The following is an 81,775-nucleotide window of genomic DNA, read 5'->3' as shown; positions in this document are numbered from 1 at the left end:
GGACGATGATCATGAATCGCATCGAAATCTCCTGGTGTCGGGGGTAAGGCCCCGGTGTTCGGGGCTTGTACCGGCACGACGCATGGCAAGGGCGGACATCGACATCGATATCGCGGACGCGTCGGCAATGGCCGGCGAATTCGCACCGGCCTCTATCGTGGGCTCGTCCGCGGCCACGCGGTCGGCGTAGGCCTGCATCAACTGCGCCAGCCGTTCGTCCAGGCGTTGCCGGACTGTGCCCGTCTGGTCGGCCACGCGGCGCGCCAGCGCCTCGATGACGTGGAAAGCGATCGGGTCCAGGCGGTCATCTCCGCGGGCGCGCCAGGCTTGCAGCGTGGCGCACGCGTCCAGGCCCGGCCGCGCACCGGCGTCCGTTGCGGCGTTCAGTGCGGACCCCAGTCCGCCATCACTGGCCACGGGGCGCCTGCGTGCCGTTGGACGGCTTGGGGATGGGCGTGATCTCGACCCGGCGGTTCTTGGCGCGGCCGTCTTCGTCGGCGTTGGACGCCACGGGCTGCTCCGAACCGAACGCGGCGGCAAACACCGCGGCCGAGGGCACGCCTTCGTCGATCAGGGCGCGCGTGACCGTCAGCGCGCGCTGGGCCGACAGGTCCCAGTTGTCCGCAAAGCGGCGGTTGCCTTCGCGCACCTGCTGGTCGTCGGTATAGCCGCTGACCATCAGGATTTCGTTGTTGGCCTTCAGGTAGGCCGAGAGCGGCTCGATCAGGCTTTTCAGGACCTCGCGGCCTTCCGGCTGCAGCTGATCGGAGTTCAGCGCGAACAGCACGCTGCCGCTGATGCCGATGCGGCCATTGATGAGCGTGACGCGGCCGGCGGCCAGCGGCGCGGCCAAGGCCTGTTCAAGCGTCTGGCGGCGCTGGGTTTCTTCCTGGCGCTGCTTGACCTCTTGCTCGAGCTGGGTGGACAGCTCCAGCTGCACGGCGACCACGCTGACCAGGATCAGCACGAACGCGCCCAGCAGCACCGACATCAGGTCGCCGAACACGGCCCAGGTCGGGACGGCGGCTTCCACGCCGCCGTCGATGTCCTCGCCCGCGCTCATGCGGCTTCTGCCCCAGCGGCGGCGCGTTGGGTGGCCAACTGCCGCAGGTTTTCAATGATCTGCTTTTGCGACTGGGTGCTCAGGTCCACGACCTCGCGCGCTTGCGCCACGTAGTAGGCCAGTTGCTCGTCGCCGCGCGCGATGGACTTGTCCAGCGCGGCTTCGATGCGCTGCAGATGCGTTACCAGCGAGTCGTTGGACTCGCCGAACAGGCGCACGGCGGCGCCAAAGGCTTCGCCCAGGCTCGCCACTTCGATGGCGCTGCTGGTGACCTGCGCGGCCACGTCGTTCAGGCGGCCGGCTTCGGCGTCGACCGTGTCGGTGAACTGCGCGCCGACGCGGTCCAGCAGATCGGCCGACGACGACACCAGGGCGTCCACCGCGGTGCGCTGTTCGCTGGATGCGTGGTTGACGGCATCCAGCAGCGTGGACAGCGTATCCAGCAGGCGGTTGCGTTCTTCCAGCATGGCGTTGTCGTAGGCCAGGCTGTCCGACAGCTTCTGGCGCAGTTCGCCGATGACGTCGGCGGCGGCGCGCGGGGCCTCGGAGGCGGCTTGCACCAACTGGCTGATTTCGGCGATGGTGCCGTTGGCGTGCGCTTCGGTCTGGGCGGCGATGCTGTCGGCGGTCTGGGCCAGGGTGGCGCAGATCTCCTGCTGCAGGCTGGCGCTGCGGGCGCCGGCCTGTTCCCATTCCTGGCGCAGGGCGTCGGCCATTGCGCCCAGCTTGTCGGTCCAGGCGGCCAGGCGCGCCTGGTCCTGCGCGGCCAGCTCGGCTTGCAGACCGGCCTGCGATTGGCCCAGCGATTGCAGCAGCGCGGCCGAGTGCTGTTCGAACGCGGCCGACGCGGTGGTCAGGGCTTGCTGATTGTCGCTGGCCAGCTTTTCGTTGGTCAGTTCCTGACGCGCCTGCGCCTCGGTCCAGGCGTCGGTCACGCTGCCGGCCGCCGTTTCCAGGCGGGCCGACACGTCTTGCAGCAAGGCGGCCTGGGCCTGGGTCTGCGCGGTCAGGTCTTGCGCCGTCCGGGTCAGCAACTGGCCCAGTTCCTGATGGCGGGCGGCGGTCTGTGCGCCGGCCTCGCGCCATTCGTCGCCCAGCTTGGCGGCCAGTTCACGCAGCGAGTCGTTCCAGGCGGCCAGGCGCTGTTCGTCGCGCGCGGCCAGGGCGGCCTGCAAGTCGGCCTGCGACTGCTCCAGCGTGCGCAGAAGCGATGCCGAATGCGTTTCAAAGGCGGCCGCGGCGGTGGCCAGGGCCTGCTGGTTGTCGCTGGCCAGTTTCTCGCTGGTCAGTTCCTGGCGTACCTGGGCGTCGGTCCAGGCCTGCGTCACGCCGCCGGCCGCCGATTCGATGCGGGCCGCCACGGTGTCGAGCAGGGCGGCTTGCGCTTCGCTGTGGGCGGCGAGGTCTTGCGTGGTCTGCGCCAGGGCCTGGCCGATCTCGTGCTGGCGCGCGGCGGCTTGCGTGCCGGCCTGTTCCCATTCACGGCCCAGCTTGTCGGCCACGGCACCCAGCGTACCGGCCCAGGCGGCCAGGCGCTCTTCATCGCGCGAGGCCAGGGCAGCCTGCAGGTCGGCGTGCGATTGATCCAGCGTGCGCAGGAGCGACGCGGCATGCGTTTCGAAGGTGGCCGCGGCGGCGGCCAGGGCCTGGCGATTGTCGTCGGCCAGCTTGTCGCTGACTTCGCCCTGGCGCGTCAGCGCCTCGTGCCATTGGGCCGAGACATTGCCGGCGGCGGCTTCCAGGCGGGCGGATACGTTTTCCAGCAGGCCGGCCTGGGTCTGCGCGTGGGCGGTCAGGTCCTGGGCGGTGCGGGCCAGCGCCAGGCTGATTTCCTGCTGGCGGTCGGCGGCCTGGGCGCCCGCGGCTTGCCATTCCTGGCGCAGGGTGGCGGACATGGCGCCCAGCGATTCCGTCCAGGCGGCCAGGCGCTGCTGGTCGCGCGAAGCCAGCTCGGATTGCAGGGCGGTGTGCGACTGGTTCAGCGTGCGCAGCAGCGATGCGGAATGTTGCTCGAAGCTGGCCGCGGCGGCTGTCAGGGCCTGCAGGTTCTCGCCGGCCAGCTTTTCGCTGGCCTGTTCCTGACGCGTCAGCGCCGTGTGCCAGGCGTCGGACATCGTGCCCGACGAGGCTTCCAGGCGCGTGGACACGCCATCGAGCAGGGCGGCCGAGCGTTGTTCAAAGGTCTGGGCAAAGCGGTCCAGCGAATCGCGCAGGTCCCGTGCCAGGGTCTCGCTGGCGGCTTGCTGACCGGCCAGCGCCTGGTTCCAGATGCCGGCCACATTGGCGGTGGCCGCTTGCAAGCCGGTGGTCAGGCTGTCCAGCTGGCGCTGCATCGCGTCGGTGACCGTGCCGTGCAGCGTGGCGGTTTCGCGCGACAGGCCGGCCAGGGTAGCCTGCACCGCGGGTTGCAGCGCTTCGCCGGCCGAGCGGGCGCTTTCGGCCACGCTTTCCTTCATCGACTGTTCCATCACGGCGGCCAGGCGCGCATAGGCGGCCTCGGCCTTGCCCTGGAACGCGTCCTGGCTGGCAAGCTGGCGCTCGTTCAGCGACTGGCTCTGCTGTTCCATGTTGCGCATCATGGCGTCCAGGCGGTCGACCAGCGTGGGCATGGCCTCGGCCTGCCGTTGCAGCACTTCGGCCTGGCGTTGCAGCAGCTTGAAGCTTTCTTCGCGCTGGTGGTGCTGCGTGTAGATGCGCAGCGTGGTGGCGGCCTTGGTGTCCAGCAGTTGCGCGGCCTGGATGCGGTCGCGCCGGCTCAAGGCGGCCAACAGGCCCAGCATGGCGGACGTGGCCACGCCGGCGATCGAGGTGCCGAAGGCAAAGCCCAGGCCCTTCACGGGGGCGGCCAGCGATGCGCGGATGGCGGCCAGGTCGGTGGCGCTTTCCAGCGCCGTGCCGGTGCCGCGCAGGGTGACGACCATGCCCAGGAACGTGCCCAGCATGCCCAGCAACACCAGCAGGCCGACCAGATAGGGCGCCAGCGCCGGGCCGGGCAGGCCCACGCGTTCGCCTTCGATGCGCAGGCGCGCGGCGTTGCGCAGGCTGGGGTGCAGCGTGTCCAGCCACGCGCCCAGGCTGGCGGGGGCTTGCGTCAGGCCGTTGGCCGCGCGTCTGAGGGACGCGGTGGCCTGCTGGTAGCGCAGCAGTTCAAGCGCGCCGGCCAGGTAACAGGCGCAGATCAGCAGGATGACCGCCAGCGCCAGGGGATTGGTGCCCGCGTAGCCCGCGCCGATCCAGCCGGCCACGGCCAGGCCGCTGAGGAAAACAACGATATTGATCAGATACTTGGACATAGTGTCCCGGTTAGCTGGCGCGAAGGGCCGCAAGCAGCCCTTCCACCGGTTGTAAACGAACATCCAATTCGGCCAGTAGCACGCTGCGCATGTCTTTGCGGAACGTCTCCAGCCAGGCGCCCGGCGTGGGCGCCGTCAATGCGGTTTGCGGGGCAGGCCCCGCGGGTCTGGCGCCGGCCGCCGGGGCGTCCGCTTGCGCGTCGGCCTGTGCGCTCGCTGGTGCGTCCACTTGTGCTTCGGCCTGTGCGTCGGCCTGGAGAGCCGTCTCGGCCCGGGCTTCAATTCCCGTCTCGGCGCCGGTTTGCGCCGGGGCGTCGGTATCCGCTTCGGACGCGCCTTGGGCTTGGGCTTGGGCCTCGGCCTGCGCTGCCGCGTCTTCCAGCGCCGCTTTCTCGGCCAGCCGCAGCCGGTCGAAATGCCCTTGCAGCAGCTTCGGAATCGCGCCCAGCAGCGCGCGTTCGCGCGGCAGCAGGGCGCGGTCCATGATGGCATCGACCACCGCCAGACGCGTCATTTCGGGCGTCTTGGCCGCGACCATGCCACGCAGGCGGCTGCGCAGGTTACCGATGCTGGTTTCCATCGTGTGCTGCAACGATAGATAACGCTGACGGAAATTCGAGTAATCGGCGTCGTCGGCCTGCAGGGCAGCGGCCGCTTTGGCCGGCATCTGCCCGGAACGCATCCCGGGGCTTACCCGTTTGGCCGCCGTCGCGGCGGTATCGCTGGCGATGGCATCGGCCAGCGTGGTCCGGACACGCTCGCACTCGCGCTCTTGCTCGCTGCTGAACTGGCGCGCGCCGGGCGCGATCGCCGGCGGACGGTTATTCAGGGCGGCAGACAGCGCAATCGCGTCGGTCCAGCCGAGCCATTGGCTCAGATGATCCGAAAGCGGTTGCCTGGATTGCACGGCGTCGACATCCGTCAGGCGAGTCAGCAAGCGAATGAGCGTCGGGCCGCTTAAACCTGTGCGCTGTGGGGCTTGCAACATACCACCAGAGTCAAAAAGGGGGGAGTTTACACGCTGGCGGGGGCCTGCTGGGGCCATAAGGGGGGCGCTGCGGTGAGGCCTGCAACAATTTGTCAGTAGTAGCGGAATTTGGCGCGTCGCCGGGCGGCGAGGCCGCCCGGCGGGCATGGCGCCTTCTATCTATATAGAGAGACGCTATGCATCGGCCCTGGCCGTTCAGGCCATGGCGCGCGGCTTGCGCACCGCCCGCAGCTTGCCGCTGGTCGCGCCGCCGCAATAGAACACGTCGCCGCCGTCCGATTCCAGGCCGGACACGACCACGCCCGCGGGCAGCGCCAGGCTGGCCAGGACCTCGCCGCTACGCGGGTCGACCTGTCTTAACTCGCTGGCGTCGTCTTCCCAGGTGCCGTGCCACAGACCGCCGTCCACCCAGGTCACGCCGGTCACGTAGCGGTCCGACGCGATGGTGCGCAGGACGGCGCCGGTGGCCGGGTCCACCTGGAGGATCGCGCGTTCCTTGTAGCGGCCGACCCAGAGCATGCCTTCGGCCCAGGCCATGCCCGAGTTGCCTTCGCCGTACGGCGCGGGGATGGTGCTCAGGATCCGGCCCGAGGCGGGGTCGATCTTCTGGATGACGTCGCCAGCGATCTGGTACAGGTGCTTGCCGTCGAACGCCGTGCCGGCCTGCGCGGCCACGTCGATAGACTGCACCACGGCGCCGGTGGCCGGGTCCAGGGCGTGCAGCTTCTCGCCCACGGCGATCCACACGCGACTGCCGTCGTAAGACACCCCATGCACTTGGCTTACGCCAGGAAACGGGCCGTATTCACGGATGATTTCTGCGGGTTTGGATTTCATGTCGATGTCCTGTTCAAGAGGTTGACGTGTCCATCCTAGGCATTCGGCAGCGGCAGCGGGAGTAACAATGTCGTCGCGAAACCCGGCAGCGGCGGCGTCATCCAGCGCCGCGCCCGGCCCTGGCCGATCGGCTGGGCGCGGCCCGCGGCGGCCAGCGCATCCAGCGCCCGTTGCACATTGCGTTGGCTGGCGCCCAATGCCAGCGCCAGCGCCGAGCTGGACCAGGCTTCGCCATCGGCCAACAGGGCCAGCACCGCCGCATGCTTGTCCTGCACGGGCGGGGTCAGCACCGCGACGGATTGGCAGGGGGGCGGCGTCAGCGCAAAGCCGCCCCGCGTGGCGCGCGGCGTCGCCAGGGCGCCCAGCGCGCCGCGAAGACGGCCGATTTCGACGCGCAGCCGGGCCCGATGGGTTTCGTCCGGGCGGCGGGTGCGGAAGGCCTGTTCGATCAAGGCCTCGCGGGAGGCATCGCCGGGCCACGCTTCGGCCAGGGTTTGCGCCAGCGTGAACAGGACGGGGCGGGTAGCCAGTGAAACTGTGCGCCCCGCGCTGTGCACCGCGTAGCGGCAGGCGTCCACCACCAGCGTGTCCGATGCCAGCAGGGCTTCGACCTCGTCCAGGCGCAGCGGCTGGGGGTCACGCGGCGGGGCGATCAGGCTGGCGGCGGGCGCATCCAGCAGGCTTGAGGCTTGCCGCACTTCGGCCTGCAGCGCGGGGATGCCGGCGGCTTGCGCGGCCTTTGCCGCGCGTGCCAGGGCGGCGCGAGCCTTGCTGGCCTGCAGGCGCCGCACGGCGATGCCCGCCACCACCAGTTCATGAACGGTCCGCAGCGCCGGGGCAAACGCGGCGGCGTCCAGCGCCGCCAGCGTCTGTTCGGCCTGGTCGAGGCGGCCGATCAACAGCAGGCGGCGGCCTTCAAGATAGCGTGCATAGGCCGCATTGCGCGCATCGCCGTGCTGTGCGAGCACTTGGCGTGCCGTCTCCAGCGCGGGCGTCGGCCAGGCCAGGTCGCGCGAGGCCAGGGCGATCTCGGCTTCGGCCACCACGCAGCGGGCGCGCGCCACCGGATCCTGAGCGCCAAACGCGCGGGCGGCCCGGCGCACCAGCCCCCGGGCCCGTTCGAAATCGCCCAGCTGCGCCAGCGCGATCCCCCGCAGTGCCAGCGCGGGCGCATCGTCGCGCAACGCCACGCGGCCGAGCGCGCCCAACGGGTCGCCCGCCGCCAACGCGTGCGCCGCCGCGGTGATCAGCAAATCCATGAAGGTTCCGCCCTGAGGGTCGTTTCGGCCTGTCGAGGGTGTCAATCTACCACTGGCATCCCGGTGGCGGGGCGCGCCAGGGGTCGGCAGGCTTGCGTGCGATTCGACGAGTGACCTTTTTCGACGCGGCAAGCGAGAATCTACACCCATGAAAATAACCGCCATCTTCCCCGGCCTTCCCGACGCCGAAAGCGCAGACCTTTCGGACTACTCCAAGTACTTCCTGTCCTACAAAAGGGAAGACTGGGAGGCCGATGGGTGTGAAGGCCGGTTTGAATACCCGTTCGACGGCGGTGAAGTCGTTCTCTTCTTTGTCGATTATTTTGGCAAAGGCATTTCCCTGCGCTATGACTACAACGTGCCAAATGCCAAGGCAGGGTCCTGCTGGTACAGCGTCGGGCAAGCCCACGCAATGCACGACATCGTGGATGCGGACACTGATCTCTACATTCCCCTGGGCTCGTGCCTGCCGCCGGCATTGGCCTTTGCGGTGCTGAATGACTTCTTCGCGAACCCCTTGGAAAAGTCCAAGAAGATCGCCTGGGTGAATGCAGAAGATCTGGATTGGTCAGCCATCGATTAAGCAAACACCCAGCCAGACATCCAACCAGGCGCGACGTCGCTTTTCACCGCCACTTGGCCTCGCTCGACCCCAGCGCGCTCGCCGGGTAGTCCCACGCCTTGGGCACACCGCCCACATGCAGCGGCACCTTTACCCGCCGTGCCGGGCCCCAGGACGTCTGTTCGATCGCCGCCGTCAGATCCTGCGGCGTTTCGGGCGCCAGTCCGGGCCCGTCTTGCAGCTGACCCGCATGCGCCACCAGCAATCGCGCCGTTCTGGCCAGCGACGCCCGCGCGCTGCTGCTCGCACCCGTGGCGACCCGCTCGGTCAGTCCGCGCAGGGCTGCAGCGGCCATCAGATAGCCCGTCGCGTGGTCAATGCCCTGGCTGGGCAGCGGCACGGGCCGGTCGCCGCCGGCAGCGCGCATGCCGGCGTCGGCAATGCCGCTGCTCATCTGCACCAGACTGTCGAAGCCGCGGCGCGCGCGCCACGGACCGGTCCAGCCGTAGGCGTCCAGCGAGACGTCGATCAGGGTGGGATTGAGCTGGCGGCGGCGGGCGGCGTCCAGGCCCAGCCGCGCCAGGGCATCGGGGCGGTAGCCGTGGATCATGATGTCGGCCTGGCTCAGCAGCTGTTCGAGAACGGCGCGGCCGGCGGGGTCTTTCAGATCGAGGCGGGCGCAGCGTTTGCCCAGCACGACTTCAGGGACCGTGCCGGGTTCTTCCCAGCCGATGGGGTCGATGCGCAGCACCTCGGCGCCGTAGCCCGCGAGAAAGCGCGTGGCGACGGGGCCGGCCAGGATGCGGGTCAGGTCCAGCACGCGGATGCCTTGCAGCGGGCGCTGGCGCGGGATGCGCCAAGCGGGGCGGGCGGCCGCGGCGCCGGCGGTGCGATGCAGCAGGGGTTCGGCGGCGACGCTGCGGCCTTGGGGATGGTCCGCCCAGGCGTCCAGGCTGCGCATGGCCGCGGCGCAGCCGTTGCGTTCGACCACGGCCGCTTCCAGGTCGTCGGCGCGCCAGCGCGCGACCGCCTGGGCAACGGCGTCGCGGTTGGCGGCCACGCCCAGGACGGCCAGGGCGGCGTCGCGATGGTGGGGCGCGTTGGTGTGCAGGCGGATCCAGCCGTCGGACGCCAGATAGTCGCCCGCGACGGCATCCCAGAGCGGTGGCGAGGCCCAGCCGACCGGCCGCAGGCTGGTGCCGAACCAGATGGATGCCAGGCGCCGGTCGACCTGGACGGGTGCGAGGTCGCCGGACCCGGCGGCGGCGAATTCCGCCAGGGCCAGGCCGGCGGCGCCGATGGCGGCGGTAGCGAAATCGGTGAAGGCGAACGCGCACGCAAGCGCGCCTTGCCCGGTGACCGTTACGCGGGACAGATGGGCGGGGGCGCCGCCGGCGGCCAGCCAGAATTGCCGCAGGTAGTCGGTGACGGCGGGGGACAGGGAATCTTGGGTATCGGGCATGGCGCTTCCTTGGTTCAACAAGCAATGCCGACAGACTATTCTTCTCGTTTTTATTGTCAATATTGATTAATCTAATCAACTTATTGATTCAAAGCACCCCGTCACAATGCCCAATTACCTGTCCTCCGCCGACGCCGCAGCCCGCCTGGGCGTGTCGCGCCAGACGCTTTACGCCTATGTCAGCCGGGGGCTGCTGCATGCCGAGGCAGGCGACAGCCACCGCGAAAGCCGTTATCTGGCGGACGAGGTCGAGCGCCTGGCCGGGCAGCGCACCCGCGGACGCAAGCCGAAAGAAGTGGCCAAGGCCACGCTCAGTTGGGGATTGCCGGTGCTGGAGTCGGCCATCACGTTGATCGAAGACGGCCAGATGTATTACCGGGGGGTGAACGCGGTGACGTTGGCGCAATCCGCCTCGGTGGAGACGGTGGCCGCGCACCTGTGGCAGTGCGAGGCGGAAGCGGCGTTCGCGGGGCCGGCGCCACGTCTGGCGGACGGGGTGGCGGGGTTGCTCGCGCAGCATCGCGGGCAGCGCGCGGAAGCGTCGCTGCTGCCGCTGTTCACGGCGGCCAGCGACGACGATGCCACGGCATTGTGGCAGCGCTCGCCCGAGCGGCAGGCGCGAGGCTGTGGCGATCTGGTGCGCACGCTGGCGGCCTGCCTGCTGCAGGCGCCGCCGGCCAGCGCGCCGATTCATGAACAGTGCGCGCGGGCCTGGGGCCTGGATGCGGACGGCGCAGACCTGATCCGGATGGCGCTGGTGCTGTGCGCCGACCACGAGCTGAACGCGTCGAGCTTCACGGCACGCTGTATTGCGTCGACGGGGGCAAGCCTGCGCGCCGGCATCGTCGGCGGCCTGGCGGCATTGACGGGCGGGCGGCATGGCGGCACCACGGCGCGCGGCGAGGCGCTGTGGGACGAACTGGACCGGGGCGAAGAGGCTGGCGCCGCGCTGCGCGAGCGGCTGGCGCGCGGCGAAGACCTGCCGGGCTTTGGCCATCATCTGTATCCGGGTGGCGACCCGCGCGCAATCGCCTTGCTGGGCCGCATCCTGCCGCAGCGGCCGGCATGGAGGCAGTGGATCGACCACGCATTTGCGCTGGTCGGGCTGCGGCCGTCGGTGGATTTCGCGCTGGTGGCGGTGCGGCGCCACCTGGGGCTGCCGGTGGGCGCGGCGTTCGGCCTGTTCGCGCTGGGCCGCTCGATCGGCTGGCTGGCGCATGGGCTGGAGCAGCGCGGCAGCCAGAGCGTGATCCGGCCGCGCGCGGCCTATACCGGCATCCGGCCGCAAGGCGGCTGAGTGGCGATGTCGGCTTGTGCATGCGCCGGTGGCCCGGCGGGATAGCGCGCGCAGGCACGTTGGCGCCGCCTGCTAACGTATTGTTACGATAAGGGTGGCTGTCCGCGAGGGGCAGCAAGTTGATACGCCCACCAACAATGGCGGCAACCGCCCGGAATCAAGCGAATATGTCATGCTGAAAATCCTCTGGAACGTCATTGCGGGTATCGCGGTGCTGTCCGGCATCTATCAGGGATACGTCGCCTACAAGACCCCCCGGCCCGTTCTCTCGCTGGTGCAAGCCACCACGTCGTTCGAGATGCCCAGCGACCTGGATCCCGTGTTCGACCAACTGGATGATGAGGAAAAGTCGCAGCTGGCGCGGAGCCAGGCCTATCTGGCGAAGAACTCGCCCCTGCGGTCCATTACTCATGCCGGGCTTCACAACACGGGTGAAAAGACCGCCACGGATATCAGGGTGACCTTTCCCAATGCGCGTGTCATCTCCATTCGTGCCGACGGCAAGAAAAATGAGTCGCTGAGAGGCCAGACGCAGGTAACCATCGACAAGCTGCCGCCTTCGTCGTCCGTCTATTTCGTCGTATGGGGACGGCAAGAGGACCGGTCTGGCGCCGAGCCGTCGATTTCGGCGGTGCATTCCGAGGGATTGATCGAGATATCCGACCCGTCCTCGGGGCGCTTCATCGACGAGGGACTGACGGGGGTTCTGTTCCTGCTGATCGGCATGCTGGTCTCGTGCGGCCTGTTTGTCGGCTATCTGCACTTGCGTCCGAAAGACGCCGCTTCGGCCCAGCACGTTGCCTCGCGCTAGATCGCGTCCGCCTGCGACAGCGTGACCTGCCCAAACGTCATCCACACATACGCCGTGTCCGACGCCTGTGCGCGGTACGCGCCGCTGGCTTCGCCCAGCCGCATGGCGACGGCGGTGAACGTCCAGGCCTGGTCGTCGTCGCAGGGGACCTGGCGCGTCGTGTAGGCCTGGAGCCCATGGGCCTGGCCGAAGGCCTGCGCCAGTTGGGCGTGTTCGGCCAGCTCGGCGGGCACGGACGGGTGGTCCCAGCCCCACAGAAAGGTGCCGTCGGCGCTGTTGGTGGTGCCGACGATCTGCACCGGCGCGCGGGCGATCATGCCGCCGGGCAGCTGGAACACGATCAGGCCGCTGTCCATATCCACGGACCATTGCCCGGCTTCATCCAGATGCCAGGTGCCGCAGTGCGCGGCGGTGGCGCCGCGCAGGCCTTCCAGGCTTTGGGCGATGTAAGTGGAGACGTCAAAGGGTTGGGCGTTGTCGGACATGCCGGGGCTCGGAAAGATGATCGGACCGGCAATGATAGATCAGCGCGGTGGCCGGGCGAGCGCATACACGTAGGTCGCGCGGCCATAGTGTGTTTCCTGGCCGCACAACGTGAAGCCCAATTTTTGCAGTACGCGCTGCGAGCCTTGGTTGTCGGGCCAGGTCACGGCGACCAATTCGTGCGTATCCAGCGCGCGCCACGCGTAGGCGCATAGCTGTTGCGCGGCCTGAGTGGCGTAGCCCCGGCCCCAGGCGGCCTGGCAGAGGCGGTAGGCCAGTTGCAGTTGGCCAGTGCCTTCCAGCCGGGTCAGGCTGATCCAGCCAATGGCAGCGCCCTCCGGATCCACCACGGCCCAGTGGCCGATGTTGTCCACGGGCGCTCGCAGCCAGGCCAGCAGCTCCTGGCGGCGGGCCTCGGTGGCTGGCTTGATTCCGGTGCTGTGCCGCATGACCTCGGGGTCGGACTCCAGGGCCAGGATCATGGGTACGTCGTCTTCGCGCAAGCGGCGCAGGGTGACGTCTGGAAAGGATGCCATGGGGCGATAAGAAGAAGGGAATGGAATGATAGTGCCCGCGCTCAATACGTCAGCGCCGCACCTGTCACGACCTCGTACAGGAACCGGTCCAGCCTTTCTGTCTGGCCATCGGGCCGGTCGAAGAAGGGCGCTTTTTCCAGGGCCTGCAGGGTGGTTTCCAGGTAGGCGTGGATCAGCGGAAAGCGCGGGCCGTGTTCGGCCTCGCCGGCCTGCATCTTGATGGTCAGCAACTGGTTGATCTCGTCGCGCAGCGCGGGGTCGGTGACCATGGCGTCGGCCAGGTCGGCAAAGCGCATCGGCGGGATGCCGCGGCCGCTGTCGATCCATTGCGCGGCCAGCACGGGACGCAGCACGTACAGGTATTTCTTCAGGCGCACGGTGTCGCCTTGCAGCGATTCGCGAAAGTTGCGCCCGGCCATGGCCACGTAGTGCCAGCGGCCCTTCATGTGCGAAAAATACTCGCTGCGAAAATGCCGCAGCCAGGCGCTGGTGGCGTCGTCCTGGCGGTACAGCACCGGTGAATCCAGCCATTCGAACAGGGTGGGGTTGGAGCCGCGCAGCAGTTGCAGGGCCTTGCGCAATTCCCAGCCCGACACGTCCAGTTCGTCGTCGATGGGCAGCTCGATCACGTCGCGCTGGTGCGACACGCGCAGGTACCAGTCCAGCTTGTGCACGTACAGGAAGCGCACGTCGTAGTCGCTGTCGGGCGAGGCGAAGCCCCAGCCGCGGCTGCCGGACTCGCAGGCGAGCAGGACGCGGACGTCGTGGCGCTGTTCGATGTGTTCCAGGGTAGCCATGACGCGTTCGCGGATGGCCGGATCGATGGGGTGGGCGTGCAGGATCGAGGTCATGCACAAAATGCTAGCACCGTGTTCACGATGGCGCTTGGCTACGGGGTGACAGGGTGTCCGATCCCGTACCCGAACTGCCCGCGCATCGCGCCGGCTTCAAGCGGCTGCTTCAGCGGCCAGCGCACGCTGCACCGCGGGCCGTGTCTCGATGCGGCGCTGGTACTCGGGCAGGCCGGGCCAGCGCGCCAGGTCGATCTCGAACAGCGCGGCCCAGCGCAGCACCGTGTACAGATAGGCGTCCGCCACGCCGTAGCGGTCGTCGACCAGCGCCTGGCGCCCGCGCAACGCAGCCGCCAGATAGTCCAGCCGTTTCTCCAGGCGCGCATGCCACCAGGTGCGCGCCTCCTCGGGCAGGGTGCGGTTGAACAGCGGGCCGAAGCCGCCGTGGATTTCCGTGGAAATGAAATTCAGCCACTCGTGCAGGCGGTTGCGGGCCCAGCTGCCCGCGGCCGGCGCCAGGCCGGCCTCGGGGCGCAGGTCAGCCAGGTATTGCACGATGGCGGGGCCTTCGGTCAGCACCTGGCCGCTGTCCAATTGCAGCGCTGCGACGTAGCCCTTGGGATTGAGGGCCAGGAAGTCTCCACCATCGGCGGTGCGTTTCGTCTGGTTGTTGACCCGGACCAATTCAAACGGCAGGGCCAGTTCGCGCAGCACGATATGCGGCGCCAGTGAGCAGGCGTTGGGGGCGTAATAGAGTTTCATGGGGACATCCTGGGCGATTGCACGCGGGTTTCGAAGGCGCCAGAATGAGGCCATGACAGCAATCCGTAAAATTACTCTTTCAGAAATGAGAAATAAGTTAGGCTAATGGAATGATGAACCTGATCCATTGGCGGCTGCTGCTGGCGGTGGCGGACGCCGGCAATATCACCCATGCCGCGCGCCAGGTGGGCATGACGCAGTCCGGCGCCAGCCAGGCCATCGCCCAGCTTGAACACCAACTGGGCGCGCCGCTGTTCACGCGCGAACGCCGCCAGAGCGTGCCCACGGCGCTGGGCCTGCGGGCGGTCCACGAAGCCCGCGCCATGCTGGAATCACTGGGCCGCATCCAGGCGCTGGCGCGCGAGGCGGCGGGCACGGCGGGCGGTGTCTTGCGGCTGGCCAGCTTTCCCATGGTGTTCTCGACGGTCCTGCCGCCGGTGCTGCGGCGCTTCCGGCAATTGCATCCGGCCATCGAGGTGTTGCCGTTGGAAGCCAGCGACAGCGAAATCGAAGACCTGTTGGCGGCCGGCACGGTGGATGTGGGCGTGGTGTTGAACCCGCCGGCCAGGCGCCGCACCTGTCCGCTGGGCGAAGACGACTGGGTGGCGGTATTGCCGGCCACGCATCCGCTGGCGCTGGGGGCATCCGTGTCCTTGGCGCAGTTGGCGGCGCAGCCTTTCGTGCTGGCTACCGGGGGCTGCACGGCCCACGCGGGCAGCGTGGCCGCCGATGCGGGCTTGACGCTGACGGACGTGCGCGCCCGGGTCATGGAATGGTCCAGCGCGTTCGCGTTGGTGCGCGACAACGTCGGCGTGGCGCTGGTGCCGGAATTGACCTTGCCCGACAATCGCCGCGGCCTGCGCATATTGCCGCTGGCATCGCCGGTGCGCCGGCGTTTTGCCTTGGCGGCGTCGGCCCAGGCTGCGGGCTCACCGGCGGTGCGGGCCTTGTTCGAGATGTTGCGAGGGGATGCGGCGCGCTGACGCGGTGTCGTGTGGTTGCGGAACGGAGGCGAGCCAAGTCAAGCCAAGGCAAGCGAGAAGCCAAGCCAAGCCGCGTCGTGCGTTGCGTGACGGCGCAACCGCGGCGCCGCAATGTTGCCTCGTCATGACAGCCGCTGCCGTCCGCGGTCGCCGCCACTCTTGCGTGGTCATCGCGCCGACATCGGGCGGTTCTAGCATCTACGCTTTTCCGCGAGGCGACATGATCATCCGCAATGCAGGCGTCGGCGACAGCGCCGATATCGTTGAACTGCTGGCCCAGCTGGGCTACCCCGGCACCCAGGCCTTCGTGCCGGAAAAAATCGAACGCCTGCTGGGGCATCGCGACGCCGAACTGCTGGTGGCCGAAGACGGCGGCCGGTTGCTGGGTTTCATCGGCCTGCATTTCATGGTGCAGCTGGCCCTGCCGGGCGACTTCTGCCGCATCACCTATTTCTGCGTCAGCGACTCGGCGCGCGGCAGCGGCGTGGGCCAGGCGCTGGAAGAGGCCGCCGCCTCGCTGGCCGCGGCCCGCGGCTGCGACCGCCTCGAAGTGCATTGCCACGAGCGGCGCGCGGATGCGCATCGCTTCTATTACCGCCAGGGCTACGAGGAATCGCCCAAGTATCTGATGAAGCGCTGCCAGCGCTGAACGCCGGCCGGGCGCGTGTCAGGCCGGGGCCAGGGCGGCGGCCAGCGTGCGCGCTGCCGGGCCCAGCGGCTGGTCGATGCGATGCGCCAGATAGACCTCGGTGGCGACCTGGCTGCCGCGCCCCAGGCTGCCCGTGGGCAGGCGCAGCAAGCGGCCGTCGGCCAGATCGCGTTCCACCAGCCATAGCGGCAGGCGGCCCCAGCCGACGCCTGCCAGGATCAGCGCATGCTTGGTGTCCTGCCCGCTGACCCGGCAGGTCTGGGGCGACAGCACGGCGAAGTCGCGGCCGTCGCTGAGCGTGGACGCGTCGGTCTGCACCACCTGCACGTGGTCGGCCAGGTCGGGCGCGGCCAGCGGCGGGCCGTCAGCCACGCGGGTGGCCAGCGGGTGGCTGGCGCCCACCACCGCTACCATTTGCACCGACGACAACGCCTGCAGCGCGATGCGCGGATGGCGAAAATGCTCGCCCGCCACGATGCCCAGCTGATGCGTGCCGGCCAGCAGCGCGGCGATGGGCCCGCCCAGCGGCAGCACGGCAACGCGCGTGGCCACCGACGGATACGCCGCGCGCAGGCGGTTGAGCGCCGCGCCCACCTGGTCGATGGGATACAGCGTGTCCACCACCAGCGACAATTCCAGTTCCACCCCTTCGCCCAACCCCAGGGCGCGCGCCCGCATCGCGTCCACGCGCAGGAGGATGTCGCGCGCGTTGGCCAGCAGCGCCTGGCCTTCGGGGGTCATGACGGGGCGGTGGCCGCCGCGGTCGAACAGCGTCACGCCCAACTGCGCTTCCATGTTGGCAATGGCGTGGCTGACGGCCGACTGCACGCGCGACAGGTGCTTGGCGGCGGCGCGGAAGCTGCCGGTGTCGGCAACGGCGGCGAACACGCGTAGCTGGTCCAGGGTCAGGGCGTCTATCATCGGGCGGCTTGATCTGTTTCATAGATCGGTTCCATCGAAAGATTATCACTTATCAGAATCAGCTCCGCCGGGCATGCTGGCGGCTTCAAGCGGTCAGGAGAGGCACGGATGGACAAGGCAGAAGGCGCGGCGCAGGCCGGCCAGCCGGCGGGAACCCGGTGGGGCGCGGTGCTGGCAATCGTGGGGGCGGGCGTGGTGGCATCGTTGCAGGTCGGCAAGGTGATCATCGCGGCGCCGCTCTTGCGCCGCGATCTGGGGCTGGACCTGGCGTCCATCGGCACGCTGACGGCGGTGTTTTCGATTCTGGGCGTGCTCGGCGGCATCGCGGCCGGCGGCGTCATCGCCCGCTATGGCGCGCGCCGCATGCTGCTGTGGGGCCTGGCGGCTACCGCGCTGGGCACGGCCGCGGGCGCGCTGGCGCCGGGCTATGGGGCCTTGCTGGCCTCGCGGGTGGTGGAAGGCCTGGGCTTTCTGCTGATCACGGTGGCCGGCCCCGCGGCGCTGCAGCGGCTGGTGCTGCCGTCCAGCCGCGACCTGGCCTTTGCCCTCTGGAGCTGCTACATGCCTACCGGCATGGCGGTGGCCATGCTGGCCTCGCAGGCGTTCGGGGACTGGCACGCCTACTGGTGGTGCGCCGGTGCCGCGGTGCTGGTGGCGTTGGCCTGCGTGGCCGCGCTGGCGCCCGCCAATCCCGGCGGCGCCGGCCTGTCGTGGGCCGGCCTGCGCCGCGACACGGCCGATACGCTGGGCGCGGCCGGGCCGCTGTTGCTGGCCGCGTCGTTCACGCTCTACAGCCTGATGTTCTTCGCGCTGTTCACCTTCCTGCCTGTGCTGCTGATGGACAAGCTGGGCCTGCCGTTGGCCACCGCTGGCCTGTACACCGCCGCGGCCACCGCCGCCAATATCATCGGTAACCTCGGCGCGGGCGTGTTGCTGTCGCGCGGCTGGCGCCGCTCGACGCTCATCGCCTGCGCCAGCGCGGCGATGGGCGTGGTGGCGCTGCTGATCTTCCGCTCGGTGCTGCCGGCGATGCCCACGTTTCTGCTGTGCGTGCTGTTTTCGGCGGTGGGCGGCTTGATTCCGGCCACGTTGCTTGGCACGGCGCCCCTGGTGGCGCCGCGGCCGGCGCTGACGGCATCTGCCGTGGGGTTGGTCATGATGGGCAGCAACCTGGGGCAGGTGATCGGGCCGGTCACCGTGGGCGGCGTCATCGACCGCTACGGCTGGGCGCAGGCCGCGCTGATCGTGGCGGGGGCGGCGCTGGGCGGGGTGTTCGTTGCCTGGCGGCTGCGGCGCTTGAATGGCGCGCGGCTGTAACGCAGCAGGCCTATCATGCAAGCTTGTACTTCCTGGAGCTGCTATGGCTACGCTTGTCCCGCGCCTGGTCATTTTCGATTGCGACGGCGTCCTGATCGATAGCGAAATCATCGCCGCGCGCGCCCAGTCGCGCGCGCTGGCCGAACACGGCATTGCGATCACGCCGCAAGAGGCCGCCCGGCGCTTCGCCGGCATTCCGGATGCCGACATGTGGCAGACCCTGCAGGACGAAAACGCCAGCGTGCTGCCCGAGGATTTTCCGCGCCAGTACGCCGACCGCCTGCAGGACACCTTCCGCCAGGAGCTGCGCGCGCTGCCCGGCGTGCGTGAGACCCTGGCCGCGTTGCGCCTGCGCGGCATCGAATACTGCGTGGCCTCCAGCAGCACACCGCCCAAGCTGGAGGCGGCGCTGAAACTGGTGGGCCTGTGGGACGCGTTCGCGCCCAATGTGTTCAGCACCGCGCAGGTGGCGCACGGCAAGCCGGCGCCGGACGTCTTCCTGTTCGCCGCGCGGCAGATGCGCACGGCCATCCTGGAATGCGTGGTGGTCGAAGACAGCGTGCCCGGCGTGCGCGCCGCCCGGGCCGCGCGCATGCGGGCCGTGGGCTACGTGGGCGCTTCGCATAACGGGCCGGACCAGCGCAAGCGTCTGCTGGACGAGGGCGCGTTCGCGGTCATCGACGATCTGCAGCGCTTGACGGAAATCATCTAGCGCGCCGCTTCACGCCGCCGCCGGTACCGGCTCGGGCTTGACCCGCACCGCGCGCAGCACGCCGATCATCAGCAGGCCGATACCCGCCAGCGTCAGCGGCTGCGGCATGTTGCCGCGCAGGATAAAGGCATAGGCCAGCGCCGCCAGCGTTTCAAACACGATCAGCTGGCCCGCCAGGGCGGTGGGCAGGCGCTGGCTGGCTTCGTTCCAGCACAGCGTGCCCAGCCACGACGAGAACAGGCCGATGATGATCATCAACCCCAGGAACACCTCCGGACGCGGGCCCAGCGGCATCTCGAAACCGCTGCCCGTGGCGGCCATGCCGCCCCACAGCAGGCCGTAGCCGGCCAGCGCCAGCGGCAGCGTGGCCACGCCCTGGGCGGTGGCCCAGGTGCGCGGGCTGCGGCCGGGGTGGTCGCGCAGCCAGTCGGCGTTGCGCAAGGGATACCAGGTCCAGCAGGCCACCGCGCCCAGCGCCAGCACCGCGCCGATGGCGTAACGCGTGAGATCCGCATCGGCCTCCTGGCGCAGCGCTTGCAATTCCACCTGGTTGACGCAGCCAATGCCCAGCGCGATCAAGGCCAGCGAGGGCGCCAGCCGCTTCCATGGCAGCCGGCCGTCGCGGCGCGCGTTGCGCAGGTTGGCGCAGATGGCGATCACCACGGGCAGGGTGCCGATGATCATCGTCGGCACCGGGCCGCCGGCGCGCTGGATGGCGCTGGCCAGGCAAAGGTAATAGAGCAGGTTGCCGATGGCGGCCAGCTTCAGCGCTTCGATCCAGTCGGCGCGGGTCAGCTGGCGCAGGGCCTTGCGGTCCAGCCAGGCCAGCGGCAACGCGATCAGGCCGAACGCCAGGTAGCGCGCCACCGACTGCAGGGCGGCGGGATATTCAGGCAGCAGCAGCGGCCCGACGAACACCAGGCCCCACATCAGGCCGGCCGCCAGGGCGTACAAGGTTCCTGCCCACATAAAGACTCCCATCGCGATTGAACAGACGGGCCAGTCTAGGTGGCGGGGGCAGGGCCGGTCTTGTACCAGATTGCTGCGGCGCGTGAGCCCCGCGGCACGGCAGTCCGTGGCCCTACGCGCGCACCTGCTTCTGATAGCGTGCCGGCGTGACGCCGTAGCGGCGGGTGAAAGCGCGGGTCAGGTGGGCCTGGTCGGTCAGGCCGGCGGCCAGCGCGGTCTGCGCCGGCGTTTCGCCCGCGGCCAGCAGGCGCTTGGCCTCGAACAGGCGCAGCGCCATCAGCATCTGCTGCGGCGTGGCGTGATGCTGCGCCTGGAAGCTGCGCAGGAAGTGAAAGGGGCTCAGGCCAGCCACGTCGGCCAGTTCGTCGAGCGACAGGCGGCGCGCCAGGTTGGCGCGCAGGTAATCGATGACACGGGCAAAACGCGGCGCGCCTTCGGCCCGCAGCGGCCGCGGCACGCGGGCATGACGGCGGAATTCCGCCAGCAGCGCATACAGGGCGCTGTCAAAGGCCAGGGGCTCGCGTGCTTGCCACAGCGCGTCCAGCAGGGTGGTGACGCGCTGCGCGCTGGCGGCGTCGTGGCCCACCGCGCAGTCGAACCACCAGTCGGCTTCACCGGTCACCCGCGCGACCACGGCGGGGTCGATGTACGCCATGCGGTAGCGCCAGCCGCCTTCGGTCTCGGCTTGGCCGGTATGCAGTTCGTCGGGATTCATCAGCACCACCGAGCCGGGCGGCGCCAGATGCTCGGCGCCGCGGTAGCGGAAGCGCTCTACCCCGGTTTCGATCGCGCCCAGGCCAAAGGCTTCGTGCGTATGCGGCTCGAAGGCGTGGCGGATGATGTGGGCGCGGTACAACTCGACGCCAGGCCGGTGCGCCTGGCGGCGGAATTCGGCGCGGTCGTTCGGATGGTCGAAGGCCTGCGGCACGCCCGCGAAGGTGGCTACGGCGGGCGCGGCAGGGGCGCCGCGGGTGAAAGGCAGAGGGGAAGCCATGACGGAATTTAAGCACGTCCGGGCGCATCCGCACGAACCGCAACATGCCGGACCGCTATCGGCCTGCGCGGGTTGACGCAATGTGAGCCGCCGCGCGTCCCGGTTACGCCTACTCGCCCGGGGGACCGTCCCGCATGTCGTTCATCCGCGCCAGCAGCATGTCGCGTTCCCGCGCATTGCGCGTCATGCCGGCCGCGCGTTCGAATTCCGTCATGGCTTCGGCGCGCCGGCCCAGCTTGGCCAGCAGGTCGCCGCGCACACTGGGCAGCCAGTGGTAGTTGGCCAGCGCCGGGTCTTGCGCCAATTCGTCGGCCAGATCCAGCCCGGCTTGCGGGCCAAAGGCCATGCCCACGGCGACGGCGCGGTTCAGTTCCACCACCGGCGACGGCATGGCCTGCGCCAGCGCGTCGTACAGCGCCACGATGTGCGGCCAGTCGGTGTCCTCGGCCCGCCGCGCCCGGGCATGGCAGGCGGCCAGGCCGGCCTGCAGCGCATATGGGCCGCTGGCGCCGCCCAGTGCTTCGGCGCGCGCCAGGGCGGCCAGGCCGCGGCGGATCAGCAGCGTGTCCCAGCGGCTGCGGTCCTGTTCCAACAGCAGCACCGGGCGGTCCTGGGCGTCGCTGCGGGCATGCAGCCGCGAGGCCTGCAGTTCCATCAGCGCCACCAGCCCGTGCACTTCGCTGTCGTCCGGCGCCAGCTGGGCCAGGATGCGGCCCAGCCGCAGCGCTTCGTCGCACAGCGCCGGGCGCATCCAGTCTGCGCCCGCGGTGGCGGAATAGCCCTCGTTGAAGATCAGGTAGATCACTTCCAGCACGGACGCCAGGCGCGGCGCGCGTTCCTGGGGGCCGGGCACTTCGAACGGCACGCGGGCCGCCGACAGGCTGCGCTTGGCCCGCACGATGCGCTGCGCGATGGTGGATTCCGAGGCCAGGAACGCGCGCGCGATCTCGGCGGTGGACAGCCCGCCCAATAGGCGCAGCGTCAGCGCCACGCGCGCCTCGGTGGACAGCAGCGGGTGGCAGGCGGTGAACACCAGGCGCAGCAGGTCGTCGCCGATGTCGTCCTGGCGCGCGGCGTCCAGCGCATCGACGAAGTCAGGTTCCACGTCGGCCTGCAACGCTTCCAGTTCGTGCCCGATCTGTTCATGCTTGCGGCGGTGGATGGCATCGAGCCGCAAGCGGTCGCGGGCGCGGTTTTTTGCGGTGGTCATGAGCCAGGCTCCCGGGTTGTCCGGCACGCCGCTGACCGGCCAGTGTTCCAGCGCGGCCACCAGCGCATCCTGGGCCAGTTCTTCGGCCAGCCCGACGTCGCGCACCAGGCGCGCGACCCCGGCGATGACGCTGGCGGCTTCGATCCGCCAGACGGCTTCGATGGCGCGGTGCGTGGCGGCGGCGTCCGGCAAGGTCATGCCTGCGGGGGCTCGCCGGGGGCCATGTAGAACACTTCCCAGATATGGCCGTCCAGGTCGTCAAAACCGTGGCTGTACATGACGCCGCCGTGTTCTTGCGGCTGGCGGGGGACGGTGGCGCCAGCGGCCTTGGCGCGGGCGACCAGGTCGTCGACCTCGGCGCGGCTTTCGCACGACAGGGCGATCAGCACTTCGGTGCTTTTCGTGGCATCTGCGATGGGCTTGCCGGTAAAGCCCTGGAAGAACGGCTTGACCAGCAGCATGACGTAGATGTCGTCGCTGACGACCATGCAGGCGCCCTGGTCATTGGTGAATTGCGGGTTGAAGGTAAAGCCCAGGCGCTTGAAGAAGGCCTGCGACTTCTGCATGTCGCTGATGGGGAGATTGACGAAGATCTGCTTGTGCATGGCGGCTCTCGGGTTGGGCTGGGGGGCTTAGCGGCCGTTGCCGGGCAGGGCGCGGAAACGTTCGATTTCCTCGCCGGCGCCCAGGTCGTCCAGTTCGTACAGCTGGCGCACTTCGATTTCGCAAGGCTGATCAGGGAAGGGATCGGGAAAGCGCAGCGTCCATTGCAGGGCTTCCTCGCGCGAGCGCACCTGGATCAAGGAGTAGCCGGCGATCAGCTCCTTGGTGTCGGCGAACGGGCCGTCCACGACGCTGCGCTGGCCCTTGCTGTCATAGCGCACCCGCCAGCCTGCGGACGTGGGCCGCAGGCCGTTGGCGTCGAGCAGGACGCCGGCCTTGGCCAGGGCTTCGTGATAGGTGCTCATGGCGGCGAGCAGGCTGGCTTCCGGCAGCTTGCCGGCTTCGCTGTCGGGCGTGGCGCGGACGATGATCATGAATCGCATCGAAATCTCCTGGTGTCGGGGGTAAGGCCCCGGTGTTCGGGGCTTGTACCGGCACGACGCATGGCAAGGGCGGACATCGACATCGATATCGCGAACCTAGGGTAAACACCTAATCGATGGCTCGTCCGCGGCCCGCGGCCGGGGCCGGCGCCCGCCCACGAAGAGCCCGCCAGGGCATTACAGGAAACAGGGCCCTAATTCGCGCACCTCGACCGTGGCCCACTGCGCGGCCGGGCACTCGGCGGCCAGCGCCAGCGCTTCGTCGCGGCTGTCGGTGGTCAAGAGGAAAAAGCCGCCGATCATTTCCTTGGCTTCGGCGAAGGGGCCGTCAACCAGCGTGCGCTGGCCGTCACGCACGCGCAGCCGCACGCCTTCGGCATCGGATTTCAGGGATTCGGCGGCCGCCAGCAAGCCGCGCGCTTGCAGGCCTTCGGCGTAGCGCAACATCTGCGCATAGGCCTCCTGGCCTTCTGCGGGCGTGCGCTCGGCGCGCTGGCCACGCGGTTCGACAATCAGCATCAGGTACGGCATGGGATCTTCCCGGGATCGACAAGCCGCCAGATTACCGCCGTTTGCGCCGGGCCGGGAAGGCAGCGGCGCCGACCGATGCGAACAAAAGAAAACCGGCCGCGGCCGGTTGGGGCGACACGGGATCAGGAATTGCCGGGCGGGGCGGCGGCGGGGGCCTGCGCCGGCTTGGCGCTGGCCGCCGTCGCCGTCTTGCCGTCCGCGGCCTTGGCTTCGCCTTGGGCCGGCTTGGCCTGGCCCGGCTGTTGCGCCGCCGTGATGTCCATGATCAGCTCCACCCGGCGGTTCGCGGCGCGGCCCGCGGGGGTGTCGTTCGATTCGATCGGGCGGGTTTCCGCATAGCCCACCGCACGCAGGCGGCTGCCGGCCACACCATCGCGCACCAGCTCGCGCAGCACGCTGGTGGCGCGGCTGCTGGACAGTTCCCAGTTGGACGCGAACTGGCGCGTCTGAATCGGCACGGGGTCGCTGTGGCCTTCGACCGACACCTGGTACGCGTTCTTGTTCAGGATCACGGCCAGGCGCTTGATCACGTCCAGCCCGGCGGCGCTGAGCGTGGCCTGGCCCGACGGGAACAGCAGTTCGTTGCTGATGCGGAAACTGACCGACTGCTCGTTGATGATGACGTCGACCGACTTGCCCAGGTCGCCCAGCCCCAAGGATTCCTTGGACGGCGCCTTCAGCGGCTTGGCGGCGTCCGCTACCACCACGCCATCGGCCGGCGTTTCGGCGTCAGCCGCGGGGGCCGCCGCGACGGGGGCGGGCGGTTCGGCCCAGCTGGCGGGAATCGCCACGGCATCGAATTCGGAATACTCGCCGTCATAGGTGGGCAGGCCCTTGACGGCCACGCTGCCCACCAGGTCCACCTGCTTGTCGCCGGCCTCGTAAAAGCCGCCGTGCAGGCGCGACACGGCCAGCAGCACCACCAGCATGGCCAGCAGCAGCGTGATCAGGTCCAGGTAGCTCAGCAGCCAGTTTTCGGCGTCCTGCTCGACCGTTTCCTCGACGTGCCAGCGGGCGTAGCGATCTTTGCGGTCGCTCTTGCTCGGGCGCCAGCCGCTATTGGCCGCCGCCTTCTGCGCGCGCATCTGGGCCTGGCGGGCCTGCTCGATCCGCTGCGCCAGGGAAGGAGAAATCAGGCTCATTGACGCGCGGCGGCAGGGCGGGTAATGGACACAGGCTTGGCCGCGGCCGGGGCGACCTGGCCCTCGGTCTTGGCGCGCGGCGCCGACGCGCCGCCGTCGTAGATTTCGTCTTCGACGTGCATCACGAACGAATTCAGGGTTTCGCGCACCACGGCCGGGCCGCGCTTCTCGCACATCATGGCAATGCCCTGCAGCACCATGTTCATGGATTCCACGCGGCGGGCCGTGCGGCGCTCCAGCTTCACGGCAATCGGCTTGCACACCAGGTTGGCCAGCAGGATGCCGTAGAACGTAGTCATCAGACCGATGGCCAGTTGCTGGCCGATCATGGTCATGCTGCCGTCGCCCAGCACCGCCATCAGGTTGATCAGGCCGATCAGCGTGCCCAGCATGCCGAAGGCCGGCGCGAACGTGGCCATGACGCGGAACATCTGCGCCTCGGCCATTTCACGGGCCCGCAGCCGCGACACGCGCCACTGCAGCAGTTCGATGATCTGGTCTTCCGGCGTGTTGTCGATGATGAGCTGCACGCCGGTGCGCAGGAACGGGTTGGTGACCTTCTTGAGCTCCTGCTCGACCTTGTGCACATCCGTGTTCATCCACAGCTGCGCCATGGATACGAGTTCCTCGATGTCGCGCTGCTGGTCGTGCTGGTCGTTGCGGAACACCGTCACCACCAGCTTGAAGACCCGCATCACTTCGGACAGCGGGTAGGCGATGAACAGCGCGGCGCAGGTGCCGCCCAGCACGATGGCCAGGCCCGGCAGGTTGAAGTACAGGCCCGGGTCGGTGGCGGCCAGCGCCACGACGATAACCAGGGTAAGCAGGCCGACGACGGCGCCGATGACGGTAGACGGATTCATGGATCTTGCCCGATAGCGATGGCATTGCGTTCACGGAATGCCGGATGGTGGCAAATTCTAGCCACGGTCCGGGCGAACCAATCGGGAAGAAAACGGGGCGAAAGGGGCGGTAAGCGCCGGCTTAAACCGCTATTCAGCTGGCGCGCCGGGGCGCGCCAGAGGAGAAAAAAGGGGGGCGGATCGAGCGCATCCGGCCGGGGCCGGCGCCGGGGAGTCGGAGGCGTCCACGCAGGCATGTGGGGACGCCGCCCCGCTTCAGTCCGGCTTGGCTGCCCCGGCCGAGTGACCTCGGCGCTGCATCCGCCATTCGTCGCGGGTGATCTCCCACACCTCGGCCTGCTGCCGGCCCGAGACGAAGCCGCGCTCCTCGGTTGCCACCAGCCGCATGCCAGTACGCTGGGACAGCCTGCGCGACCCCTCATTGGCCACCGCTTTGGGGGCCTGCAGCACCGGCTGGTCCAGCACGTCGAACCAATATGCCGTCACGGCTTCGCTGGCCTCGGTCATGTAACCGCGGCGGTGGAATTGCGGATCCAGCCAGAAGCCGCGGTTGTTGCCGGGGTCGTCCTGCATCAGGCTGATGATGCCGATCAGGCGGTCCGGTTCGGCGCGGGTGCGCAGCGACCAGTGCCATTGCACGCCGCGCCGCATTGCCGGCAGCGCCACCTGTTCCACATAGGTGCGCGCACCGTCAGGCGGGTAGGGCCAGGGCACCTGGTCGGCCAAGTAGCGCACCACTTCCCACTGCGCAAAGATGCGCTGGATGGCGGGCGCGTCGTCCAGGCTCAGGGGCGGCAGGATCAGGCGTTCGGTGGCAAGCGTGGGCAGCGCGGGGGCGTCGGGCATTGGGGCGGGTCGTCGGTGTCCGGGGTTGGACAGGCGGATATGTATATCATGAGCGACATATCGCGGCTGAACGTCGTGGGTCCTCATCTTGTATTGACCGCCCCTCGGCCGCCGCAGCAACGGAGAAGAATATGAATGCCAACGAAAACGTCAGCATGGCGCTTTTTTGCGACTTCGAGAACGTGGCGCTTGGCGTGCGCGACACGAAATACCAGAAGTTCGACATCCGGCCGGTGCTCGAACGCCTGCTGCTCAAGGGCAGCATCGTGGTCAAGAAGGCCTATTGCGACTGGGAGCGCTACAAGGAATTCAAGGCGCCCATGCACGAGGCCAATTTCGAGCTGATCGAAATTCCGCACGTGCGCCAGTCGGGCAAGAATTCGGCCGACATCCGCCTGGTGGTGGACGCGCTGGACTTCTGCTACACCAAATCGCACGTCAACACCTTTGTGATCATCAGCGGCGATTCCGATTTTTCGCCCCTGGTGTCCAAGCTGCGCGAGAACAACAAAAAGGTGATCGGGGTGGGCGTCAAGCAATCCACCTCGGACCTGTTGATCGCCAACTGCGACGAATTCATTTTCTATGACGACCTGGCCCGCGAAGGCCAGCGCGCCGCCGATGCCCGCCGCGACAACCGCGGCGCCGCCAACACCGCGCAGCGCCGTTCGCCGGACGAAGAGCGCCGCCGCAAGGAAGAGCTGGAGGCCCGCAAGACGCAGGCGGTCGACATGGTGGTCGAGACCTTCGAGGCCCTGATGGCCGAACGCGGCGACAGTGGCAAGGTCTGGGCCTCTGCCCTGAAAGACGCGCTCAAGCGCCGCCGGCCGGATTTCAACGAGTCGTACTACGGCTTCCGCGCTTTCGGCAATCTGCTGGACGAGGCCCAGTCGCGCGGCTTCCTGGAGGTGGGCCGCGAAGAAAAATCGGGCACCTACGTGTACCGCGACAGCGCCGGCGCGGCGCCGGCCCGAGCCGGTGGCAAGCCCGCGCTGCGTGCCATGGCGTCGACGGCGCAGGGTCACGATGGCCAGGCGGACGCCGGGGGCGCCAACGACGAGACCGAGGCCCGGCCGGGGCGCAACGCCCGAGGCGGCCGCAAGCACCCGGACGCTTCGGGCGGCCGAGGCGGCCGCGCGGGGGCGGGCCGCAATGCGGGGCGTAACGAATCGGGACGTGACGGCGACGAGTCTGCCGCGTTGCCGTTGTGGGGCGAGGAACCGGCCGCCGAGACGGCGCAGCCATTCGAGCCGGCGCAGTCCGCGCTGCAGGTGGCGGATGCATTACCGGGCGACGCCGCATCTTCGGCGCCTGACGCAACCCCTCCCGCCGAGGGCAAGAACCGGCGCGGTTCGCGCGGCGGCCGCGGCGCGGCCAAGAGCGCACGCAACGCCGCGGCGCCAGCCGGGGAACCGGGCGATGCGCACGGCGCGCCGTCGCAAGCCGCAGCCGCCCGTTCCGAGGCAGCGCAGCCTGAAGCGGCTCAGTCAGGCGCGGCGCAAGCCACGGACTCGGACCCTGTGGCTCGGTCCACGACATTCGCCGAAAGCGATGCTTCGCGAACCGAGGGGGAACCGGCCGAGTCGGCCTCACCGTCCAGCGCCACCGGCCGCAAGCCGCGCGCAGCCAAGTCCGGCCGGCGTACGTCCGCGGCATCGGCCAAGCAGGCCGACGCGCCCGCTCCGCAAGCCGCGGCTGAGGCCAAGCCGGCGCGCAAGACCGCGACGCGCGCCCGCCGTCCGCGCAAGGCTGCCGACGCCGAATAGGGCCTGGTAACACTAAAAGGCGGGCCGGCCGATTACCTGCCAGTGCGAGGCTCCTTTTAGTGTCGACAGGCCCTGACCGTCCAGCGAGCCGGCGCGGTGATTTGGCCGCGCCAGGCCGGCCGGCGCCGTCCTGCTACGCGTATCAACGCGCCTGGATCTTGTGCTGACCGGGCGTCACGCCGTATTCGCGCTTGTACATGGCGATGAAGGCGCTGACATTGTCATAGCCCGATTCCAGCGCCGCGGCCGTCACGCTGCGGCCGGCCGCCAGCATTTCCTGGGCCCGCATCAAGCGGGCCTGCTGGCGCCAGGCGCCCAGCGTCAGGCCTGTTTCGTCCAGGAAGCGCCGCGCCAGCGTGCGCGGCGCCATGCCGATCGCGTCGGCCCATGCCGCCAGCGAGCGGGTGTCGGACGTGTCGCCGGACAAGGCCAGCGCCAGCCGCTGCAAGCGGGTGTCGCGTGGCAGCGTCAGTCCCTTGCCGGCGCGCGGCAGGCCGCGGATTTCATCGCGAACCAAGTCCACAATGCGTCCGCGGGCAGGATCCTGATCCGGCCAGTCATCTCCAAGGATTGCCTGATTCCGGGTCCGTTTGCCATCCGGGCCGCGCGCCGCGTCAGCCCAACTGGCGGCGCGCTCCACCGCCGCCAATAGCAGCGCCGACGCGTGCAGCGCGCAGGGTTCGGCGGGCAGGTCCGCGCACGCCGCTGGGCTCAGGTACGCGCTGTAGCCCGCATACGGGCCATGCGAGCGCAGTCCGTGCGGGCAATCGGGCGGAATCCAGATCGCGTGCGCAGCGGGCGCCACCCATTGCCGGTCGCCGGCGTAGACCGTCAACAAGCCGCGATACGCGCCAAACAACTGGCCGCGCGCATGCTGGTGCATGGCGGTGTGGCGTATCTCCGCATCATGGCGGCGCACGGCCAGCAGCCGTGGTCCGCCGGGCGTCCCGGCAAGGGCGGGTGCGATCAGGGGGTGGGGGGCGGACGGCTTCATGCTGGGCGGAGAGTTTGGCACAAATACGGTATTGATTGACCAAGTTACCGCAGGTTTGCCGTTTCCATGCGCCTATCGTGGGGCCTGTGCCCTTCAACAGGAGAAAACCATGAAAGCACAGGATGTGTTGCCGGACGATCAGGACGTTGGCCGTTTCCAGGGCGTGGCCGTGCGCAAGGGCACGGTTGGCGCCTTTCTGGCCAACGCGCGGGTCTGGGGCGATGCCAGCGCCGCGCCCGCAGCCCGCGAACAAGCGGCCCGCGATATGCAAGACGCCTTGCCCGCGCTGCGCGCGCTGGGCCTGTTCAACGTGCTGCAGGTGCGTGATCCGGCGCTGCGCCAGTGGCTGGACGCACGCTAAGACAAGGCGGGCCGGTGTTTTATCATTGGGCATTCTCGGGCGGTAAGCCCTTTGATGCGCCGTCCCCGGCCGTGTTGCCGGACGCGCATCGTTTGCCGGATGCTCCATGCAATATGTTCTAGTCAGCGCCTGTCTATTGGGCAAACCCGTGCGGTACGACGGCCGCGCGGTGCCCGCCCACCATGCCGTGCTGGCCGGCTGGCTTGATGCCGGGCGGGTGGTGTCGGTCTGTCCGGAAGTGGCGGGCGGCCTGCCCATTCCGCGACCGCCCGCCGAGATCGAGCCCGGCGCGGACGCCGCCGCCGTGCTGGCCGGACGGGCCCGCGTGATGGCTGTGTCCGGCGAAGACGCGACCCTGCCGTTCGTCACCGGCGCACACGAGGCCCTGGCCGCGGCGCGCAAGCAGGGCATCCGCATCGCGGTGCTCAAGGAAGGCAGCCCGTCTTGCGGCAGCGGCTATGTCTATGACGGCCGGTTCTCGGGCGTGAAGCAGCCCGGCCTGGGCGTGACGGCCCGACTGCTGGCCGACGCGGGTCTGCGCGTCTTCAGCGAACACCAATGGCAAGAGGCCGAGGCCTGTCTGGCCCGGCTGGAGGCCGGCCATGGGCGTTAACGTCGGCGATTGGCTGGTACTGGTGGCCGTGGCGGCTGGCGTGTTGTCGGCGTGGCGCCTGTTGGCCGGCACGGGGCGCGGGCGCCTGTTGGCACGCGTGGGTGCGGTGGTGTCGCTGGTATTCGCCGCGTTCTTCTTCTGGCTCTGGTATGCCATGTACCTGAAGTGGGATTTCAACGAACTGGGCCGCTACTACGACCCGGTGGATGGGGTGGTGTACACGGACTCGGGTTTCGTCTGGGTCCTGCCGGCGGGGCTGGCCTTGCTGGCTTGTGCGTTCTTTGCGTGGCGGGGCTGGGGCGGCCGGCGCGACTGAACGCTGCCGACGCTGCGTCAATGACATCGGCCCCGGCATCCTGTGATGGATGCCGGGGCCGATTGCTGCTAGCGTCAACAGGCCTCAGTTGGCCCGGTAGCCGCGGCTGTTCATGCAGGAATCCAGCGCGCGGTTGTAGGTGTCCACCATGACCTGCGTGGTCCATTGCGAGATGGTGGCCGGGTCATAGCCGCTTTGGTTCATGGCCCAGCGGTGGCATTCGTTCGACGCGCTGGCCTGGGCCTTGTTGACCGGGGCCGCGGCCGTGTATTGCACGGGGGCGTATTGCGGCTCGGGGGCGGCGTAGACCGGCGGCGCCGAATACACGGGCGGGGCTTCATAGACAGGCGCGGCGTACACGGGGGGGCTGTAGTAGGCCACGCCCGGCGCGTAGGTCGCCGTCTGGACGTAGGTGGGTCCGGAATTGGCCGCCAGGATCAGTCCGGTGGCGGCCAGCGCCAGCGCGCCGCCGACCCACCAGCCGCTGCCGCCTCCGCCGTGGGAATGGTGATACCCGCCGCCGTGGTAGCCACCGTGATAGCCGCCGTGGCCGCCTCGGTAACCGCCTGCGAAGGCGGGGGAACTTGCTAGGGCCAATGCCAGCGCAACGCCGACCATCCGACCTGTGAACCGCTTCATGATCTTGCTCCTGAGCCGCCAGGCCCGCATTGCAGCGGGTGGCGATACCGTACTGTAACGCCGCCAGCGCGCAATAGTTGTGTCAAGAACTACGAAGATTTCAAGTGATTTCAGGGCTTTACGGCCGTGGAGCGGCTATCCGTTGCGCGGCCAGGCGCATCATCGGCAGCCGGGCGATTGCCGGCCGGCGCGGTCGAGCCGGACCGGGCCTTGTCCGCGGCCGGATTTTCGCCGCGCATGAACGGCGATTCGCGTGTGCTGTTGCAGGAACGCGACTCTCCGCGTTTGAGTCTGATGACAAGATTGTCGTCAAACTTATCAGCGCTGCCGTCGTGGGTGGCGTAGGTTTCGTAGCCGGGTTTCTCGACGCACCAGTTCCAGAAGAAGACCTCGGAACCATGGATCGCCAGGACTTCCGTGCGCCATTCGTGACGCGAGTCGAACTGGGCGCGGCCATCGGAAGCTGTGTGTTTTTCGGTGCGGAAACGGTCAAAACCGTAGGGGTAGGCGGCCGCGATCAGGACCACCCGCGCGTCGGCCACGGGTTGCGATGACTCATCCAGAACGGTGAGGGCCGCGGCGGGCTGCAAGGTCTTGTAGACCGGGTAGGGAATGCAACCGGACAGCGACGTCACAAACGCTGCGGCGCAACAAATGAGGATGGAGCGCAACAATCGCAACATTGGGCGTTTCTATGTATGCAGGAATGTATGGCAAAAAGATTGGAAGGATAGTAATTTCACGCGATGACGACGGCACCACCCCCCTCATTACCGCAAGAAAAGCGTTTGACCAAGGGCGAACGCACACGGTTGCAACTCCTGGAAGTCGCGGCGGCTGAGTTCGCGGAACGCGGCTTCCAGCTTACCCGGATCAGCGACATTGTCGCCCGGGCGGGCGTGACGCAACCCGTGTTCTATCAATACTTTGCCAGCAAGCAGGCGGCCTACGACGAGCTCGTGGGCATGTTCGCGCAGCGGCTGCGGACAGAGGTCTGCCAGGCCCGCCTCGACGACGACCTGCAAGGCCTGCCGCAAGACGTGCGCATACGGCGCGGCGTCTGCAACTGGCTGGCCATCCTGCAGGAAGATCCCAACCTGACGCGCATCGGGTTCTTTCAGGTCGACGCGGCCGAGACGCTCAAGGACGAACTGGTGACGATGATCGCCGAGAACGTCCGCATCGAACAGCGCGCCGGCCTGTTTCGCCAGGACATCCCGCCGGAATGGCTGGCGCATGCCTTCATGGGCGTGATCGAACGCTTCACGCGGCAGACGCCGAACGAGCAGCAGCGCGAAGCGCTGGCCGACTTCATTACGACGATGTTCCTGGAAGGCGTGCGTCAGCGCTGAACGGGGCGGCAAGGCGGCCGCGCCGTGTTGGCTCCCGGCAGGCGATTCGGCCCGAGCAGACAAGTCTATCCAGACGCGCGCCCTGGCCGGGGCGAGAATACCGACGCTATTCGACCCGAGCGCCCGACGCGGCCACCAGCTTGCCTGCCGCGTCCCAATCCGCCTGCAGCAACTCCTGGAACTGCGCGGGCGACTTGGCCTCGGCTTCCACGCCCAGCGATGCCAGGCGGGTCTGCACCTTCGGATCGGCCAGCACCTTGTTGACGGCGGCATTGATCTTGTCGCGCTCGGCGGGGGCAATGCCGGCCGGCGCCAACAGGCCCAGCCAGGAATCGAAGCTGTAGCCGGGCAGGCCGCTTTCGGCCACGGTCGGCAGGTCCGGCGCGAAGCGCGAGCGCTTTGCGCCGGTGTAGGCCAGGAACACCACGCGCGGGTCGTTGCGGTAGGCGGTGACGCCGATGGTCGCGGCGGTGATGGCCTGCACCCGGCCGGCCAGCAGCTCGGTCACGGCGTCGCCCGTGGACTTCATCGGGATGTGCTGCATCTGCGCGCCGGCGCCGGTCAGGAACGAAGCCATGCCCAGATGCGAGGCGCTGCCGTTGCCGGCCGACGCGTAATCGTAGGCGCCGGGCTTGGCCTTGACCGCCTGGATGAATTCCGCCGTGTTCTTGGCCTTCAAGCCGGCGGACGCCAGGATGATGTAGCCGGTGTTGCCGATATAGGCCACGCCGGTGAAATCCTTGTACGGGTCGTAGTTCAGGTTCTTGTAGAGATAGCCCGCAATATGGTGGCTGGCCGCGGCCAGCACCAGCGTATTGCCGTCGGGCGTGGCGCGCGCCACCTGGGCGGTGCCCACGGTGCCGCCGGCGCCCGCGCGGTTTTCCACCACGATCGACGCATTCAATGCCTGGCCGAGCTCGTCGCTGATGGCGCGGGCGATAGTGTCCTGCACGGCGCCGGTGCCGTAGGGCACGACGATGCGGATGACGCGCTGGTCGGCGTGGGCCGCGCCCAGGCCCGCGCCGGCCAGGGCGGCGGTCAGAGTCAGCAGGACGGCGCGGCGGGTGAAGGCGCCGGATTGGGCGGGGCGGCGGGCGGTGTGGCGGATAGGCATGTAGCGGCAGATTCGTGGAGTGATGAGCGGCGTTGGACTCTACCGGTCCGGCCATCCCGCGCAAACGATTAATTCCGCGCTTGCTTATGCCCCCGCGTTATTGCGTGTCCGCCACCCAGGTTTCATGCAGGTGCCGCCATAACGGACGGCCGTCGGCGGCCGCGACGAAACCGGCGGTGGCGCGGCGCACGGTGGCGCCGCCATTCCAGGCGTGGGATTCGCGGTAGGTCAGCACGGCCGAGCCGGCGTCGGTGTGCCGCACGGCCAGCTCGTCGATGCCGATGCGCAGGCCGGGGCGGCTGCCGGCCACACGGGCGAACAGGCCGGGCAAGGCGCCGTCGGGCAGGCGCTGGCCATCGGGGGGGACCATGCTGAAGTCATCGGAAAAATGCGCCAGCAGGCGCGGCAGCGTGTCGGGCGGCAGATCTGCTTGGCCGATCCATTGTTCGATCAGGGCGTGGGCATCGTGCACCGCGCGGCGGCAGTGTTCGGAAAAATCCGGCATGAAGAATGGGCTCCGGCGCGGCGCCTGCGGCAAGGCGTTCGCCTCAATGGGACATCGGAATGGCCGATCCGGCAGCGCGGGGCGTCTTGCGATATCCGGAAAAGCGCCCGGCGGCCGGATCACGGAGCGCCATTCTAGAAACCGGATTGTCCAGAAAGAAGTCCTATCCAATGGATATACTGTTCGTATTTTTTTGACAATGAAACCAGACCATCCATGATCAACCTGAATCGGCTGGCAATGTTCGTGGCGGTGGTGGATGCCGGCTCGTTCACCGCCGCGGCGCTGGCGCTGGGCACGACCAAGGCGGTGGTCAGCTTCCATATCAAGCAGCTGGAACAGGAGCTAGGCGTCGCGCTGCTGGTGCGCAGCACCCGGCGGTTGGCCATGACCGAGGCGGGGCAGGGCTTCTACGCCGAATGCGCCGGCCTGCTGCGCCAGGCCGAGGCCGCGGTGGACCAGGCGCGCGCGGGCCAGAGCGAACTGTCCGGCAGCCTGCGCGTCACCGCCAGCGTGGATTACGGCAATCGCGTGGTGGCGCCGGCGCTGGCGGCGTTTGCACGGCGGCATCCGGCGTTGCGCATCCATTACCAGGCCGGGTCGGCCCACGCGGACCTGATTTCTGAACGGCTGGACCTGGCCATCCGCGTGGGCGCCCAGCAAGACTCGGGCCATCGCGCCGCGCGCATCGGGGAATTCAAGCTGCTGCTGGTGGCGTCGCCCGAACTGCTGGCCCGCCACGGTGTGCCGCGCACGGCGCAGGCGCTGGCCGCCATGCCGTGGCTGGCCAATCGCGCCGGCCGCAGTGATCGCTGGCGCCTGGCCGACAGCAAGGGGCGCGAACACGAGCTGCGGGTGGCGCCGGTGGCGCAGGCCGATACCGCGTCGGCGCTGCTGGCGTTCGCGGTGGCAGGCTGCGGCGTGGCGGCGTTGCCCGACTGGCTGTTGCAAGAGCCCTTGGCGCGCGGCGAGCTGCGGCGGGTGCTGCCGTCGTACGCGCTGCCGCCGCAGCCGGTCTACGCGATCTACCCGGATACCCGGCACGTCGGTGCCAAGGTGCGGCAATTCATCGATTTTCTGCGCGCGCGCGGCACGGGTTGACGCGGCATCGCGCCGGCGTTTCATTGCGGCCCGCGCCGCGCTTGATCAGCCCAGCGCGGGTGCGACGCGCTTGATCAGCCCAGCGCGGGTGCGACGCGCGGGCTGGCCGTGCTTGCGTCATCCGCGGAATACAGATGACACGCCACCACCGCGCCGTCGCGGGCGGCGAGTGCCGGCCGGTCCTGGCTGCATTGCGGCATGGCATGGCGGCAGCGCGGGTGGAAGGGGCAACCGGTGGGCGGATGCAGCGGGTCGGGAAACGCCAGGCCCAGGCCGGTGTCGGGAATGCCCAGCCCCGGCTCGGGCGTCAGCACCGACGCCAGCAGCGCCTGGGTGTACGGATGGCGCGGGTCGTGGAACAGGCGTTCGGTGGGCGCGGATTCCACCACGCGGCCCAGGTACATCACGGCCACGTGGGTGGCGATGTGCTCGACCACCGCCAGGTTGTGGCTGATGAAAATATAGGTCAGGTTGAATTCCCGCCGCAGGTCCATCAGCAGATTCATGATCTGCGCCTGCACGGATACGTCCAGGGCCGAGGTCGGCTCGTCGCAGATCACCAGTTCGGGGTGCATCACCAGCGCCCGGGCGATGGCTACGCGCTGGCGCTGGCCGCCGGACAGCTGCCCCGGCGTGTTATGGGCCAGCCGCGGCGGCAGGCCCACGCGTTCGAGCATATCGATGGCCAGGCGCATGCCGGGGTTGGGGATGCCGTGCACCTCCAGCGGCAGCGAGACGATGGACGCGATCGAGCGGCGCGGGTTCAGCGACGAATACGGGTCCTGGAAAATCGGCTGCACGCGGCGGGCCAGCGCGCGCCGGCTCATCTGGCGGATATCCTGGCCGTCCAGCCGGATGGCGCCCTGGGTCGGCGGGATCAGGCCCAGCAGCACGCGCGCCAGGGTGGATTTACCGCAGCCCGATTCCCCCACGATGCCCAGCACCGATCCGCGCGGCACCGCGAGGTCGACGCCATTGACGGCCTGCAGCGTGGTGGGCGGGCGGAACAGGCCGGTGCGGATGGAAAACTGCCGGCTGACGGCATCGGCCTGCAGCAACGGAATGCTGTTCGCGTGCGCTGCGGCTGAAGGGGCGGCCGTCAAACCGGACGCGGGGCTGAAATCGGATGTCGACGTCGTTGCGTTCATGCCGCCGCTCCTTGCGTGAGGATGCAGCGCCATTGCGGCCCCGGCGCATGGCCATGCACCGGCACGGTGTCGCGGCATGGCGGCTGGGCGTGGCTGCAGCGGTCGATGAAGGCGCAACCGCGCAGATCGCCCACCAGCGACGGCACCACGCCGGGGATCGTGCCCAGCGGCTGGCCCGGCGCGGTGCGCCCGGGCACGGGAATACAGCCCAACAGGCCCTGCGTGTAAGGGTGGCGCGGCGCGGCGAACAGGCTGGCGACCGGGCCTTCTTCGACGATCTGGCCAGCGTACATCACGGCCACCTGCCGGGCAATGCGGGCGACCACGCCCAGGTCGTGCGTGATCAGCACCATGGCGATGCCCAGCTCGGCCTGCAGATCGGCCAGCAGCCGCAGGATCTGCGCCTGGATGGTGACGTCCAGCGCGGTGCTGGGTTCGTCGGCGATCAGCAGTTCGGGTCCGCACATCAGCGCCATGGCGATCATGACGCGCTGGCGCAACCCGCCAGACAACTGGTGCGGATACTGGCCCAGGCGCTGCGCCGCCGACGCGATGCCCACTTTTTCCAGCAACTCCACGGCGCGGTCGCGGGCTTGCCGCGTGCTGGCCCGGCGGTGGTGGATGTAGTGCTCGGTCAACTGGTCGCCGATGGGGTAGGCCGGATTCAGGGCCGTCATGGGTTCCTGGAACACCATGGCCATCTTGTTGCCGCGCAGCGCGTTCACGCGCCGCGCCCGGGCGGTGGACAGGTCTTCGCCCAGCACCGCCAGGCGGCGGGTGCTGCGCCGGGCGGCCTTGGGCAGCAGGCCCATCACGGCCAGCGAGGTCATGGACTTGCCGCAGCCGGATTCGCCCACCAGGCACAGCGTTTCGCCGCGCGCCACCTGGAAGGACACGTCGCGCACCGCATGCAGCGTGCCGCGCGGGGTGGCGATGTCCACGGTAAGGCCTTGCACGTCCAGCACGATGTCTGTGGCGCTCATGGTCAGGCCCTCTCTTCGGGCGTCAGGAGTTGATGCAGGCCGTCGCCCGCCAGGTTGATCGCGAAGATCAGCAGCCCCAGGGCCGACCCCGGTATGGCGATCAGCCAGAACGAAAAGAACATATAGGCCTTGGCTTCGGAGATCATCAGGCCCCAGGACGGCAGCGGCGGCTGCACGCCCAGGCCCAGGAACGACAGCGAGGCCTCCAGCAGGATGGCGCTGGCCGCTTCCAGGGTGGCGATGACGATCAGCTGCGGCACCACGTTGGGCAGCACCTCGCCCCAGACGATGCGCCAGGTGGACGCGCCCGCCGCCTGGGCCGCGGACACGTATTCCAGCGCCCGCACCTGCTGGGTGGCGCTGCGCATGACGACGGCGTAGCGGTCCCACTTGAGCAGGCCCAGCACCAGGATCACCACCCAAAGGGAGCCGCCCACGATGGCCACGGTGGCCAGCGCTACCAGGATCACGGGCATGGACAGCCGCGTGGTGACCAGGAACGACACGGCCATGTCGACCTTGCCGCCGAAGTAGCCGGCCGCCATGCCCATGACAGTGCCGATCAGGCCGGAGATCAGCGCCACCGACACCCCGATCAGCAGCGAGATGCGGGCGCCGTAGAACAGGCGTGACAGGTAGTCGCGGCCCAGCTGGTCGGTGCCCAGCGGATGCAGCCAGGTGCCCTTGGCGTACCAGACCGGCGGCGCGGTGCGGTAGGCCAGGTCCTGGAAATACGGATCGTGCGGCGAGATCCACGGTGCGAACAATGCGATCAGCGTGATGATCAGCAGAATGCCGCCGCCGGCCAGCAGCGCCTTGTTGTGCCGCAGGCGGCGCCAGCGCAGGGCCGAGGCGGTCAATTCGGGCGGGGCGAGGGTTGCGGTATTCATGTCAGGACACCCGGATGCGCGGATCGAGCCACGCGTTGGCGATATCGGCGGCCAGGGTCAGCAGCACGTACAGCACGGACAGCAGCAGCACGATCAGCTGCATCACGGGGTAGTCCTTGTAGGTGATGCTCTGGTAGGCCAGGTAGCCCAGGCCGTCCAGCGCGTAGATGGTCTCGATGACCACGGACCCGCCCAGCAGGTAGCCCAGCTGCACGGCCGCCAGCGCCACCACCGGCACGATGGCGTTGCGCAGCGCGTGCTTGAAGATGATCTTGCGGGCCGGCAGGCCCTTGGCCCGGGCGGTGCGGATGTAGTCGGCGCCAAGCACTTCGACCATGCCCGCCCGGATCAGCCGCATGAAGGCCGGCGCCACGTAGTAGCCCAGCGCGATGGCCGGCATGACGAAATGCTGCCAGCTGCCGCTGCCCGATACCGGCAGGATCCGCAGCGAAATCGAGAACAGCATGATCAGGATCAGGGCGAAGAAGAAGTTGGGCAGCGCTTGCCCCAGCACCGCCACCGCCAGACAGGCGCGGTCGATCCAGCTGCCCTTGTAGAGAGCGGCCAGCACGCCCAGCGGAATGGAAATGGCCAGCGCGAAGGCCAGCGCGCCCAGGCCCAGCAGCAGGGTGGTCTTGAGCTTGGACAGGATCAGCGGCCCGGCCTCGGTCTTGAAATACACCGAGGTGCCGAAATCGCCCTGCAGGATGTGCCACAGCCAGTCGCCGTATTGCACGACCAGCGGCCGGTCCAGGCCGTAGGTCTTGCGGATCATGTCGATGTCGGCCTGGCGTGCGCCTTCGCCGGCCAGTGCCACCGCCGGATCGCCCGACAGGTGCAGCAGCAGGAAAGCCAGCACCGACACGGTCAGCGCCACCAGCACCGCCAGGCCCAGCCGCCTGATCGTGAAATAAAGCATGGATGTTTCTCCGCCTGGCTGTTGCGCTTACTTCCAGCTCATGTCCCAGAACCGCAGCAGCTCGTCCGAGTAGGGCTTGACGTTCAGGTCTTTGGTAGCAACGTAGTAGGCCGGCAGCGTCCACAGCGGCACCGCATAGGCCTTTTGCGCGATCAGGTCCAGCGCCTGCTTGTAGAGCGCGTTGCGGGCGGCGCCGTCGATGGTGTGGTCGCCCTTGTCCAGCAGGTCGCGCACCTGCGGATCGCGGGTCACGTCGTCGTTGCCGAAGGCGAAGTACACCGGGGTGGACGCGGACACGTCGTTGACCAGGTTGGACGCCCAGGTCTGGTGGGTCAGCGCGGCCTTGTTGGCGCGGATCATGTCGCGCATGGCGGCGTACTGCAGAAAATTGAGCTTGGCGCGGATGCCCACGGCCTGCAGGTAGTTGATGATGGCTTCTGTCTGGTTGCGTTCGCGGTAGGCGACGATGTCGATGTCAAAGCCGTTGGGGTAGCCGGCTTCGGCCAGCAGCTTCTTGGCCAGCGCGGGGTCGTACTTGTAGGTGGTGACGCCGTCCTGCGTGCAGCCGGTCTGCGACGGGGTGCAGATGGCGTTGATCAGCCCGCCGCCTTCGCCCACGATGTTCTTGAGCATGGACTCGCGGTCGATCGCATGGATGATGGCGCGGCGTACCCGCTCGTCTTTCAGCTGCGGGGCGGGCGTGCCGTCCTGGATGTTCATCTGCATGAAGACGATGCGCATGGTGTTGCCGGTGACCATCTGCAGTTGCGGCAGGCTGCCCAGTTGTTCGGCCTGATCCTTGGGCACGCTCATGATCAGGTCTTCGCCGCCCGAAATGACCTCGGCCATCTGGGTCTGGCGGTCCGGGATGAAGCGGATGACCACCTTGCCGATCTTGGGCTGAGCCTTGGGCGAGTCCTTGAAGTAGTCGGCGTTGCGTTCCAGCGTGATGGACTTGCCGGGCTGGTAGTCCACCACCTTGTACGGGCCCGAGCCCACCGGCTTGGCGTTCATGCCCTTGGGGCCGACTTCCTGGTAGTACTTGACCGGATGGATGGCCGCAGTGGTGGACAGGTATTCCTTGGCGCCGGGGAAGGGTTCCTTGGTGGTCAGGCGCACCTTGTACTTGCCCAGCTTTTCGACCTTGTCGATCCAGGCCACGTTTTGCTGCGTCACGGCCTTGTTCTTGGGGTCGGCCACGTAGTTCAGGGTGTACACGACCGAGTCGGCGTCGAATTCCTCGCCGTTGTGGAATTTGACGCCTTCGCGTAGCTCGAATTCCATCGTCTTGTCGTCGACCTGGGTCCAGCTCTTGGCCAGTTGCCCCTTGTACTCGTTGGTGACGGGGTCGCGGTACAGCAGCGTGTCCCAGACATTGGCGGCGATGATGACGCCGACGCGCACGTTGTTGAAATACGGGTCGACGCTTTCGGGGGCCTGGTCGTAGGCCATGCGCAGGGTGTCGTCTTTCTTGCCGGCCTGGGCGGGCGGAGCGGTGAGCGCGGCCGCGCCCAGCAGCAGGCAGGCCAGGGCGCGCAGGGGCGCGCGCAATGGAGACGGGAACGGAACGGATGTGACGCGGCGGTCGGCCATGGCGAGGCTCCTGTGGACCGGAACGGTGGAACGGAATACTGCGGGGTGCTGCATGAACCGGACGGCGAGCGGGCCGTCTGTTCACATGAATCAGTCACTGCGGTACTGCGTATCTAACGTCTCTGGCCGGGATGCGCCACCCCGATTCTTATAGGTTTTGCCGTCGCGCCTGGGCGATGCCTAAGAAGAATCGGACGGGCTTACTTGCGAGGCGGACAGGCTTTTCAGCGCGGCCTCGCATTTGCGCTGCAAGTGCTCGCGCATGATGCCGGCCAGGCGGTCGGCATCGCGGGCCGCCAGGGCATCGGCCATGTCGATGTGCTCGCGCATGGCCTGGTCCCATTTGCGCTGGTCTTCGTTCGAGACAAAGCGCAGGTTCTGGATGCGCGCGTTCTGCGCGTCGTACAGCTGCTTGAGCAGGTGGTTGTGCGCGGCCTGGCTGATGCGTTCGTGGATGTCGCGGTTGGTGCGAAAGTATGTGGGCAGGTCGCGGCGGGCGTGGCTGGCCATCATCTCGAAGGTCAGCGCGCGGATTTCGGCGATTTCCTGGTCGGTGGCGCGCTCGCAGGCCAGCCGGCAGGACATGGCTTCCAGGCCGCCGATGACCTCGAAGGCCTCGCGGATGTCGGCCACGCCCAGCGCCACTACCTGCGCGCCGCGGTTCGGTTCGATGCGCACCAGGCCTTCGGCGGCCAGCACGCGGAAGGCCTCGCGCAGCGGGGTGCGGGACACGCCCAGCAGGTCGCACAGGGTGCGTTCGTTCAGCCGCGCGCCGGGCGCGAATTCGCCCTGGATGATGCGTTCGCGCAGTTGGCCGGCCACGGTGGCGGGCAGGGTGCGGCCGGCGGCCGAGGCGGGGCGCGGCGGGTCGGCCAAGGACCCGTCAGGGACGCCGGCGGCAGCCGGGGCTGCCCGCTCGATGTCTGGCATCAGGCTGGGATCGCTGCGCATTGGTATACAAAAATTCCCCGTGTTTTTTCTGACTATAAACCGCGGGCCAAGGCTTTAATTATGGGTGAATACCCTAGCTTATAGGCTTAAAAACAATGGGATAGAGTGGCGCATGACGCTGCCGGGCCTGCCCAGGCCGTGCCATCTAATCGCTGCGCCTCTTTCGCTGGTATACAAAAAAATCCCCTCCAAGGCCACGCATGCATCCCCTCGAAACCTCCCGTTCCGGCCGGCATTTCCTGCAGATTCCCGGCCCCACCAACGTGCCCGACCGGGTGCTGCGCGCCATCGACCAGCCCACCATCGATCACCGCGGACCGATGTTCGGCCAGTTGGGGCTGGCGGTGCTGGCGGCCTTGAAGCCCGTGTTTCAGACCGAGTCGCCGGTGGTGATCTTTCCGTCGTCCGGCACCGGGGCCTGGGAGGCCGCGCTGGTCAACACGCTGTCCCCCGGCGACCGGGTGCTGATGTCCGAAACCGGCCACTTCGCCAGCCTGTGGCGCAAGCTGGCCGGCCGCCTGGGGCTGGAAGTCGATTGCCTGGCGGGCGACTGGCGCCGCCCGGTGGACGCGGCGGCCATCGGCGAGCGGCTGGCGGCAGATAGCCAGCACGCCATCAAGGCCGTCTGCGTGGTGCACAACGAAACCTCCACCGGCGTCACCAGCGACATCGCCGCGGTGCGCGCCGCGATCGACCGCGCGGGACATCCGGCCTTGCTGATGGTCGACACCATTTCATCGCTGGGCTCGGTGGACTACCGCCACGACGAATGGGGCGTGGACGTCACCGTGGCCGGCTCGCAAAAGGGCCTGATGCTGCCGCCCGGCCTGGCCTTCAATGCCGTCGGGCCGCGCGCGCTGGCGGCGGCCGACACGGCGCGGCTGCCGCGCTCATACTGGGACTGGCGCGAGATGCTGGCCGCCAATGCGCGTGGCTATTTCCCGTACACCCCGTCCACCAATCTGCTTTACGGCCTGTTTGAGGCGCTGGCCATGCTGCAGGCCGAGGGCCTGCCGCAAGTCTTCGCGCGCCACCAGCGCCATGCGCAGGCCACGCGGCTGGCGGTGCAGGGCTGGGGGCTGGAACTGCTGTCGCTGGACCCGGCCGCGCACAGCCCGGCGCTGACGGCGGTGCTGATGCCCGCCGGCCATGGCGCCGACGCCTTGCGCAAGGTGGTGCTGGACCGCTTCGACATGTCGCTGGGCCAGGGCCTGGGGCAGCTGTCCGACCGCATTTTCCGCATCGGGCACCTGGGCCACTTCAATGACCTGACGCTGTGCGGCACGCTGGCCGGCGTGGAAATGGGCCTGGCGGCCGCCGGTGTGCCGCACCGGCCGGGCGGTCTGCAGGCCGCGATGGAATTTCTGGCCAAGGCGCCCTGACGGCGCCTGGCCACGCTTTTAACGGCGGCCGGATTGCATCTGCATGGTCTGGCCGCGTCATCACTAGGGAATGCAATGAACGCGCTTATGCAGCAGGCGATCCAGTTCGCCAACGACCACGAATCCACCTGGGACCGCAGCGTCAACGGCGTTTTCGGCGTGCACCAGAACGACCCGCCGCCCTGGAACCGCCTGCTGGGCCCCATCCATGATCGCGGCCCGGTGTCGGGCGTGGTGGTGGTGGACGGCCAGACCGTGGCGCAATGGGGCGAGCCCGAGCGCGCTGACCTGACCTTCAGCGTGGCCAAGCTGTACCTGGCCATCCTGGCCGGCGTGGCGCACGACCGCGGCCTGTTGCCCGACGTGGACGAACCCGTCGGCAAGCGCGTGCCGGGCATCGGCTTTGACGACGGCCAGAACGCCGAGATCACGTGGCGCCAGTTGTTGCAGCAAACCAGCGAATGGGAAGGCGAGCGTTTCGGCGTGTCGGACCAGGCCGACCGCTACCGCGCCGTCACGTTCGGCGTGCCGCCCGATGGCAAGAAGGGCGACGCGCGGCCCTTGCAGCGCCCCGGCACGTATTGGGAATACAACGACGTGCGCATCAACCAGCTGTCGTACGCGCTGCTGCACCTTTTCCGCAAGCCGCTGCCCGAGGTCTTCCGCGAAGCCGTGACGCGGCCGCTGGGCGCCAGCGAAAACTGGCAATGGGTGGGCTACGACAATGCCTGGGTCGAGATCGACGGCCAGCGCATGCCGTCGGTGCCGGGCGGCTCGCACTGGGGCGGCGGCATGTCCATCAGCGCCCGCGATCAGGCGTTGATCGGCCAGATGCTGCTCAATGATGGCCGCGCGCCCGATGGCCGGCGCATCCTGTCCAGCGCATGGCTCGCCGCCATGCGCACGCCGTGCGCCATCGCGCCGTACTACGGCTACCTGATCTGGCTGAACCACGAAGGCCGGGTGTTTCCCAGCGTGCCGGCGTCCAGCTTCTTCGGCGTGGGCGCGGGCAGCTCGTTCACCTGGGTCGAACCGGAACGCAAGATGGTCGTGATCGTGCGCTGGCTCAATTCCGCCCACGCGGACGCGCTGTTCGGCAAGATCCTGGCCGCCGTCGACGCGCCGGCCAGCTGAGCGGGCCTTGCCCCGGAATCCCTGCGGCCCGCAGGGATTTTCCGCGGCCTGTCAGCATTCTTCTGGCAACATGACCCATCCGCTCGCCGGGCAGCCGGCGGGCGTGTTGGCATTTGCCTGGCAACTTCCCGCTTTCAAGCCATAGCCGCGCGCGTTGTCTCATTCAATGCGCGCCCGATAAGGACATCTTCATCATGAATTACCGCCGACTCGGAACCAGCAACCTGCGTGTATCGCCCCTGTGCCTGGGCACCATGATGTTCGGCGAGCAGACGCCGGACGACGAAGCCGCGCGCATTGTCGCGTCGGCCCGCGACCACGGCCTGAATTTCATCGACACGGCCGACGTCTACAACGAAGGCCGCTCCGAAGAAGTGGTGGGCAGGCTGCTGGCCGGGCAGCGCCACGACTGGGTGCTGGCCAGCAAGATCGGCAACGTCGTGGGCAAGGCGCCGAACCAGTCGCGTTATTCGCGCCAGTGGCTGATCCGCGGCGTGGAACAAAGCCTGGCGCGCCTGGACACGGACTTCCTGGACATCCTGTACCTGCATCGCGACTACCACGAAGAAAACCTGGAAGAAGCGCTGTTCGCGCTGGGCGACCTGATCCGCGCGGGCAAGCTGCGCAGCTTCGGGCTGTCGAACTTCCGGGGATGGCGCATCGCCGAAACCCTGCGCCTGTGCGAAAAGCTGGGCGTGCCGCAGCCGGTGGTGTGCCAGCCGTACTACAACATGCTGAACCGCGGCCCCGAAGTCGAGATCCTGCCGGCCTGCCAGCATTACGGGCTGGGCGTGGTGCCGTACAGCCCCATCGCCCGCGGCGTGCTGACCGGCAAGTACCTGCCGGGCCAGGCGCCGGCCGCCGACACGCGCGCCGGCCGGGGCGATCGCCGCATCCTGGCCACCGAGTTCCGCGAAGAATCGCTGCAGATCGCGCAGCAGCTGGTGCAGCACAGCGCCACGCGCGGCGTGCAGCCGGGTCACTTCGCCACGGCTTGGGTGCTGGCCAACCCGATCGTCACCAGCGTCATCGCCGGTCCGCGCACCCTGGCGCAGATGGACGATTACTACGCCGCGCTGGAGGTGAGGATCACGCCTGAAGACGAAGCCCTGGTCGACGGCTGGGTCACGCCGGGCCATGCGTCCACGCCTGGCTACAACGATCCGAACTACCCGTTCTTCGGCCGTCCCGTCGCGCTGGGCTGACGAGGGTGAGGGCGGGGCCGCAAGGGGTCCCGCCTGTATGACGGCTTATCTATAAGACAAGGCCGAGACCACCGACGCCTGCCGCCCGGCAGCCCACCCACCGCGCACTTTCAGCGCGCCGCCGCCGGCTCGGCAATCCCGTACAGCAGCATCTGCTCGGCCACCGTCGCGATGCCCAGCCGGGCAATGCGGCCGCGGCGTTCGGCGTCGATCATGCTGGTGATCACCGTGATCAGCAGCTCGGTCAGCGCGGCCGCCGTGATGTCCACCCGGAACACGCCTTCGCGCTGGCCCCGCAGGAAGAACGCGTCCAGCGTTTCCTGGTAGCCCGACCAGCTATCCATGACGTCGGGCTGCATTTCCGAGTCCGGCTTCCAGTGATACATCAGGAAGATCGCCAGTTCCTTGTGCGCCAGGTGCTGCTCGATCAGGTTGCGCACGGCATCACGCGGCGCGGCGCTATCCAGCCGCGAATTGATCAGCGCCTGCTTCATCACCTGGGCGCCGTGCGTCATGAGGCGCGTCACCAACTGCTCGCGCGTCTGACAGAAGCGGTACAGCGTGGCCTTGCTGACGCCCACCGCACGCGCCAGTTCCTGCAGGGTGGCGCGTGGCTGGTCGACCATCGCCAGCGACAGCGCGATCAGCAACCGTTCGTGGCCGGCATCGTCGGACATGGCTTCTCTCTCCCTCATTGTTCCGTTCTTGGGACGGTATTGGATCATGACTGATTCAATTTGCGCAAACTTAGGCCAACTTTACAAGTTAAGACTTGTTAATGTCTTGAAAGATTCTATACAGAACTAAATGAATCATTATTGATTCAAATTAATCTGTAAGGTAGCATTCAAGCCTTATTAAGTTCAAGACGCCGCCGGCGGGAGGAAAGAATGATCAAACATCAACCATGGCGTTGGCCCGTCGTCGCGGCGTTGACGGCGGTTGTGCTGGCCGGTTGCGGCGGCGACGAGATGGCGGCCGGCCCGGCCGAGCCGCGCGCGGTGCAGGTGGTGGCGGTGCAGCCGCAGCGTTACGACCTGGCCAGCTCGCTGCCCGGCCGGGTCGAGCCCGTGCGCGTGGCCGAGGTGCGGGCGCGGGTCGCCGGCATCGTCCTTAGCCGCAATTTCGAGGAAGGCGCCGACGTCAAGGCGGGCGACGTGCTGTTCCGGATCGATCCGGCGCCCTTCAAGGCTGCGCTGTCGCGCGCCCAGGGCGAGTTGGCCAAGGCCGACGCCGCCCTGTCCGACGCCCAGGCGGTGCTGCGGCGCTACACCCCGCTCGTCAAGATCGAAGCCGTCAGCCAGCAGGATTTCGATACCGCCAGCGCGGCAGTCAAGAGTGCCCAGGCGGCGCGCCGCTCGGCCCAGGCCGACGTCGAAACCGCGCAGTTGAATCTGGACTATGCGACGGTCAAGGCGCCGATTTCCGGCCGCATCGGCCGCGCCCAGGTCACCGAAGGCGCCCTGGTCGGCCAGAACGAAGCCACCGTCATGGCCAAGATCCAGCAACTGGACCCCATCTATGTCGATTTCACCCAGCCGGTGGCCGACATGCTGCGCATGCGCGACGCCATGCAGACGGGTGAACTGGGCCAGGAAGAGGGCGCGGACATTTCCATCAGCATCGACGGCGCCAACCGCAGCCGCAGCGGCCGCCTGCTGTTCTCGGATATCGCGGTCGATCGCGGCACGGGTCAGGTGTCCCTGCGCGGTGAATTCGCCAACCCGGACGTGCTGCTGCTGCCGGGCATGTATGTGCGGGTGCAGACCCGCCAGGGCGTGGACCCCGAAGCCATCCTGGTGCCGCAGCGCGCCGTCACGCGCAGCACCGACGGCAAGCCGCAGGTGCTGCTGGTGGGCGAGGGCGATGTGGTGCAGACCCGCCTGGTGCGTACCGGCACCATGCGCGGATCCGACTGGCACATCGTCGAGGGCCTGGCGGCCGGCGACCGGGTCATCGTCGGTGGCGTCAATGCCGCCGTGCCGGGCCAGAAGGTCAGCGTGACGCCGGCCCCGCAAGCCAAGGTCGCGGCCGTGCCGGGCGGGGACGCCGATGCGGTCCGCTGACCCGCGCGCGCGGGTCCTGCCGCAGACCCGCCCGTCTCCTTATGCGCCGCGGCCCTGCGCCGCGCGCCCGCCGGCGCACCGCCCGCCCATCCGAGGTTAGATCATGTCCAAGTTCTTCATTGGCCGCCCCAAATTCGCGTGGGTGGTGGCCATCTTCATCTCGCTCGCCGGCATCCTGGCGATTCCGTCGCTGCCCGTGTCGCAGTTTCCGGTGGTGGCGCCGCCCCAGGTGACCATCAACGCCATCTATCCCGGCGCATCCGCCAGCACTCTGGTGGACTCGGTGACCAGTGTCATCGAAGAGGAATTGAACGGCGCCAAGAAGCTGCTCTATTACGACTCGTCCAGCAGCTCCAGCGGCAGCGCTGAAATCACCGTCACGTTCGAGCCGGGCACCGATCCGGACCTGGCCCAGGTGGACGTGCAGAACCGCATCAAGAAGGCCGAAGCCCGCCTGCCGCGCGCCGTCACGCAGCAGGGTCTGCAAGTGGAGCAGGCCAGCTCGAACTTCCTGATGATCTACGCCCTGACCTATAAGGGCGACGATACCGGCAAGGACGTGGTCGGCCTGTCTGACTACGCCGCCCGCTACATCAACAACGAGATCCGCCGCGTCAACGGCGTGGGCAAGGTGCAGTTCTTCGGCGCCGAAGCCGCCATGCGCGTCTGGATCGACCCGCAGAAGCTGCTGGGCGTGGGCCTGTCGGTGGCGGACGTCAACGCCGCCATCGAGGCGCAAAACGTGCAGGTGCCGGCGGGCAGTTTCGGCAGCCGGCCGGGCTCGCCCGAGCAGGAGCTGACTGCCACGCTGGCCGTCAAGGGCATGCTGGATACGCCCGAGGAATTCGGCCGCATCGTGCTGCGCGCCAATGCCGACGGCTCGACCGTCAAGCTGGCCGACGTGGCGCGGCTGGAAATCGGGCGCCAGAGCTACGACTTTGAAACCCGCCTGAACGGCAAGACCGCCGTGGGCGCGGCCGTGCAGCTGGCGCCGGGCGCCAACGCCATCGAAACCGTCAAGGCGGTCAAGGCGCGGCTGCAGGAACTGTCGGCCTCGTTCCCCGAGGACGTTGCCTATTCGGTGCCATTCGACAGCTCGCGCTTTGTCAGCGTCGCCATCGAAAAGGTGGTGTACACGCTGTTCGAAGCCATGGCGCTGGTGTTCGTGGTCATGTTCCTGTTCCTGCAGAACGTGCGCTATACGCTGATTCCGTCCATTGTGGTGCCGGTGTGCCTGCTGGGCACCTTCGCGGTCATGTCGTTGCTGGGTTTCTCGGTCAACATGATGACGATGTTCGGCATGGTGCTGGCCATCGGCATCCTGGTGGACGATGCCATCGTGGTGGTCGAAAACGTCGAACGCATCATGGCCGAAGAAGGCCTGCCTCCGCGCGAGGCCACCGTCAAGGCCATGAGCCAGGTGTCCGGCGCCATTGTCGGCATCACCCTGGTGCTGTCGGCCGTGTTTCTGCCGCTGGCCTTCATGAGCGGCTCGGTGGGCGTGATCTACCAGCAGTTCTCGCTGTCGCTGGCGGTGTCCATCCTGTTCTCGGGCTTCCTGGCGCTGACCTTCACGCCGGCCTTGTGCGCCACCTTCCTCAAGCCGATTCCCAAGGGCCACCACGAGGAAAAGCGCGGCTTCTTCGGCGCCTTCAACCGGGTGTTCGCGCGCCTGACCGACCGCTTCGTCGGCCTGAATTCGCGGCTGCTGCGGCGCACCGGGCGCTACATGGTGATCTACGCGGCCATCGTGGCGGTGCTGGGCGTGCTGTACATGCGCCTGCCCGAATCGTTCGTGCCGCCCGAAGACCAGGGCTACGTCATCGTCGACATGCAACTGCCGCCGGGCGCGACCCATCTGCGCACCGACAAGGTGGTGGCCGACGTGGAACAGCACCTGATGTCGCTGGACGCCATGGGCGACGCCTTTACCGTCATGGGCTTCAGCTTCTCGGGCACGGGCCAGAACGCGGGCATCGCCTTCCCGTCGCTGAAAGACTGGTCCCTGCGCGGCAAGGGCCAGGCCGCCACCGACGTGGCCGACAGCGTCAACGGCCATTTCGCCGCCATCGACGACGGCTCGGTGATGGCGGTGAACCCGCCGCCCATCGACGGCCTGGGTAACTCGGGCGGCTTCGCGCTGCGCCTGCAAGACCGCGGCGGCCTGGGGCGGGCGGCGCTGACGGCGGCGCGCGACCAGCTGCTGGCCAAGGCCAACAGCTCGCCGCTGATCGCCTACGCCATGATGGAAGGCCTGGCCGACGCGCCGCAGCTGCGCCTGGACATCGACCGGCAAAAGGCCGAGGCACTGGGCGTGGGCTTTGACGCCATCAGCACGGCGATCTCGTCGGCCTACGGTTCGGCTACCGTCAACGACTTCGCCAATGCCGGCCGGCTGCAACGGGTGGTGGTGCAGGCCGACGTGCGCGACCGCATGACGCCCGAAAGCGTGCTGCAACTGAACGTGCCCAACAAGTCGGGCGGCATGGTGCCCCTGAGCGCCTTCGTGCAGACCCATTGGGAAAACGGCCCCGTGCAGATTTCCCGCTACAACGGCTACCCCGCGTTCAAAATCGCGGGCGACGTGGCCCCGGGCGCCAGCACGGGCCAGGCCATGGCGGAAATCGAGCGCATCGTATCCGAGCTGCCGACCGGCATCGGTTACGAATGGACCGGCTTGTCCTACCAGGAAAAGCTGGCAGGCGCGCAAGCCCCGATGCTGTTCGCCCTGGCTTTCCTGGTGGTGTTCCTGCTGATGGTGGCGCTGTACGAAAGCTGGGCCATTCCCGCGTCGGTGATGCTGATCGTGCCGATCGGCGCGCTGGGCTCGGTGCTGGCGGTGACCGTGCTGGGCATGTCCAACGACGTGTACTTCAAGGTGGGGCTGATCACCATCATCGGGCTGGCGGCCAAGAACGCCATCCTGATCGTGGAATTCGCCAAGAGCCTGCGCGAGCAGGGCTACACGCTGGTCGACGCCGCGATCGAGGCCGCCAAGCTGCGTTTCCGTCCGATCGTGATGACGTCCCTGGCGTTCATCCTGGGCGTGGTGCCCCTGGCGCTGGCCACCGGGGCGGGCGGAGCCAGCCAGCGCGCCCTGGGCGTGGGCGTCATCGGCGGCATGCTCAGCGCGACGCTGCTGGGCGTGATCTTCGTGCCGGTATTTTTCGTGTGGGTGCTGTCGCGGTTCCAGGGCAAGCGGGCAGCCGCCCCGGCCCCCGCCGCCGCAGCTCAGGAGTGAGATCCATGAAAGCGACTTTTTTAGTTTCGCGGCTGGGCGCCGCGGTCCTGGCGGCGGTATTGGCCGGCTGCTCGATGGCGCCCGTGTACCAACGGCCCGACGCGCCGGTACCGGCCACCTGGAACCAGCCGGCCGGCGGCCAGAACGGCACGCCGTCGGCGGCCGCCACCCTGGACTGGCAGTCGTTCGTCGTTGACGAAGACCTGCGCCGGCTGGTGGCGCTGGCGCTGGACAACAACCGCGACCTGCGCCAGTCGCTGCTCAACATCGAAGCTGCGCGAGCCCAGTACCGGGTGCAGCGCGCGGACCAGTTGCCGGGTATCAACGCCCAGGGCGCCGGCACGCGCCAGCGCGTGCCGGGCGACCTGAACGCCAGCGGCAACGCCGGGGTGCAGAGCAGCTACCAGGCCGGGGTGGGCCTGGCATCGTTCGAGATCGACCTGTTCGGCCGCGTGCGCAGCCTGTCGGACGCCGCCTTGCAGGAATACCTGGCCACCGAGGCCAACGCACGCGGCGCCCAGATCAGCCTGGTGGCCGAGGTGATCCAGGCCTATCTGGCGCGCGACAGCGCGCTGCGCCGCCTGCAGGTCACGCGCCAGACGCTGGACAGCCGCGAGGCCTCGCTGGCCCTGACCGCCAAACGGCGCCAGGCCGGCGCGGCCACGGCGCTGGACTACCAGGAGGCGCTGGGCCTGGCCGAACAGGCGCGCGCCGACCTGGAACGCATCGACCGCGAAGCCCGCCAGGCCGGCAACGCGCTGGCGCTGCTGGTGGGGGTGGGCGACCTGGGCCCGTTCCTGCCCAAGGGCCTGATCGCCGCGGCCCCCTTGGTGCAGGAAATCTCGGCTGGCGCGCCGTCTGAATTGCTGGAACGCCGGCCGGACATCCGCGCCGCCGAACACCAGTTGCAGTCGCGCAATGCCAGCATCGGCGCAGCCCGCGCCGCGTTCTTTCCCAGCATTTCGCTGACCGGCCTGTTCGGCAGTTCCAGCGCCGAACTGTCGAACCTGTTCGACGGCGGCCAGCGCGCCTGGTCGTTCACGCCGCAGATCACGCTGCCGATCTTCGCCGGGGGCCGCAACACCGCCAACCTGGACCTGGCCAACGTGCGCCGCGACATCGCTGTGGCGCAGTACGAACAGACCATCCAGTCGGCCTTCCGCGATGTGTCCGATGCGCTGGCTGCTACCGACACGCTGCGGCGCGAAGAGCAATCGCGCCGCGCGCTGGCCCAGACCAGCGCCGAGGCCCAGCGCCTGTCCGAAGCGCGCTATCGCGGCGGCGTCGACAGCCACCTGCGCTACCTGGACGCGCAGCGCCGCGCCTTCGCGGACCAGCTGTCCTACATCGAGGTGGCGACCCAGCGCCAGGCGGCGCTGGCCACCTTGTTCAAGGCGCTGGGCGGCGGCTGGCCGGCGTCAGCGCCCGCGCCGACCGCGGAGCGGGCGATAGAGCAGTCGCGCCATCCCGCGGCGGCACCCGCCCTTGAACCGGCACCCGCCCCGCGAGGCTGATGTGCGGGCTTACGCCTTGCGCAGGGCGGCGGCGCCGACGGGGGCTGCCGTTTCCTGCGCAGACGTCCGGCCGCCGCGCCCGATCAGCCACGCGCACAGCGCCGATACCACGCCCGCGAACAGCACGTACAGGCAGATCAGCCAGGGCTGACCGCCGCCGCTCTTGAGCAGGGCCGTGGCGATGATGGGCGTGATGCCCGAGGCGAAAATGCCCGAGAACTGGTACACGAACGAGATGCCGGTGTAGCGCACCTTGGCGTCGAACAGCTCGCAGAACAGCGCGGCCTCGGGCCCATAGACGGCGGCATACAGAATGCCCAGAGGAATGATGATGGCCAGCCACACTAGCATCATGTTGCCCTCGCTGTTGAGCATCAGCCAGAATCCCGGAAAGGCGGATATGGCCGTGATCAGCGAGCCCCAGCAATACACCCGCGTGCGCCCGATGCGGTCGGACAGCCGGCCGAAGTAGGGAATGAAAAAGCACATCACCAGCGCGGCGGCCATGACGCCGATCAGGGCTTCGCTGCGCGATATCTGCAGCGTCTGCGTCAGGTACGAGATCGAAAATACCCCGAACACATTGAAGAACACCCCGTCGATGTAACGCGCGCCCATGCCCTTGGCGACGTTGCCGGGATAACGGCGCATCATGTCCATGAAGGGAATGCGGCTTTCGGCGTTGTCGCGCTTGACCGCGGTGAACTCGGGCGTTTCCTTGATGTTCAAGCGGATGTACATGCCCACCAGCACCATCGCGGCGGACGCCAGGAACGCGACGCGCCAGCCCCAGGCCATGAACTGCGCATCGGTCAGCAGCGTGGACAACAGCGCCACCGTGCCCGAGGCCAGGCACAGTCCGATCGCCAGCCCGATCTGCGGCAGCGACGCGTAAAAGCCCTTCTTGCCCGGCGGGGCGTATTCATAGGCCATCAGTACCGCGCCGCCCCATTCGCCGCCCAGGCCGATGCCCTGGAACACCCGCAACAGCAGCAGCAGGATCGGCGCCCAGAGGCCGATGGTGTCGTAGGTGGGCACCAGGCCGATCAGGAAGGTCGAAATCCCCATGATCATCAGCGTCATCACCAGCATGCTCTTGCGGCCGATGCGGTCGCCGAAATGGCCGAAGATCAGCCCGCCCAGCGGCCGGGTGATGAAGCCCACCGCGAAGGTGGTGTAGGCCAGCATGGTGGACACCAGCGGATCGCCGGTAGGGAAGTACAGCTTGTTGAACACGATGCCGGCGACCACGCCGTACAGGAAAAAGTCGTACCACTCGATGGTGGCGCCGATCAGCGACGCGGCGACGACTTTGCGCACCGCGGTTTCGTTCTGCTTGGCCATGCCTGTCTCCTTTGGTGGGGCGGGCGGCGCTCTGTGGCGCCGTTCCGCGGAAATCGCTATCTCATGCGGTTCGATCCTGGTGGTGGGTTTGCGTGGCGCGGGTTGTCGTCACGCGGCTTGCTTCTGGGCCGGACGCTCGGCCTGCGGCTGCGCCTGGGCGCGCCAGCGCGCGGCTTGCAGGTCCTGCAGGATGAAGTCGGCCGCGCGCTCGGCCAGCATCACCACCGGCACATTGGTATTGCCGGACACCAGCGTCGGCATGATGGAGCAGTCCACCACCCGCAAGCCGTCCACGCCGTGCACGCGCAGGCGCTCGTCCACCACCGCCAGCGGATCGCTGCGGGGGCCCATCTTGGCCGTGCCGGACGGGTGGAAGATGGTGGCGCCGTACTCGCGGCAGAAGTGCAGGATCTCGTCGTCGCCCTGAACTTCGGGGCCCGGCCGGAATTCCCGTTTCATCAGGCCGGCCAGCGGCTCGGTGGCGGCCAGGCGGCGCGCGTACTTCACTGCTGCCACCGTCATGCGGCGGTCCAGTTCGGTGGACAGGTAGTTGGGCTGCATCGACGGCGCCTCGAACGGATCGGCGCTGCGCAAGCGCACCGTGCCGCGCGACGACGGCCGCAACTGGCAAACCGAATAGGTGCAGCCTGAAAACGGGTGCACCTTGCCGCCCGCCATATCGGCCGACAGGGTGGCGAAATGGAATTGCGTGTCGGGGCTGGTGCTGGCCGGATCCACCCGGCAGAACAGCCCGCCCTGGTTGATGCCCACGGCCAGCGGCCCGCCGCGGAACAGCAGCCATTGCAGCCCCATGCCGACCCGCCCATGCCAGGTGCGCAGCTGGTCGTTGGTGGTGATGGGTTGGCGCGTTTCGTAGATCAGCCGGATCTGCAGGTGGTCCTGCAGGTTTTCGCCCACCCCGGGCAGGTCGCGTATCACAGGGATGCCGAACTGGCGCAGCAGCGCCGCCGGCCCCACACCGGACAGTTGCAGCAGCTGCGGCGACTGCAAGGCGCCGGCGCACAGCAGCACTTCGCGGCGCGCCCGCAGCGTGCGCACTTGGCCGCCCTGGCGGTAGCGCACCCCGACCGCGCGGCTGCCTTCGAACAGCACCGCCATGGCGTGGGCGCCGGTTTCGATCCGCAGGTTGGCGCGGTCTTGCGCCGGACGCAGATAGGCCACGGCGGTGGAGCAGCGGCGGCCATTGCGGGTGGTCAGCTGGTAATAGCCCACGCCGTCCTGCTCCCCCGTATTGAAGTCCTGCACCCGCGGCACGCCCAGCGTGCCGGCCGCGGCGATCAGGCCTTCCACCAGCGGATGCGGCGTCTTGATGGAGGTGGCGTTCAGCGGACCTTCGGTGCCGCGCGTGGCGCCCGGGCCCAGGTCATTGTTTTCCAGTTTGCGGAAGTAGGGCAGGCAGTCTTCCCAGCGCCAGCCGGGGTTGCCGGCCGCGGCCCAGGCGTCGTAGTCGCGTCGCTGGCCGCGGATGTAGATCAGGCCGTTGATGGCGCTGGAGCCGCCCAGCGTGCGGCCGCGCGGCCAGTAGATGCGGCGGCCCAGCATGTTGGGATCGGGGTCGGTGTAGTAACCCCAGTTCACCACCTTGTGGAACATGGTCTTGCCATAGCCGATGGGAATGTGGATCCACGGCGAGCGGTCCGGCGGGCCGGCTTCCAGCAGGCGGACGCTGTGTTCGCCGTTCGCGCTCAGGCGGTTGGCCAGCACGCAGCCGGCTGAGCCGGCCCCCACCACGATGTAGTCCACGGCATCAGACATGTCTGGTTTTCTCCCTGGCGCGGCCATGCGTGAACGGGTCGCGTAACCCGGACGGATGGCGTGTTTACCCTGCTTGCCGCCGCGCCGCGCACTTATATACTGGCCCGCAGAACGGGATCGGCGCGATGCGCGCGCAGGCTGCATCTATGACGATTCTAGGAAGCGGTCGGACGAAAGAAAGCGCGATCCGCGCGCCAACGGGGAAATGGAACAGAACATGCCTCTTCGGTTTCAAAATCGCAGTGCAGCATCGCCGCAGGCCGTCGCGGGAGATGGCGCCGAGCCGCCGGACGACGCCCGGTCCCTGCGCGCGCTGCGGGTGCTGGACTACCTGGCGCGGGCGCAGCATCCGCCCACGCTGGCGCAACTGGCGCAGCGGCTGGAGATGCCCAAGTCCACCCTGATGCGGCTGTTGGCGGCGATGCAGCGTGCCGGTTACGCCGCGGCCACGCCTACTGAAAACGGCTTCGTCCCCGGCCCGCAAGCCACCGCACTGGCGCTATCCACATTGCGCGCGTCCGCCTTCACCCGGGCCTGCCGCGCGGTGCTGGCGCAGCTGGTCGGCAAGCTGGGCGAAACCTGCAACCTGACCGCGCCCGACGGCGACCAGGTCGTCTATATGGAACGTGTCGAAACCGCCGAGCCGCTGCGGCTGTTCTTCGCGGTGGGTAGCCACGTGCCGATGCACTGCACCGCCAGCGGCAAGCTGTTCCTGGCGTCCATGAACCGGCTGGAACGCGGCCGCGTCCTGGCACGCCTGCCGCTGACGCGCAACACGCCGCGCACGCTGACCGACCCCGCGCGGCTGGAAGCGGAACTGGAGCGCCTAGCCGCGCGCGGCATCGGTATCGACAACGAGGAATTCGTGCGCGGTATGAGCGCGGTGGCCGTGCCGGTGCGCGACGCGCAGGACCGGGTGGTGGCGGCGGTGGCCTGCCACGCGCCCACGGCCCGGCTGATGCTGGACGATCTGCTGCGCGCGGTGCCGGTGCTGCAAGGCGCCGCGCAGTCCATGAGCGAGGTGCTGGCGCAGCATCAGCCCGGAGGCTGAGGATGGCCAGGCTAGGGCCTTTGCGAGGCGCCTTCTAGTGTGAACAGGCCCTAGGCGGCGTGCTGCCCGTGCGCCTTGCGGCGCGACACGCTTTCCCAGGCCGCCACCAGAATCATGATCAGCGTGGTCAGCCCGCCCACCATCAGGTTGTCGGTCACGAAGGCTACCGGCGCCAGCACCGCCAGCAGCACCAGGCCGACCACGTGCGACAGCGGAAAGCGCCCGTAAACCACGGTCTTGTAGATGCCATTGCCCAGCAGATACAGCGCGGGTCCGCCGATCAGCGCGGCAGCCGCCGGCGCGACGATGCGGCCGTCCGGGTGCAGGATGACCAGTTCATTGGCCACCGCCGATACGATCACCCCGGCAATCAGGATCACATGCACGTAATGGAAATAGGCGCCCACCCGGCCCGGATCGGCGTGGTGCGCGATGGCGTGGCTGCCGTCCTTGCTGCTGGTGTCGAAGTACACCCACCACATCGCCGCCGTGCCCAGAAAGGCGGCCAGCAGCGCGATCAGGGTGGGCGCGTCCCAGCGCGGATGCTCGCTCAGCGTGGCGCCGGTGATCAGCAGCGTCTCGCCCAGCGCGACGATGACGAACAGCTGGCAGCGCTCGGCCAGGTGGCCGCCTTCGATGGTCCAGTCGCGGGTGGTCGAACGCCCCAGGCCCGGCAGCCAGAAACCGGTCATGGGCGACAGGTATTCGCAGGCCACCGCCAAGGCCCACAGGACCAGCCGCGCGTCGCCTTGCGCCAGACCGCCCGCGATCCAGAGCACGGCGGAAATGCACAGCCAGCCCAGCATGCGGCGAAAGTTCGGTGCCAGCGGATGCGCTGGGCCCAGATGCAGCACCACGAACAGCGTGCGGCCCACCTGGATCAGCACATAGCAGATCGCGAAGATCAGGCCGGTATCGCCAAAGGCGCCGGGCAGGACCGCCGCGGCCACCAGGCCCGCCAGCATGACGCCGAACAGCATCAGCCGCATCGGCAGGGCGTCCGGGTCGAACCAGTTGGTGACCCAGCAGGTGTATTGCCAGCCCAGCCAGACGGCGAACCACAGCACCAGCGTGTGGATGGCGCCCATCAGCGTCAGGTCGTGCAGCAGGCTGTGGGAAAGCTGGGTAACGGCGAAGACATAGACCAGGTCGAAGAACAGCTCGACGAAGGTGACGCGGGCTTCGTGGCCGTCCCGGCGGCGCAACAGGTTGGCGCTGGCAAGGAATGTCATGGCGGGGCTTCCTGGAGTAGGGGCGCAGCCAGATTACTGCAAGCCCTGCGCCGCGATCGTAAAGAATTCAAAAGCCGTGGCGCGGCCACGACGCACCGGCTGCGCGGCAGCGGCGGGCGTTGCCTGACACGTGGCTGTGCCGGCAGGGCCCGCCATGGCGCCGTTCAGTGCGCGGGCGGGGCGTCGCCGTGGGCGGGCAGGTCCCGGTTGCGTGAACGCACCAGTATGCCGCTGAGCAGGCCGGCCACCGCGGCGATCGCGGCGCCAGCCAGGAAGGTCAGCTGATAGCCGCCATTCAACGCCGCGGCGGGCGCCGCGCCGCCCGCCGCCAGCGCGGCACTGCGGGCCGCGGCCAGGCTGGCCAGCACCGCCAGCCCCAGCGCCCCGCCCATCATGAAGGCCGTATTGACCACGCCGGACGCCAAGCCGGACTGGCTGGGTTCGACATCGCTCATGGCCGCCAGCAGCATGGGGTTGAAGGCGATGCCCGCGCCCAGCCCCAAGAGCAGCATGCCCGGCATCACGTCGGCCACAAAGCTGCCGCCGATGGGCGCCCGGGCGAACAGCGCCAGCCCCAGCGCGGCCAGCAGCAGGCCGGTGGTGAGCGGCCCGCGGATGCCAAAGCGCATCACCAGCTTGGCCGACAGCCCCAGCGAAAACGCCGCCATGATCAGGTTGGCCGGCAGGAACGCCAGGCCCACCTGCATCGCGTCATAGCCCAGCACCAGCTGCATGTACAAGGCCGACACGAAGAACCAGGCGAACATGGCCGCGGCCCACAGCACGCCGACCACGTTGGCCGTGGCCACGTTGCGCAGGCGGAACAACGCCAGCGGCATCAGCGGCTCGGCGACGCGCGCTTCGATCAACAGGAACAGCGCCATCAACACCACCGCCGCGCATAGCAAGCCCAGCGATTGCACCGACATCCAGCCGGCCTCGTTGCCGTTCACCACGGCATACACCGCCAGCATCAGCGACGCCGTAACGGTGACCGCGCCCGCCACGTCCAGCTTGCCGCCGCCCGCCACGGCCCTGGCTGCCGGCAGCAGCCGCAGGCACAGCGCATAGACCAGCACGCCGATGGGGATGTTGACCAGGAAGATCCAGTGCCACGACAGCGCGCTGGTCAGCAGCCCGCCCAGCAGCACGCCGATGCTGCCGCCGCCCGCGCAGACGAAACCGTACACCCCCATGGCGCGGGCGCGTTCGCCGGCCTCGGTGAACAGGTTCATGATCAGCGACAGCGACACCGCCGATACCACCGCGCCGCCCAACCCCTGCACGGCCCGGGCCGCGATCAGCAGCGTCTGGCCCTGCGCCAGCCCACAGGCCAGCGAGGCCGCGGTGAACAGCGTCAGCCCCGCCAGGAACATGCGGCGGTGGCCCAGCAGGTCGCCCAGCCGTCCGCCCAGCAGCAGAAAGCCGCCGAACGTCAGCATGTAGGCGTTCACCACCCACACCAGGGACGTTTCGGTGAAATGCAGGTCTTCGCGGATGGAGGGCAGGGCGACGTTGACGATGGTCGTGTCCAGCACGATCATCAATACGCCCAGACAAAGCACCATCAGGGCCCACCAGCGTTGCTTACCATGTATGCCATGCGTCATTGTGATTCCTGCGCCGCGCGGGCGGATCGTCGTGGCGGGCCGGGCGCCGGTGCGCGCGGGTGTTGACAAGCCCTAATGCGTCAACCGCCCGCCGCTGATCATCCAGCGGGTGTCGAAACGGTCGATCAGCGCGCCATAGGCCTCGGCCCAGAAGGTTTTCTGCAGCGGCATAGTAACGCTGCCGCCGTCCGCCAGCATGTCAAAAATGCGGTGGGCATCCGACACGGTGGGATAGGCCAGCGACAGCGCCATGCCCTGCTTGCCGGGGTAGGGGTGGCCGGCGGTGGCGTCGCTGGCCATCAGCAGCTGGTCGTCCAGCGCCAGGCAGGCGTACATGATGCGATCGGACTCTTCGCTGGACAGCACCGGCATGGCGGCATCCGGCGGCGCATCGGCATAGCGCAGCAGCGCCTCGAGCCGGCCGCCGAGCACGCGTTCGTAAAAGCGCATGGCCTCGGCGCAATTGCCATCGAAACTGAGGTAGGCGGATAGTCTGGGCATGGGGGATTCCTCTGGTTTAGGGGGCGACGAGGAGCGCCGCGCCGATCTATGATGGCAACCGGCAATCGCCACGGTCGCAGAGACACGACCGCAACCCAAGGAGCCAGGCCATGCAACAAGGAAGCTGCCACTGCGGACAGATTACCTTCGAAGTCGAAGGCGAGCCGTCACAGGTACTGGAATGCAACTGTTCGCACTGTAGCCGCAAGGGCTACCTGCTGTGGTTCGTGCCGCGCGGCAAGCTGCGCATCACGTCGTCGACCGACAGCCTGTCGACCTATAAATTCAACAAACATGTGATTTCGCATCATTTCTGCGCCAACTGCGGCTGTGCGCCGTTCGGTTTTGGCGCCAGCCCCACCGGCGAGGCAACGGCCGCGGTGAACGCGCGCTGCCTGGTCTCGGTGGATCTGGCCGGCCTGACCCGCATGCCGTACGACGGCCGCAGCGTCTGACGCCATTGTCGCACCGGGCCCATGGCTCGGGAAATCCCCATGTCGCATCCGGCGCCCCGTCTCGCCGTCCGGGAAACCTCTTATTGTCCGCGGCGCCGGCGTCTCCCTATGATTCGTCACAGGATCAGGACTGATCCGAAGCGCGCAAGGCCCAGGCCCGCGCCGCGGTACCCGGCAACACCCCCGCAGCAATAATTGCTGCCCGAACTTTTCGTCTGGCTATAGAAGCCCCCGACTCACACGCACTGCGTGGTCGGGGGCTTTTTCGTTTTCAAATCCGCAACAGGAGACCGCATGCAAGTTTCACAGCCGCAGGACGACGCCCCGTCCGCGATCCGGGTGGCCAGTGTGCAGACGGCCCCGCAGATGGGCAGCGTGGCCGCCAACGTGGCGCGTTCCATCGAGATGGTCGAGCAGGCCGCCGCCCAGGGCGCGCGCCTGGTGGTGCTGCCCGAGCTGGCCAACACCGGCTATATGTTCGACAGCCGCCAAGAGGCCTATGCGCTGGCCGAAACCGTGCCGGACGGGCCCAGCGCGCAGGCCTGGATCGCGCTGGCGCAGCGCCTGGGCATCTACCTGGTCGCCGGCATCGCCGAGCGCAGCGGCGAGCGCCTGTACAACGCCGCCCTGGTCGCCGGCCCCGACGGCTACCTGGGCACCTACCGCAAGCTGCACCTGTGGGGCGACGAGAACCTGTTCTTCGAACCCGGCGACCTGGGCCTGCCGGTGTTCCATACCGAACTGGGCCGGATTGGCGTGGCGATCTGCTACGACGGCTGGTTCCCCGAGGTCTACCGCCTGTTGGCCCTGCGCGGCGCCGACATCGTGGCCGTGCCCACCAACTGGGTGCCGATGCCGGGGCAAACGCCCGACGGCCCGGCCATGGCGCACGCGCTGGCCATTGCCGGGGCCCACAGCAACGGCCTGACCGTGGTCTGCGCCGATCGCGTCGGCATCGAGCGCGGCCAGCCCTTCGTCGGCCGCAGCCTGATCGTCGGCTCGCAAGGCTGGACCGCCGCGGGGCCCGCCAGCGCCGATCAGGAAGAGGTGCTGGTGGCGACGGTGGACCTGGCGGCGTCACGCCGTGCGCGCCAACTCAATGCCTTCAACCACGTGCTGCGCGACCGGCGCCGCGACCTGTATGACGAACTGCTGGGCGCCACCGACGCGCCCCAGCAAGCCTGACCCCTAGCCCTGAATACCACGTACAACGGCGGACAGCCGGCCCCCAAGGAGAAATCCCCATGAAGTTTCCGCATCGCAGCTTCCTCATCCGACTTTCCTTCGTCGCCATGCTGGCCGGCGCCGCCGGCACGCAGGCGGCCGAACCCTTGCGCATCGGCGTGCCCGTGGGCCTGTCGGGCGCCAACAGCGTGGTCGCGCCCGGCGTGGTGCAGGCCTCGCAGCTGGCGGCCGACGAGATCAATGCCGCCGGCGGCATCCTGGGCCGCCAGGTGGTGCTGGAGATCGCCGACGACGCCTCGGGCGCCGTCGGCGCGCAGAAGGCCTACGACACCCTGGTATTCCAGAAGAAGGTGGACGCCATCATCGCCATGGAAACCAGCGCGGCGCGCAACGCCGCGCTGCCCATCGTCTCGCGTGGCAAGGTGCCGTACATCTACACGTCCTTCTACGAAGGCCGCTCGTGCAACCGCTGGATGCACGTCAACGGTTGGGTGCCCGAGCAGCAGGTGGCGCCGGTGGTGGACCACTTCATGACGGAACGCGGCGCCAAGACCTTCTTCCTGGTCGGCAGCGACTACGCGTTCGGTCGCGGCATGCTCAAGTTCACCCGCGAATACATCGAGAAGCAGGGCGGGCGCGTGGTGGGCGAGGAATACCTGCCCATCGACGGTTCCGACTGGACGCCCGTGGTATCCAAGATCCGCTCGGCCAACCCCGACGCGCTGATCAGCTCCACGGCCGGCGGCGGCCCCAACGTCAGCCTGGCCAAGCAGGTCAAGGCCGCGGGCCTGACCATGCCCTACGGCAACCTGGCCATCGACGAAGCCACCGCCAAGACCATGGGCGAGACGGCCGTGGGCATGTACCTGTCGGCGTCCTACCTGACCAGCATCGACACGCCGCAGAACCGCAAGTTCCTGGACGGCCTGAAAGCCAAGTTCGGCGCCGACGCCAAGACCGCCAACGAGTTCTCGGGTCCGCAGTACGAAGCCTTCTTCCTGTACAAGGCCGCGGTCGAGAAAGCCGGTTCCACCGACAGCCAGAAGGTGGTGCAGGCCCTGAGCGAAGTCTCGTTCGACGGCCCGCGCGGTCCGGTCAAGATGGACCGCCAGCGCCACGCCGCGCTGACCATGCGCCTGGGCCAGGTGCAGCCGGACGGCGCCATCAAGATCCTGCAGACCTTCAACCAGGTCGACCCGGGCGCGCAATGCCCCGACCTGAAGTGACGCCTGGCGCAACATAAAGCGCGCCGCCGGCCTGGCCGGCGGCGCCGGAGAGCACTATGGGTTTGATGCTGGACATCCTGAGCACGGCCGCCATGCTGTTCATCGTGACGGCCGGGCTGATGATCATCTTCGGGGTAATGAAGATCGTCAATTTCGCGCATGGCGCCATCATCACGCTGGGCAGCTACGCCAGCCTGGTGGTGACGCAACTGGGGCTGAACCCCTGGGTGGCGCTGCCCTGCGCGCTGGCGGCCGGCGTGCTGGTCGGCATGGCGGTCGAACGCCTGATCGTGCAGCCGCTGTACAAACGGCCGCTGGACGCCATCCTGGCCACCTGGGGGCTGGGCATCGTGATCGGCCAGCTCATCACCATGGCATTTGGCCGCGAAGTGCAGTTCGTCGATTCGCCGATCCAGGGCGCCGTGCCGTTCCTGGGCACGGAATACTCCGCCTACCGCCTGTTCCTGGTGCCGTGCGCGCTGCTGCTCTACGCCGCCATGACGCTGCTGCTGAACGGCACGCGCTTTGGCGTGCGAACCCGCGCCGTCATCATGAACGAAGACCTGGCGCGCGGCCTGGGCATCAACGCCGAACGAATCCGCTTCACCACCTTTGGCCTGGGCGCCGGGCTGGGCGCGCTGGCCGGCGCGCTCATCACGCCGTTGTCCAGCGTCGACCCCGGCATGGGCCTGCCCTGGCTGGTCAGCGCCTTCATGCTGGTGATGGTGTCGGGCAACTCGATCACCGCGCTGCTCGTGACCTGCCTGGTCTACGGCGCCTGCCAGGTGCTGGTCAGCGTCTACGTCAGCCCCATCCTGGGCGGCGTCACCATTGCCGTGCTGGCGGCCCTGACCCTGCGCCTGCGCCCCAAAGGATTCGCCCATGACTGATACCTCTCTTGCGCAACAGGCGCCCACGGCGCCCGCTGCCGATGCGCGCCGCGGCGCGCGCGGCCGCGATCTGCTGTGGCTGTCCGGCCTGTGTCTGGCCCTGACGGTGGCCGGCCCCTGGCTGTTCGACACCTATCTGCTGAACGTGCTGATCAAGGCGCTGTTCTTCGCCGTGGCCGCCGTGACGGTGGACATCCTGTGGGGCTACACCGGCTACCTGACGTTCGGCCAATCGGCCTTTTTCGGCGTCGGCGCCTATGCCGCCGGCCTGGCCTTTACCCACTACGGCTTTTCGCCCGCCACGGCCGGGCTGGCTGTGCTGGCGGCGGTAGCCGGGGCGGCGCTGCTGGCCCTGGTCACCGGCTGGCTGTCGTTCTACCGCGGCGCCTCGCCGTTCTTTGCCACCGTCATTTCGCTGGTGCTGCCCATCGTGCTGACCCAGGTTGCGCTGTCCGGCGGCACCTACACCGGGTCATCGTCGGGCCTGACCGGCTACGACACCTTCGACCTGTCCCTGGAAGCCTGGTACGTCATCGCCGCGGGCGGCCTGTCGGTCGTGTCGCTGCTGGCCTGGGTGGCCGTGCGCAGCGACGGCGGCCGCATCCTGGTGGCGCTGCGCGACAACGAAGCGCGCTGCAGCTACCTGGGCCTGAACACCGCGCAATGGCGCATCGCGCTGCTGGTCGTGTGCGGCGCGGTCGCCAGCCTGGCGGGCTTTGGCTACGGCGCCTTCAGCGGCGTGGTCGCGCCGGAATTGACCGGCTTTGTCTTTGGCACCGAGCTGATCATCTGGGTGGCCCTGGGCGGACGCGGCTCGGTCTGGGGCCCGGTGCTGGGCGCCATTCTGATCAACGTGGCCGGTTCGTATCTCAGCGGCAACCTGCCGTTCGTATGGCAACTGCTGCTGGGCGTGACGTTCATCCTGGTCATCCTGCTGCTGCCGCGCGGGCTCTTGCCGCTGCTGCTGGCGCCGCTGCGCAAGCGGCGTCCCGCCCCGGCGCCGCACTTGGTCGCGCGCCCGATTTCTACGGCAGGGCAGGGCGGACCGGCCGCCCCGCGCGCCCTGGGCCTGTCCGGCGTCGCCAAGCGCTTTGGCAGCCTGAAAGTGCTGGAAGGCATCGACCTGCAAGCGCGCGGCGGCGAACTGCTGGGGCTGATCGGCCCCAATGGCGCCGGCAAGACCACGCTGATGCGCTGCATCGCCGACGGCGCCGAACGCACGGAAGGTCAGGTCGAGCTCTGCGGCCACCCCGTGCGCCGCGACGGCCCCGAGCAATGCGTGCGCTTCGGCCTGGGCCGAAAATTCCAGAACGCCAACATCTTCGACACCCTGACCGTCGCCGAAAGCCTGCGCATCGCCACCACGCTGCGCGAGCGGCCCTCGTGGCGGCGCCGCGCGCCCCAGCTGGCGCTGCCGGTCTACGCGCTGGAAGTCCTGCGCATGACCGGCCTGGACCAGCAGCTGGACAGCGTTGCGCGGGACCTGTCGCACGGCCAGCAACAGGCGCTGGAACTGGCCATGGTGCTGGCCCTGGAGCCGCGCGTGGTGCTGCTGGACGAACCCACCGCGGGCTTGAGCAAAGACGAACGCGCCCGCATCGGCCAGGTGCTGGCATCGCTGGCCCATACCCATGGCCTGTGCTGCCTGCTGGTCGAACACGACCTGGACTTCGTGGCCGAGGTCGCCACCCGCATCATCGTGCTGCACCAGGGCCGTATCGTCATGGACGGCAGCTTCCGCGACGTCGTCGAATCGGAACTGGTGCGCACCATCTACGCCGGCAACGCGCCCACGACGGGCCACCCGACCCAGGAGCAGGAGCATGACTAACGCGACCCCGGCCCTGCGCCTGGAAGGCGTCGCCAGCGGCTACAAAGGCGCCGTGGTGCTGAACGACATCTCGCTGTCGGTGCCCAGCGGCGCCTGCGTGGCGCTGCTGGGCAAGAACGGCATGGGCAAGAGCACGCTGCTCAAGACGGTCATGGGCTACCTGCCCAAGCTGCGCGGCCGCGTCCAGCTGGGGGACATCGACGCCACCCGCCTGCGGCCGCACGAAGTCGCCCGTTGCGGTGTCGCCTACGCGGCGCAGGAACAACCCCTGTTTCCCGACCTGAACATCCGCGACAACCTGCGCCTGGGCCTGGCCCACGACAAGCTGTTCGACGAACGCTTCGCCGAGATCGCGGATCTCTTTCCCGTTTTCGCCAGCCGGTTGCGCCAGCACGCCGGCACCCTGTCGGGCGGCGAACAGAAAATGCTGCTGGTCGCCCGCGGCCTGATGCAGCGGCCCGCCTTGCTGCTGCTGGACGAAATCACCGAAGGCCTGCAACCGTCCATCATCGAACGCCTGGGCCGGGCGCTGAACTGGGAACGCGAGCGGCGCGGCACGTCCATGTTCATCGTCGAGCAAAACGTCGCCTTTGCGCTGGACGTTGCCGACCGCTACCTGGTCATCAAGCAAGGCGCCCTCGTCGACGAAGGCGAGGCTGGCGCGCCGCAGGCGGTCGGCCATATCATGGACCACTTGAAGGTATGAAGCCCGCCAGCATGAACCTTGACGTGTGGCCCCCAGGCCGCCCCGTTTCCGCAGCCCTCGCGCCGCGACTTAGTAAAGGATGCCGTTATGCCCCCCAGCCATGACAGTGACGTAGCAGGGCAGGGGTGGCGCATCGGCGTGCTGTACTCGCGCAGCGGCGTCACCGGCACCACCGAATCCCAGCACTTCTTCGGCACCGTCCTGGCCATCGAAGAAATCAACGCCCTGGGCGGCGTGCTGGGCCGCCCGCTCGAACCCGTTGTCTACGACCCGCGCAGCGACAGCGAAGAATACCGCCGCCTGGCCGCGCGGCTGCTGCTGGACGACGAAGTCAGCGTCATCTTCGGCGGCTGCACCTCGCACTGCCGCAAGGCCATGCTGCCCGTCGTGGAACGCACCAACTCGTTGCTCTGGTACGCGTCCGTCTACGAAGGCTTCGAATATTCGCCCAACGTCATCTACACCGGCGCCGCGCCCAACCAGGGCAGCATGCAGCTGGCCGCCTACCTCATCCAGCACTGCGGCTCGCGCATCTTCCTGGTCGGCGCCGACTACATCTACCCCCGCGAAACCAACCGCATCATGCGCGACACCGTCGAAGAGCACGGTGGCGACATCCTCGACGAAACCTACCTGCCGCTGGGCTGCGACGACAGCGACATCTTCGACGTCGTCCGCGACATCCGCCGCATCCAGCCCGACGTCGTCTTCTCCACCCTGATCGGCGATGACGCCCAGCGCTTCTACCGCCGCTACCACGAAGCCTGCCAGGCCGAACCGGCCGCCCCGCACATCCCCATCGCCAGCCTCACCATGGCCGAATCCGAGGTCGCCGAGATCGGGTCCGAACGGTGCGCCGGCCACATCACCGCCGCCACCTACTTCAACACCGTCGACACCCCCGCCAACGCCCATTTCCTGGCCCGCTGGCACGCCCGCTTCGGCGACCGGCCCGCCAACGTCTACGCCGAAAGCGCCTACAGCCAGGTGCATCTTTTCGCCCGCGCCCTGCAACGCGTCGGCAGCATGGACACCCGGAAACTGGTCCAGGCAGTCCACCAGGTGGGATTTGACGCACCCGAAGGCCGGCTGTCCATCCTGGCCGAAAACAACCACTGCGTGCTGACCCCGCGCATCGGCGTGTGCCGTGCCGACGGGCGCTTTGACATCGTCTGGGAAAGCGGCGTACCGGTAAAACCGGACCCCTACCTGACGGCCTTCGGCCTGGACGAGTTCTGGTTGAAATAAGCATGGACCACAGCCTTCGCCGCCTTTACGAAGACCTGCGCAGCGTCGCCGTCGCCGTGGCCTATCCGCCCGGCGAAGACCGCGACCTGCTGGTCGAACAGCTCAAGCGCATCGGTTGCCGCATTCACCTGTGCTGGCCGTTCCCCGACAAACCGCCCGCCGGCGCCGACGTCGTCTTCTTCCAGGTCTCGCAATGCGGCCAGAACAGCTCCGCCTGGTCCGCCAGCGAAGTCGAGGCCACCCTCATCGCCCTGTCCGAATACGAAACCCCCACGACACTGAAGCAACTGCTCAAGACCAACGCCCACGGCGTCCTGACCCGGCCGTTCCGCTCGGCCGGCATCCTCAGCACCCTGGTGCTGGCGCGCTCCGCCAAACAGTTCCAGAGCCGCCAGCAGAACAAGATCGACAAACTCGAAAACACCATCAAGGCGCGCCGCATCATCGAAAAGGCCATCCGCGTCCTGATGGACCACCAGCGCCTGGACGAACGCGCCGCCTACGAACACATGCGAACCCGCGCCACCGGCCTGCGCGTCAGCGTCGCCGAGGTCGCGGCCATGATCATCGAGGCCAGCGAAGCCATGGAAAAGCTGGGCCTGGGCGGCGCGCGTTCCCACCCGCCCACAGACACAAATACAGGAGGAGGCAAGGCATGAAAGTCCTGATCGCCCGCATGAACCACGAGACCAATACCTTTTCGCCCGTGCCCACGCCGCTGGCGGCTTTCGGCAACGACGGCCCCACCTATGGCGTCCAGGCCTACGAAGAGAACAAGGGCAAGCGCACCGCCATGTCCGCCTTCATCGACCTGGCCGAAGCGCAAGGCGCCTCCCTTGTCACCCCCGTCTCCGCCACCGCCTACCCCAGCGGCCGCGTCGACGGCGACGCCTACCGCCAACTGTGCGACCGCATCGTCGCGGGCGCCCAAGGCTGCGACGCCATCCTGCTCGACCTGCATGGCGCCATGGCCGTCGAAACCACCGACGACGGCGAAGGCGACCTGCTGGAACGCCTGCGCCAGCAAGCCCCCGACGTACCCATCGCCGTCGCCCTCGACCTGCACGGCAACGTCACCCAAAAAATGGTCGACAACGCCGACGTCATCATCAGCTTCAAGACCTACCCCCACATCGACATGTACGAAACCGGCGAACACGCCGGCCGCATCCTGTTCGACTGGCTGTCCGGCGGCCCCCGGCCCACCATGGCCTGGCGCCGCCTGCCGCTCATGAGCCACACCCTGCGCAGCAACACCGCCGAAGGCGCCATGCGCCGCGCCGTCCAGGCCGCCCGCGGCGCCGAGGCCGGCGGCATGCTGGGCGTGTCCGTCCTGGCCGGATTTGCCCTGGCCGACATCCCCGACCCGTGCCTGTCCGTCGTTGTGGTCGCCGCCAGCGATGCCGAGGGCGCCGACCGCGTCGCCGCGGGCCTGGCCGCCGCCATCTGGGAAGACCGCGACGGCTTCGTCTACGAAGCCGAACCCCTGGCCGCCTCCCTGGACCGCGCCGTCGCCCTGTCACGCGGCGCCGACCGCCCCGTGCTGCTGCTGGACCACGGCGACAACTGCATGTCCGGCGGAACCTGCGACACGATGGACGTGCTGATGGCCGCCGTCGACGCGGGTCTCACCGGCATCGTCGCCGGCCTGTACTGCGACCCCGAAGCCGTTGCCGCCATGATCCAGGCCGGGGAGGGCGCCAGGGTGGAACTGCCGGTTGGCAACAAACTGCCCATCCCCGCCATCGGCCGCCCCGCCAAGCCGATCACGTTGCGCGGCGTCGTGCGTGCCATTACCGACGGCAGCTACGTCATCACCGGCCCCACCTACACCGGCCAGACCGCCTGCATGGGGCGTAGCGCCGTGCTGGACATCGGCGCCGCGCAATTGGTGATCACCGAAAGAACGCACGAGCCGTGGGACCTGGGCGTTTTCGACAGCCTGGGCATCAACCCGCGCGAGGCGCGCTTCGTGCTGGTCAAATCGCGCATGTACTGCCGGCCGGTCTTCGTGCCGATCTCGTGCGCCCTGGTCGAATGCGACAGCCCGGGGGTGACCAGCTCGGACTTTTCGTTGTTTCCGTATCAGCGGCGGAATCGTCCACGGTATCCGCTGGATCCGTTCAAGCCGGCGTCGGTGTCGCCGTGAGGGTGTTCGACCCGTCAGACATTCCCTAATGAAAGCGTCGGGCGCCCGGCCCACAGCTTGAACCTCGCCAGCCTTTCCAGTTCAATGGAACATTGCGCGGGCGGCACGCCGCCGCCCGCCGGTTTTCCTGTCGGAGTGGCGTATGGCTACGGTGCATTTGCTGTCGGACGACGAAGTCCGCAAGAATCCCCAGGCGTGGGCGGTGTTCGAAGACATCCGCGCCACCCGCAAGTCCGATTTCGTCAATAACTTCTGGCGCGCCCTGGCCAACGACCCGCCGCAGCTCGAACGCGTCTGGGGCCAACTGAAGCAAGTCATGATGGCCGAAGGCGAACTCTCGCCCCTGGTCCGGGAAATGATCTACATCGCCGTCTCGACGGCCAACGGCTGCACCTACTGCATCCATTCCCACACCGCCGCCGCCCGCGCCAAAGGCATGACCGACGGCCAGCACGCCGAACTGCTCGGCGTCATCGGCATGGCCGCCCAGACCAACGCCCTGGTCACCGCCATGCAGGTCCCCGTCGACGACGCCTTCGCCGTGAAGTAGGGCGGTGCCGTGGCCACCGTCCCGCTGTTTCCGCTTTCCAACGCCCTGTTCCCCGCAGGCGTCATGCACCTGCGCATCTTCGAAGTCCGCTATCTCGACATGATCCGCCGCTGCATCGCCGACGGCACCGAATTTGGCATCGTGGCGCTGCTGGCGGGAAATGAGGTGCGTTCCCCCGAAGGCACAGAGACCCTGGCCCCCGTCGGCACCCTGGCCCGCATCGACACCTGGGACGCGCCCATGCCGGCGCTGCTGCAGGTGCGCTGTGCAGGGACAAGCCGTTTTCGGCTGGTTTCCAGCCAACTGGCAAAATACGGTCTTTGGATGGGCGAAATCGAGCCCATCCCCGACGACCCGATCCTTCCCGTGCCCGCCGCCTTGCAGCCCTGCGCCGACGCCCTGGGCCGCCTGGTCGCCCAATGGCAGCAAGCAGGCGTCCCCGCCGACCGCATGCCCCTCGCGCCGCCGTACCGGCTGGATGAGTGCGCCTGGGTGGCGGATCGCTGGTGTGAACTGCTGCCGCTGCCGCCCGCCGAGAAGGTGCGGTTGCTGGCGCTGACGGACCCGCAGCTGCGTCTGGCGGCGGTGCACGCGGCGTTGGATGGCCGGCTGTCGTAAGTACGGGACGGCTGGTACAGCAAGTGCTGCTGGCTGACTGCGCAAGCACTGGGCTGCCTTAAGCGTCCGGAGCGCGAGTAGGGCGCCTTAGCGCCGGTTTCAGTTGGCCGTGGCGACATGCCAAGGATCACCGGGCTGCAACCGACTGCGGCGGCATTGCAGCGGGTTGGATAAGCATTATTTTTTGGACACCATGAATATAAGAATCGACGAAGGCCTGCGCGCCTATATAGACCCCTTGACCGACGACGAGCGCGACGCCCTCGAACGCAGTCTGTTGGCCGAAGGCTGCCGCGACGCCCTGGTCCTGTGGGGCGACCTGTTGGTCGACGGCCACAATCGTTATGCCCTGTGCATGAAGCACGGCATCGAATTCCAGACCCGCCAGAACACCTCGTTCAAGTCCATGGAAGACGTCCACCTCTGGATGATCGAAAACCACCTGGGCCGGCGCAGCGTCTCCGATTTCCAGCGTGGGGTGTTGGCCCTGCGCAAAAAAGAAATCCTGCAATCCCGCAGCGTGCCGCCGTGGGAAGACGACGGCACCACGCCGCCGCCGCCGATTCCCCCCGCGCCGCCCGCCGCCGCCATCAGCCGCCAGACCCTGGCCCGGGAGGCGCGCATCAGCAGCAGCACGCTCGGCCAGATCGAAAAAATCCAGAAAGCCGCCGCGCCGGAATTGGTGCGGGCGGTCAAGGACGGCGCGATTTCTATCAATGCGGCAGCCGCGGTGGCCACGTTGCCGCCGGAACGCCAGGCTGCGGCGGTGGCAGGGGGCAAGAAAGAACTCCAACAAGCCGCCCGCGAAGTCCGCCAGGCCAAGGCCCCGCCGCCGCGTGAGGCAGTGCCGGATATTCCGATTGAGAATATCGCCGATCTGCCGGCGGAAGTGGCGCGGTTGCGCGAGTTGCTGGCGCGGCTGACGGACGAGCGGGATCAGTTGAAGAAAAAGATCATGCACCTGACCGTGGCGCTGGCCGAGGCGCGCAATGCCACAGGCAGTGGGGACGACTGAAGATTCAGGAGAAAAACGTGCCCCAACTATTCCCCGAAGACCGTCTCGATGCGTGGTTCGATGGTTCTGCCATCTGCGTTGTTGCGGTAGGCACCCACGGCGACCCACTGGACCTAGGCGAGGAAGAGGTTAGGGCACTGATCGCCAAGCTTGAGTTTTGCTTGGCGCAATCTAAGGGCGCTGATCAATAGACCTTTGATGGGTTTGAGGGCGCGGCTCTTTTATTGGCACACGCCCACGGTCTTCGCACCATAGGTTGCTTCGGCGACGGTGTATTGATCGCCTGACTTCGATGAAAGCTGCTGGATCAGGCGCTTGCAAGAAAAACCCATCATATCGACGTAGTTCTTGGCGGATCTCGCGGCCTGCTTATTCCAATCCACCTTCAGGCTATCCACCGCCACCGTCGCATCCGCAAGCTTATAGCCGTCCCCAGCATCCGACGACAGCTGACGAATCAGTCCATTGCGCGAGAAGCCAGCAAAACTAAGGTATTGGGTGGCCGAACGCACCGCATTTTTCTGGGGGATGGTGAGGTCTTGGGCTAGTGCGGGCGTTGCTCCAAGCATGGCGAGAGCAACAAAGGGGATGCATGCACGTAATAGTAATTCTTTCATATCCAGCTTTTGTGTCTTGGGGTGGATTGTGAACACGGCCGAAAGCCGATCGTCTGGGATTGAGTATTCCTGTGCAGAACAATTTTGGGGGATTGCTCGTTTCGTAGACCTATCGTTCAAGCAAAGAAAAACCGGTCTGTAGAGGTGGAGTAATTACTTCTAGAACCTCCACGATCGACAAAGTACGATCAAGTTCATTATGGTCGGCATCATAGAAAGTAGTTTCTTCAAACTTGCAGCGCAGGCTATCACCAGGAAGGATCGCAAACTTACGTTGATGATACGCAGTCAACCAATCCTGATGAAGAACATTGACACGAACGGATCGGTTACCCCTCAATACGGTCCATTGAGAGTGCCCGAGCATATCTACCGATTTAACTTTGAAGTACTCTTCACCTCGATTAGTTACTGAACTTGCAGGATTCCTAAAGGTTTCTAGAGTCGGCGCCGTAAGTACCTCAACGATAGACAGATCTCCATATTCTGTTTGGACCGTAACGTTGTGCCCAGGAAACAGAGCTCTTGCCTCGGCAACCTTGTCTAGCGCCCCTCTAACTTCATTCACAGTGGGTGGCGTGTAGCCGACGAGGTTCGATGGCGCGGCCTTATAGTCTGCAGACAAATCATCCAACGCATGTTGGATCTGAGGAGCATCGGCATTGATGCTTTGCAGCAGGCGATGTTTCCCCTTAACTAACAGCCCACCGACCCATTTCTTCCATTCCAAGCCATTTAAGCAGTCATCAGGGACATGCTTCAGTGCTCTAGCCAGAAGAAGCTTCAACGAGGAGTGTTGAACGTCATTCAGGATAGATACGGGCTCAAGTGCTGAATCCACGCTAGATAGGAGTACTTGGTCTAGTCGATCAATCGATTCGATCAAACGCATCGCGCCCTGCAACACGTCGGTCGCAACCGCCTTGCCGGGTTCGTAGTCTATGATAAGGGCGATTTCGCCCTCCACAACCTCTGTATCTAATGCTCTGTCCATGGCTCGCAGATATGTGAGTCAATTCAGTTAGGCATAATTTGATACTACCATACACTATTTGAAAATCTGTATTATGGCACCTTAAAATATGAGTGAAAATTGCATCTCCGTAAATATATTCTGATACCGTTATTTTCAATCGACCCGAGTTTTGGAATGTGCGTCAAGCCAAGGAAACTGGGAGGTATAGGAAACGCGCCTGGTGAATTAAACAAAATAATAAATTGCTAGCAATCAAGAATGCCAACCAAATTCGAGTCCGAATACGCATATGTTTTTCTATAAAATGCTCTTGGTATTAGAGTCAAGTGGGGGTGAATTTCTTTCCTAAATTTAGCGCTTTTGCTATGCCTGGTTGCACACGATAATTACAGTTCTCCTTTACTTTCGGCATAACTTTTGCGGCGGATCTCTCACGATGCGACCAATGAAAATGGTCGTTTCCACTATCTTGGACCTGTTCCGTGTAACCTATTACATTAACGTCATACCAAAACTGCAGGAAAGACTCAGGAGTGCCTACTATTGGTTTTGACTTGACGGCTTCATTGCTTGGCGAGCTGACGAAGGCGTTGTATGCCTTGCAAAATTCTTGATAGTCGAAGCGTGTCGAACCATTTAAATATTGAAAGAATGCCACAAAAATATCAAATTCACGGTTTGTGACGTAATAGTTAGCGTAATTCTTTACCTCTCCCAGTAAGTATTCTGAAAATTTGTCGGCGAATGCTGGGGATGTGAGGTCATTGGTCTGAAATACCGCACTATTTGCATTAGTAGAAGCTTTGGTTAGGCCGATCAATATTTTGATAGCCGAAAAAATATCCCTAGGCCGGTGAAATGACATTCTCAATAGCTTTTTAAAAGAAGCCGAGGCACCATCCCTTTTTTCTTGAAAATGAGCACTCCAACCAAAGAAGCTTCCGCACTGCGATGTAAAATATTTGTCCGAGACTTTGTATAAATCAGACTCCTTATATAAGTCATCGGTGGTGTGCCAATGAAATATCACCGAATTATCTTCCAATTTGCAATTAGAATTATGAAGATTTAGTGAGTCAAATACATCCGGTCGCAAGAGTAAGACGCATCGCATTCTGCCATTTGTATCCTTTGCAGATGCAAAATATTCAGAATTTAAATGCCAAGCTGCCTCTGCGAGACCCGTTAGACAATTTTGATATTCGACAAAGTCGACGCCATTGGGTTTGGCATCCAATCCATCTATAAAAAGCGCAATGTCATCCTTAAGCTTGACACCTTGAAGGCCGGATTTTAGGATTTTTTCGCATTCTTGAAGCGCGGCTTTGATTTCTTTTGTCGATGACTTGGTTGTTTGACTATTATTCTCTGTCAGGCCCGCTTTAACCACTTCTGGCAGATTGCCTGTGATTTCCGAAGTTTGCGTTAGAGTGGTAACAAACTCTATTACGTATTCCAGTTCCGGAAGCTGTGAATCGCGATCGTATTTGTTTATCGCATTTTCTACGGCAGAAAACTTTCCGTTAATTCTGTGAATCCATTTTTTTTTCTTTTCCACAACTAGCTTTGCAATAAGATAGAGCAGGGTTGCTCGCCACACTATAGAATAATCGGTGTACTCTAATTGGCCTTTCTGTTTAAGATTAATAAATCTTGCGTATTGCGTCTCCGAAATGGATATAAGCTTTGATGAAATATTTTTCGGCGACGCGTTCTGCATATGAAAAGCTAATGCTGTTTTGCCCGTGCCCTTCTCGCCGATGAAATAATAACAATTGCTATTGCAGGCTTTTTTCAAGAAATCAGTTTCTACATACGCATCGAGGAAAAATTTCTTTTTCTCCTTTGCTCTGTAGTCGATGGCATCTAGAGATGGTTCTATCAGTTCGTTTATTTTTTTCATTTTATTGGCGTCGTGATCGGTAAAATTTATCTATTGTTAGCAGCGAAAGTCGATATAAAAGCCACCTGTTTATAACGGGCGAATTAAATCTTTAGTGTTGAATTTTAAGATTTTCTAGGATTTTTTATTCGAAACTAGAGAGATGTCAGAACATGTTCTATGATTTATCTTCACAAAATTGCTGTATTAGATGCCCCATTTTCTGAGCTTTAGTGCGAAGGTATTCGGCGGAATCGGTTGTTGCGCAAATTTCGAGTGCTTCTCGCTGAACTTCTATTCCATGATCCCGAAGGCCAGCTATTTTTCGTGGATTGTTTGTGAGTAACCTGACCCGCGGTATGTCAAGGTGACGAAGCACTGCCGCTGCTCGGGAGTACTCGCGGGGATCTTGTGGCACGCCAAGGCGGGCATACGCGTCCGATGTGTCAAGACCTTCTATCCTTCCAAGTTCTAGGCCTAGAGTTTTCGTAAAAAGACCCGCGCCTCGCCCATCGCAAAGCATGTATATGAGCAAGCCACCACCTTTAGCAATATGCTCTAAAGACGATTGCAGTTGCTCGTGGCAATCGCAATCCAAGCTACGAAAAATTTCAGCCGTGTAGCACGCGCTTTGGAGTCGGCAAATTGGGGGGGAGGGAGAGTTGCTCAAATTTGACAGGCAGAGAACATTATCCTCTTCGTGGGGGCCCCAGGAAAAACACTGGAAGTCGAAGGTGCCATAGGCAGTTTTTAGCTGAGTACTAGCTACCTTATATTCAATTTGGACTGTTGTGCTCATTTTTTGAAGTGATGGTTTTTGTATCAATAGCTTCTGGCGTTGGAACAAGTGGGAGCCATCGCTGATGTGCGTCCCACGCGATTGTTCGTATTGCATTGACAAGCAACGGTACTCGTTCATTTTCAGGCAATGCATAGTCCAGAAGACCATATTGATATTGGTATAAATGGTCTTCTATTCTCCGTTGGCAATCTCGGTATAGCGACCACAGCGTTTGAGGTTTGCGGAGTTGTAGCCAAGCTGTACTCGCTGCGGCAGATAGTGAAAGGACAGACGGGAGAACTTTACCTATCCATAGGCCATCGCCTAATGTGACAAAGAGAGGACTGGTCAAGCTGCAAAGCACAACTATCGCGAAGCATAGGAGAGACTCATTCTTGTTGTGATCAGCCTTTCGCTTGAAGCCGGTGCATGTATCTAAAGCTAGTTTGTATGCATCTGGAGGAGGAAAACTGTTCATAAAGAAAGCTCTATTGTGAGAAGAGGCGTCGATATTGATGATATCGAATGACAATAATTGATACAACAAAAAAACGATGTTCAGGGGTATACCCAGTTGGGTAGGTCGATTTTGTATACATAACACAGCGTTGGTAATCCCTCCGCAAAAGCGATGAGGTCAGAAGTAGAATTGTCTCGTTGAGGAGTTCTACCGCATGAAGAAGTCGAGATTTACGGATAGCCAGATCATTGAAGCCATCAAGCGCGTGGAGGCTGGTCTTGCCGTTCCTGAGCTGTGCCGAGAACTGGGCATCAGCTCGGCTACGTTCTACAAGTGGCGTTCCAAGTATGGCGGCATGGACGTATCGTTGATGGCTCGCATGAAGGAGCTGGAGGCCGAGAACGCCCGGCTGCGCAAGATGTACGTCGAGGAGAAGCTCAAGGCCGAGATCGTGACGGAGGCGCTAGAAAAAAGTGGTGAGGCCATCTCGCCGCCGCGAGATGGCCCAACGTGCTGTGCAGGACCGCGGCGTATCGATCTGGATGGCCTGCGCGAAATAAGGTGTCAGACTACGTTTTCGACGAACACCCATCGAAAACCTAGTCTGACACCTTATTTGTGATGGCTCGTACAGCGCCTACGTGCCCGCCTACACCGACTGCGCCGTAATTTTGCACAGATAATTGAAAATAAGGTGTCAAAAATAAGGTGTCAGACTACGTTTTCGGTAGTCAGCAATCTTGGTCACTGCGAACGCTAGCCCAGTAGCAAAAACGTCCCACTCCGCACCACCTCCCCATCCCGCGCCATATACTCCCCCCACTACCTCCCAACCGGTAGTCCGGACTGGAGGCCGGAAAGCTATAGGCGGAAAGCCGCAACGCATGCGGCCTGACTCAGCCCCTATAGGAGGCAGCCCCATGCTGCACCACCCCCTCACGCAAAACCCCTGGTCCGTCGATTCCGACCGAGTGGAAATAAGGTGTCAGACTAGAGTGGAAATAAGGTGTCAGACTACGTTTTCGACGAACACCCATCGAAAACGTAGTCTGACACCTTATTTGTGGCAAGTTCGTGGTTTGGAACGGCGTTCGAACGAATGCTCATATTATATATAGCTAGAGCGGCCAAAAAGTGATCTCGCAAATGATGCCTCAAGGAGGATGTATGAGGAAAGTCTATAGAGAAATAAATCGAATTGTTCTCGAAAATCGGCGGAATTTTTCGATGGACGGTCGGCATCAGATGCGAGTAACGCTGTTTCGGCCATCTGGAATTTATCCGAAAGTGAGGATCAGTACGCGCCACAGCGCGTTCTGGGCCGACGAAAATTTGGCGTTTATGGTGGCTCGCTGCACAGAGTGGCAGGATCATTTGCCGCATAGTGATGTTATGTGGCTCAATCCAGAAGAAATTCGCCTGCTTGGATCTCTGATGATGACGGAACGCTTTGATGGCGGGCAGCGTTGTACATTTCGGATTATTCCTCGCTGCCATGCATATATTGATGGTCGCATTGACCTGAAGAAGACAGGTATTCTCGTTCAGATCAAGAAATCACTGCTTGAAACGCAGGGACATGTGGATTGGCGAGGGCTGCAAAATTCTTGGGCCACAATCGGGGAAAGCAAATTTGAGTGTTTTCCAAGCGATTGGCTGCAAATGGAGCTTCAGCCTCTCTTCTGGAATAGAATTTCCCTCTGCAATTTGGTGCTTCTTCGCGGAATTTATGCTCTTATCAAAGCAGATATGCTTGCACTCGAATATGAATTTCGAGAGGAAGCTACGATCAATACTTTCATCGCATTGGATGCGTCCTTCGAACTCGTACTGCGGCATTTGAAGCAATCTGGAAATCCTTCGCCAAGTTCTCGGGATGCGGGTATGTGGCTTTATCGGACGTTCGATGAACCTTTAGGTTTAAGCTACAGCGAAAATGTGCGTTATTTCGAGGCCTTCTACGACCAACGGATTCAAACACTGCATCCGGGTAGCCGTTTGGGTGATATGCCTTTTGCCCCGCTCGCATGGGACGACTACAGTCATTTGCGAAGTTCGCTGCCTGGCATACTCGGCTTTCTCTTAACGCGCCAATATACCCCCGAATTTCTGGAGCTTTTCCAAGAAGCCAAGAGACGCGCAGGGCAGTCTTCCACTAAGCGGTAGTCAGACTACAGTTTCGATGCTGAAAATCTAGTCTGGCTCTGACCCTAACCCACTTTTTTTCTAGCGCCTCCGTCACGATCTCGGCCTTGGGCTTCTCCTCGACGTACATCTTGCGCAGCCGGGCGTTCTCGGCCTCCAGCTCCTTCATGCGCGCCATCAGCGATATGTCCATGCCGCCATACTTGGAACGCCACTTGTAGAACGTAGCCGAGCTGATGCCCAGTTCTCGGCACAGCTCAGGAACGGCAAGACCAGCCTCCACGCGCTTGATGGCTTCAATGATCTGGCTATCCGTAAATCTCGACTTTTTCATGCGGTAGAACTCCTCAACGAGAAAATTCTACTTCTGACTTCATCGCTTTTGCGGGGGGATTACCGGTCGATCCGTTCCATCTCCGCAAAACCTGAACGGCCCGCCTCGACTGTTAGTGGGACACCTCAGAGTCAGACTACGTTTTCGATTTAGAGAAGCAGCCACCACTAAATAGTTGAATTTAGCGTTCACCATAAACCATGTGCAGGCATGGCAAGTCATTTTTTTATGCTAGAAACATGACTGAGTGCGCGGTCTTGAAGTACCTGAAAGGCTGTTTTCTGCCAGCCCAATTCCATATGCCTGAGCTGCCAGCTAAAGAACAGCATCATGGCAAACGCAACCCAGGCGATAGCGTAGTTCGCTATCAAGAACCACCATAGCCATGGCAATTGGCTGGTGTCTAGCAAACGATATAGCACTACCATCACCCAACCAGTAAAGAGAGCCGCAACAGCCATTGCGAACTGAGAAATCAGCCGACGCGTATGGCGGCCTTCTATCTCTACTGATCGACAATGAAGATAGGCGTGGATGTCTGCTCGACGAGCCGGACTGGTCGCGCTTTCGAGAAGCTCGGCCACAATAGAACTGCCCAACTCAGCGAACTGCACGGCTGTCCTGACCTTTTCCCTCAGCCACCGATAGAATTTCCGGGCCCAGCTAATGCCGAGTGCACTGCCCGCAACTACACCAAGCCAATCCGCAATTGTTGATAGTTCCATATGTTTCTGTGATATCTAATGTTTTGATAATCGTACTAATGTGAAGTCCGAAGCCTAAAAAAGTGAGTTGTCAAACTACCTCTCAGATGGGTTTCCATCGAATTATGGCGCGGCATCTAATTTTTCTGATCAGTGCTTTCAATTGCGTGGTTTAAAGATACAGAGAAAATCTTCGATTTCGTAAGGAGATAGACGCGCGAGAGCTTCGGGGAGATCCGAAAGCTCCACAACATTAGCGTTGTGAATGCCCAGTGCCCGCGCACCTTTGAGGGTGCCTGCGTGCAGGTGAACTCTTGTTGGTGCGAGACCCAAGAAAAATCCAAGTCGTAAGGCAGTGTCATACGTGTACAGAGGGCCGATGCCGTGAATAGATGAAATCTCGGCGCGGAGAAAATCATGAAGATCCTCAAACGACTCGGCCTTCTTGATGCGGTTATGAAATCGTTGGAGCAGATGGAACACCCGCCTCATCGGCTTTTTGGGAATTCTCCGTTGGTGGGCGTATCTCTTGTCTCGATGGTCCGAAGCGAAAGCAGCATGACGAATCGCCAATTCTAGCGAAGGCATCGTTTCAAAGAATATTTTTTCTCTCAATGCGGCAGGACGGTGCTTTTCAATATGTGAATTGACTAGTGAGTCAAGGGAAGAATTGGTTATTGAAAGGGGACTCGCGGTGTTCCTGCAACCCATTGCATTGATTCCATTTGTTGATGTTGATTTTCACTCACGGCACACGTTTGACGGTGCGTTTAGAACTCATTGTGTGCAAAGTAGTGGCCAGCCATGCATTGCGCGCCTGCGCTGTTCAAGCAAAGTGCGAAGTAGCTTGTCCCCGTTCGCCCGAGGAGCGTGGGTCTGACAGGTGCGATACAGAAACGTCCGCGTATAGGTATTCAGTGTCGGATAGCCGCTTAGTCCAAGGCATCCCGTACCTCCGTTTCCATGCGTATGCTCTCGTGCACGAGCCTTCAGGTTTTTTCCTCCGCCTGAATAAACTACATATGACTGCCCCGCACGCGAACGAAGAATCATCTCATCGTAGCTTCGCAAGAGCGTTGCCGCGGCTGCTCGGCGAGAGAGGTTGTAGTGTTTGGCCCGGTTTTCTACAGGCACGAGTGTTCCAAGAACGGACGCAGGAGCGTTTGTCTCAACTGCATACCAGCTAGGCACGGCGGGGACCGAAGTCCACCAGCCTTTCTCGCCAGGAGTGAGTTCAATTCGCGTAAACGTGCCCAAATCAAGATTAGGAAGTGATGTCATGATTTCAGTCCAGATCAAACGCTTGATTGGTGAAAAATATCGATTCGGACATGAGATCGACTACTCCTAGCCGAAGATTGGCTGCGCTATTTTTGAAATAGTGTAGCCATGAGACGTTGGTTTGTATCAGCAATGGTGTCAGAGGACGGTTTGGATAGCCGAAACCGTAGTCTGATGCCATGGTTTGTGACGCAGCACAAAACAAGGTTTGAGATATGGTGGTTCACACGCCAATACACTTTTTAAAAGACCCGGCCGCAGTATTAAGGTCACCTTTTCTTGGATTGAATATTCCTCTGACATAGAGTTCTCGTAAGAGGCGGGTCTTTTTCACATTCCAAAGAAGCGGATTTGTCTTCAGGCATGCCGCTATCAACCAATCCTCAAGGAATTCGATAGCGGGCTTGTTGCCTCCAGCGGTCGCTAGGGCAGTTGGCCTACCCTTAGGAGTTGTCGAGGGCAAAAAATATAGCGCCGGACTGCCGTTGTGGTAACTATCAAAGATCTCGTTGTATAACTGGAGATGTTGATCGTTCGTCGCTTCTTTAATTACTGGCTGTCGCTCGGCTTTCCCTACGTACCATGGGATCACACGTTGTGCACCGGAAGGCTTGACGCCGAATACGTAGCAACCCGGGGCAGTGGAGAGGATGCCCCCACAGTCGCTCTCCGCCACTTCCTCGCGGAGTGAAACGACATGGTCCCGGCGAATGATGCTTTTCGTGCTGAGGTAGTACGGGCCGAACACTTCGAATTTCATAATAATTCCTCCTGAAACTGAATGTACCAAAATATGGGAGGATGTTCTCTTTGGCTTTGTCGATGAACGGTATCGGCCGCCTCGGCGATGTGCTGCAAGCAAATGCGCTCCTTGACTCCTAAAAATATGTGGCTTCCCTCAACCGGGTTGGATCGCGCCCCTCCGCCCCCAGTCAGATTGAGACTGTGATTCGTTATAAATAGGTGCAAGAATGCGGCGCCGCTGCCGAAGCTGTGAGGTCTCGAAACAGCGGTGTCAGACTATGGTTTCCAGCCATCCTGTCCACTGCGAACGCTCGACTGCAGCAAAAATATCCCACCCCGCAAAACCTCCC

Annotated in this window: 79 protein-coding genes and 2 pseudogenes; 34 read left to right on the top strand and 47 right to left on the bottom strand. The window is 65.7% G+C overall.

Going from position 1 to position 81,775, the window contains the following annotated elements; translation table 11 throughout:
* Nucleotides 1–9: 9 nt before the first annotated feature.
* From A9974_RS03280 to A9974_RS03255, 6 genes are all read right to left on the bottom strand, one after another.
* A complete protein-coding gene (locus A9974_RS03280; RefSeq protein WP_370539564.1) occupies nt 10–417 on the bottom strand; it encodes a DUF2894 domain-containing protein in 408 nt (135 codons plus the stop codon).
* Entirely contained in the window at nt 407–1,063 is a 657-nt protein-coding gene (locus A9974_RS03275) for an OmpA family protein (RefSeq protein ID WP_183002725.1), read from the bottom strand. The genes A9974_RS03280 and A9974_RS03275 overlap by 11 nt, the downstream gene beginning before the upstream one ends.
* On the bottom strand, nt 1,060–4,356 hold the full coding sequence (locus tag A9974_RS03270) for a DUF802 domain-containing protein (RefSeq protein ID WP_183002724.1): 3,297 nt from the start codon (nt 4,354–4,356) through the stop codon (nt 1,060–1,062). The genes A9974_RS03275 and A9974_RS03270 overlap by 4 nt, the downstream gene beginning before the upstream one ends.
* 10 nt (nt 4,357–4,366) lie before the next feature.
* On the bottom strand, nt 4,367–5,344 hold the full coding sequence (locus A9974_RS03265) for a DUF3348 domain-containing protein (protein WP_183002723.1): 978 nt from the start codon (nt 5,342–5,344) through the stop codon (nt 4,367–4,369).
* A 195-nt stretch (nt 5,345–5,539) separates the two neighbouring features.
* On the bottom strand, nt 5,540–6,181 hold the full coding sequence (locus A9974_RS03260) for a PQQ-binding-like beta-propeller repeat protein (RefSeq protein ID WP_183002722.1): 642 nt from the start codon (nt 6,179–6,181) through the stop codon (nt 5,540–5,542).
* 35 nt (nt 6,182–6,216) lie between these two features.
* Nucleotides 6,217–7,440, bottom strand: coding sequence for a helix-turn-helix domain-containing protein (locus tag A9974_RS03255; protein WP_183002721.1), 1,224 nt, complete (start codon nt 7,438–7,440; stop codon nt 6,217–6,219).
* Between the two features lie 148 nt (nt 7,441–7,588).
* Here A9974_RS03255 and A9974_RS03250 point away from each other — a divergent pair, with 148 nt between their 5' ends.
* On the top strand, nt 7,589–8,023 hold the full coding sequence (locus A9974_RS03250; protein WP_183002730.1) for a hypothetical protein: 435 nt from the start codon (nt 7,589–7,591) through the stop codon (nt 8,021–8,023).
* Between the two features lie 43 nt (nt 8,024–8,066).
* Here the strand turns inward: A9974_RS03250 and A9974_RS03245 are convergent, their stop codons facing one another.
* Nucleotides 8,067–9,464, bottom strand: a complete 1,398-nt coding sequence (locus A9974_RS03245) for a CoA transferase (protein ID WP_183002720.1) — start codon at nt 9,462–9,464, stop codon at nt 8,067–8,069.
* A 106-nt stretch (nt 9,465–9,570) separates the two neighbouring features.
* On the opposite strand from A9974_RS03245, the gene A9974_RS03240 reads away from it, so the two are divergent.
* Entirely contained in the window at nt 9,571–10,761 is a 1,191-nt protein-coding gene (locus A9974_RS03240) for a citrate synthase family protein (protein WP_183002719.1), read from the top strand.
* Nucleotides 10,762–10,933: 172 nt separating this feature from the next.
* The gene (locus A9974_RS03235; protein ID WP_183002718.1) at nt 10,934–11,572 is read left to right on the top strand and encodes a hypothetical protein; all 639 of its coding nucleotides are present in this window, start codon (nt 10,934–10,936) and stop codon (nt 11,570–11,572) included.
* Here A9974_RS03235 and A9974_RS03230 read toward each other — a convergent pair.
* The 4 genes from A9974_RS03230 to gstA form a co-directional block, all read right to left on the bottom strand.
* The gene (locus A9974_RS03230) at nt 11,569–12,057 is read right to left on the bottom strand and encodes a DUF6882 domain-containing protein (protein WP_183002717.1); all 489 of its coding nucleotides are present in this window, start codon (nt 12,055–12,057) and stop codon (nt 11,569–11,571) included. The genes A9974_RS03235 and A9974_RS03230 overlap by 4 nt on opposite strands.
* Nucleotides 12,058–12,096: 39 nt before the next feature.
* Nucleotides 12,097–12,591 (bottom strand): GNAT family N-acetyltransferase, encoded by a 495-nt coding sequence (locus A9974_RS03225; protein WP_183002716.1) that lies wholly within the window; start codon nt 12,589–12,591, stop codon nt 12,097–12,099.
* Between the two features lie 41 nt (nt 12,592–12,632).
* The gene (locus A9974_RS03220; protein WP_183002715.1) at nt 12,633–13,442 is read right to left on the bottom strand and encodes a nucleotidyltransferase domain-containing protein; all 810 of its coding nucleotides are present in this window, start codon (nt 13,440–13,442) and stop codon (nt 12,633–12,635) included.
* A gap of 96 nt (nt 13,443–13,538) precedes the next feature.
* The gene (gene gstA / locus A9974_RS03215; RefSeq protein WP_183002714.1) at nt 13,539–14,144 is read right to left on the bottom strand and encodes a glutathione transferase GstA; all 606 of its coding nucleotides are present in this window, start codon (nt 14,142–14,144) and stop codon (nt 13,539–13,541) included.
* A gap of 110 nt (nt 14,145–14,254) precedes the next feature.
* On the opposite strand from gstA, the gene A9974_RS03210 reads away from it, so the two are divergent.
* Entirely contained in the window at nt 14,255–15,127 is an 873-nt protein-coding gene (locus A9974_RS03210; RefSeq protein WP_183002713.1) for a LysR family transcriptional regulator, read from the top strand.
* 220 nt (nt 15,128–15,347) lie between these two features.
* Nucleotides 15,348–15,776, top strand: coding sequence for a GNAT family N-acetyltransferase (locus A9974_RS03205; protein WP_183002712.1), 429 nt, complete (start codon nt 15,348–15,350; stop codon nt 15,774–15,776).
* A gap of 18 nt (nt 15,777–15,794) precedes the next feature.
* Here A9974_RS03205 and A9974_RS03200 read toward each other — a convergent pair whose 3' ends face one another.
* Nucleotides 15,795–16,697: a LysR family transcriptional regulator gene (locus A9974_RS03200; protein WP_183002711.1), complete on the bottom strand. Its 903-nt coding sequence runs from the start codon at nt 16,695–16,697 to the stop codon at nt 15,795–15,797.
* A gap of 108 nt (nt 16,698–16,805) precedes the next feature.
* Between A9974_RS03200 and A9974_RS03195 the strand changes: the two genes are divergently transcribed.
* Nucleotides 16,806–18,014 carry an MFS transporter gene (locus tag A9974_RS03195; RefSeq protein WP_183002710.1) on the top strand — a complete coding sequence of 403 codons (1,209 nt, stop codon included), beginning with the start codon at nt 16,806–16,808 and terminating at the stop codon, nt 18,012–18,014.
* 43 nt (nt 18,015–18,057) lie between these two features.
* Nucleotides 18,058–18,726 carry an HAD family phosphatase gene (locus A9974_RS03190; RefSeq protein WP_183002709.1) on the top strand — a complete coding sequence of 223 codons (669 nt, stop codon included), beginning with the start codon at nt 18,058–18,060 and terminating at the stop codon, nt 18,724–18,726.
* A 9-nt stretch (nt 18,727–18,735) separates the two neighbouring features.
* Here A9974_RS03190 and A9974_RS03185 read toward each other — a convergent pair whose 3' ends face one another.
* The 9 genes from A9974_RS03185 to A9974_RS03145 all read right to left on the bottom strand — a co-directional run bounded on the left by A9974_RS03185 (nt 18,736) and on the right by A9974_RS03145 (nt 26,327).
* Nucleotides 18,736–19,695 carry a DMT family transporter gene (locus A9974_RS03185; protein WP_183002708.1) on the bottom strand — a complete coding sequence of 320 codons (960 nt, stop codon included), beginning with the start codon at nt 19,693–19,695 and terminating at the stop codon, nt 18,736–18,738.
* Between the two features lie 112 nt (nt 19,696–19,807).
* Complete coding sequence (locus A9974_RS03180) at nt 19,808–20,689, bottom strand: AraC family transcriptional regulator (protein ID WP_255467984.1); 882 nt, start codon at nt 20,687–20,689, stop codon at nt 19,808–19,810.
* Nucleotides 20,690–20,798: 109 nt separating this feature from the next.
* Nucleotides 20,799–22,097, bottom strand: coding sequence for an RNA polymerase sigma factor (locus A9974_RS03175; RefSeq protein ID WP_370539563.1), 1,299 nt, complete (start codon nt 22,095–22,097; stop codon nt 20,799–20,801).
* Complete coding sequence (locus tag A9974_RS03170; RefSeq protein ID WP_183002707.1) at nt 22,094–22,504, bottom strand: VOC family protein; 411 nt, start codon at nt 22,502–22,504, stop codon at nt 22,094–22,096. Before A9974_RS03170 ends, A9974_RS03175 begins: the two co-directional genes overlap by 4 nt.
* A gap of 27 nt (nt 22,505–22,531) precedes the next feature.
* On the bottom strand, nt 22,532–22,945 hold the full coding sequence (locus A9974_RS03165; RefSeq protein WP_183002706.1) for a YciI family protein: 414 nt from the start codon (nt 22,943–22,945) through the stop codon (nt 22,532–22,534).
* 177 nt (nt 22,946–23,122) lie between these two features.
* Nucleotides 23,123–23,476, bottom strand: coding sequence for a YciI family protein (locus A9974_RS03160; protein WP_183002705.1), 354 nt, complete (start codon nt 23,474–23,476; stop codon nt 23,123–23,125).
* Nucleotides 23,477–23,598: 122 nt separating this feature from the next.
* A complete protein-coding gene (locus A9974_RS03155) occupies nt 23,599–24,618 on the bottom strand; it encodes an OmpA family protein (protein ID WP_183002704.1) in 1,020 nt (339 codons plus the stop codon).
* On the bottom strand, nt 24,615–25,481 hold the full coding sequence (locus A9974_RS03150) for a motility protein A (RefSeq protein WP_183002703.1): 867 nt from the start codon (nt 25,479–25,481) through the stop codon (nt 24,615–24,617). Before A9974_RS03150 ends, A9974_RS03155 begins: the two co-directional genes overlap by 4 nt.
* A gap of 255 nt (nt 25,482–25,736) precedes the next feature.
* Entirely contained in the window at nt 25,737–26,327 is a 591-nt protein-coding gene (locus A9974_RS03145) for a GNAT family N-acetyltransferase (RefSeq protein WP_183002702.1), read from the bottom strand.
* 131 nt (nt 26,328–26,458) lie between these two features.
* Here A9974_RS03145 and A9974_RS03140 point away from each other — a divergent pair, with 131 nt between their 5' ends.
* Complete coding sequence (locus A9974_RS03140) at nt 26,459–28,093, top strand: NYN domain-containing protein (protein WP_183002701.1); 1,635 nt, start codon at nt 26,459–26,461, stop codon at nt 28,091–28,093.
* 142 nt (nt 28,094–28,235) lie between these two features.
* Here the strand turns inward: A9974_RS03140 and A9974_RS03135 are convergent, their stop codons facing one another.
* On the bottom strand, nt 28,236–29,087 hold the full coding sequence (locus A9974_RS03135; protein ID WP_183002700.1) for a helix-turn-helix domain-containing protein: 852 nt from the start codon (nt 29,085–29,087) through the stop codon (nt 28,236–28,238).
* 109 nt (nt 29,088–29,196) lie between these two features.
* Here A9974_RS03135 and A9974_RS03130 point away from each other — a divergent pair, with 109 nt between their 5' ends.
* The 3 genes from A9974_RS03130 (at nt 29,197) to A9974_RS03120 (ending at nt 30,377) form a co-directional block, all read left to right on the top strand.
* Entirely contained in the window at nt 29,197–29,448 is a 252-nt protein-coding gene (locus A9974_RS03130) for a hypothetical protein (RefSeq protein WP_183002699.1), read from the top strand.
* A 106-nt stretch (nt 29,449–29,554) separates the two neighbouring features.
* The gene (locus A9974_RS03125) at nt 29,555–30,061 is read left to right on the top strand and encodes a DUF523 domain-containing protein (RefSeq protein ID WP_183002698.1); all 507 of its coding nucleotides are present in this window, start codon (nt 29,555–29,557) and stop codon (nt 30,059–30,061) included.
* Nucleotides 30,051–30,377, top strand: a complete 327-nt coding sequence (locus A9974_RS03120) for a hypothetical protein (protein WP_183002697.1) — start codon at nt 30,051–30,053, stop codon at nt 30,375–30,377. The genes A9974_RS03125 and A9974_RS03120 overlap by 11 nt, the downstream gene beginning before the upstream one ends.
* A gap of 84 nt (nt 30,378–30,461) precedes the next feature.
* On the opposite strand, the gene A9974_RS03115 is transcribed toward A9974_RS03120, so the two are convergent.
* Entirely contained in the window at nt 30,462–31,016 is a 555-nt protein-coding gene (locus A9974_RS03115) for a hypothetical protein (RefSeq protein ID WP_183002696.1), read from the bottom strand.
* Nucleotides 31,017–31,126: 110 nt separating this feature from the next.
* The gene (locus A9974_RS03110; RefSeq protein ID WP_183002695.1) at nt 31,127–31,699 is read right to left on the bottom strand and encodes a carboxypeptidase regulatory-like domain-containing protein; all 573 of its coding nucleotides are present in this window, start codon (nt 31,697–31,699) and stop codon (nt 31,127–31,129) included.
* 105 nt (nt 31,700–31,804) lie between these two features.
* Between A9974_RS03110 and A9974_RS03105 the strand changes: the two genes are divergently transcribed.
* Nucleotides 31,805–32,368, top strand: coding sequence for a TetR/AcrR family transcriptional regulator (locus A9974_RS03105; protein WP_255467983.1), 564 nt, complete (start codon nt 31,805–31,807; stop codon nt 32,366–32,368).
* A gap of 106 nt (nt 32,369–32,474) precedes the next feature.
* Here A9974_RS03105 and A9974_RS03100 read toward each other — a convergent pair whose 3' ends face one another.
* Both A9974_RS03100 and A9974_RS03095 read right to left on the bottom strand, forming a co-directional pair.
* Nucleotides 32,475–33,482 (bottom strand): tripartite tricarboxylate transporter substrate-binding protein, encoded by a 1,008-nt coding sequence (locus A9974_RS03100; RefSeq protein ID WP_183002693.1) that lies wholly within the window; start codon nt 33,480–33,482, stop codon nt 32,475–32,477.
* A gap of 97 nt (nt 33,483–33,579) precedes the next feature.
* Nucleotides 33,580–33,987, bottom strand: a complete 408-nt coding sequence (locus A9974_RS03095; protein WP_183002692.1) for a hypothetical protein — start codon at nt 33,985–33,987, stop codon at nt 33,580–33,582.
* Nucleotides 33,988–34,203: 216 nt separating this feature from the next.
* Between A9974_RS03095 and A9974_RS03090 the strand changes: the two genes are divergently transcribed.
* Nucleotides 34,204–35,088: a LysR family transcriptional regulator gene (locus tag A9974_RS03090; protein ID WP_183002691.1), complete on the top strand. Its 885-nt coding sequence runs from the start codon at nt 34,204–34,206 to the stop codon at nt 35,086–35,088.
* A gap of 74 nt (nt 35,089–35,162) precedes the next feature.
* Here the strand turns inward: A9974_RS03090 and A9974_RS03085 are convergent, their stop codons facing one another.
* The 6 genes from A9974_RS03085 to A9974_RS03060 form a co-directional block, all read right to left on the bottom strand.
* Entirely contained in the window at nt 35,163–36,236 is a 1,074-nt protein-coding gene (locus A9974_RS03085; protein WP_183002690.1) for an ABC transporter ATP-binding protein, read from the bottom strand.
* A complete protein-coding gene (locus tag A9974_RS03080; protein ID WP_183002689.1) occupies nt 36,233–37,219 on the bottom strand; it encodes an ABC transporter ATP-binding protein in 987 nt (328 codons plus the stop codon). Before A9974_RS03080 ends, A9974_RS03085 begins: the two co-directional genes overlap by 4 nt.
* A gap of 2 nt (nt 37,220–37,221) precedes the next feature.
* Nucleotides 37,222–38,109 (bottom strand): ABC transporter permease, encoded by an 888-nt coding sequence (locus tag A9974_RS03075; protein ID WP_183002688.1) that lies wholly within the window; start codon nt 38,107–38,109, stop codon nt 37,222–37,224.
* Nucleotide 38,110: 1 nt separating this feature from the next.
* Nucleotides 38,111–39,028, bottom strand: a complete 918-nt coding sequence (locus A9974_RS03070) for an ABC transporter permease (protein WP_183002687.1) — start codon at nt 39,026–39,028, stop codon at nt 38,111–38,113.
* A gap of 27 nt (nt 39,029–39,055) precedes the next feature.
* Nucleotides 39,056–40,621 carry an ABC transporter substrate-binding protein gene (locus A9974_RS03065; RefSeq protein ID WP_183002686.1) on the bottom strand — a complete coding sequence of 522 codons (1,566 nt, stop codon included), beginning with the start codon at nt 40,619–40,621 and terminating at the stop codon, nt 39,056–39,058.
* A gap of 180 nt (nt 40,622–40,801) precedes the next feature.
* Nucleotides 40,802–41,572, bottom strand: coding sequence for a GntR family transcriptional regulator (locus A9974_RS03060; RefSeq protein ID WP_183002685.1), 771 nt, complete (start codon nt 41,570–41,572; stop codon nt 40,802–40,804).
* 200 nt (nt 41,573–41,772) lie between these two features.
* Between A9974_RS03060 and A9974_RS03055 the strand changes: the two genes are divergently transcribed.
* From A9974_RS03055 to A9974_RS03045, 3 genes are all read left to right on the top strand, one after another.
* Nucleotides 41,773–42,954, top strand: coding sequence for an alanine--glyoxylate aminotransferase family protein (locus tag A9974_RS03055; protein ID WP_183002684.1), 1,182 nt, complete (start codon nt 41,773–41,775; stop codon nt 42,952–42,954).
* A 75-nt stretch (nt 42,955–43,029) separates the two neighbouring features.
* Nucleotides 43,030–44,088 carry a serine hydrolase gene (locus A9974_RS03050; RefSeq protein WP_183002683.1) on the top strand — a complete coding sequence of 353 codons (1,059 nt, stop codon included), beginning with the start codon at nt 43,030–43,032 and terminating at the stop codon, nt 44,086–44,088.
* Nucleotides 44,089–44,282: 194 nt separating this feature from the next.
* Nucleotides 44,283–45,293: an aldo/keto reductase gene (locus A9974_RS03045; RefSeq protein WP_183002682.1), complete on the top strand. Its 1,011-nt coding sequence runs from the start codon at nt 44,283–44,285 to the stop codon at nt 45,291–45,293.
* A gap of 110 nt (nt 45,294–45,403) precedes the next feature.
* Here A9974_RS03045 and A9974_RS03040 read toward each other — a convergent pair whose 3' ends face one another.
* Nucleotides 45,404–45,970, bottom strand: coding sequence for a TetR/AcrR family transcriptional regulator (locus A9974_RS03040; RefSeq protein WP_183002681.1), 567 nt, complete (start codon nt 45,968–45,970; stop codon nt 45,404–45,406).
* Between the two features lie 213 nt (nt 45,971–46,183).
* Here A9974_RS03040 and A9974_RS03035 point away from each other — a divergent pair, with 213 nt between their 5' ends.
* From A9974_RS03035 to A9974_RS03025, 3 genes are all read left to right on the top strand, one after another.
* Nucleotides 46,184–47,359, top strand: coding sequence for an efflux RND transporter periplasmic adaptor subunit (locus A9974_RS03035; RefSeq protein ID WP_183002680.1), 1,176 nt, complete (start codon nt 46,184–46,186; stop codon nt 47,357–47,359).
* Nucleotides 47,360–47,462: 103 nt separating this feature from the next.
* On the top strand, nt 47,463–50,600 hold the full coding sequence (locus A9974_RS03030) for an efflux RND transporter permease subunit (RefSeq protein WP_183002679.1): 3,138 nt from the start codon (nt 47,463–47,465) through the stop codon (nt 50,598–50,600).
* Nucleotides 50,601–50,605: 5 nt separating this feature from the next.
* Complete coding sequence (locus A9974_RS03025) at nt 50,606–52,114, top strand: efflux transporter outer membrane subunit (RefSeq protein ID WP_183002678.1); 1,509 nt, start codon at nt 50,606–50,608, stop codon at nt 52,112–52,114.
* A 9-nt stretch (nt 52,115–52,123) separates the two neighbouring features.
* On the opposite strand, the gene A9974_RS03020 is transcribed toward A9974_RS03025, so the two are convergent.
* Both A9974_RS03020 and A9974_RS03015 read right to left on the bottom strand, forming a co-directional pair.
* Entirely contained in the window at nt 52,124–53,458 is a 1,335-nt protein-coding gene (locus A9974_RS03020) for an MFS transporter (RefSeq protein ID WP_183002677.1), read from the bottom strand.
* Between the two features lie 108 nt (nt 53,459–53,566).
* Complete coding sequence (locus A9974_RS03015) at nt 53,567–55,234, bottom strand: GMC family oxidoreductase (RefSeq protein ID WP_183002676.1); 1,668 nt, start codon at nt 55,232–55,234, stop codon at nt 53,567–53,569.
* A gap of 205 nt (nt 55,235–55,439) precedes the next feature.
* On the opposite strand from A9974_RS03015, the gene A9974_RS03010 reads away from it, so the two are divergent.
* On the top strand, nt 55,440–56,285 hold the full coding sequence (locus tag A9974_RS03010) for an IclR family transcriptional regulator (protein WP_183002675.1): 846 nt from the start codon (nt 55,440–55,442) through the stop codon (nt 56,283–56,285).
* Between the two features lie 50 nt (nt 56,286–56,335).
* Here the strand turns inward: A9974_RS03010 and A9974_RS03005 are convergent, their stop codons facing one another.
* From A9974_RS03005 to A9974_RS02995, 3 genes are all read right to left on the bottom strand, one after another.
* Nucleotides 56,336–57,517 carry a low temperature requirement protein A gene (locus tag A9974_RS03005; RefSeq protein ID WP_183002674.1) on the bottom strand — a complete coding sequence of 394 codons (1,182 nt, stop codon included), beginning with the start codon at nt 57,515–57,517 and terminating at the stop codon, nt 56,336–56,338.
* 164 nt (nt 57,518–57,681) lie between these two features.
* Nucleotides 57,682–59,127 (bottom strand): MFS transporter, encoded by a 1,446-nt coding sequence (locus A9974_RS03000; RefSeq protein WP_183002673.1) that lies wholly within the window; start codon nt 59,125–59,127, stop codon nt 57,682–57,684.
* Between the two features lie 72 nt (nt 59,128–59,199).
* Nucleotides 59,200–59,628: a VOC family protein gene (locus tag A9974_RS02995; RefSeq protein WP_183002672.1), complete on the bottom strand. Its 429-nt coding sequence runs from the start codon at nt 59,626–59,628 to the stop codon at nt 59,200–59,202.
* Nucleotides 59,629–59,738: 110 nt separating this feature from the next.
* Between A9974_RS02995 and A9974_RS02990 the strand changes: the two genes are divergently transcribed.
* The 12 genes from A9974_RS02990 to A9974_RS02935 all read left to right on the top strand — a co-directional run bounded on the left by A9974_RS02990 (nt 59,739) and on the right by A9974_RS02935 (nt 71,501).
* Nucleotides 59,739–60,083, top strand: coding sequence for a GFA family protein (locus A9974_RS02990; protein ID WP_183002671.1), 345 nt, complete (start codon nt 59,739–59,741; stop codon nt 60,081–60,083).
* Nucleotides 60,084–60,377: 294 nt separating this feature from the next.
* Nucleotides 60,378–61,268, top strand: coding sequence for a nitrilase family protein (locus A9974_RS02985; RefSeq protein WP_183002670.1), 891 nt, complete (start codon nt 60,378–60,380; stop codon nt 61,266–61,268).
* A 59-nt stretch (nt 61,269–61,327) separates the two neighbouring features.
* Entirely contained in the window at nt 61,328–62,494 is a 1,167-nt protein-coding gene (locus A9974_RS02980; RefSeq protein ID WP_183002669.1) for a substrate-binding protein, read from the top strand.
* A gap of 56 nt (nt 62,495–62,550) precedes the next feature.
* Nucleotides 62,551–63,384 carry a branched-chain amino acid ABC transporter permease gene (locus A9974_RS02975; RefSeq protein ID WP_183002668.1) on the top strand — a complete coding sequence of 278 codons (834 nt, stop codon included), beginning with the start codon at nt 62,551–62,553 and terminating at the stop codon, nt 63,382–63,384.
* On the top strand, nt 63,377–65,215 hold the full coding sequence (locus A9974_RS02970) for an ATP-binding cassette domain-containing protein (protein WP_183002667.1): 1,839 nt from the start codon (nt 63,377–63,379) through the stop codon (nt 65,213–65,215). Before A9974_RS02975 ends, A9974_RS02970 begins: the two co-directional genes overlap by 8 nt.
* Nucleotides 65,208–65,921: an ABC transporter ATP-binding protein gene (locus A9974_RS02965; protein ID WP_183002666.1), complete on the top strand. Its 714-nt coding sequence runs from the start codon at nt 65,208–65,210 to the stop codon at nt 65,919–65,921. The genes A9974_RS02970 and A9974_RS02965 overlap by 8 nt, the downstream gene beginning before the upstream one ends.
* An 87-nt stretch (nt 65,922–66,008) precedes the next feature.
* Entirely contained in the window at nt 66,009–67,169 is a 1,161-nt protein-coding gene (locus A9974_RS02960; protein ID WP_183002665.1) for a transporter substrate-binding domain-containing protein, read from the top strand.
* A gap of 2 nt (nt 67,170–67,171) precedes the next feature.
* Nucleotides 67,172–67,828, top strand: a complete 657-nt coding sequence (locus tag A9974_RS02955; RefSeq protein WP_183002664.1) for an ANTAR domain-containing response regulator — start codon at nt 67,172–67,174, stop codon at nt 67,826–67,828.
* A complete protein-coding gene (locus A9974_RS02950; protein ID WP_183002663.1) occupies nt 67,825–69,318 on the top strand; it encodes a M81 family metallopeptidase in 1,494 nt (497 codons plus the stop codon). Before A9974_RS02955 ends, A9974_RS02950 begins: the two co-directional genes overlap by 4 nt.
* A 142-nt stretch (nt 69,319–69,460) precedes the next feature.
* Nucleotides 69,461–69,868 (top strand): carboxymuconolactone decarboxylase family protein, encoded by a 408-nt coding sequence (locus tag A9974_RS02945; protein WP_183002662.1) that lies wholly within the window; start codon nt 69,461–69,463, stop codon nt 69,866–69,868.
* A 9-nt stretch (nt 69,869–69,877) separates the two neighbouring features.
* Nucleotides 69,878–70,486 carry an LON peptidase substrate-binding domain-containing protein gene (locus A9974_RS02940; RefSeq protein ID WP_183002661.1) on the top strand — a complete coding sequence of 203 codons (609 nt, stop codon included), beginning with the start codon at nt 69,878–69,880 and terminating at the stop codon, nt 70,484–70,486.
* Nucleotides 70,487–70,679: 193 nt separating this feature from the next.
* Nucleotides 70,680–71,501, top strand: coding sequence for a hypothetical protein (locus tag A9974_RS02935; protein ID WP_183002660.1), 822 nt, complete (start codon nt 70,680–70,682; stop codon nt 71,499–71,501).
* A 221-nt stretch (nt 71,502–71,722) separates the two neighbouring features.
* Here A9974_RS02935 and A9974_RS02930 read toward each other — a convergent pair whose 3' ends face one another.
* From A9974_RS02930 to A9974_RS29620, 5 genes are all read right to left on the bottom strand, one after another.
* Nucleotides 71,723–72,154 carry an Ltp family lipoprotein gene (locus A9974_RS02930; protein ID WP_370539562.1) on the bottom strand — a complete coding sequence of 144 codons (432 nt, stop codon included), beginning with the start codon at nt 72,152–72,154 and terminating at the stop codon, nt 71,723–71,725.
* Nucleotides 72,155–72,227: 73 nt separating this feature from the next.
* Nucleotides 72,228–73,112, bottom strand: a complete 885-nt coding sequence (locus tag A9974_RS02925; RefSeq protein ID WP_183002659.1) for a hypothetical protein — start codon at nt 73,110–73,112, stop codon at nt 72,228–72,230.
* Between the two features lie 304 nt (nt 73,113–73,416).
* Nucleotides 73,417–74,997 carry a P-loop ATPase, Sll1717 family gene (locus tag A9974_RS02920; RefSeq protein ID WP_183002658.1) on the bottom strand — a complete coding sequence of 527 codons (1,581 nt, stop codon included), beginning with the start codon at nt 74,995–74,997 and terminating at the stop codon, nt 73,417–73,419.
* Nucleotides 74,998–75,154: 157 nt separating this feature from the next.
* Nucleotides 75,155–75,775, bottom strand: a complete 621-nt coding sequence (locus A9974_RS29625) for a GTP cyclohydrolase II (protein WP_370539565.1) — start codon at nt 75,773–75,775, stop codon at nt 75,155–75,157.
* Nucleotides 75,753–76,235: a DUF4231 domain-containing protein gene (locus tag A9974_RS29620; protein WP_183002656.1), complete on the bottom strand. Its 483-nt coding sequence runs from the start codon at nt 76,233–76,235 to the stop codon at nt 75,753–75,755. Before A9974_RS29620 ends, A9974_RS29625 begins: the two co-directional genes overlap by 23 nt.
* A gap of 196 nt (nt 76,236–76,431) precedes the next feature.
* Between A9974_RS29620 and A9974_RS02905 the strand changes: the two are divergent.
* Nucleotides 76,432–76,768, top strand: a pseudogene (locus tag A9974_RS02905) (transposase); the annotation flags it as partial.
* A gap of 616 nt (nt 76,769–77,384) precedes the next feature.
* Nucleotides 77,385–78,383: a hypothetical protein gene (locus A9974_RS02900; protein ID WP_183002655.1), complete on the top strand. Its 999-nt coding sequence runs from the start codon at nt 77,385–77,387 to the stop codon at nt 78,381–78,383.
* Between the two features lie 31 nt (nt 78,384–78,414).
* Here A9974_RS02900 and A9974_RS02895 read toward each other — a convergent pair.
* From A9974_RS02895 to A9974_RS02880, 4 genes and pseudogenes are all read right to left on the bottom strand, one after another.
* A pseudogene (locus A9974_RS02895) lies at nt 78,415–78,696 on the bottom strand (transposase); the annotation flags it as partial.
* A 218-nt stretch (nt 78,697–78,914) separates the two neighbouring features.
* Nucleotides 78,915–79,421 carry a hypothetical protein gene (locus A9974_RS02890; RefSeq protein ID WP_183002654.1) on the bottom strand — a complete coding sequence of 169 codons (507 nt, stop codon included), beginning with the start codon at nt 79,419–79,421 and terminating at the stop codon, nt 78,915–78,917.
* 138 nt (nt 79,422–79,559) lie between these two features.
* Nucleotides 79,560–80,111 carry a hypothetical protein gene (locus tag A9974_RS02885; protein ID WP_183002653.1) on the bottom strand — a complete coding sequence of 184 codons (552 nt, stop codon included), beginning with the start codon at nt 80,109–80,111 and terminating at the stop codon, nt 79,560–79,562.
* Between the two features lie 793 nt (nt 80,112–80,904).
* A complete protein-coding gene (locus tag A9974_RS02880; RefSeq protein ID WP_183002652.1) occupies nt 80,905–81,441 on the bottom strand; it encodes a hypothetical protein in 537 nt (178 codons plus the stop codon).
* Between the last annotated feature and the right edge of the window lie 334 nt (nt 81,442–81,775).

This window comes from Achromobacter sp. UMC71 (genome assembly GCF_014170305.1).
Classification (GTDB): domain Bacteria; phylum Pseudomonadota; class Gammaproteobacteria; order Burkholderiales; family Burkholderiaceae_B; genus Achromobacter.
The sequence above is the reverse complement of the archived record's forward strand: the minus strand, read 5'-3'. Positions and strand labels throughout refer to the sequence as shown.

Bases quoted from the DNA above. Each gene is read 5' to 3' on its own strand.
- A9974_RS03275 (WP_183002725.1), bottom strand. From the start codon at position 1,063: ATGAGCGCGGGCGAGGACATCGACGGCGGCGTGGAAGCCGCCGTCCCG.
- A9974_RS03270 (WP_183002724.1), bottom strand. From the start codon at position 4,356: ATGTCCAAGTATCTGATCAATATCGTTGTTTTCCTCAGCGGCCTGGCC.
- A9974_RS03265 (WP_183002723.1), bottom strand. From the start codon at position 5,344: ATGTTGCAAGCCCCACAGCGCACAGGTTTAAGCGGCCCGACGCTCATT.
- A9974_RS03260 (WP_183002722.1), bottom strand. From the start codon at position 6,181: ATGAAATCCAAACCCGCAGAAATCATCCGTGAATACGGCCCGTTTCCT.
- A9974_RS03255 (WP_183002721.1), bottom strand. From the start codon at position 7,440: ATGGATTTGCTGATCACCGCGGCGGCGCACGCGTTGGCGGCGGGCGAC.
- A9974_RS03250 (WP_183002730.1), top strand. From the start codon at position 7,589: ATGAAAATAACCGCCATCTTCCCCGGCCTTCCCGACGCCGAAAGCGCA.
- A9974_RS03245 (WP_183002720.1), bottom strand. From the start codon at position 9,464: ATGCCCGATACCCAAGATTCCCTGTCCCCCGCCGTCACCGACTACCTG.
- A9974_RS03240 (WP_183002719.1), top strand. From the start codon at position 9,571: ATGCCCAATTACCTGTCCTCCGCCGACGCCGCAGCCCGCCTGGGCGTG.
- A9974_RS03235 (WP_183002718.1), top strand. From the start codon at position 10,934: ATGCTGAAAATCCTCTGGAACGTCATTGCGGGTATCGCGGTGCTGTCC.
- A9974_RS03230 (WP_183002717.1), bottom strand. From the start codon at position 12,057: ATGTCCGACAACGCCCAACCCTTTGACGTCTCCACTTACATCGCCCAA.
- A9974_RS03225 (WP_183002716.1), bottom strand. From the start codon at position 12,591: ATGGCATCCTTTCCAGACGTCACCCTGCGCCGCTTGCGCGAAGACGAC.
- A9974_RS03220 (WP_183002715.1), bottom strand. From the start codon at position 13,442: ATGACCTCGATCCTGCACGCCCACCCCATCGATCCGGCCATCCGCGAA.
- gstA (WP_183002714.1), bottom strand. From the start codon at position 14,144: ATGAAACTCTATTACGCCCCCAACGCCTGCTCACTGGCGCCGCATATC.
- A9974_RS03210 (WP_183002713.1), top strand. From the start codon at position 14,255: ATGATGAACCTGATCCATTGGCGGCTGCTGCTGGCGGTGGCGGACGCC.
- A9974_RS03205 (WP_183002712.1), top strand. From the start codon at position 15,348: ATGATCATCCGCAATGCAGGCGTCGGCGACAGCGCCGATATCGTTGAA.
- A9974_RS03200 (WP_183002711.1), bottom strand. From the start codon at position 16,697: ATGATAGACGCCCTGACCCTGGACCAGCTACGCGTGTTCGCCGCCGTT.
- A9974_RS03195 (WP_183002710.1), top strand. From the start codon at position 16,806: ATGGACAAGGCAGAAGGCGCGGCGCAGGCCGGCCAGCCGGCGGGAACC.
- A9974_RS03190 (WP_183002709.1), top strand. From the start codon at position 18,058: ATGGCTACGCTTGTCCCGCGCCTGGTCATTTTCGATTGCGACGGCGTC.
- A9974_RS03185 (WP_183002708.1), bottom strand. From the start codon at position 19,695: ATGTGGGCAGGAACCTTGTACGCCCTGGCGGCCGGCCTGATGTGGGGC.
- A9974_RS03180 (WP_255467984.1), bottom strand. From the start codon at position 20,689: ATGGCTTCCCCTCTGCCTTTCACCCGCGGCGCCCCTGCCGCGCCCGCC.
- A9974_RS03175 (WP_370539563.1), bottom strand. From the start codon at position 22,097: ATGACCTTGCCGGACGCCGCCGCCACGCACCGCGCCATCGAAGCCGTC.
- A9974_RS03170 (WP_183002707.1), bottom strand. From the start codon at position 22,504: ATGCACAAGCAGATCTTCGTCAATCTCCCCATCAGCGACATGCAGAAG.
- A9974_RS03165 (WP_183002706.1), bottom strand. From the start codon at position 22,945: ATGCGATTCATGATCATCGTCCGCGCCACGCCCGACAGCGAAGCCGGC.
- A9974_RS03160 (WP_183002705.1), bottom strand. From the start codon at position 23,476: ATGCCGTACCTGATGCTGATTGTCGAACCGCGTGGCCAGCGCGCCGAG.
- A9974_RS03155 (WP_183002704.1), bottom strand. From the start codon at position 24,618: ATGAGCCTGATTTCTCCTTCCCTGGCGCAGCGGATCGAGCAGGCCCGC.
- A9974_RS03150 (WP_183002703.1), bottom strand. From the start codon at position 25,481: ATGAATCCGTCTACCGTCATCGGCGCCGTCGTCGGCCTGCTTACCCTG.
- A9974_RS03145 (WP_183002702.1), bottom strand. From the start codon at position 26,327: ATGCCCGACGCCCCCGCGCTGCCCACGCTTGCCACCGAACGCCTGATC.
- A9974_RS03140 (WP_183002701.1), top strand. From the start codon at position 26,459: ATGAATGCCAACGAAAACGTCAGCATGGCGCTTTTTTGCGACTTCGAG.
- A9974_RS03135 (WP_183002700.1), bottom strand. From the start codon at position 29,087: ATGAAGCCGTCCGCCCCCCACCCCCTGATCGCACCCGCCCTTGCCGGG.
- A9974_RS03130 (WP_183002699.1), top strand. From the start codon at position 29,197: ATGAAAGCACAGGATGTGTTGCCGGACGATCAGGACGTTGGCCGTTTC.
- A9974_RS03125 (WP_183002698.1), top strand. From the start codon at position 29,555: ATGCAATATGTTCTAGTCAGCGCCTGTCTATTGGGCAAACCCGTGCGG.
- A9974_RS03120 (WP_183002697.1), top strand. From the start codon at position 30,051: ATGGGCGTTAACGTCGGCGATTGGCTGGTACTGGTGGCCGTGGCGGCT.
- A9974_RS03115 (WP_183002696.1), bottom strand. From the start codon at position 31,016: ATGAAGCGGTTCACAGGTCGGATGGTCGGCGTTGCGCTGGCATTGGCC.
- A9974_RS03110 (WP_183002695.1), bottom strand. From the start codon at position 31,699: ATGTTGCGATTGTTGCGCTCCATCCTCATTTGTTGCGCCGCAGCGTTT.
- A9974_RS03100 (WP_183002693.1), bottom strand. From the start codon at position 33,482: ATGCCTATCCGCCACACCGCCCGCCGCCCCGCCCAATCCGGCGCCTTC.
- A9974_RS03095 (WP_183002692.1), bottom strand. From the start codon at position 33,987: ATGCCGGATTTTTCCGAACACTGCCGCCGCGCGGTGCACGATGCCCAC.
- A9974_RS03090 (WP_183002691.1), top strand. From the start codon at position 34,204: ATGATCAACCTGAATCGGCTGGCAATGTTCGTGGCGGTGGTGGATGCC.
- A9974_RS03085 (WP_183002690.1), bottom strand. From the start codon at position 36,236: ATGAACGCAACGACGTCGACATCCGATTTCAGCCCCGCGTCCGGTTTG.
- A9974_RS03080 (WP_183002689.1), bottom strand. From the start codon at position 37,219: ATGAGCGCCACAGACATCGTGCTGGACGTGCAAGGCCTTACCGTGGAC.
- A9974_RS03075 (WP_183002688.1), bottom strand. From the start codon at position 38,109: ATGAATACCGCAACCCTCGCCCCGCCCGAATTGACCGCCTCGGCCCTG.
- A9974_RS03070 (WP_183002687.1), bottom strand. From the start codon at position 39,028: ATGCTTTATTTCACGATCAGGCGGCTGGGCCTGGCGGTGCTGGTGGCG.
- A9974_RS03065 (WP_183002686.1), bottom strand. From the start codon at position 40,621: ATGGCCGACCGCCGCGTCACATCCGTTCCGTTCCCGTCTCCATTGCGC.
- A9974_RS03060 (WP_183002685.1), bottom strand. From the start codon at position 41,572: ATGCGCAGCGATCCCAGCCTGATGCCAGACATCGAGCGGGCAGCCCCG.
- A9974_RS03055 (WP_183002684.1), top strand. From the start codon at position 41,773: ATGCATCCCCTCGAAACCTCCCGTTCCGGCCGGCATTTCCTGCAGATT.
- A9974_RS03050 (WP_183002683.1), top strand. From the start codon at position 43,030: ATGAACGCGCTTATGCAGCAGGCGATCCAGTTCGCCAACGACCACGAA.
- A9974_RS03045 (WP_183002682.1), top strand. From the start codon at position 44,283: ATGAATTACCGCCGACTCGGAACCAGCAACCTGCGTGTATCGCCCCTG.
- A9974_RS03040 (WP_183002681.1), bottom strand. From the start codon at position 45,970: ATGTCCGACGATGCCGGCCACGAACGGTTGCTGATCGCGCTGTCGCTG.
- A9974_RS03035 (WP_183002680.1), top strand. From the start codon at position 46,184: ATGATCAAACATCAACCATGGCGTTGGCCCGTCGTCGCGGCGTTGACG.
- A9974_RS03030 (WP_183002679.1), top strand. From the start codon at position 47,463: ATGTCCAAGTTCTTCATTGGCCGCCCCAAATTCGCGTGGGTGGTGGCC.
- A9974_RS03025 (WP_183002678.1), top strand. From the start codon at position 50,606: ATGAAAGCGACTTTTTTAGTTTCGCGGCTGGGCGCCGCGGTCCTGGCG.
- A9974_RS03020 (WP_183002677.1), bottom strand. From the start codon at position 53,458: ATGGCCAAGCAGAACGAAACCGCGGTGCGCAAAGTCGTCGCCGCGTCG.
- A9974_RS03015 (WP_183002676.1), bottom strand. From the start codon at position 55,234: ATGTCTGATGCCGTGGACTACATCGTGGTGGGGGCCGGCTCAGCCGGC.
- A9974_RS03010 (WP_183002675.1), top strand. From the start codon at position 55,440: ATGGAACAGAACATGCCTCTTCGGTTTCAAAATCGCAGTGCAGCATCG.
- A9974_RS03005 (WP_183002674.1), bottom strand. From the start codon at position 57,517: ATGACATTCCTTGCCAGCGCCAACCTGTTGCGCCGCCGGGACGGCCAC.
- A9974_RS03000 (WP_183002673.1), bottom strand. From the start codon at position 59,127: ATGACGCATGGCATACATGGTAAGCAACGCTGGTGGGCCCTGATGGTG.
- A9974_RS02995 (WP_183002672.1), bottom strand. From the start codon at position 59,628: ATGCCCAGACTATCCGCCTACCTCAGTTTCGATGGCAATTGCGCCGAG.
- A9974_RS02990 (WP_183002671.1), top strand. From the start codon at position 59,739: ATGCAACAAGGAAGCTGCCACTGCGGACAGATTACCTTCGAAGTCGAA.
- A9974_RS02985 (WP_183002670.1), top strand. From the start codon at position 60,378: ATGCAAGTTTCACAGCCGCAGGACGACGCCCCGTCCGCGATCCGGGTG.
- A9974_RS02980 (WP_183002669.1), top strand. From the start codon at position 61,328: ATGAAGTTTCCGCATCGCAGCTTCCTCATCCGACTTTCCTTCGTCGCC.
- A9974_RS02975 (WP_183002668.1), top strand. From the start codon at position 62,551: ATGGGTTTGATGCTGGACATCCTGAGCACGGCCGCCATGCTGTTCATC.
- A9974_RS02970 (WP_183002667.1), top strand. From the start codon at position 63,377: ATGACTGATACCTCTCTTGCGCAACAGGCGCCCACGGCGCCCGCTGCC.
- A9974_RS02965 (WP_183002666.1), top strand. From the start codon at position 65,208: ATGACTAACGCGACCCCGGCCCTGCGCCTGGAAGGCGTCGCCAGCGGC.
- A9974_RS02960 (WP_183002665.1), top strand. From the start codon at position 66,009: ATGCCCCCCAGCCATGACAGTGACGTAGCAGGGCAGGGGTGGCGCATC.
- A9974_RS02955 (WP_183002664.1), top strand. From the start codon at position 67,172: ATGGACCACAGCCTTCGCCGCCTTTACGAAGACCTGCGCAGCGTCGCC.
- A9974_RS02950 (WP_183002663.1), top strand. From the start codon at position 67,825: ATGAAAGTCCTGATCGCCCGCATGAACCACGAGACCAATACCTTTTCG.
- A9974_RS02945 (WP_183002662.1), top strand. From the start codon at position 69,461: ATGGCTACGGTGCATTTGCTGTCGGACGACGAAGTCCGCAAGAATCCC.
- A9974_RS02935 (WP_183002660.1), top strand. From the start codon at position 70,680: ATGAATATAAGAATCGACGAAGGCCTGCGCGCCTATATAGACCCCTTG.
- A9974_RS02925 (WP_183002659.1), bottom strand. From the start codon at position 73,112: ATGGACAGAGCATTAGATACAGAGGTTGTGGAGGGCGAAATCGCCCTT.
- A9974_RS02920 (WP_183002658.1), bottom strand. From the start codon at position 74,997: ATGAAAAAAATAAACGAACTGATAGAACCATCTCTAGATGCCATCGAC.
- A9974_RS29625 (WP_370539565.1), bottom strand. From the start codon at position 75,775: ATGAGCACAACAGTCCAAATTGAATATAAGGTAGCTAGTACTCAGCTA.
- A9974_RS29620 (WP_183002656.1), bottom strand. From the start codon at position 76,235: ATGAACAGTTTTCCTCCTCCAGATGCATACAAACTAGCTTTAGATACA.
- A9974_RS02900 (WP_183002655.1), top strand. From the start codon at position 77,385: ATGAGGAAAGTCTATAGAGAAATAAATCGAATTGTTCTCGAAAATCGG.
- A9974_RS02890 (WP_183002654.1), bottom strand. From the start codon at position 79,421: ATGGAACTATCAACAATTGCGGATTGGCTTGGTGTAGTTGCGGGCAGT.
- A9974_RS02885 (WP_183002653.1), bottom strand. From the start codon at position 80,111: ATGGGTTGCAGGAACACCGCGAGTCCCCTTTCAATAACCAATTCTTCC.
- A9974_RS02880 (WP_183002652.1), bottom strand. From the start codon at position 81,441: ATGAAATTCGAAGTGTTCGGCCCGTACTACCTCAGCACGAAAAGCATC.